We start from the raw sequence: 115,343 nt of genomic DNA, 5'->3' as shown, positions 1-115,343 counted from the left end.
AATCACCATTAAAGGCTATCGTATTAAATGACGAAAGTGCCTATATGATTGATTAAAAATGAGTGGCATAATTTCGTTGATAATATTCAAAAGTCTCTATCAGATAGCCTTGTTTCACATCAGCAGCACAGGAGAGTAAAGTCAGCAACTCTCTATAATAAAAGCTTTTTAACAGATAGATAATCGGTGACGCAAGGGGCAATTATGAACATGAAAGCGTTCTCGACGTTAGTCGGATTATCAGCTTATACACTGCGTTATTATGAAAAAGTCGGTTTACTCAACAATATTCAGCGCAATAGCAGTGGCCATCGAGCCTATACAAGCAAAGACTTGGAATGGGTTAATTTTGTCAAACGCCTCAAAGATACCGGTATGCCTTTAGCCGAAATCCAACAATACGCCCGATTACGAGAGTTAGGTTCAAGTACAGTGTTAGACCGCCAACAACTACTTGAGCGTCACAAAGACCAGTTGCAAGCTCATATTGAACGACAGAAAAATCATTTACTGGCGCTAGAAAGCAAAATTAGTTTATATAAAGCCAATAAAGTCAGTTGACTTAGCGTTAACTCTAACTTGTAAGGTGTGACTTCTACTTATCGATAGGAGTACATCAATGCCAAACTCAAGATTCACTTTAGGCTTGGAGCAGTTGTCAAAAATTGACGGCGACGCGGGTCACAATGTAATCGAAAGCCTGCAAGATATTTGTCCTGACTTAGCCCGCTTTACTATTGAATATCCATTTGGCGATATCTATACCCGACAAGCATTAGATGTAAAATCACGAGAAATAGCCACCGTTGCCGCGCTAACCGCCTTGGGTAATTGTAGACCTCAACTCAAGGTTCATTTGAATGCGGCTTTGAATGTTGGATGCAGCGAAGATGAAGTAAAAGAAGTACTGTTACAAATGTCAGTTTATGCAGGCTTCCCGGCGGCGTTAAATGGTATGTTTGCGTTTAAAGAAGTCCTTCAAGAGCGACAGGCATAACAAATGACAAATAAGGCTTAACAGGCAACGAATATCGCTCTACATTATTTGAGTATATAAGTCTTAAAAATAAGTAAAAAAAAGCATAAACCGAGGTTTATGCTTTTAACATTTTAACGATGTTTATTCGTTGGTCTACACCGCAATACCACTGTGGCGCAATAACGCATCGGTATTGGGTTCACGTCCCATAAAGCGTTTAAACAACTCCATAGGCTCTTCGCTGCCGCCCATTTCAAGAATATTGTTTAAGAAGCTCTTACCCGTTTCTGAGTTGAAAATACCTTCGACTTCAAAACGCGAGAACGCATCGGCCGATAACACTTCGGCCCATTTATAGCTGTAATAACCTGCGGCATAACCACCGGCAAAAATATGCGCGAAACCGTGTTGAAAACGGTTAAAGCTTGGCGGGGTTAACACCGCTATTTGGCTACGCACTTCATCTAAAATACCTTGAATGTCGACGCCTTTAGCTGGGTCAAATTCATGGTGCATTCTAAAATCGAACAATGAAAGCTCAAGCTGACGCACCATCATCATGCCTGAATGGAAGTTTTTGGCGGCTAACATTTTATCAAGTAGCACTTTAGGTAATGGCTCGCCTGTTTCATAGTGGCCAGATATTTCCGCTAACGCTTCTTCTTGCCAGCACCAGTTTTCCATAAATTGACTTGGTAGCTCTACTGCATCCCAAGGCACACCATTAATACCCGATACCCCGCCCACATCGACTTTGGTTAGCATGTGGTGAATGCCATGGCCAAACTCATGGAACAAGGTGGTGACTTCGTCATGGGTAAAGAGTGCTGGTTTGCCATCAACAGGGCCGTTAAAGTTACAGGTTAAATACGCCACTGGCTTTTGCAGACCAGTGCTGGTCACACGGCGACCACGACAATCGTCCATCCATGCACCGCCACGCTTACCGCTGCGAGCATATAAATCTAAATAAAAGCTACCACGATGTGTTTTTTGATCGTCAAAAATATCAAAGAAACGCACATCTTTATGCCAAGTATCTACGCCTTTTTGTTCACTGATGGTTAAGCCAAATAAGCGGTTTACCGTGTAAAATAAGCCTGACAAGACTTTGTCTTCAGGAAAGTACGGACGCAATATTTCTTGCGACACTTCATATTTGTACTGCTGCAGTTTTTCAGCGTAAAAGCTTAAGTCCCATGACGCCATTTCGGTCACCTGGTAATGCTCTTTAGCAAAGGCTCGCAGTTCGGCTAATTCAGTTGCCGCTTGGTCTTTAGAACGCTCACCTAACTCGTTTAAAAAGCCTAATACTTGCGCTGGGTTTTCTGCCATTTTGGTGGCTAACGATTTATCTGCGTAGCTGGCAAAACCGAGTAAATTAGCTAACTCGTGACGCAGTGCCACAATTTCATTCATGTTATTGGTGTTATCAAACTCACCGGCATTTGGGCCTTGATCAGACGCGCGAGTGACAAATGCACGATAACACTCTTCGCGTAACTCACGGTTTTCGCTGTAGGTCATTACAGGCAAGTAAGACGGAAAATCGAGGGTAAATAACCAGCCCTTCTGCTCTTTGGCGTCGGCCATTGCTTTGGCGGCGGCGATGGCTGACTCAGGTAAACCCGCTAAGTCCGCTTCGTCGGTGATAAGCTTAGTCCACGCTTCTGTTGCGTCTAGCAGTTGGTTAGAAAAGTTGCTTGTGAGTTCCGATAAGCGTTTAACAATTTCGCCATAGCGTGCTTTTTGGCTGTCATCTAAGCCAATACCTGATAATTCAAAGTCAAGTAAGCTTTGTTCGATCAGCATTTTTTGCGCTTGAGTTAACTGGGCAAAATCTGCCGATTCATGGATCGATTTATACGCCTCGTACAAGCCCTGATGCTGACCCACATAAGTGCCATAATCAGACAAAAGCGGTAAACAAGCATCGTGAGCATCGCGTAATTCATCACTACTGATCACCGAGTTCATGTGTGACACCGGCGACCAAACTTTACTTAATTCATCATCGACTTCTTCAAGAGGCTCAATCAGATTATCCCAAGTGTATTGGCTATTTTTTGCTAATAGTACTTCAATGGTCTCACGACATTTGGCAATGCCTTGCTCAACCGCAGGCTGAATGTGTTCAGGTTTGATTTTTGAAAATTCTGGTAATTCTGCGCTACTTAGCAATGGATTGCTCATAAAGATTCCTCGAGATATTTCGCGTGAGTATTTAGCTCGTAAGTATCCCAATTATATTGGGCTTATTTATTCATTTTTCAAGTTTGATGCTGATTAAATCAAGCCTAATCATATTTTTCACCACAAACATCTCCCAATCAGCGACCACAAACCATCCAAAACCTGCTTGAATTTGCTTATCCCTAGGCCACCTCGACATGCAGGATCCAACATGTCGAGAAGTGACAGAGTTCAAGGTCGTTATACTATTTTCTGTTTTATAACCCACAAACATGTTGCTTCTCGCCTTGTCCTTCGGGATCGCCCAAACGCGCATGTTGAAGTGGCTTGGTATATAAGCATCGAAACACACAGCGCCACTCTCCTAGCTAATTTGCGTTAGCCGTAAAGTGATTCGGGTCCCAAATTAACGAGACACGGCGCTTACAAAACAAATATTGACAGCTAGATCCCAAACGAGACTGATTATCATTTCATTTTTACTTGAATGGGCTACCATTCGCTTTATCGACAAACCTTGCCATTAATTAACATGAACGCAATAAACATGACCTTTACTTTTTGCCTGTTAAACCGCAACCATATTGGGCGCGTCGTTTTACTGCCAATGGCTGCCATGATGTGCTTACTGACATCCACGTCAGCATTCGCAATAGTTCAATATCAACCGACTGTCGGGCTTGATGTTGCTTGGGACAATCACTACATCACTGAAGGTCGTAACAATTTGGACCAAGGCGGTATTGCATGGGCAGTTGTCAATGTTGAACAAAATGACCTTGCCGTTTATGCTATAGTAGGCCGAGCAGACCAAGTCGATTATGTGGAATGGAACCTAGGGCTAGAATATACCTTGCATCTAGCCAATGATATTGATGCAACAGTCGGCTACCAGCACTTAGCATTTTATGGCGATGAGCCTTGTTCTGATAATGAGTTTTTCGGTGCGTTAACCATTAATGGCCTAACCTGGTTGGTGCCAGCCATCAACTATACCTATGCAACCGAAGCCGGCGGTTATTTTGTTGAACTGAGCATACATAGCCCATGGGAAATTAATCAATACCTCACTTTGACACCGTACATAGTGCAAGGATTTGATTTTCAATACAGCAGCGAGCAACACAAGGGGGCTAACCATTTCCAATTTGGCCTAGAAGCCGAACATCAACTCAATGATTCAATGGCACTGTCGGCACACATTAGCCACAGCATTGCCCAAGAAGACATTAAGCAACAAGCCCAGGTCGACGAGATTCAAGGCAGCTTAAATCAAACCTATGCAGGGGTACATTTCAACCTACGTTTTTAGAATATATGAACTGGCATTTTAGCATTCCAAGACTAGACTAAGGAGGCAACTGGAAATCTCTTTTACTCAAGCAAGGAAGCTTATGTTAACTCGACTTACTTATATCCTATGTAGCTTATTCGCTGTTCTGATGATGCTATTATCTAGGCCATTACTTGCCAGCGAGCTCACCAAACTGATTATCAAAGAGCCCGATAAACGCCCCCCATTAACCAATGACAATGCCAACTCGCTCCCGTCGCAATACGCGACCGATCATCAAGGTAATGTGATTATTATCCCCACAGAACAACGCTCAGCATTAGAATATCGAGCCGACGATATTTACCTTAAACCGAGTCAGAAAAAACCAACTAATACACAAACCAACACGCGCTCATCAATAACGGCCAGTTCTGGGGTAAACAGTACAACAATCGCTAATGATCCAAGTTGTCGCTGGCTCAATAACCGCATAAAACACCTACAGAAAAAACAACGTCAAACCCAAAACAGTCAATTTAGTCATTATCAAGATGAAATTGATATTAGGGAAAGCGAATGGACCTGCCTTAAGTGTGCAACCAGCGGCCCTAATAACGTTGACCGTGGTGAATGCCAATATAAACGCTAACAATGCATTGGTTTAACGACTAGATTGCAAACACAATCCCCCCTACAATGGATGCATTAACCGTAGTGGAGATCATCATGGCTCAACATTTTGACTATATCGCGCTTGGCGCAGGCAGTGGCGGCATCGCCTCAGCAAACCGTGCCGGAATGCGTGGCGCAAAAGTACTCATTATTGAAGCAAAACAAGTTGGCGGCACCTGCGTGAATGTGGGTTGTGTTCCCAAAAAAGTCATGTGGTATGGCGCTCATGTCGCAGAAGCGCTGAACCTATACGCCAAAGACTATGGCTTTGATGTCACTATCAATAAATTCGACTGGAGCACTTTAGTTGATAATCGTGAAGCGTACATTAGCCGTATTCATGACGCTTATGGCCGTGGATTTGCGAGCAATAAAGTGACCTTCTTAAATGGCTATGGCCGCTTTATCAATAACAACACCATTGAAGTCGATGGCGAGCACTACACCGCCGACCATATTGTGGTTGCCACTGGCGGAGCACCCACCATTCCTGATATTCCGGGCGCCGAATACGGTATAGACTCCGACGGTTTCTTCGCCTTACGCGAGCAACCTAAACGCGTTGCCGTTATTGGCGCAGGTTATATTGCCGTTGAAGTTGCTGGTGTATTGCATGCGCTAGGCAGCGAAACGCATTTATTAGTGCGTAAGCATGCCCCATTGCGTAATTTCGATCCGATATTAACTGACGCATTAGTTGAAGCAATGGCAACTGATGGCCCAACGCTGCACACTCACAGCGTACCCAAATCGGTCACCAAAAATACCGATGATAGCCTGACCTTAGCGTTAGAAAATGGTCAAAGCTTAACGGTTGATTGCCTCATTTGGGCTATTGGCCGTTCACCGTCAACAGGCCATATCGGCTTAGAAAATACCGATGTACAGTTAGATGCAAAAGGCTACGTGATTACTGATGAGCAACAAAATACCACCGCCAAAGGTATTTATTGTGTTGGCGACATTATGGCGGGCGGCGTTGAATTAACTCCCGTTGCGATTAAAGCGGGTCGTTTATTGTCAGAGCGTTTATTTGGTAACATGCCAGACGCTAAAATGGATTACAGTTTAATTCCAACCGTGGTATTTAGTCATCCTCCAATCGGTACTATGGGCTTAACGGAACCAGAAGCTGCCGAAAAATATGGCCAAGACAAGATTAAGGTGTACGCCTCAACGTTCACCTCTATGTACTCTGCAGTAACCGCGCATCGCCAAGCCTGTAAAATGAAGCTAGTTTGTGCCGGTGATAATGAAGTGGTTGTGGGTATTCACGGGATCGGCTTTGGTATGGATGAAATACTCCAAGGTTTTGGCGTAGCGATGAAAATGGGCGCCACTAAAGCAGATTTTGATGCCGTGGTTGCGATACATCCAACGGGTGCTGAAGAGTTTGTTACACTGAAATGATGGACTAGAAAAGTCACTACCACATGTTTAAAAATCTAGAAATTCGAGGTTCTGGCGTTTAAAACTTAATGAGGTAAGCACTGAATACTGAATATAAAAACTGTGAGTAGCTTGATAAGCCTTCACGGTTTTTTTATGCCTGCTTATCCGCGAGCCATTGCAAGAACACCTTAATTGACGGCATGCGCTTATGTGAATGGCCCATAAGTTGAGTCATGGCATAGCTATATTGATAATACATTTCAGCATCATTGGGATGTTTTTGTGCATCGTCACTGTTGATCATCGCGCCGCGTAAATAGTCACAAAGCAACTCGCCACGATTGAATCCGCCCACTTCACCAATTTCTGCCAGGGTTTGTGTATTCCATTGTGCATACTGATTAAGCACTCTATCGAAACGCTCGCGGTAATAGTCGCTGGCTTGTATTAATATTGACTCATTAGGGATAACTCTGGCAATTACGAATGATTGCTCTGATAAAATGCGGTACAAACGTTGGCAATGATGAAAAATAAACCGTAAATAGGGGTCACTATATTGCAGCGTGTCTTGTTCGGCTTGGTTTACCCAATGACGATAATCTGCACTGGCTACGGCCACAATCAAATCGGCCTCAGAGGTAAAATGATTATAAATGGTGCCTTTGGAGATCTGGCTAGCTTGGACTAAATGCGAGCGACACAAATCAAAGGTTTTACGGCCTTTTAAACAGCGTTGTGACACTTCGATCAGATAGTTGCCGCGTTCTTCCCAGCTACTCATTTTAGACTCCACCATACTTGGGTTAAATAAACCGTCATCATCTCACACTTACAGTATAGCAAGCTTTATCGATACCCCAGATTGAGTAATACTGATACCACTATGAACTTATCCAATAGCCCATGTTAAAAATAGAATTGCTTGAAAGTTTTATCGCTATTGCTGAATGTGGCAACTTGTCAAAAGCAGCAGATAAAATTTGCCGAACCCAATCAACACTGAGCTTACAAGTTAAGAAACTTGAAGAGAGTGTCGGCCAATCTTTGCTGATAAGGGACAACAGAGGTGTCACCTTGACTGAGTCAGGTGAAACCCTACTTAACTACGCCTATAAAATGATGCTACTTAACTCACAAGCACTTGATGAGTTAAAAGATTGTCAAAATCGCGAAGTGATCCGTCTTGGTGTACCCACAGATTTTATAAAGTGTTATTTAAGCAGTTGCTTATTAGAGTTTATTCGCGAGTTTACCAATATAGAATTAGTTATCGATACCGATGTGAGTGGCAATTTATATAAACGACTTCATCAAGGTGAGTTTGACGTGATCGTTGCCACTCACTGGCAACTGCCCATAAACGGCGAACTGCTATTTACACGTCGCTTTCATTGGGCTGCTGCAGCTAACGGTAACGCCCATAAAAGCAAAACAATTCCAGTTGGCTTATACCCAGAAAACTGCCCAATTCGAGCACAGGTATTTGCTAATCATCAATTGTCTATGCGTCCTATTAAGGTGTTATTGTCGACGCCATCACCGCAAGCATTATGCATGGCAGTTGAGAATGACATAGTGATTGCGCCAGTAGCCGAATTTAGAATTAACGATCAAATGCAAATTTTAGATCCTGTTGTGCATGGCTTACCACCATTACCGGTGTTTAACGAGTCGCTTTACCTCAATCCAGAGACCCAAACAGATGCGACGCTGCAACTCATTAATTTAATAAAAGCCAATGTTGAACACAAAGGCTATCAACTCGACTAGCCCCCATCATCTCGCCAAAAATCGTTGTCGTTAACCCCATCTCTTAAGTCGAGTTGGGGTTATCTAGCGATTAAAAATAGTAACCAAAGTTGATATTGATGCGGTGATCCCAGCTGTCACCCATTTCAGGTAAGCCAATATGACCATTATCTTGGGTTGAGGCGTACATGTTTTTACCCATAATAAAATCGACCATGGTATAAATTGGGCCTGAAGCCAGCGCAACACCAGTGACATTTTGGTAACTGTTATCATAGTCATCATTGTCAACATCTGGAGTCACTACACCAAAGTCATTATAAAGCTTAACACTGCCCCAGCTGGTGGCGATCGTTTTAGCTATGTTTATGCTATACGCTTGCGCTTTAGAAGCAATTTCGTACTGCCAATCATAAGCTGATACGGCAATCTTGTTACTGTCTAACGCATCTGCAGCATCATACTCATACTGCATAGCCTGCAACTGCAGCGCCCAACCATTGTAGCTACTGTCAAGATGCAAGGCGACGGCATATCTGTCACCATTATTGCCAGTATTACTATTATAAATTTGTCCAACCTCGACCGAAGCACCGACCACGGTTTTACCGCCTTCATACTCCATCGCGTAGGTTTGACGTAAGTTTAATTGATTGGTTTCTTCGTTATAATATTCAGTGCCACTTACCTGCCCTGAATATAAATCGGTTGAATAACGTTCGTTGCGACTGGCACCGTATTCAGCATTTTTATAAAATGCAAACTCAGTCCCCCAACCGTCATTCGAATAAACTGTTTTAATACCTGTATCATAATCATCTTCAAAGCCTAAATAATACGGTACGCCGAACCAGAAACTATTTGAAATAAACCCAGGGTTACCAAATGGCACTTGATTTATACCAACTTGAACTTGCACTTCTGGTGAGTAATCATAAAAAACATAACCATACCGTAATGCTTCCCAACCATCATAAAATCGATATTCAGATGATAAACCCCAATCATCTAATTTACCGTTAAATTTAACTGATGCCATTTCAAAGGTCAAATCACCTGCTTTATCTTTAGACGTTTCGCTATATTCTTTATATGAATAATTAGCTCTTAATGTACCTGTTACATTAATTCCATCGTCAACATCTTGTGCAGTAGAATAAAAAGACACCATGCACAGTGACACTAATGAAGATAATAAAGACAACTTAAATAATTTCATTTTATGTTATTTCCCAATTTTTATATTTTTTAAGATGGTGATTACCATTTTAATTTGGTTAAGTCACACTGAATAACTTCATCACTATGAGCTGGTGTGCCTGGATTTTTAGCTGACTCACAAAGCAGTGTTGTGCCATAGTCATTACGTTTGTCATTAGCATTACTTCTTGCCCAAACAGACACAATGGCACGCTCTTCTGGTTTAGCTTCACAGCTGCCATCAACTTCAAAGGCATGGATAGTATTTTGATGAAAGTACATAAGAGGATCGTGTTCTGCACTACTCGATAACCACTGACTTTGGGCATTAAATTGACCCGCATCAAATTGTACGGTTCTAACGTTACTGTCTTCACGCACTGTGGTGACAAGCTTAGAGTCTTCACGCACTGCAAAGGTCGTAAATTCATTCGCACAAGCAGGAACTCGCATGTTGTAATAAATTTCAGATATTGCATGGTTATGGTATGGATATAGGGTATCGACCGACTGAACTGTCATACCAACTTCGGCACCCACTTTTTGTTTATTGATCTCATCTATGCGTAACAATCCCCAATGACCAAAGATTTCGGCATAGGCATAGCCACCACGGATATTATTGAAATTTTTATCATTGCGTTTGCTTTCTTGTGCATACATAGGGAACCAACCGGCGGCAGCCCATAAGTTAGGCAATGCATTGGCACTGATATCGGTAGGAAAAGCTGAAGGCATTTTGACTTCGTCGCCCATCACCATTTTGGCAAAGTTTTTGGTAAACTCTTTACCCATTTTACGGACATCTTTGTTGGTCACTTTGTTATCAAAAAAGCTGTTAAATGATTCGCGTTTAAGCCATTTCGCAACCGGAGAGTTTTGCTCTAATTCGCCACCAGGACTGTATATCCAATTGACATCTTCGCGGGCGCCAAAACACTTTTTCGCTTTATTTGGATTATTGATAACTTGATAAATATTTTTAACCATTAACTTCATGTCTCTTCGATCCATGATGCACATGTTCTTACCGCCTTCGGTAGAATCATACATCGCTTCATCGGAGTTTAAGCATGGACCATTTTCACTATTGGTTAATGCTACCGCATAAGACTCTAAATATTGCAGTGTTTCATTCCATAATATATCGACATACTTTTGATCATCTTCATTATACTGTGACTCTTCACCTAAACAGGTAAACTCAGCATTATTAATATCGTTTTGGTCTAAAAAACTAGGTAACTCACTTGCCATAGCAGAACTAGACAACAGCATCATCACTAACAACGTATTATATTTCATAACATCCCTCTTTCATTATTATTAAGCGCGGAAAGATATTACACTTGGAATTAATTCCAAAAATTTACACTCAAGAGGTTTGTAATAAAAAGTATTATTACAAACAGATAATAGATAATAGATAATAGATAACAATATAGAAGCAGTACATTAATTTATAAAAACTAATAACTAAAAATCTAATAACTAAGAAACTAATATCTAAAAATCTAATATCTAATAAGCTAATAAGCTAATAACTAGAAATCTAATAAGCCAATTAGTTAATAAGTTAATAAGTTAATAAATAAGAAGAGTCCGAATTCAGATAATAACTGCGACACTCATAGACTAGGTTCGAAGAAGCCAACTACTGAAAGTGGTAGGCTTTATCTCGCCAAAGAAAAAAAGTATCACTATGAGTTATCAGCAGTTGACTGAGGGTAGAAGATATCAGTCCTTTTAGACCAAGGCATTTCAATTGCCTTGATTGCAAAAACCATCAATTGTCATCGCGCTACTGCCTATCGAGAACTAAAGCGTTGTAATGGCCAGTCGGGTTATTGTCCTGACCATGCTCAAGCCAATGCCTGTGATATGCGACATCATTCAGCCAAATATACGATACCCGAGACAAGGGTAAGCACTGTCCGTTTCCTATTAAAACATGACTGGGGTCCAGAGCCGATTTCACAAGTGTGGTCTGGAATGGACCAAGCCGTCAGTCATGAATGGATTTATCGGTTTGTGGCAAGGCATTAGCATCAAGGTGGCAAGCTATACCGTCATCTACGTCAAGGGTATAAACGCTATCGCAGAGGCAAAAAAGAGAAGGCTCCAGCGATTAAAAATGGCATGTCTATCGAATCTGTCGATACCCGCGACCGTTTCGGTGATTGGGAAATCGATACCGTATTAGGCAAGCATGGCACAGGTTCAATAGTGACGATACTGGAGCGGAAAACCCGTTTTTACTTGATAAAGAAAGTGGCCTCAAAATCTGCTGTGGATGTGACTAAAGCCACGATTGAATTATTCGTGCCGTACAAGCAGCATGTGCACACAATAACAGCCGATAATGGTCGCGAGTTTGCTCATCACCAAGCCATTGCCAAAGCGTTAGCCGCAGAGTTTTATTTCGCTCACCCATACAGCTCTTGGGAGCGTGGCGCCAATGAGAACGCCAATGGCCGGTTAAGAAATATGTAAAAAAAGGGATCGACTTGAGGACAGTAAGCGATGACATCATCTTGTTTGCGCAGAACAGGATTAACCATCGGCCCAAGAAATGTTTGAAGTTTAAGCCGTCAGCGGTTGTTTTTAAACAATTAGCGGCTTAATTTGCCGAGTGTCGCACTTCGGAGTTGAATTCGGGACTAATAAACTAATAAATAAGAAGGGTAATTCTATTAATCATTAAAAATATAAAAGCCACATATTAATTACTTAATATGTGGCTTATTAAACTAATATGAATTTAAATTAGTTTATCCTTTATGCTTGTCAAACTTGAAAGTATGACAGTTGCTGCATAATGGTTCTTTAGGTGTATGTTCACCATGGCACTCTTGGCAAGGTACTTCTTTACCATAGTGAAGATTGTTATGTGGGTTTTGCCACTTGTCTTCTTCACTTCTAGCCGTCTGCTTTGCTAAGTCATCAACATCATGACACTGCAAACAGGATTCATCAGATGGGAACTGCTTTATGCCATTGTCATGACAAGTTTTACAGTCATTACCGATTACGTCTTTGTGGTAGTCACGGATCTCTGCTGACTGTACTGATAAACTGGTTAGCCCAAGTAGTACCAGCCCAAGTATAATATTAAAGTTTTTCATTAATGATTCCTCTTGTTCACGGGTCTAGTTAAACTTTCATAAGACTTCTAGCGGCCGTCATGCCCATCACCATACATTCTGGGATAGAACAACTACCTAAACGGCTAACGCCATGAATACCACCGCAAACTTCACCCGCGGCATAAAGACCCGGAATAGACTTACCAGTAAAGCTATCTGCCACTTCGGCTTTAGTATTTACTTTTACACCACCTTGACAGTAATGTACTTTTGGCCATAAACGCACGACAGTAAAGGGTGCTTCAATATATTTGCCAGCCGCCTTAGTCATGTTTTTACCAAACTGCTTATCTTCGCCAGTTTTAACATAGCCGTTGTATTCAGCAATTTGTGCTTTTAAGCCAGCTAAAGGCACACCAAAGTGTGTTGCTAACTCTTCAACTGAATCAAACTTCCAACCGACATTGTATTTAATAACTTTTTCGGTATTTGGATGTGCTTTAGAATCTTTAAAACTGGTGATCAAAAGCGGTGGTACAGGATTGCCTTTTTCATCACGATTTTCTAATTCAGCATCGGCACGTGTTTTACGATCCGCAATTTCATTCATGAAACGCTTACCGGTTGTACGGCTAACCGCCATTGAATGAGGCAAGTTGAAGATAGAATAGTTAGACACATAACCAAAGCCACCTTCATCAGGTGAAGCCCAAGGGCCTGATTGGATATAAGCCAAATGCGTAGGGATAGCACCCAAACGGAACATTTCATACATGCCCTCGCCTGTTGCACCTGGTGCATTAGTACAACCAACGTCTGCCGTTAAGGTTGGATCTTGCGCCATACGTAAATCTACGTTTTGCGCAAAGCCACCAGTGGCCATAATCACACCACGTTTGGCGCGAATATTGAGAACTTTACCTGGTTGGTCTTCACCAAAGTGGTAATTGGTACGCATCTTAACACCAACAACTTCGCCTTTAGCACCGACGAGGAACCCTTCAAATTTTGAACGGTTGTGGGTATTAACCCCAATGCGTTTACATTCTTTAAACAATGGCTGGGTGATACCTGCTCCACAACTCACCGTAGTTTGGTAAGTACGTGCAACCGAATGACCGCCTAATTGTTGTAAGTACGGGTGGAATTCAGAACCTGCGTCTAACGTCATTTGCAACGCTTCAACCGCATGAGATGCAACATGACGTAATAAACCCTCATCAGCAACACCACGACCCGAGGCTAGTTGGTCATTGACCATTCTATCCACCGAATCTTTAACACCTTCTGTCTTTTGCATCGGTGTTCCAGGCGCGGCAAAAAGCCCACCATTAATAGCTGAGTTTCCGCCAAAATATGACATCTTCTCAAACATATGAATGTCTTTTGCACCTTTTCTAGTGGCTTCGATTGCGGCAGCTAAGCCCGCAAATCCAGAACCAATAATGACAATCTCAACTTCTTTGTCCCATTTTACACCATCAGCTTTCTCAGACACTGCCATTGCTGGTGCTACCATCGCTGCACCAGCAGCAATACCTAGACCTGCAATAAACTTACGGCGCCCTAATAGATCTATATTGCTCATAGGTTATCACCCCTTTTTGTAATTGACGGTTTATCATATCCTTGGAATTGATTCCAAAACGGGAACTATTGTTAATGTTTGGTGAAAAAAACTGCGGATGTGAACTAATCAATTGTAGGTAGGGCTTTTAGTAACATTTGTAACGGCACATAGATTTTGGACTGCAATCCAAACTGTGAAATCATCTTACTATCAGATTTTTAACACATTAACCTATAACATTATCGACTGAGGATAACCTTAACCTAAGTAACACTTTAGGACTATGTCGAGTGCTTATTCTATTGGCTTCAGAGAGGCGCTATCAACATATTGAGTCAAAACATGACGGTTTATCAAACGGTTTCCGCTTTATTAAAAGCCATCACCACAGCCTATCACGTAAGTCAAAATGGCCTTACACGGTATGCTACTGTTTAAGATTAGCCATCGTCGCCAGCGGATCCAATCAATCACCGCGGACTTTGCGTTACGGTGCTGTTTGCTCATTTAGGCCATTAAGATATAAATAACCTCATTCCAACATAATAAACGTTTATCAAATAGGACAAGTATTCTGCTTTGGGTCAATTTATCCCATCCCCAAAACCGAGTTGAGATTAAATAAATAACGCCTTTTTCGCCGCATCAACTTGTGCTGATGCGGCTTTAAAAAGACTATTTACCCCTGATTTCCCTCGCATAAATTACGCCCAGCGGCATAACAACTTGGCTGACGAGGACATACTGCGCCACGCGAGCAAATTAACTGCGCATCTTTTTTTATCCCGCGCTCAATCCAGTTAATATTGAGGATTTTAGCCACACTGTTGAGATCTTTTTGGATGTGTTTGGGGATAATGATTGAACCACCGCCCGCGGCACAAGCTTGTTTAAGATCGTAAGCAATCGACTGCGCATCTTTTCCTTGCGCCTCAATGGCTGGGTTTAAATCTATTCCAGCACATAGAACATGCGGATTACCCGCAGAGTCGTCGACCTTAATCGATTCACAGCAATAAATCCGCGGTTCATTGCCGACATTTAAAATCGATATTTGCGCAGAGGTGCCTTCTACCGGTTCGTTGATCATTCTAAACACAGCCCAATGCTGGCAAGGGTCTTCAACCAAGCGCATGTTACCCCAAGGCAGAGGGATACCATTACCGCGGTAAACCGCTTTTAACTTACCCGGCGCATAGGCATCAAAATAATGCCAATGTGGATAAGGTGACACCACCGTCATACGACGCATGGCGACAGAAGCGGATACCTGCAATTGTTTATGTACGCTAATCTCATAGCCATGACGGTCGAGTAACTGCCGATATGGCACTTTAGGACACAATAAGGCGCCGGCAAAAAAGCTTGATTCAAAATCGCGCCACGCATGCAAAATATCTTGTGCATTCAGAGTATTAGATTGTGGTATAAGCGCATCATCAAAGTCATCACGGCGACCCGACATCATCACACTCTTTAAGCCATCTTTATTGTGTAACACACAATGACCTATGTGCACCGCCAAATCATACTTCAACCTACTGGGTCTATTTTTCAGAATATTACTGATATAAATGGTACCGGGCGGTTCAAAAAATGACGTCACCAACTGCTTAGAACTTATGCCCATTTCGTTGATGACTTCTTTAGGAACACGGTCAATCCATTTAATTTTTAAGCCCATGCCTTTAGCAATATCAATAATATCTTCGGTGGCCAGCGGCATACGCTTTAAGCCGACTTCTTCGGCGGCGCGCTCTAAATCAGGGAAATGATTTTGATGATGTTCTTGGTGGGCGCGAATAAGCAAATGGGCAAATTGACGGCCACTGGTGCCGGTTTGCGACAACATTTCAGGGATAGCAATTTGTAAGATGTCATTAGAAAACAAAAAGCTTGGCTCAAGTGGCATACCACTGACTCCGCCTTTACTACCCTTTTCGGGGGTAATCGCTTCATCTTCTGGTACGTCATCAAGAAACCAGCCCACATCTTTCTGGAAAACAACCGCTATTACCGCCAGCATATCCGCGCTTGGTACCCGCTTCCCGCGCTCGATCATTGACAAATATGACACTGATGGCGAATTACTTGAGTCAACACGCACACAACGAGCAGACAAGTCTTCCATGGTTAAGTTGTTGCGCTTACGCAAGTTTCTTATCTTGGTGCCCAAAAAATGGGTCTTTCGCATTAAGCTTTTATCATTTCTCATTTTGTATAATTCACACTGTAAAATTTTTATTGTGAAATTGTTTGTAAAAATAGCATAGACTAAAAATCAAGCTGCTAACAGAGCTTAATGATAAACAATAATTAGAAAGGTTTTCTGACCTACAACAATACGAAGAGGAATAAGGCGATGAATATGTCTACTCAAGCAAGCAATACAGCCACCCAAAACCTTAACCGCTTCATTGGTGAGCAATTTGTGGCAACGACCAATCAACAGGATCGCAGCACAAACGCAAAAGACTTTTTGGATACACATTGTCCATTAGCCAATGGCTCACACCAAGACGTCAGCAGCTATGTTGTTTATTACAATCACTTATTGGCGTTTTTAAAAGATGGTTCACAGTGTGGTTTACAAAATCCATGTCAATTTGTTGCCTTGACGGGCCACAAAAGTGACCCCACCTCTGTGGTATTAAAAAATAACGATACCCATGTTGAGATTTGTTTCGACCGCCAAGGAAAAATGGGCACCACAGACCAAGCCAATATCGAAGATATTCAGGTTGCCATTCCAATTAAGAATTTGCCAACGCCATACAAGCAATGGATTAGCTTAATCCACACAGGCTGTCAGCCTACTGAAGGTAGCTGTAAGGTATTTACTGCTAAAGATGGTAGCGACTACGCACTACATCAGCGTTAATGGCTTATTGCGATAACACTGCGACCATTTAGCAAAAAAGGCTTGTCCCATTAATAATGCGACAAGCCTTTTTGTTGGGTAACCATTTTGCTGCGTAGCATCCCATAATGTCGGCACGCCTTTATGCCGTCATACTGAGATTATGGCCAAAAGAATCGTGATGCTTGCGAGATCTGGTTAGCAGGTTCCGTTGGCGTTGGATTTTCCAAGCTTTGAATTTGGGTCACCTTAAATTGCAGCGTTTGTTGGGTGCTATCACTCGCTCGGTTACTTAAGCGGCCACTGACGGTCAACGGATAATTTAGTTGTTCTGCCGGTTTTATCACAATCAAGCTGTCGGTGATTATTTGCAATGCTTGCCCTTGTGGATCCTTGCTGCTGATACTAATTTGATAGAAAGCCATTTGTTGAGTTTTATTGCGAATTTTAAGTTGATAGCTATTTTCAACCTTATCGACACCCACTTGACGATACAAGGTTTGACGGTCACGGATCACATTGAGCTCAATATCCTTTAAATTGCTTAAATCGCCAATAATCAGTGCAACCATGATCAATAATGCACTGGCGTAACCCAGAGATTTTAGCGATAACAGGCTGGCTTTGGGTTGTCCTTTTAAGGCATTTTCGCTGGTAAAGCTTATTAAATTGGGTGCATAGCCAAACTTTTCCATGGTCTGATTACAGGCATCAACACAGGCACCGCAGTTAATACATTCGTATTGTAAGCCGTTACGAATATCAATCCCAGTTGGGCAGACATCAACACACAAATTACAGTCTACACAGTCACCTAGCTCAGTTTTTTGTGAACGTTTACGGGGTCCACGAGACTCGCCTCGCTGCGCATCATAGCTCACCGTTTTAGTATTGGCGTCAAACATCACCGCTTGAAAACGCGAGTAAGGACAACAATGTAAACACATCATTTCACGCATCCAGCCGGCATTTACATAAGTGCATATGGCAAAAAACCACACCCAGGTGCCAGTCCAAAAACCACTACTCATGCTAAAAATATCAACATACAACTCGCGTGCAGGCATAAAGTATCCGATAAACCCGCAGCCAGTTAGCAAGGCGAACACTATCCACACCCCATGCTTCGTCACTCGTTTACGCACTTTACTTAATGACCATGGGGCTTTATCTAACGCCTCACGATGATGGTGATTGCCCTCTATTTTGGCTTCAACCCACATGTAAATAAAGGTCCACGCGGTTTGCGGGCACAAAAAGCCACACCACACTCGGCCCCAGTAAACCGTGACAAAAAATAATGCAAAAGCAGCGGCCATAAAAAACCACGCTAATACGGTAAAATCTTGTGGCCATAGGGTGATATTGAAGAAAAAGAATTGCTGTTCGGTGACATCAAACAGAATGGCTTGTCGGCCTTGGTAGTTGATAAATGGGATCAGGAAAAAAATCGCAATCAGTAAAGTATTGCTGTGCTGACGCAGCCGTTGAAATACGCCCTTCTGTTCTCGAACCTGAATTTTTGTCGACGGCGTAGCAATTTGCACCACTGGGATCCGCTGTGAAACGGCAGCGTTATCAACTGGCACTGTCGCTGCCGGAGTTTGAGATGATGATTTGGGCATAAATGTATTCCTATAACACAATATTGCCCTGTTATAGCAAAGATTAAGCCAACTTAAACATTGATATAATCACTTGATTTTAAACAATTAAAATAAAAAATTATAAAATAATGTCACGACATATCACTTTTTACGTGATATATCGTGACCCAGTAAAACCAATGATAAAAATTAGCGCGTAATGGCTAACTTTTTCATCCGAGATCGTAAGGTACTCGCCGGCATATCTAGCATTGCAGCAGCGCCATACGGACCAGAAATACGCCAATGGCTAGCATTTAAAACCGCAATAATATGCGCAGCTTCGGCTTGTGCCATGGTTAACGTGCTGGTAGCTAATGGAGTGGCAACCACTAAAGGTAAAGTATTAAACAGTAAATGGCCGCTTTGCGACAAAATCATTTCTCGCTCAATCAGGTTTTGCAACTCTCGCACGTTACCAGGCCAAGCATATTGTTGTAAATTCTTCAGCCCTTTGGCGCTCACTTTAGTGATTTTTTTACCGAGTTTTTTACTCATTGATTCGACTAAATCACTGACCAATGGTGGAATATCTTCGCGGCGTTCTCGTAAAGGAGGCACGGTAATTGGAAATACGTTCAAGCGGTAATATAAGTCCATGCGAAACAAGCCTTGCTCTACTCGCGCGGCTAAATCGTGATGAGTAGCAGCAACTAAGCGAATATTGACCTTAATGGTTTCACTACTGCCAACGCGCTCGAAGCTTTGCTCTTGGATCACCCGCAACAATTTAGATTGTGCCGATAAACTCAGCTCGGCAATTTCATCTAAAAACAAGGTGCCATTATGGGCTAATTCAAATCGGCCTTTGCGACGCGCTGTGGCGCCAGTAAATGCGCCTTTTTCATGACCAAACAACTCACTTTCTAGCAATGCCGTCGAAAATGCGGCGCAGTTTACACTTACCATAGGTTGGTCTTTGCGATGGCTTAATCGGTGTAAGTTACGCGCAACTAGCTCTTTGCCAGTGCCGTTTTCACCACAGATTAAGACCGTACTGTCGGTATTAGCGACCAAGTGGATCTGTTGCATGAGCTGATTGATAGGTTGGCTGTTACCCGATATTCCTGACGCGCCTTGCTGGCCTTGTAGCTCAGTGAGTAAGTATTGATTTTCTGATGCTAACCGTTCTGACAAGGCCTGCACTTGTGCCAAGGCTTGTCTTAACGATTGCTCGGTATGTTTTTGCATACTCACATCACGAAATATCGCAATAACACCGACGAGTTGTTGCTGATCATATACTGGGGTTGAGCTGTAATACACCGGAAAGCTGCTGCCATCTTTACGCCAAAATACATCTTCGTTCACTTGCCGAGGGATGGCATCATGTAAGGTACGATAAATGGGGCAGTCATGTTGAGGATAATGACTACCATCGGCATGACTATGATGATGGCAGTCGTGAATATTTCTGCCAATTAATTCGGCACTTTTCCAGCCCGTCATTTGCTCTGCTGCGGGATTAATAAATACTGCATTACCCGCTAAATCAAAACCATATACGCCCTCTGTCATGGCATTAAGCAACAGAGTATTTTCAGGAAGAAAATGCTCGGAGCCACTATACTCAGTGGTTGTAGAGTCAGTCATAGTCAATCTTAAGGTTACTAATGCATGGACTCATTATAACCATCGTAAAATATAAGTCGCGAAATATCGCGGCTTATATTCCCATAACAATAATCACTTGTTATCGTGATATCCATGACTCATCCAGATAATAACAATCTCATTTTTTAACAAAAATCCTTCACCACCAGTAAAGTAATGAGCTGATTTAAGCACTTTTTACGTTAACGTCGTACTTAATAACATTGTAACTTGACGTCGTATCTCAACGTCGTCAGCTCACAAGCCTAGCAGCCTCTGTCGTTAATACTAATTAGTGATGATCTGTGACTTTTGCGTTTGTGTCATATCGATCATCATCTGGCTGGCGATTGAAAAAATACAGTAACCTAAAAAATAATAGAAACCGATTTCAAACTGGGACTGAGTCTTGAGCGTGTCACCCATGCCGGCTGACGCATTACCTGCCATGTAAGCCACAATAATGGCTACGACAAATACATCGGCCATAGACCACTTGCCGATAACACTTATCATTGTTCGAAGCCGTTGTTTTATTGAAGGTGCCACTGGCAGCAGTAAAATTAGCATGGTGATTAACTTAATGGTAGGGATCACAATACTGAATAACCCGACTAATATGGCAACGACAAAGTTATGTGATTGATATAGTGCCGTAATGATATCGATGATACTGCGGCTATTACGAAAGACCTCTACCTCACCTTGAAGCGTATCCAACCCAAACAGACTCGCAGCGACATCTAAGATCCCGCGGGTATTAGCACGAGAATCTTCTGTTAGATCTTGGGTTAACATATCTTTGCCCGTATCGACTAACTGTGATTTTTCAATAGTGCCCGTCATCGTTAGCATGGGCTCTGTCACTCCTGGGATCAGCAGGATTAACGATATGAGTACTAAACTGATGGATAGATACACTTTCATGGATACCTCGAGTGATAATTTTTGATAGCGATGAGCCAGCATAGTGAAACAAATTGTCGTATTTTGCCGTGAAGATGATAACGTGTTTGCGATCTTTGTAGGTTATGATGCCGTATTGGTCATGTTATTAACCATTACGACACTCTTAATAATGAGACAAATACATGCAAATGATCCAATTTACGACATGTTTGCTCTGGTTAAGTTATGTTTTTTCAGCCCCCCTCACTGCGGCGACCTTAACGGTCAATGTTAACGATACTCAAGGCAATAGGCTCAGCGATAGCGTGATAGAGCTGATCCCCACCACGCCTCCTGAAGCAAGAGTATCGACCTTAGCACATTATGAAATGCGTCAACAAAATAGAATATTCTCCCCTTTTGTCTTGGCTGTGCCACAAGGAGCAAAAGTTGATTTTGCTAATTTAGATCGCACTCGGCACCATGTTTACTCATTTTCTGACGCTAAACAATTTGAACTAAAATTGTCTGCTGGCGCTACCGAGGATCCTATCGTCTTTAATAACGCGGGATTAGTTGCCATCGGCTGTAATATCCATGACGATATGCAGGCATTTATTTACGTCTCAAAAAGTGCTTATTTCTCGGTAAGTAATGAAGCGGGTCAAATGCAGTTAACTGATTTACCTACCGGTGAATATCAAGTCAATATCTGGCATCCTTGGCAAGTTAACATTCAGCAACCGACTTCACTCACCCTTAATGATGGTGACCATAAATTAACAATTCGCATCAATATTGACCACCAAGATAAACCATCGTCGCCACCTAGCGGCTTTGTTACTGACCATTATCCAAGCGATACCACGGGACAACATGCCAACTAGTTTTCGCAACCGACTAATTATTGCCTTCCTGTTTATTTTAACCCTAACGCAGTTAACCACTGCAGTGTTTGTGTTAAGTGCAACTCAACGTGATTATCGTCAGCAACAAACTCAAAATCTTAAGATTGGATCAAATGTTTTTGTTGATATGCTGTCTAACCGGAGCGAGCAGCTTAACCAAAGTTTGTCACTGCTCAGTGCTGATTTTGATTTTAAACGCGCGGTAGCCACTGGTGAGCAAGACACAATATCTTCCGTTTTATCTAACCATGGCAGACGCATTAATGCCGACGCAGCTATTTTGCTATCGCCGCAGGGAAAATTACTGTCATCAAGCTTGCAAGGTCTGACTAAATTTAATGTCGATGAGCTATTTGCATTAACCAAAAACCGCTCAACGACTTTCGACATTGTTAATTATGACCACAGCAGCTACCAATTTGTATTGCAGCCAGTCAAAGCGCCGACATTAATCGCTTGGGTTGGCATGGGTTTTTCGATGGATAAAAACCTCGCTGACCAAGCCAAAGCCATTACTGGAATTGATAGCAGTTTTATCAACCAGTCAGCCGGCAGAATTAACATCGTCTCGACCCTACCTGAAGCTCAGCAACAAGATGTTTTAACGCGTATTAGCCAGCTTGCAAAAACGGTTGATGAGGTCAGTGATGACATATTATCAGGCTACCTATCCACCACCATTGCGTTAGATAACAATAGCGGTCATCAATTAGCGCTGTTACATCTGTCAAATGCTAAGTGGCAGCAAAATTACGATGCCCTGCGTAATAACATGCTAATCGTGTTTGCGATAACCTGTTTATTGGCGTTTATGATTGCAGCTTGGTTTGCTGGAGGGTTAACTAAACCTATTTATGCGTTAGTTAATTTTGCCAGAAAAGTCGGTCAAGGCGAGGATCCTCGCCCCATTGAAGTTGCCCCGGCTGAATTACAAGTGTTAGCCAACACCTTATCGATAATGCGTAAAAATATTGAGTCGCGCGAAAACGATTTAGTTTATCAATCACAGCACGATAATCTCACCGGTTTATATAATCGCGTGGCCGCTAAACAACAACTCAGCCTACTGCTCAGTAAAATGCATGGCAGTTTAGTCATGATAGACATTAAAAACTTTCGTCACTTAAACAACATCATTGGGTTCGCTAATGCCGACGATCTGCTGGTGTTGTTTGCCAGTCGCTTAGAAAGCTTATCCCCTAACGCTCAGTTAATATCGCGCTTAGATGGCGACTCTTTTTTGTTGCTATTCCAACCGAGTATTCCTCTTGAAAAGCTTGATAACTATTTACGTCAATTAACCAACCCGTTTGCGATTCAGGGGTCAAAAATAAGTGTCAATGTGCGGGTAGGGATTGTTGATTTATCCAGTGACTATGACAGTAATGATATTGATACTTTAATTCGCCATGCCGAAATTGCATTAAACCAAGCTCGAGTTGAATCACTAGGCATTGCAACATATCAACAAGGTGAGGATGAACGCTATCTGCGTGAGTTAATGATCATCCGTGATTTACCGATTGCATTAACCCAAGGACAACTGCATTTGGTTTTTCAACCTAAAGTGGATATTCAGACCAATCATTGCCATAGTGCGGAAACCCTGATCCGCTGGCATCACCCTGAATTGGGATTTATCCCGCCTGATGAGTTCATTCGCTTAGCCGAAAATTCAGGTAATATCTCGATGATCAGCGACTGGGTGCTAACGACCACCATTAAACAGCTAGCCCTATGGCAGCAACAAGGTATTTCACTCACGGTGGCGATTAATTTATCAGCCCACGATCTCACTAATCCTCAGCTACCACTGGACATTGAACAGTTACTTATAAGCAATAACTTACCCATTACCGCCCTGTCGATAGAGATAACTGAAGGCGCTGTGATGAAAGATGCACAAACGGTGATTGCCGTTCTACAGCAATTTAGAAATATCGGTTTGGCGATTGCCATCGACGACTTTGGCACTGGACACTCTTCATTAGCCTACTTAAAGTTACTCCCCGTTAATGAAGTAAAAATCGATCGCAGTTTTATCAAAGATATTCATACTGATGCAACGGACTTAATGATTGTCGACACCAGCATTAGACTGATTAAGGGACTTAATTTATCCGTCGTAGCTGAAGGCGTTGAATCTGTAGAAGGGATCAATATTCTGCGCGAACTTAATTGCGATATAATTCAAGGTTATGTGTATTCTAAGCCGCTAAAAGCAGATGATTTTATTGTGTGGTTCCAACAGTTTAATCAATCCAATATTCACCATCCCAGTAAGGATACGCTGCGCTAATGTACCAATTAATATGCATTGTGTTATCGGTGCTATTAAGCCTCATAGCCACTTCTGCTTAAGCTGACACGAGCAAAATAATCGCTACTGGCGGCGCGACAACCATTGAAGGTAGTGCTGGGGTGAATAGTTCCTTGGGCAGTCATTAATGGCTATGCAAGCTCGGAAGAATTTTAATTGAAGCACTCAAACAACAGCATATCCCTTTAGCCACACGTCATGGGTTACTTGCTAAGTTAGCACCAATGTATCAACAGATTATCGATCATTAATCGTGTCTAACACCGTTTGATATAACATAGTTGGAGTATGCTGACTTTTACCTATTTACCCCATCCCTTAAACTGAGTGAGGCTTATATTGATTAGTAAAATGGGCTAGGATCAACATCGAGCATACTTGGCGATACACCTCGCTCAATATGTAATTCCGATTTAAATAGGTCAACCATGGTCACGTCGGTATAGCGCTTATACTTAATTGAATAAAAACACTTCACGATAGGATGCAACGCATCACGTCCCTTTGAGTCCCATACAATTCCAATACGGTGATCCGATAACTGAACTAATGAACCAACAGGATAAATACCCACGCAACGAATAAACTCATATACGAGCTTTTGATCAAGATGAAATGGCGTCAGGCTGATCATAATTTTAAATGCCGCCGCTGGGCTCATGGCCTCTTTGTAACAGCGAGTCGCAGTTAACGCATCAAAAATATCAACAATACAACTCATGCGTCCATGTTGAGGAAGTTGCTCGTCCTTAAGACCATTAGGATAGCCACGACCATCGAGTTTTTCATGGTGCATTAAGCACACATCTTTGCTGACCTGTGATAGTCCTTTTGTTTCATTCATGATTTCAATTGCATAGAATTGATGCAATTTAATGTGCTCAAATTCTTCCGGGGTTAACTTACCAGGCTTGTGCAATATTTCGTTATCGACTTTAATTTTGCCAATATCATGTAAAATACCGCCCACCGCCATTTGCTTGAGCAGTTCACGATCAAGGTTAAGGTGTTTGCCGAAGGTCACCAGTAAAAAGGCCACATTAATAGAATGTTCAAATAAATAAGCATCTTTGGTGCGCAAAGCAGAAATACATTTAAAGGCATCTGCATCCCCCATAACCGACTCAATCATTTTATCGGCGACAGCTTCAAATTCACCCACTTCGATGGCTTTACCACCGAAGGTTTCAGACATCACCTTTTTAATTAATCCTTTTGCTTCAGCAAGTAGCTTTTTAGCCTGCGCTTGCTGACCATCTCGAGTTGCCGTCGCTTTACGCATCAATGGACGAATAGCTGAACTCGATCGATTGGATTTTTTTAACCCGCAGGTATCAGATGATCGCTCAATATCCACCCACACAAACGCAATACTATTTTTTTTCAGTTTTAAAATTGCATCACGATGTTTGATTTGTCCGGGGTTACTAATAGCTACTTTGCTATACTGATGATCTATCGCCGAAACAAACATGCCTAAAGCAAGTTTATCGATAGGGATTTTGATGACATTGCTTGATTCAACAGAATCATTCATTGTGCAAATTACTCCGGGAGGGAAAACTAAAAAGACGGCATCTTGATCACCTGACTACTGTTAGTATTTTGAACTATTTTACTGCATTCGCCTATTCATTTTGTGCCACTATTATCATTTCGTCACATAATTTATTATCAAACCTTTACACATCACTCAATGAATAGATGATTGTTTTATAGACATAATAATAAAAAGGGCACTTATGTCAGCGAGGATATATCTAAAGAGATAAGCGCTACATAAAGTAAAGCCAGAGTATCTTATCAACGGAATAAGCCACTAATATGCCATTATCGGCGGTTATTGATATTATATTAGCAATTAAGATCACACGATTTAACCTTGCTAATTGACACTATTTCATCACTTTATTACCGTATAGTCTGTTGCTGTTATACGTGAGGTATTTCTTTTTGGGCCACTTCTTTTCATCACAATTCAGTGAACTGATCACTAAGCTGAAACAGCTTAGTAAAGTGCCTGCTCGCGAATCCATAATTCAACTTTCGGTAGAAGCCCCTGCATTGCCTTTATTGTCTTGGTTAGCAGCACAAAACCAATACCCCAAAATATATTGGCATGGCAGAGATAGAGACGAAGATATCGCCGCTATTGGATCATGTAAAAGTTTCTTTTTTAAAGACCAAGTTGACGATAATGACCTGGCAAAAATTTATCAACAACAGCGTAATAAAACCAGCCAACAAGACATTCGTTATTATGGCGGCCTGGCTTTTGACCGCACAGTAGAATGCTGGCCAGAATTTGGTCGCGCACACTTTATTTTACCGCGTATTGAGTTGCGCCGAAATAGTCGTACTCTCAAGATCCTCGTTAACCTAAACTTTGATGGCGTTGATCCCGACCAAGAAATTCAAGCGGCTATCGATGCCATTGAACGAGTACAAAAACCACAGCCTTTATCTCCACCCAATAAAATGAGCTTAATGGGTCGCAGTGATTTACCCAATTTTGAACGCTGGAAAGAGTTAGTAGAGCAAGTCACTCAGGCTAATTTTAATCGCTCAACGCCTAAAGTGGTACTCTCTCGTCATACCCAAATTGATGTGAACGACGATATCGATCCTTGGACAGTACTGGCTTGCTGGCAAGGTCGCAATCCCAACAGTTTTCAATTTGGATTCCAATTTAGCCCTGAGCGCGCGTTTATTTCCTGTTCACCAGAACGCTTGTATTTACGTCGCCAACAAGAATTGTTTACCGAAGCGCTTGCGGGTACCACGGTACGGGGACTCAATCCTGAAGAAGATAATTCTCTGGCACAAGCATTATTAGATGACTCTAAAAACAGTCATGAAAATCAGCTTGTTAGAAAGCACATCGTTGATGCGCTCACCCCATTAAGTCAGTATATAGGTGCCGACGAGAAGCCTAAAATTTTTAAACTGGATCATATTCAACATTTACATCGCTCGATCAGGGCACAGCTAAGGCCTGGGGTAAACGATTTTGAATTACTGCGCGCGTTACATCCCACTCCTGCTGTCGGCGGCTTACCACGCAATGCCGCATTGAACTTTATTCGTCAAAGAGAAGGTTATGCTAGAGGCTGGTATGCTGGGGCTTGTGGCTATTTAAATCACCATGAATCAGAATTTTCAGTTGCGATTAGAAGTGCACTCATCGAGCCTAGAAGGATCAATTTATTTGCCGGAGCAGGCATAGTCGCCGGCTCAGATCCTGAGGCGGAATGGCAAGAACTGGAAAATAAATTAGCCACTGTACTGTCTATTTTGATCGACTTTTAATATCCCTCAGCTTACTGATGCTTATCTCATTAACCGCAACTTGGGTTTATAGATGAGATAAGTAAGCTAACATTAAAATATGTCACCTCTTTAAGTCACATTTGACATGTGTTTTGCTAATAAGGCGCCTTCACCAGTTAATAGCGGTGTTAATAGCTGCGTCATTAGCCGGTCTGTTGCAAGTCAATTCCACATCGTTAGCAGAACAAAGAGCTTGTTGGTAAGCGCTTATGATCTCGAGTTGAGGTGACTTAACCTCGACGATATCTTTCGCTTGTGCAAAGCCCATGCTATTATCCTGCCCCCGTGGCTGCTAACACTTATGTATTGCCTTGAAAAGGGTGGACTAACAGGTGAATTTAACGCCAGCACTGCCAATAAACTAAAATAATAATATTCTCTATAACAGACATTAGCTTATCTGTTTAACGGTGGCTAAATAGCCTCGTTAGCACAGGCCAAGACTGTTAACCAAATTAATAGCGGGTTCCCTCACCCCGCGCTAACCCAATTAAAAAGGCCACAATATGTTGACGTTAACCCAGGCGAAATATCGCCGAGCACTGATGTTATTAGTCAGTTTTCACATCTTAATTATTTGCGCAAGTAACTACCTCGTTCAACTGCCATTTCAGCTATTTAGCTACCACACCACTTGGGGTGCGTTTAGCTTTCCATTTGTATACTTAGCAACCGACTTAACCGTTAGAATTTTTGGTCAGCGAGCCGCAAGAGGCATTATCGTCAAAGCCATGATACCGGCACTCGTGGTGTCGTATTTAGTGGGAGTATTGTTTCATCAAGGCCAATTACAATCATTTTCGGCTTTAGCAGAATGGAATAATTTCGTGTTTCGTATCGCTTTTGCCAGCTTTGTGGCTTACTTAATTGGCCAGTTAATGGACATCACAGTATTTGCTAAATTACGTCAAGCCAAAGCGTGGTGGGTCGCACCAGCGGCATCGACGCTAATCGGTAATTTAGTGGATACCTTAGTGTTCTTTAGCATAGCGTTTTATGCCTCGAATGATCCCTTTATGGCAACTCATTGGCCAGAAATTGCCACTGTCGACTACGTCTTTAAGCTTATAGTGAGCCTAGGTTTGTTTTTACCGGCATATGGCGTGTTATTAAAAGTACTGCAAGACAAGATTTTACTTAATGCAGCCACCAATAATGACAATGTTGTTATCCAAGTATCCAAATAATCATCATGACTCTTTAATGATGGCGAGATGAGTACAAGCAACTGTCGGCTTCAATAGCTGGGCCGGCGGTGTGCTTTACTCATTCAACGTTTACCACACTTGCGACAGATGCAATGACGCCGATTGTTATCTGGACTCCCCGTCAAAGAATACCTTAGGTTATCTGAAGCCGATTGACACTCATATTCGCCCTACACCTCAGGAATGAGCTAGTGCTAGTTAGGTTAATGATAAGAGTAAACCACAAAAGTCCACATTCTCTTTGAAGCGAGAACAACCTTTAAGGCCATAATAACCGCGTGAAAGACTCTCATTCTATAGCGCACATCTAAATATCTACCAATATGAAAGTGATATATAAAATAATTACCCTAATAATCATAGGCTAAAGAGAACTTTTTCGTTTATTGAATATAAAGAGTAGATTAATCATGATAAGCACTTGCAAATACAAATGAGAATGATTACTATTAATGCGCGTTCCAAAACTCGGTTAATCATTAAAGACTTCATCACCTTTAATTGGTTTTCAGAGTTCGCAAGCACGACATTGCTCACACACTCTTTGTGGCCGGGTTAATCACCCGGCTTTTTTTTGGCTGATTTTAGGTTAGCTATTGAATCCATCACCAAAATGCAAGCCTTCATATGGCCCAAGCTGTTGATAATCTTTAGCATTATGATAAAGCCCAATGGTAAATATAGTCCCTTTTCCTACCGTCGAATTGACTTCGATCGTACCACCAAGCCGTTTAATAATGCCATAACTCAGAGAAAGACCTAAACCGGTACCATCTTTACGCGTGGTATAAAATGGATCAAAGATACGACTCAAATCTTCTTTAGTAATACCTATCCCTTCATCTTCCACTTCAATTTTTACGCCTATAGGTTTGCCCTCTTCCAACCAGTCGTATGTTCGTAGCCAAATCCGGCCTTTATTTTCAATAGCATGAGCAGCATTAACCATTAAGTTAATGAGAACTTGTAATAGTTGAGGTCGATTGACTTCAACCGATCCCGTCGCGGTGAATTCCTTGATAAGCGTCACTTCTTGTTGCTCAATAGAATGGCGTGCTAATAACAGCATTTCTTCAACTATTTGCGTCACCGGTTGTAACGTAATAGGTGCATTGAACTCACCAGGACGACTGTATTGCAACAGGCTTCGGATAATCGTAGTGATCCGACCCACTTGTTGGATCACCAACTCGATTTCTTCTTCTACCACAGTCGCATTGTCACCAAGCTCAGCTTTTAATAACTCCATGTTGCCCAAGATAACCGCAGTAGGATTGTTGATTTCGTGGGCAATACCGGCAATCAGTTCTCCTAATGCGGTGAGTTTTTCGTTAGTGACGAGTTGTTGTCTGGTCGCATGCAATAATGCGACATTACGTTCAAGTTCCTCGGTTTTATCTTGCAAACTGCGGGTACGCTGTTCCACTTTAATCTCAAGTTGCTCTGCAGCAGCTTGAATTTGGGCATTACGCCGCTGCAACTGATCAAGCATGCTGTCAAATTGCTCCGCTAAATGAGCCAGCTCATTCTCGCCATTTATGTCTAATTTACCAATTCTGACATTTCGCCCTGACTGAACGGCAGTAACAACTTGATGAATATGTTCAATCGGTTGCAATAAGCTATTCGCGCCTCGGTACACTAAAAAACCTGAGATCAATAACACCAGAACTAAAATGGTACCTAATTCAATAATATTGAGTAAATAATTATGTAAAAATGGCGATTCAGAAAATCCAGCATAAACCATCCCAATCCTTTGGCCGCGAACATCTCGTAAAGGTAGGTAACCCGAGATATACCAATCATTAAATACAAAGGCTCGATTTATCCACGTTTGCCCTTCAATCAATACTTGTTGATATACCTCATCAGAAACGAGTGTTCCTAGCGCTCTATTGGGTTTTTGATTTTCTTTCGGAAACAGCTCCATTGGCACATTGGTGCTAATGCGAATATTATCTAAAAAAAGGGTTACGGTACCAATTGAGCGTTCGGGTAAGGTCCCTTTGGCGTAGACTAAATCACGGATATGATCGACGATAATAGTATTATGATTAAACAGCATACCGCCGTCCAAATACCAAAATACATTTCCAGACTGGTCAGCTATGGGTAATAAGGTTCGGCTTAATAAGCCGCGTGTTTCAATACTTTTTTTAGGTTGCTTGGCATGCGAGGTCGGGATCAGCGTAATTTGAGCCTGCGTTGCTAAACTTGAATTAATTCTTTGGAGACGTTTGGCAGGCAAGACCATCAAACCCGACAACACCTTCTGTTCGGTTTGGTGTAACATCAAACGTAAGTCTGGGTCGGCGGCGGCATCTGCAACACTAATTAAGCGTAAGAAATCTAATCCTAATGTTTGCTGTTGCTGTGCTAATAGCATATTTAATGCACTAATTGCATTGGGATTAGGTTGTTGCTCACTGTGTTTTAGTAACCTAAATGCATGTTGAAAATCCCATGATTCACTTATCGAATCTAATTGTTCTTGTTGCCTTTCCTGCATTTGCATTAAGGTACTATTGGCCACAACCAAGTCAGCGTTCACTTTCATGAACAATTGCTTGCCTGTATATATTACATTCCAATAAATCGTAATAAACACCAAACTAACCAAGGTTAATAAAATAGGCAGTGATGTCAAAAACAAGATCCGATAACGTACTTTAGCTTGCATTTGCTGCCAACTAAGACCGAAAACTCGTGTAAAAATACCAGTAGAATGCACCACGTTTATTCTTCCTCAAGACCTTCGTTTTCGTGACTAAACCAATCTTTAAATTTTCGATCTAAGGTTTTTCGAGACACACCTAAATCCCGCGCCGCGGCAGACTTATTACCATTATGGCTATCAACCACTTTGGTGACATGTTGTTTTTCAACTTCTTTTAACGGCCAATTTAGCGGGTAACCCATAGCATCATTAACCACAACGGACACAGGTTTTTTCCAATATTCAGCAGGTGGTTTTCCTAATAAAATACAACGCTCAATCATATTACGCAGTTCACGAATGTTACCAGGCCAATCATGTTGCTGGAGTACTTGTAGATCTTCATGGCTCCATATGACATCTTTAATCCCTAATTCTTGTGATAATTGTAGGGTAAAAAAGTGAGTAAGCTCAACGACATCTTCTGGCCTTGATCGCAAAGAAGGAATAACCATATTTAATACATTCAAGCGATAAAATAGATCACGTCTGAAACGGCCAGCTTCAACTTCATCGATCAATAAGCGGTTAGTGGCGGCAATGACGCGTACATTAATATCGATTTCTTTTTCACTTCCCACAGGACGGATGGCTCGCTGTTCAAGCACCCTCAGTAAGGCAGTTTGCATATTCATCGGCATTTCGCCTATTTCATCCAAGAATATCGTGCCACCTGAGGCATAGCTAAATAACCCTTCACGATTGCCTTTGGCCCCGGTAAACGCTCCCGCAGTATGACCGAACAGTTCACTGGCCAATAATTCAGGGGCTATTGCACCACAGTTTACCGGGACAAATGCACCACTTCGGCCACTAAGTTGATGCAATTGTCTGGCCACCAGCTCTTTGCCTGTGCCAGATTCGCCTTCAATTAATACTACGGCGTTAGTCGGAGCAATACGTTCAATAACTTCTTTGACATCGCGAATGGCTTCACTGTTGCCAATAATGGTGGATGATTGTCCGTGCGACAATTCGCGCCTTAACATAAAATTTTCGCGCTTAAGCAAGCGTTTTTCTATACAACGATCGACGGCGGTTATCATTTGCTCTAAGTGAAAAGGCTTCATAATAAAGTCAGATGCACCAGCACGTAATGCTTTGATTGCCACATCCATATCGGCGTAACCGGTCATAAAAATAATATCTGATTGGCGCTCGGGATCATTGAGAGCTTCATGCCATTCAATACCAGAGCGATCGGGCAATCGAATATCAACAATCAGTAAATCGAAATGGCCGTGACTGCGTAGCTCTTCTGCTTGGGCTATTGTGGAGGCGGTTTCAACCAGCGCAAACTTCTTTGACAAGGCTTTCATCAAAAAACTACGCATACCAGGCTCATCATCAACGATAAGTACTGACATTGTGGTCTTGCTTACTGGGGACATATGCTCATCGGGACTCATAAATGGACTCTTATTTGGACATTTTGACGCGCTTTGCCAATACTGTAGCACTGAATGCAAATGACTTGGTCACTATGAACCATAGAAAAGTGATCATGGGACAATTTGTCTATCATAAATAATTAAAGCTTGGGAGCAAGTTCACAGTTTCAGTTTTATGCGTGAACTCTATTTGCATTAACACTGCTTGGCATCTAACTTGCTTATTGCATTGGTAATTAAGCAAAATGGCTTAATATTTTGTACATTGATTCACGATGGACATCACGACTATTAATATATCAAGGAGCGGCAATGTTAAAACTCAAAGCAAGCGCTAGTATTCTGTTAGCGGCATCAGTACTCAGCGGAGCAATGTTCAGTCCTACGGCACTCGCAAATGACGTGATCAAATTAGCGACCACGACCAGTACTGAAAACTCAGGATTACTCGGCGCCTTGTTACCTAAATTTGAAGCTGAATCGGGCTACAGTGTGCAGGTGATTGCAACGGGTACGGGTAAAGCGTTGAAGCTGGCAACTCAGGGAGATGTTGATGTAGTGATGACTCATGCCCCTGCGGCCGAAGCAAAATTTGTCGCTGACGGTTACGGTATTGAGCCTCGCGGGATCATGGAAAATGATTTCGTTGTATTAGGACCGCTAGATGATCCTGCTGCAATAAAGTCGAGCAAAAACGTGACTGAAGCATTCAGCAAAATCGCTCATAAGCCAAGTACATTTGTATCCCGTGGTGATAACTCTGGCACTAACATGAAAGAATTAATCATTTGGAAAAATGCGGGCGTTAAACCTGAATTTAACGGCTATACTTCTGTTGGCCAAGGTATGGGTAAAACCTTATTAATGGCCAATGAATTACAAGCTTATACGTTAGCAGATCGCGGTACGTATATTGCTTATAAAGCTAAACTCGATCTTAATATTAGCTTTGAAGGCGGCGCAGAATTGGCTAACCCTTACCAAATCATGTTGATCAATCCAGCAAAATACCCAGATTTAAATCATAAAGGTGCAAGAGCATTAAGCGATTGGTTTATCAGTCCTGCTACGCAAACATTGATTAATAATTATAAAGTCCAAGGAGAGCAATTGTTTAAGGCAACTTATAAAAAATGAGTGACGGCTGGTTAGTCCTATTGCAGCAAGCATTTAGCTTGCTGCTCTCTTTTGACCCTCATGTGTGGGCAATTATTAACATCTCATTTTCGGTGTCTTTTGCCGCATTGTTGATCACCATTATTCCGTCGATGATGCTAGGCTTTATCCTTGCATTTAGCCATTTTAGAGGCCGTTGGATCGTGACAAACCTGGTGCAAACATTGCAGTCGATTCCTACTGTGGTCATCGGTTTGCTCGTGTATTTATTGTTGACTCGTAATGGTGTTTTGGGTGATTTAAAGTGGCTATTTACTCAAAAAGGGATGATTTTAGGCCAAATGCTCATTTGTGCTCCGGTATTAATCGCATTGTCCCAGGCCGCTTTTGCAAGTGTGGATCGTAGAGCTTGGGAAACCTCTCGCACATTAGGTGCTTCATGGTTACGTGCGATTTGGACCTTGTGTCGAGAACTGCGAGGACCGCTATTGTTAGCCATTATTGCTGCGTTTAGCCGCATTTTGACCGAAGTGGGTTGCTCGATGATGGTGGGTGGCAATATTATGAATGTTACTCGTAATATTCCCACCGCAATTGCGCTTGAAACAAGCAAAGGTGATTTTGCCCAAGCTATCGCGCTAGGATTGGTGTTATTAATATTAGCCTTAGTGCTAAACTTCATTTTAGGTTCATTGCGAGGCAAGGCCCTCCCAAGGAGTCACTAAGATGACATTATCTCATCATTCAGACACACCATTGGTCAGTATTCATGCGACAAATCTACTGATAACATTTAATCAGCAGTTATTGTTTAGCGCAGACAATTTGCATTTTAGTCAGGGGGATGTCATCTATCTGCAAGGTGATAATGGTTCCGGTAAATCAACCTTAATGAAGCTCCTCGCGGGGTTAATTAAACCAAGTCAAGGCCAGATAACTAGCCAAGGATTTGCTCCTCAAGCATGGTGGAGATCGGCATCAATGCTGGGTAAAGCGGTCTATTTGCATCAACATCCTTATCTCTTTGAAGGCTCAGTAAGATACAACTTAACCTACGCCTTAGATCAGCGGGCTTTAGCACCGGAACAACGAAAAAAGCGCATCCAACAAGCCATTCATATGGCTCAATTAACCGATTTACTCGATCATGATGCGAGTGATCTATCGGGTGGAGAGCGTCAACGTCTTGCTATTGCAAGAGCTTGGATAGCACAACCTAAACTATTAATGCTTGATGAACCTATTTCAAATATGGACAAGCACTCACAGCGTTTGGTCCTCGCAATGATTAATCAATTAAAACAAGACGGTACGGGACTGATAATCAGCAGTCATCAAACCTGTGGCCTGACCGCGTTGTGCCAACAACATTGGCATATAAAACAACGCACTATTCATACCAGTATTCATGTACCCCAATCAGACGATTTACATGATACCCACACTACGGAATTACATTATGGCACCTCAAATTGATGCGGTGATTTTAGCCGGCGGCATGGCTAGACGTATGGGAGGCAATGACAAAGGCTTAGTGGATCTCAATGGCCAAGCCATGATTTGTCATACTATTGATAAGCTAACGACTCAAGTTAACCAAATTCTGATTAACGCAAATAGAAACCAAGCTCAATATGAGCAATGGGGCTACACCGTCTTTAGCGACCAAGACAGTGGTTATTTAGGGCCTCTAGCCGGAATGGTCACCGCCTTAAAAAAGACTCAAGCCGATTATCTTCTTGTTGTCCCTTGTGACTGTCCTATGTTGCCGACTGACTTAGCCGCAAGGTTGTTGACGGCTTTAGAGCAACAGCAGGCTGACCTTGCTGTGGCCAGTGATGGAGAGTATGAACAACCCGTAGTATTACTATTAAAACCTCATCTAGTGACATCAATGCAGGCTTTCTTGGATGCGGGAGAGCGCAAAATTGATTTATGGTACAACCAACATAAAGTGGCAGTAGAAAGTTTTGCCGACCAACCCAATGCATTCGTTAACATCAATACACCAGAACAAAAACACCAGTTAGCAAAGCAAATTGCCAAGTAATTCAGTAGAGGTACTTCATGACAGCACTATTTACCAATCCATTGCCGATCCCCGTTTTAGGCTTCTGTGCATACAGTGGCACCGGCAAAACCACCTTACTGAAACAACTTATTCCGTTATTGAATCAACGCGGTATACGTTTAGCGGTTATCAAGCATGCACACCATAATTTTGATGTCGATATTCCCGGTAAAGACAGTTTCGAGATGCGTAAAGCTGGGGCAAGGCAAGTATTAGTGGCTTCTCATGTGCGCTGGGCGTTAATGACTGAAGATCTTGTCGATGACGATCCACAATTGCAACATTTACTCAGCCAAATTGATGCGGATAAAGTCGATATTGTCTTGGTAGAAGGGTTTAAAAAACTGGCGTTGCCTAAAATAGAATTGCACCGCGCGGCACACCATAAACCTTTGATTCATATTCATGATGACAATATCGTTGCTATCGCGTGCTGTGATGATACGACAGTGGATGATTCTTTAACTCGCTTAGACTTAAACAATGTTGCGCAAATTGCTGACTTTGTACAACATTACCAACAGGCATGGCAACCTACCGCGGTAAAATTACCAATCGATTTCACTGAAACACTGCAAACTGCAGCATCTGATGCGCAAAGTGGCCTTACGGTATCCCAAGGTATTGCTGAAGTATTAGCACAAATCACGCCGCTTGAACGCATCGAGTCGCTTAACCTGATTGATATCGACAATAGAGTATTGGCGCATGACATTATCTCTAGCGTGAATGTGCCGCAACAAACAAATTCAGCAATGGATGGTTATGCGTTCGCATTGAACGATCTAGCAACATCAGCAACGCTTAAGGTTGTCGGTGAAGTGCTCGCGGGTCATCATTACCCTGATATATTGCGCCCCGGTGAAGCGGTGCGCATTATGACTGGCGCGACCGTTCCTCAAGGAGCGGATACGATTCAGGCACGTGAATTGGTCTCGGAACACGATAGTATTATCACCATCCTTGAATCTGAACAGGTGGTAAAAGGTCAACATGTTCGTTTAGCCGGAGAAGATATCGCTAAAGGTGACGTTGCGTTAGCGGCAGGCTCACGTTTAAGTGCGGCAGAACTAGGTTTACTGGCCTCGCTTGGCTTTAACCAATTACCACTGTTTCAACGTCCGGTTGTCGCGGTATTCTCAACCGGTGATGAAGTCAGCCAACCAGGACAAGCACTCAAACCAAACTGTATCTATGACTCAAATCGCTACACGATAATATCGATGGCTAAAAAGCTCGGTTGTCAGGTTATCGATTTAGGTATTATTGAAGATAATGAACAAATACTCACCGCCACGTTGCGCAGTGCAGCGGAACAAGCCGATGTGGTGATTAGCTCTGGAGGCGTGTCAGTGGGCAATGCCGATTACATTAAAACGGCACTCGCCAATGTTGGCAACACCCAATTTTGGCGAATTAATATGCGTCCAGGCCGCCCACTCGCAGTAGGGAACATTGATCGAAGCTTGTTTTTCGGCTTACCGGGTAATCCCGTTGCCGTTATGGTGGCCTTTTTACAGTTTGTGCAACCTGCTATCCGTAAATTGGCAGGTGAGTCTCACTGGCAGCCACAATTTATTCCAGCGATAGCGCAGCATCCATTACGAAGTAAAACTGGCCGCACTGAGTTTTTACGCGGTATTTATACTATTGGGTCAGATGGCAAAATCCATGTCAGTACCACTGGCGCACAAGGCTCAGGAATGCTCAGTTCAATGGTCAGTGCCAATTGCCTTATTGTCATTGACGATGACACCGCCACCATACCTGCGGGTGAATCGGTGTTTATTCAGCCATTTGCTGATTTACTGTAAATGATAACGCTCACCGCGATAGTCGTTGTATTCATCACTACGGCTACCGCGAGGCTGGTAAGGGCAAGCTAAACCAAAAAATATCATCATTTTAAGCTAAAACCTTAACCTCTTTCGTACTATGTCCGAGAGGTTAATGCCTACGCGTAAATCGCCGCTTCAATTCACACCAAGTGACTGATGAGCCGATTGTTTTTTACTTAGCGAGTGATACACTCAAATTATAACTAACCTCAACTCAGGTTAAGAGATGGGATAAGTAAGCCAAAATCATAATATTTGGTCTATTTCATATCAAACTGGTGACTTTTTTTGTTAATAAGGCCCATTGATCCGTCAACAGCTAGCCTGTTGCAAGTCAATGCAACAATGTTAGCGGGACAAATAACTGTTTATATCCCGACCTGAGGTTAACCATCAAACATGCACCATGTCGCTTTGAGACAAACAAAATGAATCGAGTAAGGGTAATGTATGGCGCTATCTCGTAAAAGTTGGAACTACATCATCATGGGGGCCAGCATATTTATGATTGCGGTGTTGTCTTTTATCAATGACAAAACCGCCAATGTTCCCAATGATACAGTGCCTTTATTTGATCCCCAGCTCCACCTAAAACAATTACAACTTGATGGTATTTGGTTAAGCCAACAAGACGGCCTGTGGCAGTGTCATTCGCAGGTGCTCAATTGTCAGCAATGGGCACAGTCGTGGCAAAATATTAGTGTCTCTCCATTAACGGATCCGCCGGAACATAGCCTTAAAGAGCAAAAATTATCTATTGCTATCGATAATATGCAAACGGCACAGCTATGGCGCTACTTTCCAAATGAAGGCTTGTTGCAATCATCCAAACAGAATTGGTATCAAGTGCCACCGAGTTTGCGCGTCGAGTTACAACCTATTCTCGCGATTCCTTCTCAATCAAAATAATGAGTCATTATGCCCGAATTACCAGAAGTTGAAGTGACCCGACAAGGGATCAGTCCATACCTTATCGAACAAACGGTGAGTGAATTGATTGTGCGTAATGCCTCGCTACGTTGGCCTGTACCTGCCGTTGCGCAAAACATTGTTGGCCAACGCATTAATAATGTTCGCCGCCGCGCCAAATACTTATTAATTGATACCGATGCAGGCATGACCATAGTGCATTTAGGCATGTCAGGCAGTTTACGTATTTTGCCACGCAATACCCCAGTCGAAAAACATGACCATATTGATTTAGTACTCGAAAACGGCCGCATGTTGCGCTTTAATGACCCCCGCCGCTTTGGTGCATGGTTATGGTACGAATTGCCCGAAGAAGCTCACCCACTGCTATCAAAACTCGGCCCAGAACCACTGAGTCAGCACTTTACGCCAACACAATTGCAAGCGGCATTAAGCGCTAAGAAAAAAGCGATCAAACTGTGCTTAATGGATAACCACATCGTGGTGGGTGTGGGTAATATTTATGCTAACGAAGCGCTCTTTGCGGCAGGAATACACCCACAGGCAGCCGCTGGCAGTATTGATTTAGAACGGTTAACGATCCTAGTAAATGAAGTAAAGCAAATTTTGGCTCACGCTATTGAGCAAGGTGGGACAACCTTAAAAGATTTTACCAATGCCGATGGCAAGCCAGGTTATTTTGCCCAAAAGCTACATGTTTATGGTCGCGGTAGAGAAACCTGTACCGCCTGTGGCAATTTATTAACTGAGATAAAATTGGGCCAACGTACTACGGTATTTTGCGGTCTGTGCCAGCAACGATAGTCCCATAAGTAATACCATTTTGATTAGCAAATAAAAAAGGGAGCCATTGGCTCCCTTATATCATCAACCTCAACTCGGCTAATCAACAATAACGCTTAAAATTTATATTCGTAAGTCGAAAAAGCTGTGCCTTGAGTATCATCGTCTTGGACGTCAAATTCAGAATTAGCCACACTACCACCTAAGGTCAACATGCCATTAAACATCGGCAAACGATATGATAGCTCCAGCATCATGATATCTTCTTTTAAGGGTTGCGGCGCCCACACACCACCGCGATTAGCACCATCTTTATTCAGTTGAGCATAACGGAGTATCGAGGTAAAACCATGGCTATTATCGAACTGACCAATTAACCCTAATGCATAAACATTGGCATCACTGTCATAGGTACTGCCAAAAGCGCGGCCATAATATCGCGAGCCACTTTGATAAGTGGAGTGTTCATAAAAACAGTTAAACTGGTCTTTATCTTCACCGCAATACACCATGGTATCGGTGTACTCGACAAATAATTTATATTGTTGTTTGGCAATATTAAAGCGCGTGTCCGCACCGACCATTTTGCCGCAGTCAACAATTTGCCATGGATCGCCTTTTGAATCTTCACAGGTGCGTTCTAGATACAAGCCCACAGGCACATTAAACCATGTATCAGCATATCTAACATCGAAGCCCGCCATCTGATTGCCATAGTTTGAACAGCCTACTTCATCAACATTATCTGCTCGACAGTCTCGCTGACCAGTAATTGATTTAATGGCGGTATTAAAGCTACATTCTTGACCTTCACCACAAAACTGTGTGGTCCAAGATAAACCAATTTCTAACTGCTTAAATGGCTTAATGGCACCACGAAGATTCCATAATAGGGTATGCGGAGCATAACGATCTTCTTCGGTCACACTCACGCCACCGGTTAAGCTCCAATCGCCTATCCATGACAGCCAAGGTGTTTCAAATGCTTGTGAATTATTACGACTGACCATTAAAGACGGCATTGGCCGGGCATTGTTTGATTTATGAAGTGAGGAGTCAAATCCAGGTCCCCACCACTGGCCAACACTGCCGGCAGTCACAATCCAATTACCTAGCACCACCGCAATATAAGAATCATCTAAACGGATTTCTTCGTCGTCTGCAGGGTTATAATTAGCAGATGCTGAAATTTTATACGAAAATCGCTCACCAGTGTATTCATGTGAGCCTTGTAACTGGCCCTTTTCACGATAATCAGAGCCAAAATGCTGAAAACGCGCCGCATCTGTTGCCGCGGCCACTTTTATACTGGTGTTACCACGATTGCCAACGGCATTTTGGTAGTAAAAATTAACCCGAGCAAATGCATCCACCAAATCAGGCGTTAATAACGCCGGTTCAGCTTGAGCTAGATCAGCCCCTATACCAGACCACATCAATGGAAACGTATTAATTGGCGCACTAATCACTCCAGCATCCGCTAAAGCTTGAATATCTGCACGTAAATAGATGTCAGAGGTATCGACCCATGGTGCCGCTTGAGCACTGCTATAGGTCATCATAGCGCTTAACCCTATTGCAGCGACCACATTAGTTAACCGACTAAATCCTTGTATCATAATATTACATCGCCCTTATTATCAGCTTGATTTTGCGCTACTTTTTGCTTTAATGCAGCGGCGATCTGTGGATGAACAAATTGACTCACATCGCCGCCGTGTAATGCCACTTCTTTCACTAGCGTAGAAGAAATAAATGAATTTTCTTCCGCGGGTGTCAAAAATACACTTTCAAGATCAGGGCTTAAACGACGATTCATGTTTGCTAACTGAAACTCATATTCAAAATCGGATACTGCACGCAGTCCACGAATTAACACACTCGCTCGCTGTTCTTTGGCAAAATCAACCAACAACCCCGTAAAACCGACAACCTCAACATTGTCTAAATGTGCTGTCACCAAATTAACTTGGGCGACACGCTCTTGAAGAGAGAAGCGAGGTTGCTTAGAAGGATTTGATGCTATACCAATAATCACGTGCTTGAATAAGCGTGCTGCACGTTCGATTAAATCGGCATGACCATTGGTTACAGGGTCAAAGGTTCCTGGGTAAACCGCTCTTCTGTGCATAATATCGCCTTTACCTTACCGTTATAATCGCTAGTTTATCTACTTTCATCGCCAGGATAAATCACCATCACGTTCACGTATTGGCAAATGTCACATGACTAAATTACTGTCTTTTTGTTCTGGGAAGTGGTGGCAATTGTTTTTTATGCTTCGATAATTTCAGCTCGTATTTCACTTTTTGCCAAATACGCAGCAAATGGTGACGCTCAGCGTTATTGCGTTTCCCGTGGCGACTGATATCACTTTCGAAATCGGTACCGATCACAGGGAAAGGTCTGACAACAAAGCAACGCAAGTGTTTTTCGTACCAATACTGAATATCGATATCAACTGGGCGAGCAATAGGGTATGTCGTTGCCAATAATTTTTGTGCTCCGGCCAATGACACACACTGACCGCGAGTAGAAGCCGGCAACTTTAAGCACGTAGACAGACTAAAACGATCATCAAGCGCTATCGATTTTACAATGCCTTTCTGTTTACGCCCATGACACAGTTTGATGTAATCCCAGTCAGTAGAAAGATTATCAATATGCTGCATAACCGTCATTAATCCGGGATCTAAGACAGAATCATCCTCAAGAATTAATGCGTAATCTAACTGCTGTTCAACAATCATTTGCCAGCATTGGACATGGCTAAGATAACAGCCAATCTCACCCAAATTAAGCATTTTGTCGTACTTTTGGAGGTTTGTTTGCGGATCGTATACTTTAGCAATATCGACATCGCGTAACTCTTTACCGTATACGGCAGAAATACGCTGGTACTGGATACCTAACTGTTTGAGCTGTTCATCCATGAACGTAAACCGTTCAGTACTGCTATCTAAATTAATTAAAAAAACTTTAAATTTCATAATATTACTAACCCAAAAACAATTTTAATCTTGTTGAACTACTGATATTTAAGCCTAAAATATTCAGTAATAACAACAAACTGCTGAATAAAATGGTAGATGCTACAGTTAGGTTACTTTGCCTAGTGACATTTTATTTAATCCATTGAATAAATTGAAGAAAAACCTTTATCAAGTCAGTAGTTATTTTACGTCCTTTCACTCACGTGCATTTCACCATTATGACAGTGAGAGATTTGAGAGTATATCACTAATAATCGGGCTTTAGCTTGTTGTTAAAAAATTCCTAGCAACAACTTTATTAGCCAAAAATAGCACGCCAAAACGATAATAGTTAACCCTAGGGACAATTACTAATGCAAAACTATCAACAAACCGTCTTGAGTTGATATACTCTGTCAAAACCCTTACTCCAGTCATGATAATGGTTGAGTAAATCGTTAGTATTGACAATATAATGAGCCCCATCATCCGATGGAATTGAGTTAATTTTTACTTTTTAGATATTCTCATGAAAAAAATCTTAGTCATTAAGCACGATAAAATTGGTGATTTTGTACTGACATGGCCAGCACTTTACCTACTCAGGAAAGCGATGCCAGATGCAACAATTGATGTATTTGTCGCGCCGGTTGTTAAGTCTTTTGCACAAGCCTGTCCGTATGTAGATAACACCCTCATCGACTCACAAGATGATGCAAGTATTGCAGAGCACATTGCGCAGCAACATTACGATGCAGTAATAGTCCTTTTATCAGAATTTCGAATTTATAAAATCCTTAACAAAAGCAACATTCCTTATAAATTAGTTCCCAAACATAATTGGTATCAGTATTTATATCAGCATCGGGCAAGCAATGAATACTTAAACAGTGAAGGTTGCTGGCGAGGAGCGTGCATGCTAGTGGAGCACTTCTTAACTCACCACGGTTATGCCATCCCTGCACTGCCCAATAGATTTTGGGATATGAGTGCTCGTAAGCAATATTGGCAAGAATATTACCAAAAATTAGCCAATGAAAAGCTGATTTTTATTCATCCCGGTACTGGCGGGTCTTCTGGTTGCGTCCCGATAGAAAAGCTCGTTAAGTTGATCATAAATATTGATAGAATGACCCCGTCAGCATGCCACTTCGTTTTAACATTCAATGGCAGTGAACGGGAGCTTGCAGAAGAAATTCAAGCTCTACTGGCCAATACTTCAATCAACATATCGTTAGCTAAACCGCTTGATCGGTTGATTGATTTTTCCGAGTCATTGGTCGCAGCAGATATGTTTATTGCTGGCTCAACAGGGCCGCTACATATCGCGGGGTTACATAATGTGCCCACGGTTGGATTTTACGCAGGAAGACGCTCAACACCCCATATTAGATGGGGAACATTATCTGAACCCAGCAAGCGATTTGCTTATACGCCCCCAGTAGGAAAAAGAACCGGTCGTAATATGGCATTAATCAACTTTGATCAGGTATCGAATGACATAGCCGACTTTTTGAACAAACAATCTTAGATTGTCGCAGTGTGTTAAATTAAGCTCATCGCGAGCAACAATAATGGAAATACGAATATGATAGTTGTGACAGGCGCAGCCGGGTTTATTGGTAGTAATTTAGTAAAACAACTTAATGCCATGGGGCGTAATGACATTATTGCGGTAGACGACTTAACTGACGGTACGCAAATGTTTAATTTGGCCGATTGTGAAATCGCCGACTATCTCGATAAAGACGACTTCATCCAGCAAATCAAAGCCGGCGACTTTGATCATAAAATAGAGGTCATTTTCCATCAAGGTGCTTGCTCATCGACCACCGAGTGGGATGGCAAGTTTATGATGGCAAATAACTACGAGTATTCAAAAACGTTGTTGCATTATAGCCAAGCCAATGACTGTCAATTTATCTATGCATCTTCAGCCTCAGTCTATGGCGGCAGCGAGAAATTTATTGAACAGCGTGAATTTGAAAAGCCACTCAATGTTTATGCTTACTCTAAGTTCTTGTTTGATCAGTACGTGAGACAACAAGAACTGACCAGCCAAGTCGCTGGTTTACGTTATTTCAACGTCTATGGTCCCCGTGAACAACATAAAGGCGGTATGGCCAGTGTTGCCTTCCACTTTAACAACCAAATTAACGCCAACGGCATATGTCGCTTGTTTGAGGGTGTTGATGGATATGATAATGGTCAGCAACTGCGCGATTTTGTGTTTGTGGAAGATGTGGTAAAAGTTAATTTGTGGTTATGGCAGAATCCATCTGTGTCAGGGATTTATAATTGCGGTACCGGCCAAGCACAAAGCTTTAATGATGTAGCCAATGCCGTCATTGCGTATCATGGAAAAGGACACATTGAGTACATTCCTTTCCCTGACAAGCTTAAAGGTGCTTACCAAAGTTATACCCAAGCTGACTTAAACCAGTTAAGAGCGGCAGGTTACCAAGGCGAGTTTAAAACGGTTGAACAAGCTGTACCTGAATATTTAAACTGGCTTAAAACCCAGCACTTCATTGGCCAGTAAGTAATGGGTTAACCCTCGTACTGGTCGACAATAAAAAATGCTATGGTATTTTCATATCCATAGCATTTTTTTGTACATAAAAATGATTAACTTATTATCTAACTTCTTTAACCACTTCTATCAGCATGGTTGTTGAAATGGCTGGTGTCCTTGGTAAATAGATCACTTTACACAGATGAGATAGATGGTCAAAACGTCCCGCCCAATCATCACCCATAACTAAGAAATCAGCTTTATGCCGTTGAATATAATCAGCTTTCAACTCTAACGACTCTTCTAAGAAAACATTATCAACACACGCCAACGCAGCAACAATCCTCATTCGGTCTCTTTCATCACAAATTGGATTTCGGTGTTTTTTACTAAAATTGAGCGCATCAGATGACACTCCAACAGTCAATGTGCCACCTAATTCTTTCGCTCTTTCTAAAATATTTAAATGACCAATATGAAACATGTCAAAAGTACCGAATGTAATAACGTTCATCTAGATCCTTAGCTTAATAAATAGTCAGCAATTCGCTGGCTACAAAGGCCATCAACAACCCCCACTAGTTCTGCAGTATATTGCGTCCTTTGGGGGGCAAATAACTCTGGGTCTGCTATCTGCTGGTCAACAACTTGCTTTAATTGTTTATATGTTTTGGCATGGGCAGCAATGTCTGCGTAGCGGTATAAATCTTGATCAACACGATTTTTAAATCTAAATTTAAAAATCCCCCGATAAGACCACCGTAAGTGATAAAAATCACACCAAACAACAGGTTTATTTAATGCTGCAAACTCAAATAAAGCCGAAGAAGCATCACTTATTAATACGTCTGCTGAGACCATAAAAGGCAATAAATTGGCTTCTTCAGCTGGCGCTAAATAGACATTATCAAAACTTGCCCAATGAGTAAGCAGTGCTTTTTGTTTTTTATAATTTAATTTGCTCAACGAAAAATAATGCGGTTTGAGCAAAATATTATATTCAGAAAATTCAGCGGGCCAATTTTTAGCCATTGCCTCAATACTGCTTGGGTAAAATGTCGGCGCGTATAATAAGGTTTTTTTACGGGTATCTAACCCTAAAGAGGCTAAGTCTAAACCCGGTTCATCGCCTTGAATAATGGGATCTAACTTGGCATACCCCGTATCAATGAACACTTTTTCAGGAAACATATTCTGTAACCGCTTCAAACGGTATTGCCCTTCTACAAAGCGAACTTCAATATCGCCTTTTGAAACAGTATAATATACCGACTTTGGCCCGACACCATGCTGCATCAAGGCAGTCTGACTGATCCCTTTTAAGCGTGACGCTGAAGCAAATGCATTACCGAACACAATCCATTTGGGCTTGTTCAATAAATAAAATTCGAGCGCTTCAACTTCATCATTGACCCACACTACGTTTAGTTGGTGCTTGCTCACAAGCGATTCCAATACCGACTGCTGATCAACACTCTTGTAAATTACATAGGTAACTGAAACCGAACGCTTCTTCAGCTCAGCAGCAACAGGGAAATATTGTGGTAAATAATAGGGATGTAACACATCAAAACAAATCATCGCAAGTTAATTCCTATCAATCATTCCGCATCAGAGTTTACAAAGAGCACTAGTATAAATGATAACACACCTCAATCTACCTCTAATCCTCTTAACCAACTAATCAGATATTAAATGAAATCAATACTTCTGGTTCATTTTCTCAAGGTATTGATTCAAAAAGCGCTCTTTTCAAGGTATTATTTCAATTATAACTATCAACTAAGCTGTCTATTCATATGCCAATAGTTTCCACAAAGCAATTACAAACGTGTAAACGCTTACTGTTTATTTCGCCAGTTGCGCTAGGTGACTTTCTTTACTTAAAAACCTTTCTTATTGCTTTAAAAAAGCAATATGGTCATATAGAAATCGACATCTGGTTAGATGATATTCGTTGTAATAGTGATAGTTGGCGCTTATCTCGAAGTAAAATCTTACAACAATGGATGGATACTGAAGGCGTATTTAAGCTAACTTACGGCTGCACTGATTCAAAATCAGCCATGCAAAGCCATATTGAGCAGGCAAAGCTGCGTCAATATGACATCATATTCTGTCATTCAGTCAGTAAAAGTCGACAATATTCACACATCGCTCGCAGCATAAGCGACAGTGCTTTTATTGTGTCTAGTATCCCTAAAAGTGCTTCATTTGGATGGTTAAACAAACTGTTTTTTGGTCACTCAAACCATATTTTTATATTGAACGAAAACAGCCTTCCTAAGTCTCATCATATTACTGATAGATACAATATGATATTTAATCAGGTTTTGGGACTGAGCTTACCACCTGAGCAATTAATGCCTACCTTAAAGGTTCCTGAGGCCATTGAGCCCATTACTCAGTCGTGGTTAAACGGCAAATTTAGTGACCTAAAAAAGCAAGGGAAACTTATCTTTTTAAATCACTTATCGACTAATGATAAAAAAGACTGGAAATTATCGCAGTTATTTTCCCTGATTGAAAAAATATCAGCAATGGATCCGACTCAGCGTTTTATCATCAATGTTACTCAAGAAAACTTTGAATCGGTTAGTGTTGAAACCGAAAAATTTACCACTCTAACAAATACACAAGTGGCTGTTTTCACCGTAAACGAACATTTTTTTGAACTACCATCACTCATTGCACACGCTGATTTTGTGGTAACAGTCGATACGGCAATATTGCACTTTGCTTTTGCTGCTCAACGGCCTTTATTAGCGATGATGCGTGAGAAAAAGCCTTATTGGGCGCCACCGGAAAGTGAGGTGTCGCACGTAATGTATGCAACAGAAGGTAGAGGTTACATCGAAGACATCAGCGTTGATCGAGTATTCCAACAATATAAAGAAATGAACTCTCTCAGTTAAATACTTAACACCAAAATACATAAATCTAAGCAAGGTGAACGGATGAAGAAGGCTATTTTTACACTCGCTATTGGCGATAATCCAATGTATCGCGCTGCCATTTCAAGCTTTAAAGCTTATGGCCAAAGAATTGGGGCTGATGTCATCGTTTCAGATCAACTGCATTATAACATTCATGTAAGTAACCCTAAATTTGACTCTAGTCCGGCATGGTCTGAAAAACTATATATTGCTGAAATACTCAAACAATATGACCGAGTACTGTATCTAGATGCAGATATTATCGTGACGCCATGGGCTCGAGACGTATTTGAACTCTATCCAGATCTTGATACCGTTTATATGTTTAACGAAGGTTGTTATCGGGATCGTGGCGAGCAAGCGGTACAAATCAATACTATCTTAGGCGAAGTCGACTGGCCAAAAGAAGACGATAAGATCGTTTATTACAACTCTGGGATGTTTCTCGTCTCAAAAGAAACAGGCTTATTTGATAAAGCCAATATTGAAGAAATGCAGGCCATTTGCAACAAGGTTAAATTTTACGACCAAACCTATATTAACTATCTCATCAGAAGAGATAATATAAAAAGCATCGGTGTGGAAGCTAACTTTAATCGTATGCAGCTATTAGGTTACGATAATTATCAAAAATCTGATTTTATTCATTATTCTGGCAGAGGTTATCGTCAAGATATCCCGATGAGAGAATTAAAATACATCATAGATTACTGCGATATGTTTAACGATACGTTAACTAAAGCACAAATTATTGAGTATAAAAAACAAGCTTGGCATTGGTATATGCTTAAACAGCATCGAAAAACAAAGCTCCCCATACCACTGCTGAGTGCAATATTTGGTTTATTCCGTGGCAAATATAAATATTAAACCCGAATTCAGATAATGACAGCTCGCTTAAAGGCGAGCTTTTTACTGCTTAATGAATTTATCAAACTGAGTCTTAACCTCATCAACCACTATCAGTGCCATTAAATGCTCACCTTTAGCACGCGTGCCCCATTTCACTGGTGCATCAAATTGAATGGCTATCACTTGCGGGTAAACACTGACGGTGTATTGACGATAAAAATAGGGTCCTGTTCGTCCAGGATTAGAATGAGCATACAAACCAATAACAGGTGTGCCTTGAGTGACCGCCATATGCAATGGCCCGGTATCAGGTGCGAGCACTAGCTTGGCTTGTTTTAACACAGCAAGCAGCTGAGTTAGCGATGTCTTGCCTACTTGGTTATCCAATGGATGCTGGCTATGAGATTGGATAACATCGGCTAAGGTTTTTTCTAGTGCGCTTGGTCCGCCGCACAACATCACTCGATAACCTTGCTCAGCCGCATAATCGGCTACTGCAGCATAACGCTCTGGTAGCCAATTTCGATCGGCTTTACTGGCAGCAGCACAAATCACCAACACCTTATCATCGCCCACCAGCTGTTTAGCAAAATCAGTGTCTGCTTGGGGTACTGGAATGTTCCAACTAGGGGTTAAGTCTTTAACACCAATGGCGTTAGCAAAGCCCATAAACCCTTCTAATACATGGGGTGTGGCCAATGGCTCAACAGCGTGGTTGGTTACCAGCCACTGACCTTCTTTGGCTCTTGCCTTATCAAATCCGACACGCACTCGCGCCTTAATCATTAATGAAGCTATGGTTGCGCGCAGGGCAACTTGCATGTGCAGCAACACATCAAAGCGCTGACCGTGTAAATCACTGCGTAACTGCACATAGCTTCGCCAGCCCTTGGACTTATCAAAAATAACAAACTTAATGCCAGGTAAGTGCTTGAGTAATTGATATTCAACCTTACCAATAATCCAAGTAATGCTAAGGTCTGGATACTGTTTTTGAATCGCCTGCACCATTGCTACAGCGTGGCATACATCACCAATGGCAGATAAACGCAGTAAACATAATGAACGTATCGCACTAAAGTCAGCTTTCATTGATTATCCAATATGCTTAAGTGAAAAATAAGGCTGTTAAGGCAAGTGAGTGATCTTAAGGTATAATGTTATTTCGATCCACAATCTCACCAATGCTATTGATAATTAGATGCACATAAAAACCACTCAACTTGGCCATATTGCCTGGTGTGAAACCACTGCCCAGCACTTAGCACCACAAGACTTTGCCGTCGATGGTTGGCAGAAAAAAAATGCCGTTGTCGGTCAGTCTAAGGGCCGCTACACCACCTGGTTTGTCAAAACCGCTGATCTCGACTCACCGCAAACATGGGTGTTACGTCATTATTGGCGTGGTGGGATGATGGAAAAATTCAGCCGTGATGCCTATCTCTATACTGGCTTACAACGAACCCGCGCGGTGGCTGAATTGGCCATACTCGAAACCTTATATCAACAAGGGTTTGCGGTTCCACGCCCAATAGCAGCGAATGTTGAACGATTTGGATTATGGTATCGAGCCGATATTATTATTGAACATGTTGCTGGGGCAAACGATTTAGTGGCGCAGTTAAGTCATCACCCCATGACAGAGTCACTGTGGTATTTACTTGGTGAAACCATTGCCCAATTTCATCAGCGCGGGGTATATCACGCCGATCTCAATGCTAAAAACATCTTATTGGCTCACGGAAAATTTTATTTAATAGATTTTGATCGCGGTGAGTTACGTACACCGCAAGCTACGTGGCAACAAGCTAATCTGGACCGTTTGTTACGTTCTTTTAAAAAAGAGCTCGCCAAACTGACAACGCTGCATTTTAATCAGCAACATTGGCAGCAATTACTTACCGGTTACCAGAGCATCAACCCGATTTAAACCTAATCAGTGTGTAATCTTGTCATTGAAAATAGACCCTTACCAGGGTCCATTTCCAAATTAATCAACGCTTAAATGCTAAACGATGAGCTTATTGATTAGCGTAAATTGCTTCAATAACGCACCACGATTTTGTTCCACCACAGCGAGAGCCGCCGAGGATGCTGCGTGATACATCTGGCTATCGGTAAATTTATGTTGTAACCCTTGCGCTAATTCATCTGCAGAGGTAATGCAGGTTAATGCTCCGGCGTCAGCAAGCAATTGGGTGATTTGAGCAAAGTCCCAATGATTAGGGCCAACATAAACAGGTAATCCCATGGCCGCTGGTTCAAGCGGATTATGGCCACCGCTATTAATTAATGTGCCGCCAATAAACGCTTGATCTGCCGCACCATATAACATCACCAACTCACCCATGGTATCGCCCAGCAATACTTGAGTCTGGCTATTCACCTCATCATTCATACTGCGTCTGGCTAACGTCAATCCAGACTGGGTTACGGTAATAGCGGCTAAATTAAATTGTTCTGGGTGTCGTGGCGCCATAATCAATAATGCCTCAGGGAAAACAATTAATAGCTGCTTATGGGCAGTCAAAACCGCCTCAAACTCACCAGGATGAACACTCCCAGCAACCCAAATCGGTGAATTCAGCCGATCCCACTGGGCACGAAGCGTATTTGCTTGGTGTTTTTTTGTCGGGTCAATAGTGAGATCAAACTTTAAACTGCCACACACATGTATGCGTTGAATGTCCACGCCCAAATGTATAAACCGATCGGCTTCACGTTGAGTTTGTACGGTAATCAAGTTGAGTTTGTTTAACATAGGCACAGCTAAACGACGCTTATTCGCGTATTTATCGGCTGACTTTTGCGACAGTCGAGCATTGGCCAAAATCAATGTCACTTGTTGCCGGTGCGCAAAATGGACCAAGTTAGGCCACAGCTCGGTCTCCATAATAATGCACACTTTGGGTTGTAATTGGCGTAAAAAACCTTTGATGGCATAGGAAAAATCAAACGGTAAGTAACAATGCTGCACCTTATCACCAAAGGCTTTTTTCACTTCAGCCGATCCGGTAGGACTGGTTGTTGTAACGGTAAACGAATACTGAGAATGCGCAGCCATAAGCTGCTTAATTAACGGAATAGCCGCCAAAGTCTCTCCCATAGAGACACAGTGGATCAGCACATCGGTTTGAGTGACATTGGCAAAACCAAAGCGTTCAGACCAACGACTCCGATAGTCGACACTTTTTATCGCCCGAAATGCTAGATAGACAATCACCAGCGGAAAAAACAAATAGAGAAAGAAAGAATAAACAATACGGTTCATGTAAGATGAGTCATCGATTTTTGCTTGTCAGATAATCACAATGCTAACATACTCAGATCAAGACAGCTTAACGAATTATTTGAGCGACAATAAGCCAATAATGAATGTGGAAACCCCATGAAAACTCGCGATAAAATCATTTTTGCCAGCTTAGAACTGTTCAATGAACACGGTGAGCGCAGTATTACCACCAACCATATTGCCACACACTTAGGCATTAGCCCGGGCAATTTGTACTACCACTTCCGTAATAAGGAAGACATCATTAATTCAATTTTTAGCTTATATGAAAGTCATTTAGAGTCAGGCTTTAAGCTTTATGACGATGAGCCTATTACAATCGAATTATTAATGGGTTACTTTGATGCCATGTTCTATACCTTATGGGAATTTAGGTTTATGCATGCCAACTTGGCCGATATTTTAAGCCGTGATGATGCCCTCAAAAAACGCTATTTACACGCGCAACAACAAGTCCTAACTCGTTCAAGTGATGTGGTCCGCAAACTCAAAAAAGATGGTTTCCTTGATATCGAGGATAGTAAAGTTACCGCGCTTGCCGACACGTTGAAAATGATGGTCAGCTTCTGGATTAGCTACCAATTAACCCAATCCAGCACATCAACCATCACTAAAGCCACCTTATACGATGGCTTATTAAGAGTATTGATGATTTTTAAAGCTTACTCGACCCAAACTTCTGTCGCCACATTCTGCCGCTTAGAACAGCATTATTTAGACATCGCCAGCCAAGAGCGCCACAACGCAGCGCAATAGAATGCCGATATATTGGTTAATCAAGTATCAGTAACCGATCTTCTACTTTGCGAATAACCGACTACAATTGAGATCAGAATAGTTGTTATTGAGGTGTTCGCTACCCCCTATTTCCACCCAAGTCACTCACCATGTTAATGATTAGTTTTTTTAATGTGAATAAGTCGCTAGCCCTAAACTAATTCATCTTGGTCTGACGACTAAAAAAACACTGTAGAGCAGCAAAAATAAAGGTTAGAATGCCAATAACTCCAAAACACCCTGTCATTTATCGCAGTGTTTTACTGCGTGATTTGGATAAGCATAATAACCATATTTAGGAGAACACAGGTGGCATCTACCTCTTTTTACGACCGAATTAATCAGCAAATTGTCGATGTAAAAGCCGATGGCTTATACAAAAGTGAACGCATCATTGCTTCCGCGCAACAAACCGCCATTGAGGTTAACAGTGAAGAAGTGATTAACTTCTGCGCCAATAACTATTTAGGTTTAGCCAACCATCCTGAACTTATCAAAGCAGCAAAAGCTGGTTTAGACAGTCACGGATTTGGTATGGCGTCGGTACGATTCATCTGTGGCACTCAAGACATTCATAAGCAATTAGAAGCCAGCCTAAGTGAATTTTTAGGCATGGAAGACACCATTTTGTATTCGTCTTGCTTCGATGCTAACGCGGGTTTATTTGAAACTCTTTTAGATGCTGAGGATGCGATTATATCCGATGCACTTAACCATGCCTCAATCATTGATGGCGTGCGTTTATGTAAAGCTAAGCGTTTTCGTTATGCCAACAACGACATGAGCGACTTAGAAACCCAGCTTATTGCAGCCCAAGCAGCTGGAGCGCGGAATATTTTAATTGCCACTGACGGTGTATTCTCAATGGATGGCGTGATTGCTAACCTTCAAGGCGTATGTGACTTAGCCGATAAATACGGTGCATTGGTGATGGTCGATGACTCTCATGCCGTAGGCTTTATCGGTCAAGATGGCCGTGGAACCCATGAATATTGCAACGTAATGGATCGTGTCGACATTATTACCGGTACATTAGGCAAAGCATTAGGCGGCGCGTCGGGTGGATTTACGGCGGCGAAAAAAGAAGTGGTTGAATGGTTACGTCAACGCTCGCGCCCTTACTTGTTTTCAAACTCCTTAGCCCCTTCGATTGTTAGCGCCTCAATTCGCGTGCTTGAAATGCTAAAAACAGGTCAAGATCTACGTGAAGCCGTTTGGGAAAACAGTCGTTATTTCCGTGAACAAATGTCTGCAGCAGGTTTTACCTTAGGTGGTGCAGATCATGCCATTATTCCGGTAATGATTGGCGATGCTAAATTGGCTAGTGACTTTTCCAACCGTTTATTGCAAGAACATATTTACGTGGTCGGTTTCTCATTCCCTGTGGTACCCAAGGGCCAAGCGCGTATTCGTACTCAAATGTCAGCGGCGCACACTCGCGTTCAACTTGATCATGCTATTGCTGCCTTTACCCGTATTGGTAAAGAAATGGGCATTATCTAATCTAACCTAGATTCATCGAAGCATAGATTGATAACAGCATCTCGTAACAATAGCCCAGGCTAAAGATAGTTCCGATTAAAAATAGGTCATCAACATGAAAGCATTAAGTAAGTTAAAGCCTGAAGAAGGCATTTGGATGGTCGAAGCACCAAAACCAGAAATGGGTCACAATGACCTGTTAATTAAAATTCGTAAAACGGCTATCTGTGGTACTGACGTCCATATCTACAACTGGGATGAATGGTCACAAAAAACTATCCCTGTACCTATGATTGCCGGCCATGAATATGTCGGCGAAGTCGTCGATGTGGGCCAGGAAGTTCGTGGGTTCAGTATTGGTGACCGCGTATCTGGAGAAGGTCACATCACCTGTGGTCATTGCCGCAACTGTCGTGCTGGCCGTACTCACTTATGCCGTAACACTTCAGGTGTTGGGGTTAACCGTGATGGCGCATTTGCCGAATACTTAGTGCTGCCTGCTTTTAACGCCTTCAAGATCCCTGCTGATATTTCAGATGATTTAGCCGCTATATTCGATCCATTTGGTAACGCCGTCCATACCGCGTTATCGTTTGATTTAGTCGGCGAAGACGTATTGATTACCGGTGCAGGCCCTATTGGTATTATGGCTGCGGCAGTGTGTAAACACGTCGGCGCACGTCATGTGGTGATTACTGATGTGAACGAATACCGACTTGATCTTGCTAGAAAAATGGGTGCAACCCGCGCCGTCAACGTCGCCAACGAAAACCTTAACGATGTCATCAAAGAACTTGGCATGACAGAAGGCTTTGACGTGGGTTTAGAAATGTCAGGTGTGCCATCGGCATTCCACGCAATGTTAGACACCATGAACCACGGCGGTAAAATTGCCATGCTCGGTATTCCTGGCGGCGAGATGGCCATTGATTGGAGTAAAGTCATTTTTAAAGGCTTGCTCATCAAAGGCATTTATGGCCGTGAAATGTTTGAAACTTGGTACAAAATGGCCAGTTTAATCCAATCAGGTTTAGACTTGTCCCCTATCATCACTCATCATTTTAGTGTCGATGATTTCCAGCAAGGCTTTGATGCGATGCGCTCAGGTCAGTCTGGAAAGGTTATCTTGAGCTGGGATTAAACGTTAATATCTGAGTTACCCACACCAACAAGGGGTTGTATTTATACAACCCCTTGTTGCAAACTAAACCAAGTCCAATCGCTATTCGTATACTTTATAGGTTATGTCATGTCAGGTTTTAAACATTTGTCTATTAATGAGCTTATCCATATGTCCACGGAATCTAACGACGTACAAGTTGTTGATATTCGTGATGCGGCCAGTTTTGCCGCCGGTCATATTGAAGGTTCAACCCATTTAACTAATGAAAATTTAGCTCAATTCACTAGCAGTGCTGATATGGATAGACCTTTGGTCGTCGTTTGTTATCACGGCATGAGCAGCCAAAGTGCCGCTAACTACTTAAATGAGCAAGGTTTTGATGATGTTTACAGCCTAGATGGCGGTTTCAGTGCTTGGAGCTTAGCGAACTCATGATAGAAATTGGCCAACTCGCGAATGCACGTGCTGCACAAGCATTTATTGATTACCTCAAGGGGTTAAATATTCAATGTCATGCCGTGGCTCATGCTCAGGGTGTTAGCCTAGAGATTAATAACCCAGCTGATGAAAACCGAGCCCGCGCCGAGTTAATTGAGTTTGCTAAAAACCCATACGACAGTAAGTATTTACAGGCATCTTGGGATAACGGCGCTACCAATACTAAATTTGACTATGGCCCGGGAACAAAAGGCTTAATTCAACAGTTTATGAAAGGTGCTGGCCCGCTGACGTTAATCTGCTTTTTTGTTTGTGTTGCCATTTTCGCTGGCATGAACCTTGGTTTTGCCAATGCTATCTTTACTCAGTTATCTTTTTTCGGCGCCGTTGCGGACAGTGGTTTAAACCAAGTTTGGCGAGTGTTTACGCCAAGCCTAATGCACTTTTCTGCTATGCATATCATCTTTAATATACTGTGGTGGTGGTACTTAGGCGGTAAAATTGAAACCAATTTGGGTACTCGACCACTACTGTTTTTATTAGTTGCAGCGGGCACTTTGCCTAATATTGTGCAGTTTTACATGACAGGACCTAATTTTGGTGGGCTGTCTGGCGTCGTTTATGCTGTGGTGGGTTACACTTGGTTAATGGGTATTCGCAAACCCAGCTGTGGTATTAGCTTACCGCAATCTTATATGATTTTTATGCTCATTTGGTTAGTCTTGGGCTTTACTGATGTGCTTGGAATGCCAATTGCAAATGGTGCCCACATTGCGGGGCTCTGTGTCGGGTTAGCTCAGGCATTATTTGATAGCAGAAAATCACAACAAGCTAAAACCAGCTAATCACCACTAATAGCGCCACCTTAGGTGGCACTTTTTTTGACATTAATGGGCTCATATAAACCGTGCTTTTCAACGCCAATCGTTAAGCCATTTCGAGTACTTTATTGACCAGTTTCTCAATACCAATATGTGCCTCTAATATCGATGTCGCTAACATATACCCTGGCGTACTGACTATTTTATTCACTTCATCAACAACAATATCTTCAACTTGCACGTCTTTATGCTTACCGCCCATTTCATTGAATGCATGAGCCGTCTCTGAATCTGTGCCAATGGTGCCAACAGCTCCTTTGCCGTAAATGTTAGGGATCATCACAGGTGAAATACACACAAAACCAACAGGCTTGTGTGCCAAAGAAAACTCACGAATAAAGTTCTCTACAATAGGCTGAATATGACAATTACTGCCAGTAGTTGCAAAGTTGGATAAATTTTTAGCGGCACCAAAACCACCGGGAATAACCAAACCATCAAATTGACTGATCTCTAAGGTGCTGGCATTGAGTACTTCACCACGAGCAATTCGTGCAGACTCTACTAACACATTACGGGTTTCGTCTGTGTTGACCTCACCCGTTAGATGATTCACCACATGCATTTGAGTCATGTCCGGAGCAAAACATTGATATTGTGCTCCCGCTCGCGTTATCGCCAGCAAGGTTAATACGGCTTCATGAATCTCAGTTCCATCAAACACCCCACAGCCACTCAACAACACAGCAATTTTTTTCATGACATCCTCCTTCAACTTTTAAGTGATAATGTAAATATTACAACAAAAAAACAACAAAATGATTGATCTGATTAAAAATCGTGCTAACTTGGACCGTCGAATTTAGTAGATGAGCTTTTTGTAACCATAAAACATCACTAAATTCTATTGTGACTTAACTGACATCAATAAAAAAGTCCACAAATTAGTAATATTTATGAGAATTAATATTTAGCTCACAAAAATAAAAATAAACGCCTTAATTCAACTAGTTACAGATTTCATTTCAAGTCGTAGGAAAATCTATCCAGTAAGGTTGATTAATTCACTCACAGACTTATCCACAGGCTGTGAATCTTTGTCGCGCCTAATAGTTTGCTTTTCTCTATAAAATTACCCACAAAACCTCACTGGATACGCCACTGGTCAGACGTTACGGTCATTGAGCACTATCTTGGGTAAATAACTGACAATCTCACAAGCATCTTGAGGTGCTGTGGGTATAATGTCATCCTATTAGTCTCGCAAAATACTGAACACGAATATTAATTATGCCAACGATTCCCAATAATCCGCTCATCCTCGTTGATGGATCATCTTATCTTTATCGCGCTTATTATTCGCCGCCTCATTTAACCAATTCCAAAGGTGAAGCGACAGGCGCGGTTTATGGTGTCATTAATATGCTTCGCAGTTTATTAAGCCGCTACAGCCCAAGTCATATCGCGGTGGTGTTTGATGCCAAAGGCAAAACCTTCCGCAACGATATGTACGACGAATATAAAGCCCAGCGTCCACCGATGCCTGATGATCTGCGCACTCAAATAGAACCCTTGCACAAAATCATTCACGCGATGGGTTTACCACTGATCAGCATTTCGGGTGTCGAAGCCGACGATGTGATCGGTACCATTGCGCTTCAAGCGAGTAAAGAAGGCCGAGCGACGTTAATCAGTACCGGCGATAAAGATATGGCGCAACTCGTCAATGAGCATGTGACGTTAATCAATACCATGACAGACACCATTATGGGGCCCGAAGAGGTCAAGACGAAATACGGTGTTAACCCAGATAGAATAATCGACTTCTTAGCACTCATGGGCGACAAATCTGACAATATTCCGGGCTTACCTGGTGTCGGCGAAAAAACCGCTTTAGCCATGCTCATCGGAGCAGGCAGTGTTGCCCAGCTATTAGCCGATCCTCACAGTGTTGTCGACATGGGTTTTCGAGGCTCGAAAACCATGCCGGCTAAAATTATCGACAATGCCGATATGCTAAGGCTGTCTTACGAGCTAGCCACCATCAAAACAGATGTCAAACTCGAACAAGACTGGCATGAGCTCAATGTTAAACCACAAGATCGAGATGAACTGATTAAATGCTTTGGTGAAATGGAGTTCAAGCGTTGGTTAGCTGAAGTATTAGATAACAAGCAACCTCGCGGCACTGTTAGCGACGCTAGCGATGAAGAAATTGCCGTATCGCCAACCATTGAAGCTGAGTATGAAACGATTCTGACTATGGAAGCGCTCGATAAATGGATCGAACAGCTCAACAGCGCCGACCTTATTGCGATTGATACTGAAACCACTAGTCTCAATTACATGGAAGCAGAACTTGTCGGTTTATCATTTGCTACCGAAGCAGGTAAAGCGGCCTATTTACCGTTAGCTCATGATTACCTTGACGCGCCGCAGCAAATCGATAAAGCCAGTGCACTTGAAAAGCTGCGCCCAATTCTTGAAAGTGACACTCTCCAAAAAGTCGGTCAAAACCTAAAATATGATATGAGTATTTTAGCCAATGCAGGCATTACTCTCAAAGGTGTACGCTTTGATACCATGCTCGAATCCTATGTGTTTAATTCAGTCGCATCACGTCACGACATGGACGGTTTAGCATTAAAATATCTTGGTCATAAAAATATTAGTTTTGAAGAAGTCGCAGGTAAAGGCGCAAAAAAACTGACCTTTAACCAAGTTAATTTAGATATAGCAGGCCCTTATGCCGCCGAAGATGCTGATATTACCCTGCGTTTACATCAACATCTATGGCCAAGACTTGAAAAAGAACCTGAACTCGCCAGTGTATTTAATGAGTTAGAACTGCCATTAATTCAAGTATTGTCAGACGTCGAGCGCCAAGGTGTATTAATCGACTCAATGTTACTTAGCCAGCAAAGTGGTGAGTTGGCCAAAAAGCTTGATGAACTGGAAATTAAAGCCTACGAAATAGCAGAAGAGAAGTTTAATTTAGCTTCACCCAAGCAGCTGCAAACGCTCTTTTTTGAAAAACTAGGTTACCCAGTCAAAAAGAAAACGCCTAAGGGTGCACCATCAACAGCTGAAGAAGTGTTAGTTGAACTGGCACTAGACTACCCTTTACCTAAAATCATCCTTGAGCATCGCAGCCTAGCAAAACTAAAGAGCACCTATACCGATAAACTGCCGCTAATGGTTAACGCTATCACGGGTCGTGTTCATACCAGTTACCACCAAGCTAATGCTGCGACTGGCCGTTTGTCATCGAGTGAACCCAACTTACAGAATATTCCCATTCGCACCGAAGAAGGTCGCCGTATTCGTCAAGCCTTTATCGCTCCTGCGGGTCGTAAGATTTTAGCAGCCGATTATTCGCAAATTGAACTGCGGATCATGGCGCATTTATCCCAAGATGCAGGCTTATTAGCGGCTTTTGCTGCAAACAAAGATATCCACAAAGCCACTGCAGCTGAAGTGTTTGGAATACATTTTGAAGAAGTGACCACAGAACAACGTCGCCGCGCCAAAGCGGTTAACTTTGGCTTAATTTATGGTATGTCTGCATTTGGTTTAGGCAAACAACTGGATATTCCACGTAACGAAGCACAAACGTATATCGACACTTATTTTGCTCGCTACCCAGGTGTGCTTAAATACATGGAAGAAACGCGAGCCATCGCTGCTGAATTGGGTTATGTGTCAACATTATTCGGACGTCGTTTATACTTACCAGAAATCCGCGATCGAAACGCATTACGTCGTCAAGCTGCTGAACGCGCAGCGATTAATGCGCCCATGCAAGGTACTGCCGCAGATATCATCAAAAAAGCCATGATATCGATTCACCATTGGATCAATACCAGCACACAAGGTGAAATCACCTTAATCATGCAAGTGCACGATGAATTAGTGTTTGAGGTTGATGAGGCGCAAGCTGAAACGCTCAAAACAAAAGTGTGCGATTTAATGGCTCAAGCGGCGTCATTGGACGTGACCTTATTAGCTGAGGCAGGCATTGGCGACAACTGGGGTGAAGCCCACTAGTTATTGAGGGTCACTAGCTGGCTCGTATCAGCAAAGGCTGCTAGACCATTCAAACAGGTTTAACGATTATGCCACCTCACTGACGGTGGCATTTTTATGCTTCATTTTTTTAGAAAGTAATTTGTTAAAAAGTAATCCCTCCTAAAATAGACGATAAAGCCTCGATCATAAAAGACATATCCATCTGTTAGAAAGTGTTACCCCACCTTATTTGCTATCAGTTCAATCAGTGGATGGCGATGAACAAGCAATTGATGGACCTCAAATCAGAGTTCAAATCTGTCTAAAACCGGTGCTAAAATCCGACAAGTATTTGCGGACTACCGAAAAAACTCAATCTGTATAACATTCCAAGCCGTTATGGTTAACAAAACAGCAATGTTTTGGGTCTAAAATCACACTATTATATGTCTTTATGAAAAACAGTTTTTTATTTTCAGGTTAATAGGCTATTATAATTGTCGTAGGGTACAGAGGTTAAGATGTTCAATCTTTCAAACCTTTATTTCACTAGCAATAGTGACTAGCCAAATTCGGCGCCCCAGCAATTTAGGTTGCTGGGGCTTTTTTTGATTTTTTTTCGAGCTAAAAAATATTTAGAGCAAATACTTTAACTGTCGTTAGAGATCGGTTATTATATTGCTATTGAGCGTCATCAAATTGAGTTGATGGCACTTGAGTCTTGTTGAATTTAGCTTCTCCCCAAAAGAGCTAATTTATTTGTACCGATGGCCGTTTGGTTATCGGTTTTTTTTGCCTAAAAATCAAGAACCCTATACCAAAGACGAAAAAAAGCCGACATGTGTGTCGGCTCTTAGTGCTTGCTGGCAATCGATTAACCGCTCAATGGTTACTCGGGTTCTTGCTCAGCCTTCTCCTCAGCTAACCATTCAGGATGACACCAATCATTTAAAATGCTCAGCACCTTAGGTTTACCGGTGCCTTTCAATGACGACAAGGTCTCCACTTGCACCTTATCACCAAAATCCTTTAGGGCTGAACGCACCTCATTGATGGTTTTCATTTTGGTACTCTGGGTTAACTTATCAGACTTAGTTAACAAAGCTAATACCGGAATATTACTCAATACTGCCCATTCAATCATCTGCATATCAAGATCTTTCAATGGATGACGAATATCCATCAATACCACCAAACCACTTAAACAAGCACGTTTTTGTAAATACTCACCAAGCGCCTGTTGCCATTTATTTTTTAATGCTAAAGGGACTTGCGCAAAACCATAGCCCGGTAAATCGACCAAGCGACGATCATCATCCAACTGAAAAACGTTAATCAATTGGGTTCGACCTGGTGTTTTACTGGTTCGAGCTAAACCTTTTTGCTCCGTTAGTGCATTTAACGCACTGGACTTACCGGCATTAGAACGCCCAGCAAACGCAATCTCAACCCCGATATCCCCAGGAAGATACTGATCTAAATGCGCAATATCTGGCGCACTGATTAAAAACTTAGCCCTACGGAAATCGATACGAGATTCAGTCACTCTTCACTCCAATTAAATTACTTCTAGTAACGCGTTACCATAAATTTTTAACAATTGCTTACTTTTGCACATTTTCGTGTAAAATATTAGCTTGATCACATTATATACCCAAGCAATGCTGATGTGTGTGATGTAGTCATAAATGATTTTGCTCTAACCGAACAAAATAAACTGCATAAAAAGCACTTGGAAAATCATTTTACCACGCTTGCGGGTCTTCCTAGTAAGCTCAGGACAATAAATTAACTAGAAGTTGGAACGCCATGAAAAAGTTAGCTCTTGCGCTGTCTGTAGTCGCCGCTATGTCATCACCAGTTATGGCTGAAGGTAATGCTGAAGTAGGCAAAACTAAAGCAATCGTATGTTCTGCCTGTCACGGTGCTGACGGCAATAGCATGATTGATATGTATCCTAAATTAGCAGGCCAACACCCTGCCTATCTTGAAAAACAATTAACAGAGTTTCGATTAGCGGCCAAAACAGGTGGCGCAGAGGGTCGTATGAACCCCATTATGATCGGTTTTGCAATGGGACTCAGCGATGAAGACATTGCTGACATTTCAGCATTCTTTGCTAGCCAAGTACAAGTTGTTGCCGAGGTTGCCGATGTACCTACTGCAGGCGAGAAACTGTATAAAGGTGGTGATGCCGCCCGCGGTATTACCGCCTGTGTTGCTTGTCATGGACCTGAAGGTCAAGGCGCCGCTGCTGCAGGTTTCCCTGTGGTGGGTGGTCAACATGCTAACTATATCAACATTCAGCTAACACAATTCCGTGATGGGATCCGTCATAACGATTTAAATGGCATGATGCAAGATGTCGCGAAAAAGCTGTCTGATGCTGATATCGAAGCATTATCTAAATATATTTCAAGTATTAAGCATTAATACTACTGAATATTAGCTAATAAAAAATGGGCTTTCGAGCTCATTTTTTACCCCCTAAAGTTGACGTTGACGTAAACTTCATCGATTATTACTTGACAGTGTTCACACTTTTAGCGTTAAATACACCCCGTACCGAGATGAACCCATCTGTTTGTAACATAAAACTAATAACATCAAGCAGGTTTCGGACTGATACATTTAAGATATAAGAATAAAGTTAATTTATAATAATAATAATTTAAGACCGCTCACTAATAATAACAACATGAGTCGATATTTCATTTTGAAATACAGGTCGTAAAATTTGTAAGGAATAGACCGATTGGTCGACATGCTATTTAGCACTGCCTTACACAACAGAGTGACTGATAACCCAGAGCATTATTTGAAGGATTCAAATAATGGCATACAAAGCTTATTGCTGAGGATGCATCCACTGGAGGCTTTATCGCTCGAAGGTACAAAGTAACAAGGATGGTTAACTCTTGTCATTGAAGACAATTAGGATAATGATGCGTCATTGAAGACCATCTACGGAAACTGTAGTCAGGACGGCAACAGAATATAAAAAGTGTTATGGATGACCAATAACAACTAGAAACGGCATGGAAAGCAGAAGAAATAAAGATCTGACCGGGATAGTCACATAGCAAGTAAGGATACTTGGAATCAGAATAAAGTGCGTTAGGCACTCTTTTACGAGGTGGCAGTTATACTGCCACCTTTTTTTATGCCCAAAATAACCTCAATATTGACTTGATTTAAAATACTTACTTTTAATTAGCCGCATTCGCTATATAATCGTTTATTAAGTCAATACTTAGGCACTGCTGTATTTGATGAACGTATGTCCGCTTTGTAATCATGGTGCTCATTTTTTTGTTCAAGACAAAAAAAGAGCTTTCTACAGCTGCGAACGGTGTGGTTTAGTTTTTGCTAACCCAAAATCACATCTAATGCCTGATCTTGAACGTCAGCGTTACGGTCGTGCACAAACGTCATCGAAACAGAAACCATTATCGCAATTTATACTGCCACTGCTTGAGCAAATATCTCAGCAACAGACAGGTGTATTAACGGGCCTGAATTTTGGCCGCTTACTTGATGAACAAAGTAAGCAATCCATCGCAGACGCCGGTCATCTTGTTAATCAATACGACCCGTTTTTTGCTGCTGATCAGTCGGTACTGAAACAGCGCTATGATTTTGTATGCTGTTATCGAGTATTTGAGCACTTTCGTCACCCTCACCGAGAATGGATGTTGCTTAGTCAATTAATTAAACCCGGTGGCTGGTTAGCAATAAGTACCCCTTTATTGACCGATAAAGACCACTTTGCTAAATGGCATTACAAAAACAATCCAACTCATGTAAGCTTTTATCAGCACTCGACATTCGAATATTTAGCATTAAATAGTGATTTTGAGCTATTATTTGCATCGAAAGCTCTAGTTTTGATGCAAAAATCATCAAAATCTGATATAAAGCGCATCCTTATTTAGTGTCTTGCAGAAATTGCTCTGCAAGAACGTGTTTAGAAAACCTAACGAGAACATTATGGCTCGCAGCAAAAAAACTCGCAAAGGCGGCGAAAACGGCGCTAAGTTTGCCCCAAGAGAGAAAAAAGTCGATCGCAATGCGGTGGATGGTAAAAAATCTGAAACAGGCCGTAAATCAGGCAGCCGTCATAATGAAACTTTACTTAAACAAGCATCAGATAGCGCAACAGTTAAGAGTAAAGATGCACGCCATGGCAGTAAAAAGCCGGTAGCATTAACATTACCGACATCAATTACCAAGCCGTTAGTGGTTAAGCCTAAACAGCCTAAACTGAACGATGAGCAACAGTTATTGAAACTTGAAGAAGACCCAAGACTAAATCAATTGCTTGACCAACTTGAAGAAGGTCGCGATTTATCTGACACGGATCAAAAGTGGTTGAACAATCAATTAGACAAGATTGAGCAACTGATGTTAAGTTTAGGCCTTACTGAAGGTGATGATACGCCAACGGCCAGCCCTAAAAAGCAACTGAGCGACGATGAATTATTAAATCGTTTTGAATCAGGTGCTGATCTGCTCAAAGATTATCAACACAAAGATTAATCTGCTCGATGACAGTAATACCAAGCTATTTCTTGGTTTGATATAAAAAAACTGGCGCATCTTGCGCCAGTTTTGTATTCAGAAAAGGATAAATTGTGTCAACAACCGCCATCGTTATTGCTTTGCTCATTATTGTTGCCCTTGCAGCCTACGCAACACACTTACTGTTAACGCTTAAACGTCAAACACAAGCTAATCAGCAGGCATCATCAGAGCGTAAGGCTAAAGCTGACGAGCGTAGACAACAAATACTTACTGATATCCGCTACATAGCAGCGGCGATGTTAGAAGATCGCTGTGAACTGTCTGAAGGCGTTGTGCGCATAGGCAAATTATTTGATGTCTTATCACTGTCAGAACAAGTTGCGCCTGACTTCCCTAACCTATTTATCCATTATGACCTCATTAGAAACCATCCCATCATGGAAGCGCGTCAAGCCTTACCTAAACAACAACGAATGAAGTTTGATTTTGAGCGGATGAAATCAGAAGCAGAATTAGAACAAGTCATCCTAGAAGAAGCCAAATCCATTGCTAAGTTTGATAAACCGACCACTCACTAGCACTTTTCAACCGATTAGATCACCTCAACCCGGGATGATAAACCGTTATTGCAGCGCTATTGATCCTCTAACGGCGTCGCACTCACCATCGCCCAAGCTATTGACGTGTACATTTGCCTTGTTAGCAAACCAAACAGCAAGTTTGAAATAAAATACAGAACATATTCATACGCTTATCGATTAATCCTATCTACTATCCTCGGTTGAGCTTAAGCGTCAAATTAGCACGATGATAGGTTATGCTGAGATCACATAAGCTAACGGGGCACATCATGAAGGTATAACAAACCTATATTAGATGTGTTTATTGTCCGATTAATATCAACCCCTTAGATAATGCACAGTAACAACAAGAAGCTTAATAAAGCTCAATAATTGGGATCACATTATGTTTAGTTCACTTTGCTCTGGGTTACTCAAAATACTTGGTTGGAAATTAGATGGTCAACTTGATAAAACCAAACCCTGCGTCATCATTGTTGGCCCGCATACCAGTAATTGGGATTTCATTATTGGCATTATCGCCCGCAGCGCCTTAGGAACTAAAATACACTTTTTGGGTAAGCATCAGCTCTTTATTCCGCCTTGGGGATGGTTATTTCGCGCCATGGGTGGTAGCCCCGTTGATAGACGTAAATATAATAGCTTAGTCGATGGCGTGGTACTGTTATTCCAACAAGATCCACTTTATAAACTGGCCTTAGCACCAGAAGGTACACGCAGCCCAGTAACCCGTTGGAAAAGTGGCTTTTACCATATTGCAGCCAAAGCGGATGTTGATATTGTGCCAATCGGATTAGATTTCGGCCGCAAAGCGATTGTGATCGCCAAGCCCTTAAGACCGACAGGAGATATTGAACGAGAAATAAATCAGTTAATGGATTTCTATCGTTCAATCAAAGGATGTCATCCCAAAAAGATCCCCAATTATCAACAAAGCAGTGACGTTAAAAAATAACTACAATTCAATATAATCATCTGTGAGTGCTAAGAATAAAGAAAAATAACACGCTGCGGTGCGCTACAAGACACTTTCTAAACTCTCAGAAGCTAACACGTAGCTGCCAGTGCGACCTGAGGTCGTATGAAGCGCTGTTCACCGCGATAAGAGTGAACCATCTGTATCACCAGATGCCCCTAAGACTCTGAATAAAGCAGCGAGTCTGACAATGTAACGAAATTCGGTTTTATACCGAATGGGAACAAAATCGTGAGAGGACGTTCCTCCTGATAACCACAATCGGGTAAGTGCTAGGGTGTCAGTACGATGAACATAAGTGAATCCATATAAGGTGCGTTATACGTGAATCAGCGGAAGTGGTTAATACGCTGTGGCCAAAAAGGCACGAGAGTTGGAAAGAGATTGGGCAGTGCTCTTTCGTGATCAAATAACTCTCCGCACTAGAGTGGGCATCTAACCTGACGTTGCGCGACATACGGAACAGGGTAAGCCTGTATCACTCCCTTTGGGGAAAGTGACCTGTGAAGGCTACCGATAGTAATGCAGGTAAAGGAGGCTAGAAAAAGCGAATGCCGCATTGTAATAATGCGGATACTGATTTTATCTGGCGCGAAAGCGAGCTGACTTCTAGCTGGTCTCCCGTTGCAAGATGATTTGAAGAACTTTATTTAAGGATAAACGCAAATGATGGCTTCAAACGAAGTTAGTGCATCTCCTGACAATGCTCAATGGCAATCCATTAACTGGAGAGTGGTTAAGCAACATGTATTAAAGCTTCAAATGCGCATTGCAAAAGCAACCCGAGAAGGTAAACACGGCAAGGCGAAAGCGTTGCAGTGGATACTCACCCACTCTACATCAGCAAAATTGCTTGCTGTTAAAAGAGTTTCTCAAAATAAAGGCAGCAAAACACCAGGAATTGACGGCATCATTTGGAACAGTGATGCTCGTTGTATGACTGCGGTCAATCAACTGAGTCGAAAAGGCTATCATGCCAAACCGCTCAGGCGTATCTACATCCCCAAGAAAAACGGCAAACTCAGACCTTTAGGCATTCCCTGCATGATAGACAGAGCGCAGCAAGCGCTTCATCTTCTCGCTTTGGAGCCTATTTCGGAAACGGTAGCCGACCTTAATAGCTATGGCTTTCGACCTAATCGAAGCGCAGCAGATGCAATTGCACAGTGCTTCAAATGTTTATGTATGAAGCGCTCTAGCCAATGGGTTCTTGAGGGTGACATCAAAGCCTGTTTCGATAAGATTGGTCATCAATGGCTTATCGACAACATTCAATTAGATAAACGAATGCTGAAACAATGGCTTGGATGTGGTTATATTGATAAAGGATTGTTCTATAAAACAGCTGAAGGAACACCACAAGGTGGGATCATATCGCCTACGCTTATGTTGCTCACGCTGGCTGGGTTAGAACAGTTGGTTAAGTCTATTGCCCGTAAAACAGGGAATAGAGTCAACTTTATCGGATACGCAGACGATTTTGTCATCACAGGTTCTTCGCAAGAAGTCCTAGTTAATGAAATCAAGCCGCAACTCATTGGCTTTCTACAGGAAAGGGGCTTAACACTCTCTGATGAGAAAACACACATTACTCATATCAATGATGGTTTTGACTTTCTGGGATTCAATATCAGGAAGTACAACGGCAAACTGCTCATTAAACCGAGCAAGAGCAACGTTCTGTCATTTCTGAGCAACTTACGTGAATTCATCAGAAAACATCCAACAATACCCGTTAACGATTTAATCAAAATACTGAATCCGAAACTGAGGGGGTGGGCGAACTATTATCGCCATTGTGTTGCTAAGCAAGTTTTCGGTTATGTAGGCCATCAACTTTTCTGGTTGTTATGGCGTTGGGCAGTTAGGCGTCATCCGTCTAAAAGTAAAGACTGGGTGAGGCGTAAATATTATTTGGATGGTAAGGGACAGTGGCAATTTCATGGTTGGCAGAAAATAGCGAACATGGATTGTCGGTTTAACCTTGTCCAAATAGCTCAAACGCTAATACAAAGACATGTGAAAATCAGGAGTGCAGCGACACCTTACGACCCCGAATATGCAGCTTACTTAGGTACGCGCAAGCGGGCAAAGGAAGGTAGAAACTCATGGTTCGAACCCGTCTTGGCTGCGATATAGGGTGCTGGGTAACAGAACACGCCTTAGCGGAGGCTTGAGCCGTATGCAGTGAAAGTTGCACGTACGGTTCTTAGGAGGGCGGCACTTGGTAACAGGTGTCGCCTATCCGACCCTAAACGGGTAATATGGGTTGGTGTATGGATCCGCACTAAAGATAGCACCAACCGCGTCGACGCTTGTGATATAAACACAGGAGAACTACCCCAAAATGTTACCCCGGCTAAATCAAACCGACTTTGAGTACTATTAATTCCACCCAAAAAGTGAGTATCTGTGGCGCTAATAGTACTGCGCGTTATCATCATTTTGTTTAACGGTACACCTTTGCGGCTAGACTTGATTGTCACAATCGAGTCGCTGATAGTGAGCTCGTTTACATCAGCATCATCTACAAACACCAATTTACAGTCATCAATAATTAGCTGGTCATAGTGCCCCGAAAAATATTGTTGGCTATCTTGATAGCATTTGCCAATACGCTTACTTTGATTTTCAGAGCCTTGTTCGCGAGCTAAAGGCGTAGACGCAAGGCTGGTTAGCAGCATCTGATTAAAAATGCGCTGATGAGACTTCATCGGGACATGTCCGGCACCGTCAATAACCCGTAGTTGTGCCCTAGGTAATATATGCAGTAGTGCTTGAGCGGTTCGCAATGGTGCAACCTGATCATCCGCTCCCCAAATGAGCTGCGTAGCGGGCATCTGTTGGTAATTAAGCACAGAGAAGTTTTGTTCCATTAATGCTAATGCCGCATTGGTATTCGTTTGCTCGCCAATGGTCATATTACGAATAGACTCGTTGCGACTCAGCAACTGAGTGGGATCAAACCCTGTCCCTGTTTTCTCTAGTATTTTGTCAGCAAAATTATCAACCCGCGCCAATAGTCGGCGAAAACCTTGTGGTAATTCGCTATTGGCCATGTTCCTCTTAGAAATTTGCTTTAGATAGGCTGTACGGTCCAAAATTCCGGCAGCATCGACCAACACAAGTTGTTCAACGTTGCCAGGATATTGGCTAGCATAGTATAAACTGATCGCCGCCCCCATCGAGTGGCCCACTAAATGCACCTGAGTATCTGGATGGCGGTAACGACTTACAACCCAATCGATAACCTTGGCATATTCTTTTGGCGAGTAAGTAAATACAGCACCTTGTGATAAGCCAAAACCGGGTAAATCAATAGCAACAACATGGTACTGCTTTGCCAATGCAGGAATAACCGTTAACCAGTCTTTAGAGGCTAAATCGCCTAAACCATGAATAAGTACAACCGTGTCACTATGCTCAAACCCGGTTTGCAGCACAAACAGCGGCGCTTGGTGGCTGGGTACCATCACTCGTTCAAATTGATAGCCCGCAGGGTAATCGGCTAATTCTGCCGCGGTTAACGGTTCAACCATCAATGGTTTTTGGTTACCGATTGCACCAACTTGCTTACTGATGTCATTAAACCAACTGGCTGGCACGGGTATCGCCCACAAGAGCGACACCATTAATAGCAAGAGTAATAAAGGTGATTTAACCACCGCAGAAGTCCGCTCTCTGGCAGCTTATCACTCTTGTTCGGTGCATTGCTTTATGCTGCGAATATCGGTTCCTGTGGGAATTTGAAACGCGCGCAAACCAAACTCTGGTAACACGGCAAAAATGTGGTCAAAAATATCCGCTTGAATGGCTTCATAATAGGTCCAACGAATATCATTGGTAAAAATATACAACTCTATCGGCAAGCCTTCAGTCGTTGGGGCTAGCTGCCTAACCATCAATGTCATGTCTTTATGTACTTTTTCATGACGATGTAAATACTCTTGTAAGTACGCTCTGAATGTTCCGATATTGGTTAAATGACGGCCGTTCACCTTCATCTCGATATCACTCACATTGGCATTAGCGACACTAATTTCACTAAAGATTTGTGGCAAGTATTCTTTTAAGTAATTCACCTTGCCCAAGCGTAAACGCTCTTCATCCGTTAAAAATTGAATACTATTGACATCAATATTGATTGAACGCTTAATCCGTCGACCGCCAGACTCAGACATGCCGCGCCAGTTCTTAAATGCATCAGAGACCAATGCATAGGCTGGGATCATGGTGATCGTATTGTCCCAATTGCGTACTTTGACTGTCGTCAATGTCACGTCTTCAACTGCGCCATCTGCAGCGTATTTATCCATTTGGATCCAATCGCCTTTACTCACCATGCGATTAGCGGCAAGTTGAATCCCAGCAACAAAGCCTAAAATGGTGTCACGAAATACCAGCATAACAAGACCGGTTGCAACCCCTAAACCACTAAAGAAATAAACAGGCGACCGGTCGGCTAGTACCGCAAACACAACAATTAACCCAATGAAAAACAAGAATAACTTAGTCAGTTGAACAAAACTTTTTACCGGTAAACGGCGATTAACATGATTAACATCGGCAATTTCATCGATGGCATTTAATCCGCCATACACAGCTCGAATAATAAAAAACACTAACAAAGCGCTAAGTAAACGGTCAATAAACGCACTGACCAACTCGAGTTCAGTTAACACTATGGGGATCAATAAATCGAGGATTAAAATGGGCACTAAAATAGCGAGACGCTCAAACACCTTAAAACGCATGAAAATATCGTCCCAAGTCACCGAGGAACGACGGATCACAGCATTCACACCGTGAACCACAAATCGGTGAGTAATGAAATAACTTAAACCTGCCACAATCAAACAGGCAAAAATCAATATCAAGGTGGCGACGCCATCCGATGGTTGGCTATTAATACCTAACTGGGTTAACCAAGCCGCGATTTCAACTCGAACATCTATATTCACAAACAAATCCTTAGCAATCTTTTATCTTTACTCAATCAACAGACTTACATTAGCCCGCATAAAAACAATGAAGCTCTCGTAGGCTTATCACTATACTCATTATGCCCTGTGTTGATGTAGAACGTTAATGAAACATCAACACTATCAGCCAACATACCGAATATAAATGCAAGCCACTCTTTTCACTATTATTTTAAATTTTTGACTTATCTGAGTATCCCCATGCATGATTAAACAAAAATGATCTTTTTTCCATGGGAAAAAAAAGACAATAAAAAAGGACCTTGCAGTCCTTTTATCCAATTTATCATCAATATAGCATGCTGATAATATGTTACTTAGCCCAACTAAAAGCTCGGTAACATACCTTGTGGTAACAGCCTGTTGAAGCTCGCGCGACACAACAAGTTAACCGAGTTGTCGATATCGGGTGAAAAATAACGGTCTTTATCATAAAACGTCACGATTTCACGCAGTTCAGCTTTGGCCATTGCGACGGCCGCGCTCGGTTGCAACGGCGCTCTGAAGTCTAAGCCTTGTGCGGCAGCTAACAGCTCAATCGCCAACACGCCACGGGTATTTTCGCTCATGTAACGTAAGCGCCGTGCAGCAAACGTGGCCATCGACACATGATCTTCTTGGTTAGCCGATGTGGGCAAACTGTCTACCGATGCTGGGTGAGCGTAGGTTTTGTTTTCAGAAGCTAACGCCGCTGCGGTTACTTGAGCAATCATAAAACCTGAGTTGACGCCACCGTTATCCACTAAAAATGGCGGTAACTTAGAAAGGCTAGAATCAATCAATAACGCCATTCGGCGCTCCGAAATTGACCCCATTTCAGCAATCGCAATCGCAAGATTATCAGCCGCCATCGCCACGGGTTCAGCATGGAAATTACCACCCGAAAGAATATCGCCCGTATCTTGGAATACTAAGGGGTTGTCGGTAACCCCGTTGGCTTCAGCACCCAACACTTCTGCCGCTTGGCGGATTTGGGTTAAACACGCGCCTAACACCTGCGGCTGACAGCGCAGTGAATAAGGGTCTTGCACTTTTTCGCAATTGCTGTGACTTAGGCTAATTTCCGATTCGTTAGTGAGCAAATGACGGAAAATCGCCGCCGAATCAATTTGACCTTTTTGCCCCCGCGCAGCATGAATGCGCACATCAAACGGGCTGCGACTGCCCATCGCCGCTTCAACGCTCATAGCGCCAATCACCGAGCTGGCGGCAAATAAATCTTCGGCATTAAACAAGCCTTCAAGTGCAAGTGCGGTCGATGCTTGGGTACCGTTGAGTAAGGCTAAACCTTCTTTCGCCGCCAACTCCAATGGCTCAAGCCCAGCGATTTTAAGGCCTTGTGCTGCTGAAATAATCTGCCCTTGATAACTCATTTCGCCTTCACCTAGTAACGGCAAACACATGTGAGCGAGTGGCGCTAAGTCACCCGATGCACCGACTGAACCCTTTTCTGGTACACACGGATACACACCGGCATTCACTAGCTGAATGAGAAACTCAATCACCTCTAAACGAATGCCCGAAAAGCCGCGGCTTAATGAGTTAATTTTTAGCACCATCATTAAGCGCACAGTGGCATCTTGCATGTATTTACCAATACCCGCGGCATGGGATAATACAATAGAGCGTTGCAGTAATTGCAGATCTTCTGGGGCAATTTTAGTATTCGCCAATAAACCAAAACCAGTGTTAATACCGTAAACAGTGCGGCCTTCGCGCAATACTTGTTGGACGATTTCGGCACTTTGATTAATGTCTTTAATGGCTTCCTTAGCAAGGGTCAGCTTGACACTCTTACGGCTGATATCGCGGGTTTGTGCCAAGGTTAACGTCCCTGGTGTAAGTTCAAATGAATAAGTCGACATGGGTTACGCTCCTAACATCGGCAGGTCTAAGCCTTGCTCTTTGGCACAATTTTTTGCAATCTCATAGCCAGCGTCTGCATGACGCATTACCCCAGTAGCGGGGTCGTTCCACAATACTCGGCCTAATCTCACGGCAGCCTCATCAGTGCCATCGGCCACGATCACCACCCCAGAATGTTGACTAAAGCCCATGCCAACGCCGCCACCATGATGCAGCGATACCCAAGTAGCACCACTGGCCGTATTGAGTAAAGCGTTCATTAATGGCCAATCTGACACCGCATCTGAACCATCTAACATGGCTTCAGTTTCACGATTTGGACTGGCAACTGAGCCAGAATCTAAATGATCACGACCAATCACAATCGGTGCCGCTAACTCACCGTTTTTAACCATTTCATTAAAGGCTAACGCCAAACGAGCGCGATCTTTTAAGCCGACCCAGCAAATACGTGCAGGCAAACCTTGAAACGCAATACGCTCACGCGCCATATCTAACCAATTATGTAACTGCGGATTATCAGGGATCAGCTGTTTGACTTTGGCATCTGTTTTGTAGATATCTTCAGGATCGCCCGACAAGGCGACCCAACGGAATGGGCCTATGCCTTCACAAAATAACGGCCGCACATAGGCTGGCACAAATCCGGGGAAATCAAACGCATTCGCCACGCCTTCTTCAAAGGCCATTTGACGAATATTATTGCCATAATCCGTGGTTGCCGCGCCCGCTGCCTGCAATGCCAACATGGCTCTAACTTGAACCGCCATTGACTGTTTAGCGGCTTTCACCACTGCAGCCTCATCCGTTTTACGCATTTTAGCTGCGTATTCTAAGGTCCAGCCTTGGGGTAAATAGCCGTTTAAGGGATCGTGCGCCGAGGTTTGGTCGGTGACCACATCGGGGGTAATACCGCGAGTCACTAACTCAGTAAACACATCTGCGGCATTGCCGAGTAAGCCTACCGAAACAGGCTTGCCGCTTTGATTCGCTTCATCAATCATCGCTAAGGCTTGGTTTAATGAAGTGGCTTTTTTGTCGACATAACCGGTGCGTAAGCGAAAATCGATACGCGTTTCATCCACTTCACAGGTTAAGACTGAATAACCCGCCATGGTGCCAGCCAATGGTTGTGCGCCGCCCATGCCACCTAAGCCACCGGTTAAAATCCACTTACCGGCTGATGAACCATTAAAGTGCTGTTTAGCCATAGCCACAAAGGTTTCGTAAGTGCCTTGAACAATGCCTTGCGAACCAATATAAATCCACGAGCCCGCCGTCATTTGGCCGTACATCGCCAAGCCTTTTTTATCCAGTTCGTTAAAATGCTCCCAATTAGCCCAATGTGGTACTAGGTTTGAGTTAGCAATAATCACTCGCGGCGCATTAGTGTGGGTGGTAAACACCCCAACGGGTTTACCCGATTGCACCAACAAGGTTTCATCATCTTCAAGACGCTTTAGCACCTCAATAATTTTGTCATAACTTTGCCAATCGCGCGCGGCGCGACCAATACCACCGTACACCACTAAGTCTTCTGGGCGCTCGGCAACATCTGGGTGGAGGTTATTCATTAACATCCGCATTGCCGCTTCGGTTAACCAGCTTTTACACTGTAATTGAGTACCGTGCGGCGCAATTATGCGACGGCTTGGGTCATGTCGTTTATCCATATTATCCTCTTCAACCGACTATCTTAGGTTTGGTTTTTTTATTGGTCTTGTTGGTTTATGTCTTATTGTTATGACTGTCAGCTAAGGTTTAAAGTGATACTTATTCGTATCATCTCTTAACCAAAGCTGAGGTTAATTTAAACTTACTGCCCGGATGCACTAAGCGTGCAAAACTGACCACACCTTGGCGTGACCAGGTACGACGTAAAATTTGTAAACAAGGTTCAGTCGCCGCAATAGCCAAACGTTGCTGTAACAGCTCGTTAGCCATAATGGCTTCAACGGTATGCCGAGCTTCTGTCAGTGGCGCCACGGCCGATAAATATTCATGGGGAGTATGTATAATAAAGTCTTGTTGCAGGTAATCAGGCACAAGCTGTGGGTTAACAAAGCGCTCTTCAACTTGCAGTGGCAAGCCTTGTTCGCAATGCACTAACACCGAGTAAAATACTGGACTGCCAACCTCTAGCCCTAGGGCATTAGCCACAGCGGTCGTAGCATCGATTTGTTTCAATTCGAGCTGTTTGACACTGTATCCATGACCGCGGTCTTTTATCTCGTCGGCAATATTACGAATAGTCAGTAATGACGATTGCGATTTAAATCCTGCCACAAAAGTGCCTATGCCTTGGGTGCGCTCTAACACACCCGACTCCACCAGCTCAGTCAAGGCACGTCTTGCGGTCATGCGGCTGCAAAAAAATATCTCGGCCAATTGGTTTTCAGACGGCACGCGATCGTTCTCTTGCCATTCGCCCGTCTCAATACGCGACAAAATAAATTGTTTTATTTGGGCAAACTTTGCTTGGGCCATGTCAGCAGCTCTCGGTTTTGTAGACAATTATGTCATTGCTGTTTAAAAACACATCAGTCATCCTACCTTGTATATACAAGTTAAAACAAGTATTGTTTAGCGATTGGTTAATAACTCATTTTCAGAGGTTTTTATGTCGTGGGATCAGGTGTGGATTGATGTCAATATTGCAACCATGGACCCGAGTGTTCAACGGGCTTACGGTGCGATAACTCAAGCGGCTATCGCAGTAAAAGATAGCAAAATAGCCTGGGTTGGTCCGCGCAGTGAGCTACCTGAATTTGATGTACTGGCAACGCCGGTTTACCGAGGTAAAGGAGGCTGGATAACGCCCGGGCTTATCGATGCACACACCCACTTAGTGTTTGCCGGAAATCGCACCGATGAGTTTGAACAACGTTTACTAGGCGCAACTTATCAAGATATCGCCCGTGCTGGCGGCGGTATTATCTCGACCGTTAACGCATGTCGCGATGCAGACGATGTCGAACTGTTTGAACTGGGTCGACAACGCTTAAACGCCTTAGCCAGAGAAGGCGTCACCACGGTTGAAATTAAATCCGGCTACGGCTTAAACACCGAAACCGAGCTTAAGTTACTCCGCGTAGCACGAGAACTCGGCGAACATCACCACATTGATGTTTGCACCACGTTTTTAGGCGCTCATGCCATTCCACCTGAATATAAAGACCGTGCCAACGAGTATGTCGACTTAGTGATTAATGACATGCTCCCCGCGGTGATTGCTGAAAACCTTGCTGATGCTGTGGATGTATTTTGTGAAAATATCGCCTTTGACCTTGAGCAAACGGAGCGGATATTAATCGCAGCCAAACAAGCAGGATTACAGTTTAAACTGCATGCCGAGCAATTATCCAATATAGGCGGCAGTGCGTTAGCCGCTAAACTAGGGGCTAAGTCGGTTGATCATATTGAGTTTTTAGACGAAGCGGGGGTTAAAGCCATTAGCGAAAGCGGTACCTGCGCAACCTTGCTACCTGGGGCATTTTACTTTTTACGCGAAACCCAATTACCGCCAATTGATTTATTGCGTCAATACAAGGTGCCAATGGTGATTGCCAGCGATTTTAATCCTGGGTCATCGCCTATTTGCTCAACCTTATTAATGCTTAATATGGCCTGCACGCTATTCAAACTTACCCCTGAAGAAGCCTTACAAGGCGTAACCATTAATGCCGCTAAAGCCTTAGGCCTCGAAGCAAAAGTCGGTCACCTTGCCATAGGTATGCAAGCTGATTTTTGTTTATGGGACATTACCACCCCAGCACAACTAGCTTATGCTTATGGAGTTACCCCTTGTAAAACCGTAGTGAAAAAGGGTCAAGTGGTTGCCTTACCCAATTAAGTCATAGTACTCAATTTGTATCATTAAACTCACCCGCCACTAAAGCCAAAACACTTTGTTTATTTTATCGTCACGAGTGCTAATACGTTATCACTCGTGACCTTGTTATTGGCGTCATCTCGAAATACGGAACGAATATTATTAGTAAACGTGACAATAAAACCGTGATTTTAAGGTCAGTTTCATTTAGGCTGACTATATTAATGAACAATCGTTCAACTTGTTAATGTCAGTATCACTGACAACAACAGTGAGATGAAGACTCGATAAATTCTTTTCAACCAACATTACATTGTCAGAGGTTTTATGAAAATCCGTATTTTATTATCGCTTGCCACTGCTTTTTTTATGCTTAATACCAGTAGCGCTTTTGCTAAAGATCCAGCAAATACTGCGGTGCAACCCCCATTAACTAAGCCTAAAGTGATTATTTTTGATGTTAATGAAACCTTGTTAGATCTTGAAAATATGCGCGCCTCTGTGGGTAAAGCACTTAATGGCCGTGAAGATTTACTGCCATTATGGTTCTCAACCATGCTGCACCATTCTTTGGTTGTTTCAGCGACAGGTGATTACCAAACGTTTGGCAGTATTGGCGTTGCGTCACTGCAAATGGTCGCCGAAATCAACGGCATTGCCATCACACCAGAACAAGCTAAAACTGCGATACTAACGCCACTGCGTTCATTACCTGCTCATCCAGATGTTGCCGAAGGCTTAGCTAAATTGAAGGCCCAAGGCTACAAACTAGTGACCTTAACTAACTCCTCATTAGAAGGCGTAACCTTACAGCTTAAAAACGCTCATTTAAGCCAGTATTTTGATGCCAACTTAAGCATAGAATCTGTTGGGGTATTTAAGCCGTATTTAAAAACTTACCAATGGGCCATTAAAGATTTAGGCGTTAATGCAGATGAAGCGTTAATGGTTGCTGCACACGGCTGGGATATTGCCGGTGCAGATAAAGCCGGCTTACAAACCGCCTTTATTCGTCGCCAAGGTAAAGTGTTGTTCCCGCTAGCAGCACAACCAGATTACAAGGTACTGGATGTTATTGAACTCGCCAGCATATTGGCTAAATTTAACTAAATATTTCGGTCTAAATATAAGTCTCAGTCTAAATAAAAGTCGAAAAAAACATCGCCCAGCATTTTGCTGGGCGATTGATAAAACCAGCATCTATCTCCAACAGCATTAACGCGGCGCATCAAAATCAGCTTAAATCCTATTCTTGCTTAGTGACAGCTCTTGCCATTAACTATTATTTAACATTTAATAAGTGCTGAATAAATAGTCGCATGAAAAGGGATAATAAGATGAAAAAAGGGTATTTAGCGCTATCGGTTGCATTAGGTTTTGCAGGGTTAAGCGCCAGCAGCATGGCACAGACAACCTTGGTGCATCACGTTAATGGCTACACACTGGTTAATGGAAAATTACAGACCTTTAATGCGATTCAATTTACCGATGATAAAATTGATCGACTATTTACCTTAAACCAAACCTTACCGACAGCGACAGATATCACCTCAATTGATGGCCAAGGTAAAACCTTACTCCCAGGCTTAATCGATGCCCACGGTCATGTGCTGGGTTACGGATTGAGTTTATTAACCGCCGATTTAACCAATACCAGTAGCGAGCAAGATGCCGTTGCACGCGCACAAGCATTCAACAGCAAAAATCCAACCGATGGCTGGTTAATGGGCCGCGGCTGGAACCAAGAATTATGGGATAGTAAGCAGTTTCCGAATAAAGAAAGCCTAGATAAAGCCTTTAGCGCTAATCCAGTGTCATTTGGCAGAGTCGATGGTCATGCTATTTGGGTTAACAGCAAGGCGTTAGCACTCGCGGGCATTTCGTCAACCACAGTGGCACCAGAAGGCGGTGAAATTGTTAAAGACGACCAAGGTAATCCTACTGGTGTGCTTATCGATAATGCGATGAGCTTAGTGTTTAACGTCATCCCTGAACTTAACCCGCAACAACTTGAATCGACTTTAATCCTAGCGATGGACAGTTTGGCGTCATATGGACTCACCAGCGTTCACGACGCTGGGATCAGCATTAACAACATCAACGCCTATCAGCAATTAGCCGCAAAAAAGGCCATGAGCTTGCGCGTCAATGGCATGTTGTCGGTAGAAGCCCCCCGCTTTGATAGCATATTAAAACAAGGTTTTATCACCACGGCTGACGACATGTTTAAAGTCGATAGCGTAAAAATCTCTGCCGACGGCGCGCTTGGCAGCCGCGGCGCCGCATTGATAAAAGAATACTCAGATCAGCCAGGCCATAACGGTCTACTGCTTTATTCAGACGAGCAATTAGGTAAACTTATTTTACAGTCGATGAAAGCCGGATTTCAGGTCAACACCCACGCCATTGGCGACAACGCCAACCAAGTGGTACTCGATAAATACCAAACCGCCATTGCAGCAACAGACTCAAAAGCATTGCGTCACCGCATTGAACACGCACAAGTTCTCGATTTAGCCGATATACCGCGTTTTTCTAAACTTGGGGTGATTGCCTCTATTCAAGCAACCCATGCCACCAGCGATAAGAACATGGCTGAAAACCGCTTAGGCAAAGCCCGCCTAGCCGGAGCTTATGCGTGGCGCAAACTGTTAAACGCCAACGCCGTCATCGCCAATGGTTCCGACTTCCCCATCGAATCTCCCAATCCATTTTTCGGTTTGCATGCCTCCGTAACTCGCCAAGATCATATAAACAAACCACTGGGCGGCTGGCTCGCCACTGAAAAACTCTCACGCATTGAAGCATTCAAAAGCTTCACCATCGACGCCGCCTACGCAGGCCATCAAGAGAAGCTCTTAGGCACATTAGAACCCGGCAAAAAAGCAGACTTTATTTTGGTCGAAGATGATTACTTTGCAATAAACCCACAAAAAATCTGGCAAAACAAAGTCATCGCCACCTGGGTTGATGGACGCAAAGTGTTTGCAAAAGAGTAAACAATGTTGAGCATGGCTTATTGGTAAGCAAGATAAGTGCAATGAGTCTTGAACACCTTATTAGCCCGTGTGCCAAAGTGACACCCAGATTGATTTTTGAACAATTTAAGTTCACAATACTCATGTGACATTTTGGCACAACTGGAGATTACATTATGACGACGACTTTACCTCGCATCACCGCTAGAGTTGATGTCGACACCCAAGATTTACTGGCTAAGGCAGCAGCGATCGCTGGCATGTCGAGCATTAACTCATTTGTTCTGAGTGCGGCAATCGAAAAAGCCAAACAAGTGATAGAACGTGAACAAACGCTAAAACTTAATCAAACAGATGCAATCTTGCTTATGGAAGCGCTAGACAGTCCTGCAACACCAAACTCAAAACTCAACGAGGCTGCTGAACGTTACGAAAGCAAAACCCAATCATGAATACGGTACTGCTTGATAAAGCTAAACACGATAGAAACCGATTTAACTGTGGTATTGAAGCGCTTAATAACTACCTGAAAGTCATGGCGAGTCAGCAAGCCAAGAAAGACAACAGCAGAACTTTCGTTTTAGAAGATGATAACGATAACTCGCATATCATCGGCTTTTATACATTAACAATGACGACGATTGACTTGAAGGCTTTGCCGAATAAGCTACACAACAAGTATCAATCATCCACCTCTGGCGGCCTTATAGCCCGCTTAGCAATTGATGAGCGCTATAAAGGCCAAGGCTTTGGCGAGTGGTTACTTATTGATGCACTCCGAAAACTGTTAGCAGCGAGTGATAGCGTAGCATTCCCAGTGGTCATTGTTGACGCCAAAGTTGACGCAAAAGATGGCGCAAAACACTTCTATGAACGCTATGGATTTCAGGCCTTTCAAGACGCAGAAAACAAACTGTTCATCATAATTGCAGATGTAAGAGCAAGCTTAAACTAGTTAACCACAAGCCTTTGACATACTCACCGTAATTCGTCGAACTTACTTGGTATTGGTTTAGCTTAATTTGAATCGTCACTTCATTGTCACTAATTGCCTGCCGCAGGCTACGTGCAGATGATTAAGCGAGACGCCGCAAGCACATCCATGTGGGCTTAGCCAAAACATCCATGTTTTGGATACTCGCTGACTCATCTGCACCTGTGATTCTACTCTCTTCGATTTAACTTCATGGTTGTCTAACGGCAAGACGAAGCTCACCTTTTGACTAGCAGGAGGCTCATATATGTTAAATGGCTTGCCTGCGCACCCTTGCAATCTCATCCTTATTGCTTAGTTGTCTAATAAGAAATTCTGCCCATCGACGTGAATATAAGTAACCGTCAAAACCTTCAGAATAAGCTGCATATTCTCCTTTGAAGGTGATTACCATTTCACGAGGTCTCGCATTATAATACTTCCAACATTTAGTATGTAACGTAGGATTAAAGTCTTTTATTTTCTCTTTAACGATAGTAACAACTTTGCCTGGTTTTAACTTAAATGGAGACTCTATACCTTTAATAAAAGCTACGCCTCGCTCATAGTTTTCCATTTCATTATCATTGAGTTTATTAACGTTAATAAACTCAATAGCTAAGTCAGCTGATTTTGCATGATTTCCGAGCTTGGGGACTAAAAAAGCCCTTATTCTATATTTCTGGCTTTCCAATACGTCATCAGATAAATCGTTTTTATATGTTTCCATGTACTCACGCACAACACGGTAATTTTCGGTTTGAAATTGTTTTAAAGCATCGAGTTGAGCTTGTTCTGAAGTTCGGGTTAATTGCATAGCAATCGCTAACCTAGCCATTAATGCATGACTATCACCAAACTCTTCAACTAGAAGATTCTCAAAATTATTAAGTGCAGATTGGCATTCACCGCTAGTTGCGAGATCAACTGCTGGTAAACTTCTATGTTCAATCTTATTTCTGAGTCCAATAAGAAAATTTAAATTTTTGGTTTCAGGGTTATCCTCGCCACGCCAATATTCGTTACAGCAACGATACAACTCCCATGCTTTTTCTTCACCATCAATTATTATTGGATTTCCTTCTTCATCAAGATGAAAATAATTTTGTTCTTTTTTCTCAAAAATAGCATGAAACAAAGCTGTGTAAGCAATGACGATATTAACTATAAAGCCATATGTTTTAAATTCCGTATAAGGATTGTTGTACGTCGATACAGCCAGTAAAGCGAACTCTCTAGCTTTGTGAAGCAAAATACTTTTTGGCGAAAGGTTGTTTGGATCTTGCAAATTTTGTGAATGTATAAGACTAAATTCAGCCTTGCTTAAATAGATGAGCCCCGTAGAAGTATATTGGCTACCGTCTCTTTGAACGAATTGGTGCCATCTTTTAGTTGGATATGTTTGACAACTACTTATTGCCCAGCCTGATGCCTCTGCCAATTCAGTCATTGTGAAAGCTTCTCCAGCTTTCTCCTTAGCGAGCATAAACTCAAATGCTAGCTCTACTCTTTGATTCCGATTCAACGCAATACTCCATGAGTTATTTTAAAGCTGATTAATTAATTTCATCCTACATTTGCTATCTCTTTGGTGTAAAGTAATTAAATCTATTCACGTTGCCTTTACATGTAGACTGCTTAAGACAACCGACAAAATAATGCGTGAGCAGACTTAAACCATCAGGATTCAATCACATTGAGGGCGTTGAAGAAAATGACGTGAGCTGGCCATGGACGGCCAGCTAGCTTTCGAGGGGAAGGGACGCCCCATCGGAAGCGTTAGCATTTTCGAATAAGGCCGAAGCAGGATTCAAATGAAGTTAAAAGCTGGATCAATTTCCGTCGCGACCTTTTCGCTGTTTGAAAATGTTGCCGGAACGGCAGGGGTGATCCAAGAGGGGATTGCTGTTGATCCCCTTTTGGCCAGTGCAGGGTGGAACCTTGCGATCTTAATTCAAACGAAGTTTGAAAAAGCTGGTGTGGGCGAAGCGCCACGACCTTAGTGGCCGCAGGCCATAAAAATAAGAATAAGAATATAGCTGAGATAGCAGCAAAAATTGACCATGTCATCACAACCTAAGTGGTGACATAGCCAGAAAAAATGCTGAATAAACGAATTAAGCTTGAGAAATCTGCTGGTAAAGCTTGTCTTTGAGTACTGTTCGGTCAAGCTTGGCTTGATGCATAAAGTCATCGCTTGTTGGAGAGTTTCGTAACTCCAGCTTACGAATTTCAGTATCTAATTTATGATACTGCTTCGCATCTTCTACAAACTCAGTATCACTCGCGGTTAACAATAAAATCTTATTTTGATACTCAGGAAAATCAACTAATAGCGCATGGCTTTCACCTAACATACCTCTCTCCTTTTCATGTCAATGTCTAGTTAAGTTAGACCATATTTAAACGTCATCGTCAAATTTACCCCCACATCTTTCAATAAAATGGACATAAAAACTGCAACAACGTAACCGTTATAACTGTTAGGATGTCGTCATATTCCTACTTGAATGCCGCGATTAACTTAATGAGTAATCAATGAAAAAATTTTTCCATGTCTTAATCATAAGCCTGCTAGCCACCGCTTGCTCCGACTCTACCACCGCGGACAATAACTCAAACGCTGCAAGCTCCCAAACAGATAGCTCAGCCACCAAGCTCAGTCTTAAGCAGCAAGTAAAATCGATCACTAAAGACTATTTCCTACTAAGGCCCGAAATTGCCACCTACTATGGCGTGAGTGATGCCAGTATCGATGCCAATGTCATGTCTAAACTCACCGACTACAGCCCTAGAGGTGAAACCCATCGCCGCCAAGGCCTTAAAGCAATACTAGGCCAGCTCAACGATATTGATGCAGCAAGCTTAAGTTCATCCGATAAAATTAGCTTAAACGCAATAATCTCGGAAGTAAAAGGTGCATTATTACCCGCTCAAATTGTTAATTATGGCAATGTCCTGGGCGAGTATGGGGTGTGGTTTCTACCCTATGCGGTTAACCACTTGTCGGGTTTGCAAATTGAGTTCCCCGGCTATATGGAAGACAAGTTTGCGGTGACCAATACGGCCGAAGCCAATGCCTATTTAACTCGTTTGAACATTTACCCTGCGGCTATGGGCACTCTGGTTGACAAACTCAACCACGACGTTGCCATGGGCGTCATTCCACCGGACTTTGTTATTGATAATACTCTACGCGGCTTAAGATCACAGATCAGTGGCCCAGCAAACATGCATCCTTTAGTCACCAGCTTTAACGCTAAACTTAACGCCGCCAAAATGGCAGATAGCGCTGCTTTGGTAAGCTCTGCCGCCGAATTAGTCGATACCAAATACTATGCCGCCACCCGTCAACTTATTATGGCATTAGAAGCCGTGCGCCCAAAAGCGACCCATGACGCCGGAATAGGTCGTTTACCCCAAGGCGCTAAACTGTATAAGGCACTTATTCAGCATTTAGGTAACTCAAACAGAACCGCCGATGATATTCATCAACTAGGGTTAACTGAAGTGGCGCGGATCAGCACTGAAATGGACGGATTACTTAAAGAAGTCGGTTATGTTGACGGCTCCGTGGGTGAGCGCATGCAAGTGCTACTCAACGACCCGCAGTACCTTTATCCCAACACGCCTGAAGGTAAACAAAAGCTGATGGCAGATATTGATGCTGACCTGGCCTTAGTTAACGCAAAATTACCAGACTGGTTTGGCCTATTACCCAATCAAGATGTGGCTATTGCAGCCGTACCAGCCAGCCGCGCAGCCTCTACTAGCGGCGCGTTCTACGATGCCCCCTCACAAGACGGTTCGCGCAAAGGCACCTTCTGGATCAGCTTGTATGACACCGCATCACTTCCCTCTTATTCATTGCAAACCTTGACCTACCACGAAACCAATCCAGGTCATCATTTACAAACCATAATTGGCTTATCTGATGAACTCCCCCTGATGAGCACAGTCTTTTACTCTAATGCCGCTGGTGAAGGTTGGGCCTTATACGCCGAGCGTTTAGCTGCCGAAATGGGCATTTACGCTAATGACCCTATCGATAACATTGGTCGCCTCCAATCTGAACTGCATCGTGCAGTTCGGTTAGTGGTTGATACTGGTATGCATGCCAAAGGTTGGAGCCGCGAGCAAGCCATTGATTATGCTATTGCTACCGAAGGCATTCATTTGTCTGAAGCCACTGGCGAGATTGAACGTTACGCCGTCTGGCCAGGCCAAGCACTAGGCTATAAGTTGGGAGAATTAAAGATTCTCGAACTCCGCAAAAAAGCCAAACAAGTGTTAGGAGACAAGTTTGATATTAAAGTGTTCCACGATCGTCTACTTGAAAATGGCGCTTTGCCACTTGATTTAATGGAGCAAAAAATCAATCAGTGGTTAGCCAGCGAAACTGCTGCGTAATCAACCTAAGCTCGAAGTAGTAATCTCAGCTCAGAATAATATTATTTAAGCAGGTTAGACAGTAAAGCCACAGGACGAATACTCGTGCTGTGGCTTTATTGTCATTTATCTTTTTTCTAGTTTGGTTTAGTTTGGTTTAGCTTGGTTTTGACACGCTTAGTTTGAAATGCTTAATTTTGAAACGCTGCTAATTGCTTAGTGTATTTATTTTGATAGAACGGATGGTCGGTACTCGCTAACGCTTGTTGTTCAGCTTCGATAGCCTCACTCATTTCACCTGTGGCGGCATAAACACTGGCTAACTCATGGTAGGCCGAATGCGCTTTAGGGTAGGCTTTCAGCGTATCTTGATAAACCCCGATCGCTTGCTCTGGCGCTGCTTCAACTAAGCTATTACCTAAGGCTAACAACGAATCAATTGCTGGCAAATCAAAGCCATAAACCTCATCAGATAAGCGTTTATAATAGGCTAGAATTGCTTGAGCCCCCTGTCGCGATACCTCTGAATCAGCCGCCAAAACAGTGTGAACATCATTAAATATCATCTCTATGCCCAACGCCGTCGCCAAGATAGGTTGAGTCATATAATAGCTGCCGTCAAAACGCTTTATTTGATAGTTCAATTTACTGTTGGCATTGGTTTGAATCATATCTTCCAGCTTAGCAAACGAATCAAGCTGCCTTTGCTCAAAGTCGCTATCACTGGTGCTAACAAATAGAAATCTTGGTTTGCCTTGCATATTTTTGAGCTTTTTAGGCGCATCATTTAGCACATAAGCAAAGTCTGAAGATAACACTGGGCTGGCAGCAATATAGGCATTAAATAAGCTAGGACGATTAATTAAGCTGTATAGCACTAAACCTGCATTACCAGTAAAGCCGTTAAAAATACGAAAGCCATTGGTGCGATAGCGTTTATCAATTGCGGGCAGTAAATCTTGCTCAAAAAAGTCCAGTAGTCCTTGATCGCCTTGTCGCTCAATGGCACGCTGTTTTAACTTCCCCAAGCCTTGGTGGCCGTCGGGCGCGGTAACAATAATGGTTTCTAACCACGGCCAGCCACCATTATGGCTCATCCAGTCGTGCATGCCCGCTAAATACAAATGGCTACGTGGATGTAAGTCAAATAACACCACGTAACGCTTATCGGTTTGCTTGGTATAACTGTTTGGTAAGGTCACCAAAAAATCGGCTTGCTGGCTAAATAATGCGGACTTCACACTTAGTATTTCAGTAGTCTGCAGTGGCAATATTTCTGTGGAAGACACTACACCTATGTGAAAAAAACTTAATAATAACGTGCATATAGACAGGCTTTGAGCCCATAATCTCGACCATTTTAAATAACGTTTTATCCCTATTGTAAGCATGGTTTCTTCCTTGTGAAACGTGACAGTTAAGTTATCCCTGAAGCTACCAGACCACATCACTCAAGGCAATTTAGCATTACCTAAACCCAGCTCACATCTTGTACTAATAGTCAGCTAACAAGAATGTTATATCATCAATAGCACTAGCCTTAATCGCCAATAAAGCATAGGATCATCATTAAGTTAATTAATTGTTTTGGAGTAACAAATCTTATGAGTATTAGAGCTATCATCGTTGATACCGCCGGTACCACTACCGATCTTAACTTTATTCAGGATGTGTTATTTCCTTACTCAAGAAAGGGTATGGCTGATTTTCTTGAGCAAAATCAACATAACGTATTAGTTGATTATTGCATTAGCGATGTTAAAGATATCGCCCTAGAACCAGATGCATCACTCGAACGAGTTATCGAGATTTTACAACAATGGATTGACGAAGACCGTAAAGTTACGCCACTGAAAACCCTGCAAGGACTCATCTGGAAACAGGGTTATAACCGCGTTGAGTTTACCGGTCATATTTATCCAGACTTTATTGACAGCATTGAACGGATTAAAGATAAAGGCATTCGTATATATAGCTTTTCATCTGCCTCAGCTGAAGCGCAAAAACTGCTTTTTAGCCATACTAACTCAGGTGATTTAACCCATTATTTCAATGGCCATTTTGATACCCGTACAGGTAATAAATTAGACAAACAAGCCTACTGCAATATTTGCAATACGATTAGCTTGAAGCCAAAACAGATCTTATTTGTATCTGATGTAGCAGAAGAACTCAAAGCCGCAGAAGCTGCAGGCATGATCACGTGCCAAATGATCCGTTTTGCCGACCAACGTCAAGCAAAGTGCAAAAAAATCAGTAGCTTTAGTGAATTATCCTTCGATTAATGCTTTTTCATTAGCGATAAAAAAACGACCTTTTTAGGTCGTTTTTTTTATTCACCTCGTCTGCTAAAGAGGAAAAGCAGGAGAAATGCATTTTTTTACTTCAAAATGATAGCCATACTCTGCCTTTATATCAGGTGTTATCTCGAGGATTTCGTAATCATTCAGCTCGACCACATGCGACTGAGGTAACTTTTTACAACGCGATTTAACATTAGCTTCCAACTGAAACGCAAACAACGCAATCGCTTTACGTACGCCGGTAAAGTACTGGCTACGTAAATGATTATAAGGCTGCTTGGCTATCTCATCTATTGCAGCTAATTCTTGTTCGTGAACTATCTCATCAGCCGTCATGACCATTGGAGATTCATCGGCTTCTTTCTCAACGGACGGGGCTTTCACTATGGTAAAGACATCGTCATCGAATTCGGTTTCTGCTTCGACTAACGTCACCATTTGCGGATCGTCTAAGGCCTTTTCAAACTGACCATACAAATCCATCAGCATGGCTAAGTGGTACAACAACACCGCTGCTAGAATAACCCGCACCCAAAAGGTACAGCGATGAAAATGCAGATGGTTAATTAACCGAAAGTTTTTTACCCCCAATGGACGCAGCAAAAAAGAAACGGTGAACATTAATGGGAAAATCAACTGTAACATTAGCAACACAATGCAGCTCATTACCACGCTCCATGCGGGTAAATAGAGCAAAATGGCAAAGTTATGGGTGTAATTAAAATTGCTGGCGGCCACGCCCACCACATCATTGACGACTGAACTTGAGCTAGCCAAGGCAAAGTTGGCCACGATGGCGTAAAACAATAACAACACCGCTTTGCCCGCCAAACTGTGCCACATACGTTCAAACAAATGCCAGAATTCAATCGACATGGCTATCACACTGATCATTGCGACCCACACCACCGAATCGGTGGTAAACAATAATACTATCGCCACAAAATATAGCTTTTGCGGCAAACTCAGTTGATTTTGTAAAACGGCAATGCGTGCCGATAACACCGCTTCACATGACGATAGCCATGAACGTGACTGAGTTAAAAAAGCCAGCTTTTGCAAAGTTAAATCCTCATAAGTGTAATGACCTGTATGTCGGTATTATCTGCTTAAATTGACTCTTGTTGATCACCTGTATGGCTGATAGATTAACGCTGCTCATTTAAACAAGCGTTTAATTTATAATCCATAACAGAGAACCGCCATGAATGACTTTTTAGCACAACACTCTATTAGCACTGATATTCAAGTAGCATGGGGTGACATGGATGCACTGCAACACGTTAATAACTCGGTGTATTTTAAGTACTTTGAAACAGCTCGTCTCGATTTTTTTAATCAAATCAACCTACTTGGCGATCTTAAATCCACTGGTGTTGGCCCAGTACTTAGTGAAACCAATGCCCGCTTTAAGCGCCCAGTGACCTTTCCTGACTCAATCGTTGTCGGAGTCAAGATAAGTGATATTCATAAAGAGCGCTTTGTCATGCATTACACCGTGTTCAGCAAGGCACAACAAGCCGTTACTACCATCGGCTGGGCTAAAGTGGTTATGTTTAACTTTAAAACTGGCAAAAAATCTGAGTTAACCCCAGAATTACTTCAAGCCCTAAAACAACATGAATAGCGATATGAAGATCAATATGAACAACAGCACATACAACTCCTGCCCGAGCAACATCGTTTTGTGGTCGTCACCCAAGGTGTTGAAGCCATGCTTGAATATCACCTAGATGATCAAAATATCGATTTTTACCGTGCCTTGGTACCGCTAACATTACGCCGCCAAGGTATTGCCGAAAAATCAGTTCGCACTGGGCTGGCATGGGCTAAAACAGAAGGTCTTAACATCAGTACCCGCTGTAGTTATGTGGTCAATTTTTTGCGCTGACACCTTAAACTACACCGGTTAATGCTGCCAATTGCTGACGCACATGTTCAGCAAGCGGCTGACTTTTTTCTGTTTGGTAATTGTAGTGCACCATGGTCGTAGTTGCTTCGGCAGTTTTTTTACCCTGCTGCCAGCAGCTTTGCAATACATCAAAGCTGCTATTACCTAAACGGCTAATGTGGGTTTTTATCGTCACTTCCTCGCCGTAATAAGTGGGCGCACTAAAAGCAATGGTAAAGCCGGCAATAATCATATTCCACGTAGTTAAATCTTGGCCTGGATGAACGATTTCAAAAATCGGCTCGCGCGCGGCTTCAAACCACACCGGGATCACTGTGTTGTTAATATGCCCTAATGCGTCGGTTTCACAAAAACGCGGTTTCAAAATCATGCTAAATTGGGTATCTGCCACAAAAATTCCTTTATTATTATGTTGAGTCCATTGACGTTTTGCTCGATGAACAAACGCCATTAACTCATTCTAACGACACATCTCACTCGAGGTCATTAAAAAAGTCTTTATTGCGAAGGAATTATGGGGGGTATGTTAGGGGAGAAAACAGTAATCATCTTAAAAAATTAAATAAAATTATTTTATCGGTTGGGTATCGTGCCCATCTATAATGGCCAAAATCAACTAAACAGGCACAAATGTCATCAAATCTCGGCTTAAAATATTGTCACTCTAAAGCCAAACAATTAGAACTTATTTCCATGTTTAGCTCTTTCTGCAGCGATTTCAGCACGAACCTCCTTAATGTCTTCTAAGGCATCAAACTGATACTCTACAAAACTTTGATAGTATTTACTCTGTAACAAGTAGAGTGACATGAGCAAAAAAACAACGGCTAACAGATATGCATAAATAAATGTTACCTTTTCTACGATTAAAAACACTGTTGGCAAAAATATAATAAATAAAATACAGAAATACCATTGTAAGACTTTTACGGCGAAGAAAGATCCTCTCACAACTGCAAAGTTCACACCGCTGAAAATAATGGTAGTAGTGAATAAATACATCAACACATGCTCTATTTTTATCTCGAAATAAAAATCAAAAATGAGCAGATTTAACAGTGCGATGGAAAGTATCATGGATAGTGTCGCAGCTAAAAAAGCCGCTATGGACTTCATAGGTGGAAATAATCCGACAATATCGTCATCACTTTTCTTTTTAGTTTGTCTTTTCATCAATCAGCTAGCTCTTCATATATCCCAATAGCCATTGTTCCAATTGTTCCATTGAATAGGCTACCAGAAATGCTCATTGAAGCTCCAACGGCATCCATTAAATGTAAACGAAATGCATGGGTAATTTGTTTACCTGTATATTTTTTTATGTTGCCTTTTCGAGCCATAGATTTTATTAATTTACCTGAAGCACCAGGTAAATTAAGACGGGTAATTTCACGATTTAATCTCTTTTTTTCAGCACGGGATAACCCTTTTAAGATTTCATAGGTATTCTTACTTGTACCCAACTGCATCATTTTTATTGCTTTTATTGTACCTAAAGCAGCAGCCCCAGCACCTGCAAGTGATACTAAATCCACAGCTGAAGTGGCATTTTGATACCATTCTTGTGAGTCTAAATTATCATTTTTTTCAGGATTTTCATACGCATTATATGATCGCATCGCACCATTAATACATTGAACAAGACCAGCAGTTGCGCCTGCTCCAGCTAAATACGTTATCGCACTACTTGTCCCGCCGGTTAATGGAATAGCAGCCATACTACCAATTACAACCATCCACCCAAGCGCAGCAGTCCCACAACTCCAAGCAGCATTTCCCAATTCACCAACCAAGTTCAATTCACGGATATTACCCTGGCTACCTTTTAAATGGGAGGCAAACTCGGCCTGACTCATTAATTGAGGAGGCTCCCTTAGCACAATTTTAATAGGATTTAGTTGGCAAACAGGTTCGAATTTTCTTAATTCAATAATGTTATATTTGCTATCAATATAAACGATTCCTGCACCCGCAAGCCCCGGTATAGCATCAATTTTTTTGAACAGCGTTTTTGTATCGATATTAGCTAGCACTTTTTGGCTAAATTGATTGTCATAAAACGACTGAGTGTTAGATCTAAAAACAGGCTTTCCATTTACCGTGATAATTTCCATAGTTCCCTCTACGTTGCCTAATTTTAAAATAGGGTATTGTACCGCTACTGGAAATACAGGCAATTATCACTAAGTATTACTAAAAAGGACGCTAATGCGTCCTTTAGTATAAAGATTGATGGTTAATTACTTCCCATACATGGCATTAATTTCATTATGGTATTTACTGTAGATCATTTTACGGCGCAGCTTTAATGTGGGGGTGATTAAGCCGGCTTCCATTGAAAAGGCTTCATGTAATAGGGTGAATTTTTTAATTTTTTCAAAACCGGCCAATTCATGTTGTAACTCTTTTAAGCGCTGCTCAAAATGAGCGACCACTTGTGAATGACGCAACAAATCAATCGGATTTTCAACATAAATACCTTGGGCATGGGCCCAAGATTCTAGGGCGGAAAAGGCTGGCACAATAAGCGCTGACACGTAATTACGCGCATCGGCAATAATGGCCACCTGCTCAATAAACGGGCAACACCCCACTTTACCTTCAACCCGCTGTGGGGCAATGTATTTGCCGTTAGAAGTTTTCATCAGTTCTTTAATGCGATCGGTCATAAACAGATTACCCTGCTCATCAATGCGGCCAGCATCGCCGGTTTTTAACCAGCCGTCTTCAAAGGCTTCAGCAGTATCTTCGGGGCGATTGTAATAACCGCGCATTACCGTGTCGCCACGCACTAGAATTTCATCGTCTTTGCCTAGCTTTATTTCCATGCCATCTAGTGGTTGACCGTTCGATCCCGGCACGCGATTGTCTAAGGTGTTACAGGTTACCGTGGCACTGGTTTCTGTCATGCCATAACCACATAACACTGGCACACTAATGCTGTGAAAAAAGTCGCCGACATTAACGTCTAACGCCGCGCCGCCCACTGGCATAAACTTCAAACGGCCACCCAACACTTGCTGCAGTTTGCGGTAAACCAGCTTGTTGGCCAGTTTCCACTGGGCACTTAACCATAAACTACCTGACGCTCGACCTTGGCTGACTTCAAATTGGCGTTTGCCTACTTTAATCGCCCAAGCAAATAGCGCTTGTCGAGCTTTAGGGGCTTGGCCCACTTTATCGTGCACTGCACTGTATATTTTTTCTAAAAATCGCGGCACCACACATAAGGTATGTGGTTTAACCGCAACAAGGGCTTCTTTAATGCGGTTAGTATCATTTAAATACACATTGTGACCGCCACGACACAGTACGTACATGGTCCAACCACGTTCAAATACATGGCTTAACGGTAAAAAAGCTAATGACACATCACCAGGGGTAAACGCTAATTTACTGTCATGTTGGTTGATCATTGAAGCAAAATTACGGTAGTCCAGCATCACACCTTTAGGATTACCCGTGGTGCCCGAGGTGTAGATCAGCGTGAATAAGTCATTTAAATCTGCCGCGTCGAGTCTGGCTGCTAACTCTTGTGCAATGCTTGGATTAAATTGGGTTGTAAGCAAGTGATCAAAATAAACATGATTATCGCTATTTAGGCTCACGTTCGCGTCAAACACCACAATATGCTTTACGCAGTCTGCTTGTGCGGCAACGGCACATGCCATGTCATATTGTTGTTGGTTACCGGCAAAAATTAATTTTGCTTGGGCATCATTAACAATGAATGCGGCTTGATCTATGGTGCTGGTTGGATACACAGGCACCACCACATTGCGGGCTTTAAGTGCACCAATATCAGCACACGTCCACTGTGGGCAGTTTTGAGCTAAAATCACCACTTTATCTTGCACTTGTAAACCAAACTTAATTAACAACTGTGCCACTGAGTCTGTGACAGTATTGAATGCATTCCAGGTCACAGTATGCCACGGCGCGGGCATATCAAAGCCTTCAAGCGCAATGTTATTAGTTAATAACTGGCTCTGCTGTTGCATGAGTCGTACGACATGGTATTGATCTAGTGACATATTACAGTGCCCTCTTAGCTTACAAGTGTTCCGCTTTTCTATTCTACCTTAAGCCACTAAAAATCATATGAGTTTTTGCTCTATTTTTGAGCTTGAAGTCACGTTCATACTAAAAATTGACAACTTATTAAGCTGTGGTGATGCCATTTTTCCACAATTTTCGCTTACCTCTGGCTAGGGCTCCAACACCTATGGCGAGCAATGGGATGTCGATAAACAATACCCTAACCGCTCTAGCAACGGGTTCGCCTTGGGTATCCACCAGCACACGTTGACCTTTTTTTGATCAAGGCAACATGGCTAGCAACGCGCGCTAAGTCTGAGGTGATACCCAATAAAAATATCACGGCAGCCCCGAATTAAGCACAAGATCAAATAAGTCGTTTATAAGCTGGCGTCTGGCAGCGGGGTCAAGACTCGGGATGGGCTCATCGAGTAATTATAAGTGGGGCGATACGCCATTGTCATAGTTAATGTCATAGTTAATGCCATAGTTAATGCCATTGATTGACACTGAGCAACAGACAATTTTTGCATCGTTTGAGTGACATCTAAATCAAAATAAAAATCAAAATATTTCAGTCAATCTTGTTCGAGTGTTCTATCCCAGTTAAGGTTGGAGTTTAGGTGTAGTTTTTACGTTTATCTATGATGAAACCTTCATAGCCAAAAGGCTGTTGCGGCAAATAATTAATGTGTTCTTTTGCTTATATTGACAGGGCTGTAGGTGTTTAATCGAGAGTTAAAATATCCTCGGTCTCAATACCAACAAGGCCTAAGACACAGCGCATAAAGGGTCGACTGACCGGCACCATTTTAACCGAATAATCTGACCACAGTGCAAGGGTGAAGTGTCATCGACAGATCAACCAACACAGTGTTACCGCGGTAGATTTGTCTTTGGTGGCAAAGAGTTTGCTCACATGATTAACAGTAAAACGGGCTGTTGTTCAAGTTCCATTGTCGACTTCCTTGAGGGTGTTGTTAACAAAATCGACTTAATTACCGCTGTTTTTATTCCAAAATTGTTCCAATAAAATCTGTAACTGGTCATAATCGACCCCTAATTGTCGCGCTTGCTCAACCAATGCGGTTAATTGCGGTGCCAACAAACTACCGCCAGATGTATTATTAGCTGGCGTTCTTGCGGCAATCCGCGATGGCTGACCACGACGGCGTTCAATCCAGCCTTGCTCAGCAAGTTGCTGCATTGCTCGCGATACTGTCATTGGGTTTACCGCTAAATGCTCGGCAAGATGGCGCACCGAAGGCAGAATCTCTTCAGGGTGCAACTGCCCGCCGACAATTAAGCGCACGATTTGATCGTGCAACTGTCGATAGATGGGTTCACCACTGTTAGGGTTAACATTTAATAATTCTAGCATTCGCCTTTAACAACCGTATTAACGCATTGATACACTCATACACTAAATGCTAAGGTAGCATAATCGCCATGAAATGCAAAAAGGAAACATTCCGATGATCAACAGGAAGTTTGTCAACACCGCCTTGGCTCAACCGGTTAGCCGCTCAGGGTTATGCCAATCGGCAACACTTACCAGCCGTTGGCTCGCGGTGGCCATTGTTATTTTATTCGCCAACTATAGCTATGCCGACACACAGGAAGCCAATGAGACTGCGCCCGCTAAAACTACAGCTTGTTACTTAGACGGTTTAGACGAGCAATTACAATGCGGTAAAATGAGTGTGCCAGAAAACCCCAAACAACCTGACGGTAAGCAAATCGACATTCATTTTGCGATTTTGCCGGCGATTAAAAACACTTATCCGGATGAAGCTTTACTCGCCATAGCGGGTGGGCCAGGCCAATCGGCTATCGAAAATGCCGCCAGCTTTAATCGTATGTTGTCAAAAGTCCGCCAGCAGCGTGATATTTTACTCATCGACCAACGCGGTACAGGCCAATCGAACATACTATCTTGTGACGATGACACCACAGCAATACTCAGTATGAATGATGATGATATGGATATCATTGCTATGACTGAAAAGTGCCTAGCTCAAATTGATGCCGACGTGACTCAATACGGCAGTAACTCAGCGTTAAAAGACTTCGAAGCGGTACGCCAATTTTTAGGTTATCAAAAACTGCATCTCTATGGCATTTCATATGGTTCACGCATGGCACAGCTTTATATGCGTCATTATCCAGAAGCCTTATTAACAGTGACATTAGATGGTGTGGTGCCAATGCAACAGAGTGTTGTCGCGATTGGTAGTTCAATAGAGCGTGGCTTAAATGTGTTATGGCGTGACTGTAAAAGTACACCGGCTTGCCAGCAACAGTTTCCTGATTTGGCAGATGAATACAATAAAGTCGACCAGCTGTTGGCTAGCGCACCGATTAATCAGCAGGTGCGCGATCCACAAACTAATCAACTTAGCGACTTTCTACTCACCCGCGGTAAGTTTTCTGGTGCTATTCGGATGGCAATGTACATGGCCAATATTCGCGCACTACTCCCCCATGCTATTCATCAAGCGGCACAAGGTAATTATCAATCGATATTAGGCATTTACGCGTTAACCATCGACAGCACAGGTATTGCCATGGGCATGCATGCATCGGTAGTTTGCGGCGAAGACATTCACCGCATTAGCGAACAAATGCGTAAAGATGCCAAAGAGTCGTACATTAGTAGCAGCATGTTAGATGGGTTAGAAAAAACCTGCCAAGCTTGGCCGATGCCAACGGTTGACGATAGCTTTAGCGAGCCCATCCACAGTGACATACCAACCCTACTCTTGTCTGGTGAACTAGATCCCGCCACGCCACCCAATTGGGGCGCCTTAGCGCAAGAGAAACTCACTCAGTCAAAGCACTTGATTGCCCCCTACGCGACTCACGGGGTGGCTGGTCAAAGCTGTGGTAATGATTTAGTCGCCCAATTAGTTGATCAAGGTTCGGTAAAAGACCTCGATGGCGCATGTTTACAAAAAGACGTACGTCGCAGTTTTTACCTCAACGCCAATACTGTAGAAGCACTGCCGGTTACCGACAACCCAGCCGACATCGAAACCAATCTCGACACAACGGCGCCAGCGAATATCGCTACAGATAAGGAATAGTCATGATTACTGTTGCAAACTTAACCAAAAAGATTGGCGATATTCAGGCATTAGATGATTTAAGTTTTAGCGCCGAAAATGGTCAGATCACCGGCTTACTCGGCCCAAATGGCGCCGGTAAAACCACCTGTTTACGCACCTTGTTTGGATTGCTCAAACCCGATTCAGGCACTGCCACGGTAAATGATATTGATGTAGCCGATGATCCGATTGGAGCCAAGAAGCAGTTGGGTTTATTCCCCGACCCTTTTGGTTTGTACGAGCGCCTTACCCCACGGGAATACATTAGCTTTTTTGCCGAACTGAGCGGTATGTCGCGTAAACAAGCTAAACAAGCCACCGCAAATGTCATTGCACAATTGAAGCTTGAAGACATTAGCGACCGTCGCTGCAAGGGCTTTTCCCAAGGTCAACGGATGAAAACCGCCTTAGCACAAGCGATTGTACATAGACCAAGTAACATTATTTTAGATGAGCCGACTCGTGGACTCGATGTGATGAACACCCGCCTATTGCGCGATATCTTGCTACAACTCAAAGCCGAAGGGCATTGTGTACTGTTTTCAAGCCATGTAATGCAAGAAGTCGCCGCCTTGTGTGACCGCGTCATCGTGATGGCTAATGGTAAAGTGATCGCCATGGGCAGCCCTGACGAACTGTGTCAGCAAACCGGCAAAGACTCACTAGAAGATGCATTTATCGAACTTATCGGTACTGACGAAGGAATTGCAGCTTAATGAAAATGATACTCGCAATGGTGCGCAAAGAACTCGTCGATGCCGCACGTGACAAGCGTTCGGTAATGGCTGGGCTGTATTACGCCATTGGCACCCCGCTGCTCATGTGTGGCATGTTTATGGTGTTAATTGGTCAACTGTCTAGCCCAGAAGATTTAAACATCAATATAAACAACGCAGATAATGCACCCGATTTAGTACGCTACTTAAGCAATAACGGCATTAACCATGGTGAAGGCGAAGACGCCAACAAAATCACCTTAACCATTAGCGACGATTACGCCACCAACATGGCCAAAGCCAAACAAGCTGAAGTGTTATTAATCGCCGATAATTCAGATGAGAAGCTGCAAAAGTCTATCCGCCGACTAGAACGTCAGCTGCAAACTTATAGCGCCGAAATGGGTAGCATACGGCTAATTGCACGAGGTATTAATCCACGTATTACCCAACCACTCAAAATCAATGTCGAAGACCAAGCCACCCCAGATTCTAAAGGCGGGATGATTTTAGGCATTGCCATTTTCACCATGATGTATTCGGTGTTCATCTCGGGCATGAACCTTGCTATCGACACCAGTGCCGGCGAGCGTGAGCGTAATTCACTGGCACTATTACTCAGCCACCCAATGAGCACCCGCCAATTAGTGATAAGTAAAATCATTGCCGTAAGCTGCTTTGCGTTACTTGGCTTAATCCTGATTTTATTAGTCTCTAAAGTGGCGTACGCCTTTGTCCCGTGGCAAGAAATAGGCTTTACCGTCAATATTACCCAAGACTTTATGGGCTTAATGTTCATTGTAGGGATCCCGGTTGCCTTGATGGCCGCAACCTTACAACTGTATGTGTCGTTTATGGCTAAAACCTTTAAAGAGGCGCAGTCATATTTAACCATGGTGCTGTTTGTGCCACTGGCACTATCAATTGCAGCCAGTTACAACATCGCCCCAGATGTATTGCAGTGGTTACCCGTATCGGGCCAGCAACAAGCCTTAATGGACTTTATCAAAGGTCGTGAAATTCCGATGCTGCAGCTAATTATTTCATCAATCACCACGCTGATCATTGCCATTGCATTAGCCGCAGGTTTAGAAAAGTCGCTTAAAAGTGAAAAAGTCGTCTTTGGCTTATAAGAGTTGGTTTATATCGATGTGATCCCAGCCTTGACGGCTTGAGATAAGGCTGGCTGATTTACCCGTAATCATTAACAAGGATGGTTTAACAGGGAATATTAACAACCAATAATGACGGACAACGCTATCGCGATTATCTGTTGGCATTCGTTGTTATTGTCGGCACGACAGCATCTGAAATGTCTAAACACTATTTAGAGCATAAACAACAAACTGACACCGGCAGCGTTGCTGAGCTTAAAATCCAAAACCAAGCGCTGACTGAGCGAGTGCCAGAGTGAGTGAAACGCGTTAGCGACAATGGCGTTAAGCTGAAGCAGCCGTTTAAACAGTTGTAGTGTTTGCACTAAAGTCCAGACACCTAACTACACAGGGAGGGTTGTCGGCTATTTCTGTTGGCTAATAGCATTCATTTGAAGTCAATAAATAGCTGATAAATAAACTATTAACCAAATTTTTAATCAATTAATATATTCCAGTAAATGCTGGACAATCGCGATGACCTTAAGAGTTAATCAACGAAAGTTCTGACAACATACTAGCAATAACAGCACATATGCAATTAGACATGAAAACAATGAAAAAGCTTGAATTGCCATTGTACGTTTAGAGGGATTTCATGCCTTAACTCAAATAATTTATAACGTTTAGTATGCCAATAAATATAAATATAATGTTCAAAATCCAACATAAAAACATTCAATAAATAAAAAAGGCCCTTCCTCTAAATTTTTCTATACGCTTTTAAAGTAATACTTATATAATAAAGGAGAAGTCAAAATAATCATCAAAAAACTTGATAATAAAAATTTTATCTGTTAAAAATCCTGGATAACTATCATACTCAGATAATATTAGATCTAAATATTAAATTCCCATCATAAAATTATTTTATAGTTGGATATATGTAATCTAAAATAACCATAGTAACAAAACAGAGTGAATCAATCATAAAAATGATATAATAAACTTTAAAAATACGTGTTATTTTAGTTGGTACACAATCTTTTAAATGAAATAAATTATACCGCTTTGCATACCAATCAAACATAAAAACACTCGCATAATGAAGCGTTCCATGTCCTGTTAAAAAGATGTTTAATGAGAAATATTCACGTCCATTTTCTAATATCCCTTCAACTGACTTAATACGTTTTTTGTATATATATAACAACATAGGCAACAAAACAAATAAACCTAAAAATACAAAGCTGCCACCTAATAAAAGCCCTATAAGATCTGTTATTGACATTATTTTTCTATCACCTCGTACAAAAGTTCTGCTTTATCTCCTATATAATGACCCCCATGCTTCGCCCCAAAATATCCTCCAACACCACCGGCGACTATCCCACACCATAGTAAACTAGTCCCGCCACTAGGAAGACCAAAAACAATTGAACATAAACCATAACTTGCAATAAAACCACCGCCAGCGCCCCCGACAATAGATCCAGCGCCTTTGCCCGTCTCAACATATTTAGCTTTAGTACACTCAAGACCTGTACCTTCAAGACAAGCTCGTTGGATATTTGCTGTTGCCTCAACACCCGTTAATACAACGCCTACATATCCAACACGCTTTAAGTTTTTTGCCATATTCGCTACAGTTTTATAATGTTCAGCAAAAATAGGAATATTTTGAGCATGTCCGCCCATTTTATCCCAACGTCTAATTAAACTTTTGCTACTTAAACCTAATTGAGTTCGAATATCTCCTGGCATTAAATTTTCACCAAACGCGGGCTGACCAAAGCGTCTTAAAGCATTCTTTAAATTAGAAAAGATAACCTTCCTTCGATGTTGAAACTCAGGAGACCTCAAGTTACCTTTTGCGTTATAAGTCTTAACATACGTCTGCTCTAAATTTTTTAAGTTCTCCTTTACAAAGCTAACATGCGAGTTCCAAGTGTTATTAGCTACGCCTAATAATAAGCCGTTATATTTAGCAACATTACTGAGTAAGTCGTACCGCTTGGCCAAAACTTCTTTTTCAATCTCATCAAGCTCTCTCAACTTTTTATCAATAACCAACGCATACTTTTGAAACTCTTGTTCTTCTATTGTGCACTCAAATGTATTTAAAGGAGAAATTAAAACGATTTGACCAGGCTTAGCAAAGCCATCGATTAGATGAGAGTTAACAAATTTAAAATGCTCAAAGGTTTCTTTTGTTGGCATGTTGTATAGCGCAAGGATCAATACATTGACCGCCATACGCTTCTCAACAATATGTATTGCAAGACCACTTGGTATTGCAGAGGTATTACTCATAAAACATCCTTGCTTTCACGATTTAGTCCTTCAATATTTAGATCTATATTTTACACCTATGCCTCTAATTTTCTATTATCAAATAGGATATAAATACCTTTACCTCCACATCATAATGGTTATAAAGCGTATCGTATGGGTCTTTTTATCCTCACGACACGCTTTAACATAGCAGAAACTGAATTTTTTTAATTACTTAGCTTTAGGTCTAAATGGCTTGATCACTGCTTCGTCACACACCAAAAACGGTCCATCCATTAAGTCGATACAGTATGGAATGGCTGGGAATACCGCATCTAAACATTCGCGAATAGACTTAGGTTTACCGGGCAAATTGACAATCAGCGAATCGCCGCGTAATCCTGCAGTTTGACGTGATAAAATAGCAGTTGGTACAAACTTTAATGACTCGGCGCGCATGAGTTCACCAAAGCCTGGCATCATTCTATCGCACACAGCTTCGGTAGCTTCTGGGGTAACATCGCGTTTGGAAGGACCCGTTCCACCAGTGGTCACGATTAAACAACAATCTTGGTTGTCGGCTAAATCAATTAATGTGGCTTCAATAACGTCACCCTCATCTGGGATCACCTTGTAAACAGGTTCCCATTCAGAGGTTAAGTATTCAGTTAATACATCAATAATAGCTTTGCCCGACAAATCTTCATATATACCCGCGCTGGCACGATCGCTCACGGTAACGATGCCTATTTTAGCTTTGCTCATGGTTATCTTTCCCTAATGTGGGTAAATCAATCTCAGCTAGAGTTGAGGTTAAATCAATAATGCACTTATAGACCGACAATCTACCAAATAAATGTGAGTTCACAAAATAACAGATCGATAAATAGATCACTGTTTCAGTATAAACAATGACTTCGTCTAATAGAGTATTTATACTATATTACCTTTTTAGTTCGGCTTAGTTTACATGCTAGGTTGCTGATGACTATTAAATCGAGATAACAATATGCATACTAACCGACAGCGCGGCTTTACCCTTATCGAACTAGTTGTAGTGATCATTATTTTAGGTATTTTGGCTGTGGTTGCTGCGCCGAAGTTTATTAACCTAAAAAGTGATGCGCTTATCGCCAATTTAAATGGTTTGCAAGGGGCGTTAAAGTCGGCCAATACCTTAGTGTATTCTAAAGCAGTATTAACTGGTCAAGAAAAGCTCGAACCCGGTTCGGTGGCAGTTAATGGCACACCGATTAGCACCACTGTGGGCTACATTACATCTTCACCAGCCAATGTAGCAGCGGCTATTGACGGTTCTTTTGAAGTGATGACTGGTGCACAAGATGAGATTACCGCGGACTGGGGATTATTTAATGATCCAGGAAAAACCATGCATATTTACCCTAAAGGATATGGCAATACGGGTAACTGTAGCTTGCTTTACAATGTTGATTCAACGAATACCACCGAACCGACGTTTTACAGTATTACCAGCAGCGGCTGTTAGGGCTATATGAACAAGGAGTAACAAACAAAAGAGTCAATATTGAGAGAAGATTGAGACGGTAAAAGATACTGTGAAAATTACAGTATCAATTGATTTACTGAATGGCTAGCCTTAGTAACCGAGTTAATAAGCTACTGAATAAGCTACTTAGGATTGACGTATAAAATTAAAATACCTGCAATCGCCATGCTAGCGACTTGCTGCAACTCTTCAATGCTTGCCCCTTCTGATGCCTGAATCGACATTCCCTGAAACAAGGTGCTAATGAATCGCGCTAACACTTCAGGCTGACAATCTGCATTTAATTCACCTTGATGCTTGGCTTGCTCAAATCGGGCAATCAACTGGAGCTTATGTTGCGCTTTGCGCTCTAAAACAGCTTGTTTAATAGACTCGCTCGCCTCACTACATGAAAGGGTGCTGTTAATTAATGCGCAACCTTGAGGGTGGCTACAGTCAGTAAACTTGGCTGCAGCGCCAAGCAATAAGCCGCGAACCACATCAGCAACATATTGATGTTTAAAAGCCGTATTAAATAATGAATCTGGGCGGTTTTCGTATAAATCGATGGCTTTTAAAAATAGCTGCTCTTTATTACCAAATGCGGCATACAGGCTAGGCTTCTTGATCCCCATAGCCTCCGTTAGCTCGTTTAAAGAAGTCCCTTCATATCCATGACGCCAGAAAACATTAAGCGCTTGCTCTAATGCTAAGTCGATATCGAACCCACGAGGGCGACCAACGCAAGCTGCTTTTGTGATTGTCATAAATAGTACCTCATATATTAACGCAGCTTTACTTATCAGAAACTTAACTGGCTTTCTAATGACAAATAACCCGCATACTTTAGCATAATATTAAGCCATCTTAGGGTTAATATTGTGCAGATTTGTCGCAATTATAACAATTGAACAAGTATTGATTAACGCTATTTCATCGCAACAAATCACCTTGTAAGTAGTGATGTTACTTTATCTTCCCGCTAATTGAACCTCTTGTCAAAATAATTTAATACCTGTCGGTACAAAAGTCATTGACAGGGTTATTTTAATCTATATATTACCGTTCGGTACAGAACATTTTTTACCTATCGGTATAAAATTAATCCGCACACCAATATAACGACCCTATAGCCTGCTGAAAAAAACGTAAATGCTATTGATTAAAGGACCGCACCATGAAGACGTTAACATCAATTAAAACCACTTTATTAGTCAGCCTAACGGCATTGCTATTAGTGGCGTGCGGCGAACAACCTGCACAACAAGCCAATACATCTGCAGCGCCTAAGGTAGATGTTGCTAACGTGCTTTATGAGCGCATTACCGAGTGGGATCAATTTACCGGACGCTTACAAGCCCCTGAAAAGGTCACTTTAGTGCCTCGCGTATCGGGCTATATTGAATCGATTAACTTTAAAGAAGGCGCGCTAGTGCAAAAAGGCGATGTGTTATTTACCATCGACTCGAGTGTTTTTATTGCTGAATATGAACGCCTTAAAGCAGAATTAACCAGTGCTCTATCGGCCAATCAACTCGCTAAAAATGACTACGCACGGGCAAATAAACTTTTTTATCAAAAAGCGGTATCAGAAGAGCTAATTGATACTCGTCGCTCTACTATGCATCAAACTGCGGCAGCGGTTGCGTCAGTTAACGCCGCATTAACCCGCGCACAACTTAACGTTGAATACACCCATGTTACCGCTCCCATCACGGGTCGTGTTTCATATGCCAACGAAACCGCAGGTAACTTCGTTACGGCAGGACAAACACATCTCACCAGTTTAGTATCAACATCGCATATGTACGCTTATTTCGATATCGACGAGCAAAGCTATTTAAAATATGCGGCCTTATCGTTCGAGAATAAACGCCAGAATCCTCGTTTAGGTAACAATGCCGTGGTTATGGCGCTTGCCAATGAAACCAGTTTTAATCACCAAGGCGTGATCGACTTTGTTGATAATGCAGTAAACCAACAAACCGGTACTATTCGTGTTAGAGCCAACTTTGCTAATCAAGACAATCAGTTACTTCCAGGCTTATTTGCTCGCATCAGCATTGCTGGTAGCGAGTCGTATCAACGTATTTTAATTGACGACAAAGCCATTATGACTGACCTAAGCAACAAGTTTGTCTTAGTGGTAAGCGACAAAAATATCCTTGAATATCGTGGTGTTAGCCTCGGAGCGAAACTTCATGGTTTGCGTATTATTACCGCAGGGTTATCGCCTAACGACACCATCGTGGTTAATAGCCTGCAAAAAGTACGTCCCAACGTCACTATTGAGCCAAACCTGACCGAAATGGCAGGTGACGGTCAGCTTGAAGCCTTGCATCAAGCGCAACAAATCCTCGATAACCAGCCTCTCACAGCACAAGTTGCTGATGACGCTAGTCAAGGTTAAGGAAACTACACTATGTTGTCTCAATTTTTTATTAAAAGACCGATTTTTGCCGCGGTTCTGTCGCTACTGTTCTTTATTTCAGGCGCGCTGGCGGTATGGCAATTACCGATCACCGAATACCCTGAGGTAGTACCGCCAACAGTCGTTGTTACGGCAAACTACCCAGGCGCCAACCCAAAAGTAATCGCCGAAACGGTTGCGTCACCGCTGGAGCAAGAGATAAACGGCGTAGAAAACATGTTGTACATGTCTTCACAAGCCACATCCGATGGCCGCATGACGCTAACCATCACCTTTGCGATTGGTACTGACGTTGATTTAGCTCAAACCCAAGTGCAAAGCCGGGTAGAGCGTGCAAAACCTCGCTTACCAGAAGAAGTACAACGCTTAGGTATTGTGACCGAAAAGTCATCACCGAGTTTAACCATGGTGGTGCATTTAACCTCGCCCGATAACCGTTATGACATGTTATATCTGTCTAACTATGCGGTATTGAAAGTGAAAGACGAATTAGCTCGTATTACCGGTGTGGGGGCGGTGCGCGTATTTGGCGCAGGTGACTACAGCATGCGTGTATGGCTAGATCCTAATAAAGTGGCAGCAATCAGTTTATCTCCGAGTAATATTGTTGCCGCTATTCGTGAGCAAAACCAACAAGCAGCAGCAGGAAGCCTAGGCGCACAACCTAGTGGCGACAGTGATTTCCAATTATTGATCAACGTTAAAGGTCGTTTATCCAGCGTTGAAGAGTTCGAGAATATTATTATTAAAGTGGGCGATGAAGGTCAGATCACCCGTTTAAAGGATGTTGCTCGGGTTGAATTAGGCGCATCAACTTATGCCCTACGTTCAATGTTAGACAATAAAGACGCTGCTGCACTACCTGTTTTCCAAGCATCGGGTTCAAACGCGATTCAAATATCTGATGATGTCCGTTCTAAAATGGCTGAATTGTCTCAGGCATTTCCAGAAGGATTAACCTACGACATCGTCTACGATCCAACCGTGTTCGTCCGCGGTTCAATAAAAGCGGTAGTGCAAACACTGCTCGAAGCTTTATTGCTGGTAGTACTCGTCGTGGTACTGTTTTTACAAACGTGGCGCGCATCCATTATTCCATTAGTGGCCGTTCCGGTATCGCTTGTGGGTACCTTTGCCTTTATGCACCTATTGGGCTTCTCACTGAATGCCTTATCATTATTTGGTTTGGTATTAGCCATCGGTATTGTCGTTGACGATGCTATCGTGGTGGTTGAAAACGTTGAACGAAATATCTCTGACGGTTTATCTCCTGTTGCTGCCACCCAAAAGGCAATGAAAGAAGTGACCGGCCCGATTGTCGCCACCACACTGGTTCTAGCAGCAGTATTTATTCCAACCGCCTTTATGTCAGGTTTAACCGGCCAGTTTTATAAGCAGTTCGCGCTGACGATCACCATTTCCACCTTTATTTCAGCGATTAACTCGTTAACCCTGAGCCCTGCATTATCGGCATTACTGCTTAAAGGTCATCACGAGAAAAAAGATGTGCTTACTCGTGGCATGGATAAACTGCTGGGAGGCTGGCTATTCAATCCATTTAATCGCCTGTTTGCGCGCATGTCTGAAGGTTACGGTTGGCTGGTTAAAAAGATCATCCGTTTTGGTGCGGTTGTCGGCATTATTTATATCGGTTTAGTCGGCTTAACAGGCTTACAATTTGCCAACACCCCTACTGGTTATGTACCAGGGCAAGATAAACAATATCTTATCGCCTTTGCACAATTGCCTGATGCCGCGTCATTAGATCGCACTGAAGCTGTCGTGAAAGAAATGTCACGAATTGCCTTAGCGCAACCTGGTGTCGCCCATGCGGTAGCCTTTCCAGGCTTAAGCATTAATGGCTTTACTAACAGCACCAATAGCGCCATTTTGTTTACCCCGTTGGATGACTTTGCCGATCGCAAAGATCCATCATTATCAGCAGGCGCAATTGCAGCAGCGTTAAATCAACAGTTTGCCGCCATTGACGGTGCGTATATTGCGATTTTCCCACCACCGCCAGTACAAGGCTTAGGCACCATTGGTGGCTTTAGATTACAAATTCAAGACCGGGCAAACTACGGTTATGAAGAGTTGTATAAAGTGACCATGGAAGTGATGCAAAAAGCATGGGCAACGCCAGAGTTAGCGGGGGTGTTCTCGAGTTATCAAGTGAGTGTGCCACAACTTGACGTGAACATTGATCGTACTAAAGCCAAACAACAATCGGTGTCGTTAGACGAATTGTTTTCCACATTACAGGGTTACATGGGCTCGGTTTACGCCAACGACTTCAACCAATTTGGCCGCACTTATCAAGTTAAGGTGCAAGCCGATGAGCAGTTTAGACAAACGCCAGAACAAATAGCCCAACTTAAAGTACGCAACAACCAAGGCGAAATGGTGCCTATTGGTTCATTTATTAATGTGACCAATACATCCGGGCCTGACCGAGTCATGCATTACAACGGTTTTACCACTGCAGAACTTAACGGTGGTGCTGCGCCAGGATACAGTTCTGGTGAGGCACAAGCTGCGATTGAAAAAATATTGGCAGAAACCTTACCCAATGGCATGACTTACGAGTGGACAGAGATCACTTACCAGCAGATTTTGGCCGGTAATGCGGGTACCTATATTTATCCGTTAATTATCTTATTAGTGTTTATGGTATTAGCGGCGCAATATGAAAGTTTAACCTTGCCATTAGCCATTATTCTTATTATTCCAATGACACTATTGTCAGCATTAACAGGGGTGCTTATCTACGGTGGCGATAACAATATCTTTACCCAGATTGGTTTGATTGTACTGGTGGGGCTGGCAACCAAAAACGCCATTCTGATTGTTGAGTTTGCCAAGGAGTTACAAGACAAAGGCATGCAACCATTAGAGGCGATACTTGAAGCGGGTCGTTTACGTTTACGGCCTATTTTAATGACCTCGATTGCCTTCATTATGGGGGTGGTACCTATGGTATTCTCGAGCGGACCAGGTTCAGAAATGCGCCAAGCAATGGGTGTTGCAGTATTCTCTGGCATGATTGGGGTGACTATTTTTGGCCTTATCCTCACGCCACTGTTTTACTATGCTCTGGCTAAGCGTGGCAAACATAACGCCGAGTTAGCTGAACCAGTCGAGTCGCACGACTAAATACCTAATGGGATCAATCATCACAAAAAAGAGCTAACCCTAGGGTTAGCTCTTTTTTATTGCCCTGCCACTAACTCAAGCATCTGCTGTACATGAACCTTATGCCAAAATATAAATAGTTAAAACAAATTAATAACTTAGATGAAATAGCATTAGGTAATCTAACCCTTTAAAATATAACCGATGTCGACATTCACATTGAAGAGCACCTGCTCATTAGGCTGATGGCGCATTATAAATTGTCTTGCTGTTGAACATGATCAACAAGACTGGCTATCGACATGTTTTGCTCAAGCGTTGGGTTTTTTAAGCGTGTTGCAAACCAAAAACGCGGCTTCCAATAGATATTATTCAAACTCGAAATTTTGACCCCTTTTTTAGTCGAGGCATGTAAAAAACGATTGTTGCCCATGTAAATACCGACATGGCGAACGGTTCGAGTGGTTTTAAAAAACACTAAATCGCCCGTTTGCAACTGAGCTCGCGGCACCTCTTTACCCATAATACGCTGCGCGTTTACAGTACGAGGTAATTTGTCACCGACAATATTAAGGTAAGCCAAATACACAAATCCTGAACAATCAATACCGTTTTTACTCAGCCCACCTAAACGATAAGGGGTACCTTTCCATTCGTTATGAAAACTTAGCAGGTTTGACTCGCTCCATTTTGGCGGCGGTTGCAACATAGGCGGTACCGCCACAGGTATAGGCGCAACCACAGGAGGCTTTGCCGCACACGCAGACAACAACACCACTACACAACCAACTAATAATCCTTTAGTCAATTCGACCCACTCCAAGACCCGAAAAATCACCCAAAATATAAACGTGTCACAATAAGCAATCAAAATCACGCTTGCCGATATAGACGTTTAACGAGTCATCATTTGCATGCACTGCACTAAAGCCCGTTTAGTCGCTATTTTATCCGCTTTAATTTGTGAGCGTAGCATAGTTCCTTGCCAGTTTGACCAAAAAACACTCGCTAATATTGATGCCGATAAGTCGGCACGAATATGCCCTTGTTGTTGACCTTGTTGAATAAGTGCACTCAATAAACCTAACCATTTATCGTAAAGATGAGTCAATGTTTGATGCAATAATGGTGATTGTGGACTCACCTCAACCATCAAGTTACCGATAACACAGCCGCGAGGCTGATGACCACTAAAAAGCTCATCAATGAGTTGATGATAGCCATTCAATAGCGTCGATAAATTGGCTTTAAAATTCGCACTAGGATCAATCGCAATGGGTTGAATGCGTTGTTGGAAATAATGTTCGGCAACGGCAGCTGCAAACGCTTCTTTACTGGCAAAATAATGGTAAAAAGAACCTTTAGGAATGCCGACTTCATCGAGGATCAATTTAATGCCTACGCCACTGTATCCATGCAAAGCAAAAAGCTTTTCGCCTACGGCACAAATCGACTGTTTACTGGTGATATTTTTGTTCATAGGGCCTCCCATTTTAGTGACAGAATAAACAAGAATAGACCAGTCGTCTACATTTTTGCGAAACATCGAGTCTGTTATTGTATTGTCATGGTAAAATAAGCATTATTAGTGAGTATTTGGCTTAATACTCTCGTCCAGCCGTTGATTGTCGGTGCGTTTCAGCGCAACCGTGGTCGATATGCTGATGACCCCTTTTCTGGCACTGTTTGCGCTTGTACAACACGCTTCAGCTGCCACTTAACAACAAGATACAAGTACATATCAACGCAGTAAAATAACCGCTTGCGGTATTAATTATCCCAACCAAAAGCTAGCGACTTAGCAAACATTCGCTAAAGGTGTTTACTGACATTAGGTATAAACACCTTTAGGGACTTGGGCTTGACTTTAATACACAGATCTTCAGATTCAAATAACTCACCGTCAATCACATATTGGCATGACGAATCAGTATTTAAGTAGATTTTCTTGGCTTGTACATGCCGAATACCACTCACTTGATCATCCTCACGCGCTCCGGTTAAGCCAGCAAATAGCAGCTCGGTCATACTCAATAATTGTTGTTGTGATACTTCACTCGACTCAATCCAAGTAATGTCTAACAAGCCATCGGTGATATTGGGTTCACCATTACCTTGTGCTAACAAACTGGTAAAGGGTGCAGCATTGGCAATCACTAGGCTAGTGGTGTTAATCACTTGAATTTCACCACCATCAAGCTGTAACCTCATCGACAATGGTTGGTTTTCTTCTATCGCCTCCCACAAACCATTAAGATATGCCCACTGGCCTAGCTGATCTTTTCGGTCACGATCAGCTTTTTCAATCATTTTTTGCTCAAAGCCTAATCCCACCAGCAACAACATCAACTGATTATTACAAATGGCGGTATCAATTCGCTGACAATGACCTTGAATTAAAATATCAAGCGCTTGCGACACAGGAACCAACTTACTGGTTACGCCAAATAAGGTATGACTTAGTGCGTTGGTGGTTCCCATCGGAATAATACCTAAGAAAATATCAGTATCGACAATAACCGATGCCACCTCGTTAACTGTGCCATCACCACCGCAGGCCACAATAATATCCGCACCCTTGTTTTTGGCATGTTCGGCGAGTTGCCCAGCTGACTTATCTTTGGCGGTATGCAGCACTTCAAGCTGAAAATAGTCCGACAAGGTTTGGATTATATGATCAGCTTCATCATGCCACTTGCCACCACCTGACACTGGGTTAACAATTAACCAAGCGCGTTTGTGGATGTTAATTTGGTTCCGGCTATGCATTTTCTCTACCGCAGCCAACTGCCATTTATTTAACCGTGCCGTTTGACGAATATTATTAATGGATTTAAGCACATCACTAAAATCACTGTGTTGATCACGACACACCAAATAAGCCGCTAACACCAACACAGAACGTCCTCGACCTAAGGCACAATGCACCACCACATTTTTGCCGTTACCGACTTGAGTGTGCAACCAATTGATGGCTTGATTTAACTGCGCGACAGTCGGCACGCTGTGATCCAATACGGGAATATTTAAATAGGCGATATGTTCATCAACCAAGGTCCACTCTAATGCGTCAAATTCGGCAGTAACATCCAAAATCGCATCAATTTTTCTTTCCTTAAGCAGGCTAATATCACTCGGAAACAATCGACAAGCCAAATACAACTGCTTATCAATTTTTTGGATTGCGGGCACTTTATCGTGCTGTCTCGCCCAAGCGTTATACACTTGGCAACCCATTAAAAATGGAATAAAACTCCAACTGATATACCAAGGAATACTGCCATCTTGGCTTTTACGGAATATGCCTGCGCTATTAACCCAATACGCCGAACTCACCAGCCCCAAAGACAATGCAATCCAGCCAAAAATGAGCTTAAGTACCACGTAAGGAAGCGCCACACATAAGCACAAAGCCAATAATACGCCAAGGGTATAATAATATTTAATATGAATTCGGCTGAGCATGGGGGTCCTCCTGCGATAGAAAAGCAGCACATGTGTGCTGCTTGGGCTAATGCTTATTGTAATAACACTCTGGTCTCTTCGCGGCAGTCACTCAAGTATTCCACTTCAGCTTACATTAGCGTAAAGGCAATTACCCCTACATCAATAATCCTAAGCTAAAAAGCTTAATGGCTCTGAACGGATAAAATAGTTAATTAGATAGATTTGGTAGTTAACAGTCTGGATCTTCTGCTTTCATACCTTCTTTTACATCTTCACATGCATCTTCAACAGCATTACCTGCATCTTGCATCATTTCATCCACTTTCTCGCCAGCATTCTCAGCTTTGTTATCTGAACAGGCTGATAAACCTGCGGTTAAAAACACCATTAAGCTTGCCATTGTCAGTAATTTTAATAATTTCATATTCATCTCCAAGATGATGGTTGTAATCGAATAATTTTATATCGCTAACCTTATCTCGAGTTAAGAGATCAGGTTAACTACTATGCTCGGGGACCTTTGCCTCTAATCGCATTGGCTACTAATGAAATCACCAGTAACACAATAAAAATAAAGAAAATAATTTTCGCGATACCTGCTGCGGCACCGGCAATACCCGTAAAACCCAATAGACCCGCTATAACGGCTATAACTAAAACATTAATGTCCAGCCCAACATAAAAACCTCCTTGGTGTACGGTTCACATTGTGATGTGCGTTGAATTTACGCTGACGGTTGACACAAATATCTTATCTCTATCGTCAAAATTAACAATTCACACCACGACTATGTGTTAGTTAAAGCTAACATTGTGCCAACTTCAACAAAAAACTATAAGACCATGATTTGTAGATATTTTAATTTAAGGTAAGAAGATCAATAATGAAGAAGCCATAGTCGAGCAGGCAATTTTTACCGATGATACGGTAAGGATTTCAGGCTATCACGGTTAGGTAGCGAAATATCGATATGTAAACAAAAATGCATCTATTAGCTGTAATGGCTTACCCTTTATGAGGCAACTTAAGTGAAATTAAGGCAGCAAGAGCGACAAAACTACTGGATATCCATAAACAGGCTTCTAAGCCATATTCTTGAAACACCCAACCTGAAAGTACTGTACCCATTAACCGTCCCATGGCATTAGCCATATAGTAAAAACCCACATCCAGTGACACTCCATCACTGCTGGCGTAGCTAACGATTAAGTAGCTGTGCAGTGATGAATTAATCGCAAACACCGCGCCAAATAACAATAAACCCGCTATTAATGTTACCTGGATATAAAAGTCAAAATGCAGAGTGAGAGCAATAGCCGCCGGGATCAGTAATAAGTAGCTTGCCCATGCAAATGCAGCTCGACCGCTCGGCACTTTGCCCTGCCGTTTACCGGTGAAATAAGGTGCAATAGATTGTACGATCCCATAACCAATTACCCAGCTAGCCATAAAGCCGCCAACCCACCAATGATCCCAGCCAAAGGTTGTGGCTAAAAATACCGGTAATGCCACCACAAACCATACATCTCTGGCGCCAAACAAAAACATCCGCGCCGCCGACAGTAAGTTAATCGCCTGACTTTTCGAAAAAATATCTTTGAATTTGGGTTTGTTTTTAGCTTTGCCTAAATCATCTTTTAAGGTCACTAAACTAAATAACCATACAATGCCTAATAACGTGGCCATTAACATAATAGCCCCTCTAAATCCCAAGCCCGTAAGCAACACACCACCTAAAAAGAACCCCACCCCTTTTAAGGCATTTTTAGAACCGGTTAACAGCGCCACCCACTGATAAAGCTTACCCTCGGCATCTGCTGGCACCAGAGTTTTAATGGCACTTTTGGCGCTCATTTTATTCAAATCTTTGGCGATACCCGACAAGGCCTGCGCTGCCATCACGTAAACCACTGTGAGCATGTCAGCAGGCACGGTTAGCATGGCTAACGCCACGATTTGCAGGCCTAAGCCAATATTCATGGTGTTATTAAGGCCAAGCCTTGCCCCTAACCAACCGCCAATAAGATTGGTGATCACCCCAAAGATTTCATAAAACAAAAACAACATCGCAATATTTAACGGGCTGTAACCTAGCTGATGAAAGTACAGCACCACCAGCATACGCAAGGCGCCATCGGTTAAGGTAAATGCCCAATAATTAGCGGTGATCAGCAAATACTGCTTTATCGATGGTGGTAAGCTACGCAATGAAACCAGCCCCATGAACGCTATTCCTTATCAGCTAAGCCGACTTTGCGCGCCAGCTCTGCAGTGCGATTAGCGTATCCCCACTCATTGTCGTACCACACATACAGCTTAACTTGGGTGTCATTGACTACCATGGTCGACAAGGCATCGATAATGCTTGAACGTGGGTCGGTTTTATAATCTACCGACACTAATGGACGTTCTTCATAGCCCATAATGCCTGCAAGTTCTTGTTGTGATGCCTGCTTAAGCAGCTGATTTACTTCTTCAACTGTAGTGCCTCGCGCCACTTCAAACACGCAATCGGTAAGCGAAGCATTAGCTAACGGCACGCGTATCGCATGGCCATTTAACTTGCCTTTTAGCTCAGGAAAAATATGGGTGATGGCAGTCGCTGACCCCGTGGTGGTCGGAATTAAACTGATGCCACAAGCCCTTGCGCGGCGTAAGTCTTGATGCGGTGCATCCAAAATAGTTTGGGTATTAGTAATGTCGTGGATTGTCGTCATCGAGCCATGCTTAATGCCAATTTTCTCATGGATCACTTTCACCACTGGCGCCAAACAGTTGGTGGTACAAGATGCCGCGGTCACTATAGGGTGGATGGCTTTATCGTATAAATGCTCGTTTACACCCATCACAATGTTTAACACGCCGTCTTCTTTTACTGGCGCAGTCACCACAACCCGTTTTACACCTTGATCTAAATAAGCTTGCAGCAAGGCTGTGGTTTTTATCTTACCTGATGCTTCAATCACCACGTCACATTTTGACCAATCGGTATCTTTAGTCGCAATATTACGACTACAAGGAATGGCGTTACCATTAATCACTATCGCCTCCCCATGATGGGTCGCCTCATGATGCCAACGGCCATGCACTGAATCAAAGGTCATTAAATGGGCCAAGGTCGCAGCGTCGCCAGCAGGATCGTTAATGTGCACTATTTCAACATCGTCCCAATCATATGCAGCGCGCATAGATAAACGTCCCATACGGCCAAAACCGTTAATGCCTATTTTTATCGTCATAATGGTGTCCTACTAAATAAAGTTAACTAACCTCATATATGGTCTCCTCCCGTATTGCAAGGTATAACTCATCGATAACAGGGACAGGATTGCTGTCATATATA

At 42.5% G+C, this 115,343-nt stretch carries 99 protein-coding genes and 2 pseudogenes; 53 read left to right on the top strand and 48 right to left on the bottom strand.

All coding sequences use genetic code 11. From position 1 onward, the window contains the following. The first annotated feature begins 204 nt into the window (after positions 1-204). Together AAEY93_RS06270 and AAEY93_RS06265 are read left to right on the top strand one after the other, a co-directional pair. Positions 205-561: a MerR family transcriptional regulator gene (locus AAEY93_RS06270; RefSeq protein WP_335687062.1), complete on the top strand. Its 357-nt coding sequence runs from the start codon at positions 205-207 to the stop codon at positions 559-561. Positions 562-619: 58 nt separating this feature from the next. Next, positions 620-997, top strand: coding sequence for a carboxymuconolactone decarboxylase family protein (locus tag AAEY93_RS06265; RefSeq protein WP_351075459.1), 378 nt, complete (start codon positions 620-622; stop codon positions 995-997). A gap of 135 nt (positions 998-1,132) precedes the next feature. Here AAEY93_RS06265 and prlC read toward each other — a convergent pair whose 3' ends face one another. Next, positions 1,133-3,172 (bottom strand): oligopeptidase A, encoded by a 2,040-nt coding sequence (prlC, locus tag AAEY93_RS06260; protein WP_351075456.1) that lies wholly within the window; start codon positions 3,170-3,172, stop codon positions 1,133-1,135. A 547-nt stretch (positions 3,173-3,719) separates the two neighbouring features. On the opposite strand from prlC, the gene AAEY93_RS06255 reads away from it, so the two are divergent. From AAEY93_RS06255 to gorA, 3 genes are all read left to right on the top strand, one after another. After that, on the top strand, positions 3,720-4,484 hold the full coding sequence (locus AAEY93_RS06255) for a hypothetical protein (RefSeq protein WP_233768593.1): 765 nt from the start codon (positions 3,720-3,722) through the stop codon (positions 4,482-4,484). 82 nt (positions 4,485-4,566) lie between these two features. After that, positions 4,567-5,097: a hypothetical protein gene (locus tag AAEY93_RS06250; protein WP_124012825.1), complete on the top strand. Its 531-nt coding sequence runs from the start codon at positions 4,567-4,569 to the stop codon at positions 5,095-5,097. A 77-nt stretch (positions 5,098-5,174) separates the two neighbouring features. After that, positions 5,175-6,530 (top strand): glutathione-disulfide reductase, encoded by a 1,356-nt coding sequence (gene gorA, locus AAEY93_RS06245; protein WP_101033313.1) that lies wholly within the window; start codon positions 5,175-5,177, stop codon positions 6,528-6,530. Between the two features lie 133 nt (positions 6,531-6,663). Here the strand turns inward: gorA and AAEY93_RS06240 are convergent, their stop codons facing one another. Further along, positions 6,664-7,296 (bottom strand): TetR/AcrR family transcriptional regulator, encoded by a 633-nt coding sequence (locus tag AAEY93_RS06240; protein WP_351075451.1) that lies wholly within the window; start codon positions 7,294-7,296, stop codon positions 6,664-6,666. Between the two features lie 122 nt (positions 7,297-7,418). Here AAEY93_RS06240 and AAEY93_RS06235 point away from each other — a divergent pair, with 122 nt between their 5' ends. After that, positions 7,419-8,285: a LysR family transcriptional regulator gene (locus AAEY93_RS06235; protein ID WP_351075448.1), complete on the top strand. Its 867-nt coding sequence runs from the start codon at positions 7,419-7,421 to the stop codon at positions 8,283-8,285. Between the two features lie 70 nt (positions 8,286-8,355). Here AAEY93_RS06235 and AAEY93_RS06230 read toward each other — a convergent pair whose 3' ends face one another. Together AAEY93_RS06230 and dddY are read right to left on the bottom strand one after the other, a co-directional pair. Further along, positions 8,356-9,483, bottom strand: coding sequence for a hypothetical protein (locus tag AAEY93_RS06230; RefSeq protein ID WP_101033316.1), 1,128 nt, complete (start codon positions 9,481-9,483; stop codon positions 8,356-8,358). Between the two features lie 41 nt (positions 9,484-9,524). Further along, positions 9,525-10,769 carry a dimethylsulfoniopropionate lyase DddY gene (gene dddY / locus AAEY93_RS06225; RefSeq protein WP_124012829.1) on the bottom strand — a complete coding sequence of 415 codons (1,245 nt, stop codon included), beginning with the start codon at positions 10,767-10,769 and terminating at the stop codon, positions 9,525-9,527. Between the two features lie 397 nt (positions 10,770-11,166). On the opposite strand from dddY, the pseudogene AAEY93_RS06220 reads away from it, so the two are divergent. Next, positions 11,167-12,088, top strand: a pseudogene (locus tag AAEY93_RS06220) (IS30 family transposase). Positions 12,089-12,235: 147 nt separating this feature from the next. Here AAEY93_RS06220 and ardB read toward each other — a convergent pair. The 3 genes from ardB to AAEY93_RS06205 form a co-directional block, all read right to left on the bottom strand. Further along, positions 12,236-12,589 (bottom strand): acrylate reductase cytochrome subunit ArdB, encoded by a 354-nt coding sequence (ardB, locus tag AAEY93_RS06215; RefSeq protein ID WP_124012830.1) that lies wholly within the window; start codon positions 12,587-12,589, stop codon positions 12,236-12,238. A 28-nt stretch (positions 12,590-12,617) separates the two neighbouring features. Continuing rightward, entirely contained in the window at positions 12,618-14,138 is a 1,521-nt protein-coding gene (gene ardA, locus AAEY93_RS06210) for an acrylate reductase flavoprotein subunit ArdA (RefSeq protein ID WP_124012831.1), read from the bottom strand. Between the two features lie 661 nt (positions 14,139-14,799). Then, positions 14,800-16,335, bottom strand: a complete 1,536-nt coding sequence (locus AAEY93_RS06205) for a DUF3612 domain-containing protein (protein ID WP_101033320.1) — start codon at positions 16,333-16,335, stop codon at positions 14,800-14,802. Positions 16,336-16,488: 153 nt separating this feature from the next. On the opposite strand from AAEY93_RS06205, the gene AAEY93_RS06200 reads away from it, so the two are divergent. Beyond that, positions 16,489-17,001 (top strand): aldolase/citrate lyase/malate synthase family protein, encoded by a 513-nt coding sequence (locus tag AAEY93_RS06200; protein WP_157822232.1) that lies wholly within the window; start codon positions 16,489-16,491, stop codon positions 16,999-17,001. 140 nt (positions 17,002-17,141) lie between these two features. Here AAEY93_RS06200 and ccoG read toward each other — a convergent pair whose 3' ends face one another. The 3 genes from ccoG to AAEY93_RS06185 all read right to left on the bottom strand — a co-directional run bounded on the left by ccoG (position 17,142) and on the right by AAEY93_RS06185 (position 21,146). After that, complete coding sequence (gene ccoG / locus AAEY93_RS06195; RefSeq protein WP_351075442.1) at positions 17,142-18,605, bottom strand: cytochrome c oxidase accessory protein CcoG; 1,464 nt, start codon at positions 18,603-18,605, stop codon at positions 17,142-17,144. Positions 18,606-18,776: 171 nt separating this feature from the next. Next, positions 18,777-20,219 (bottom strand): sigma-54 interaction domain-containing protein, encoded by a 1,443-nt coding sequence (locus tag AAEY93_RS06190; protein ID WP_124012833.1) that lies wholly within the window; start codon positions 20,217-20,219, stop codon positions 18,777-18,779. 288 nt (positions 20,220-20,507) lie between these two features. After that, positions 20,508-21,146: a paraquat-inducible protein A gene (locus AAEY93_RS06185; RefSeq protein WP_164839417.1), complete on the bottom strand. Its 639-nt coding sequence runs from the start codon at positions 21,144-21,146 to the stop codon at positions 20,508-20,510. 164 nt (positions 21,147-21,310) lie between these two features. Between AAEY93_RS06185 and AAEY93_RS06180 the strand changes: the two genes are divergently transcribed. Together AAEY93_RS06180 and AAEY93_RS06175 are read left to right on the top strand one after the other, a co-directional pair. After that, a complete protein-coding gene (locus tag AAEY93_RS06180) occupies positions 21,311-21,994 on the top strand; it encodes a cupredoxin domain-containing protein (protein WP_124012834.1) in 684 nt (227 codons plus the stop codon). Further along, positions 21,984-24,314: a putative bifunctional diguanylate cyclase/phosphodiesterase gene (locus AAEY93_RS06175; RefSeq protein ID WP_124012835.1), complete on the top strand. Its 2,331-nt coding sequence runs from the start codon at positions 21,984-21,986 to the stop codon at positions 24,312-24,314. Before AAEY93_RS06180 ends, AAEY93_RS06175 begins: the two co-directional genes overlap by 11 nt. Positions 24,315-24,678: 364 nt before the next feature. On the opposite strand, the gene AAEY93_RS06170 is transcribed toward AAEY93_RS06175, so the two are convergent. Further along, positions 24,679-25,872: a cyclic di-GMP phosphodiesterase gene (locus AAEY93_RS06170; RefSeq protein WP_124012836.1), complete on the bottom strand. Its 1,194-nt coding sequence runs from the start codon at positions 25,870-25,872 to the stop codon at positions 24,679-24,681. Positions 25,873-26,288: 416 nt separating this feature from the next. Between AAEY93_RS06170 and AAEY93_RS06165 the strand changes: the two genes are divergently transcribed. Together AAEY93_RS06165 and AAEY93_RS06160 are read left to right on the top strand one after the other, a co-directional pair. Further along, positions 26,289-27,644 (top strand): isochorismate synthase, encoded by a 1,356-nt coding sequence (locus tag AAEY93_RS06165; protein WP_164839418.1) that lies wholly within the window; start codon positions 26,289-26,291, stop codon positions 27,642-27,644. Between the two features lie 527 nt (positions 27,645-28,171). Continuing rightward, entirely contained in the window at positions 28,172-28,852 is a 681-nt protein-coding gene (locus tag AAEY93_RS06160; RefSeq protein ID WP_101033329.1) for a 7-cyano-7-deazaguanine/7-aminomethyl-7-deazaguanine transporter, read from the top strand. A gap of 610 nt (positions 28,853-29,462) precedes the next feature. On the opposite strand, the gene AAEY93_RS06155 is transcribed toward AAEY93_RS06160, so the two are convergent. Further along, entirely contained in the window at positions 29,463-31,556 is a 2,094-nt protein-coding gene (locus tag AAEY93_RS06155) for a sensor histidine kinase (RefSeq protein ID WP_124013010.1), read from the bottom strand. Between the two features lie 56 nt (positions 31,557-31,612). Beyond that, positions 31,613-33,001 (bottom strand): sigma-54-dependent transcriptional regulator, encoded by a 1,389-nt coding sequence (locus AAEY93_RS06150; RefSeq protein WP_124012838.1) that lies wholly within the window; start codon positions 32,999-33,001, stop codon positions 31,613-31,615. A gap of 354 nt (positions 33,002-33,355) precedes the next feature. Here AAEY93_RS06150 and AAEY93_RS06145 point away from each other — a divergent pair, with 354 nt between their 5' ends. From AAEY93_RS06145 to mutM, 7 genes are all read left to right on the top strand, one after another. Next, positions 33,356-34,120 carry an ABC transporter substrate-binding protein gene (locus AAEY93_RS06145; RefSeq protein ID WP_233768645.1) on the top strand — a complete coding sequence of 255 codons (765 nt, stop codon included), beginning with the start codon at positions 33,356-33,358 and terminating at the stop codon, positions 34,118-34,120. Next, positions 34,117-34,824 (top strand): ABC transporter permease, encoded by a 708-nt coding sequence (locus AAEY93_RS06140; RefSeq protein ID WP_101033332.1) that lies wholly within the window; start codon positions 34,117-34,119, stop codon positions 34,822-34,824. Before AAEY93_RS06145 ends, AAEY93_RS06140 begins: the two co-directional genes overlap by 4 nt. 1 nt (position 34,825) lies before the next feature. After that, entirely contained in the window at positions 34,826-35,575 is a 750-nt protein-coding gene (locus AAEY93_RS06135) for an energy-coupling factor ABC transporter ATP-binding protein (protein WP_101033333.1), read from the top strand. Beyond that, the gene (gene mobA, locus AAEY93_RS06130; RefSeq protein ID WP_101033334.1) at positions 35,559-36,149 is read left to right on the top strand and encodes a molybdenum cofactor guanylyltransferase MobA; all 591 of its coding nucleotides are present in this window, start codon (positions 35,559-35,561) and stop codon (positions 36,147-36,149) included. Before AAEY93_RS06135 ends, mobA begins: the two co-directional genes overlap by 17 nt. A gap of 17 nt (positions 36,150-36,166) precedes the next feature. Next, positions 36,167-37,984 carry a bifunctional molybdopterin-guanine dinucleotide biosynthesis adaptor protein MobB/molybdopterin molybdotransferase MoeA gene (locus AAEY93_RS06125; protein WP_124012840.1) on the top strand — a complete coding sequence of 606 codons (1,818 nt, stop codon included), beginning with the start codon at positions 36,167-36,169 and terminating at the stop codon, positions 37,982-37,984. A gap of 474 nt (positions 37,985-38,458) precedes the next feature. Beyond that, a complete protein-coding gene (locus AAEY93_RS06120; protein WP_124012841.1) occupies positions 38,459-38,917 on the top strand; it encodes a hypothetical protein in 459 nt (152 codons plus the stop codon). 9 nt (positions 38,918-38,926) lie between these two features. Further along, positions 38,927-39,742: a bifunctional DNA-formamidopyrimidine glycosylase/DNA-(apurinic or apyrimidinic site) lyase gene (gene mutM / locus AAEY93_RS06115; RefSeq protein ID WP_101033338.1), complete on the top strand. Its 816-nt coding sequence runs from the start codon at positions 38,927-38,929 to the stop codon at positions 39,740-39,742. Between the two features lie 95 nt (positions 39,743-39,837). Here the strand turns inward: mutM and AAEY93_RS06110 are convergent, their stop codons facing one another. The 3 genes from AAEY93_RS06110 to AAEY93_RS06100 all read right to left on the bottom strand — a co-directional run bounded on the left by AAEY93_RS06110 (position 39,838) and on the right by AAEY93_RS06100 (position 42,711). Further along, positions 39,838-41,340, bottom strand: a complete 1,503-nt coding sequence (locus tag AAEY93_RS06110; RefSeq protein ID WP_101033339.1) for a capsule assembly Wzi family protein — start codon at positions 41,338-41,340, stop codon at positions 39,838-39,840. Further along, positions 41,337-41,852, bottom strand: coding sequence for a pantetheine-phosphate adenylyltransferase (gene coaD, locus AAEY93_RS06105; RefSeq protein ID WP_101033340.1), 516 nt, complete (start codon positions 41,850-41,852; stop codon positions 41,337-41,339). The genes AAEY93_RS06110 and coaD overlap by 4 nt, the downstream gene beginning before the upstream one ends. Positions 41,853-41,955: 103 nt before the next feature. Continuing rightward, positions 41,956-42,711, bottom strand: a complete 756-nt coding sequence (locus AAEY93_RS06100) for a glycosyltransferase family 25 protein (protein ID WP_101033341.1) — start codon at positions 42,709-42,711, stop codon at positions 41,956-41,958. A 511-nt stretch (positions 42,712-43,222) separates the two neighbouring features. On the opposite strand from AAEY93_RS06100, the gene AAEY93_RS06095 reads away from it, so the two are divergent. Beyond that, positions 43,223-44,224 (top strand): glycosyltransferase family 9 protein, encoded by a 1,002-nt coding sequence (locus AAEY93_RS06095; RefSeq protein ID WP_124012842.1) that lies wholly within the window; start codon positions 43,223-43,225, stop codon positions 44,222-44,224. Between the two features lie 57 nt (positions 44,225-44,281). Then, positions 44,282-45,235 carry an ADP-glyceromanno-heptose 6-epimerase gene (rfaD, locus tag AAEY93_RS06090; protein WP_124012843.1) on the top strand — a complete coding sequence of 318 codons (954 nt, stop codon included), beginning with the start codon at positions 44,282-44,284 and terminating at the stop codon, positions 45,233-45,235. A gap of 94 nt (positions 45,236-45,329) precedes the next feature. Here rfaD and AAEY93_RS06085 read toward each other — a convergent pair whose 3' ends face one another. Both AAEY93_RS06085 and AAEY93_RS06080 read right to left on the bottom strand, forming a co-directional pair. Then, on the bottom strand, positions 45,330-45,722 hold the full coding sequence (locus AAEY93_RS06085) for an FAD synthase family protein (protein WP_124012844.1): 393 nt from the start codon (positions 45,720-45,722) through the stop codon (positions 45,330-45,332). An 8-nt stretch (positions 45,723-45,730) separates the two neighbouring features. Then, positions 45,731-46,789 carry a CDP-glycerol glycerophosphotransferase family protein gene (locus AAEY93_RS06080; RefSeq protein ID WP_124012845.1) on the bottom strand — a complete coding sequence of 353 codons (1,059 nt, stop codon included), beginning with the start codon at positions 46,787-46,789 and terminating at the stop codon, positions 45,731-45,733. Positions 46,790-47,007: 218 nt separating this feature from the next. On the opposite strand from AAEY93_RS06080, the gene AAEY93_RS06075 reads away from it, so the two are divergent. Then, a complete protein-coding gene (locus tag AAEY93_RS06075) occupies positions 47,008-48,123 on the top strand; it encodes a glycosyltransferase family 9 protein (RefSeq protein ID WP_124012846.1) in 1,116 nt (371 codons plus the stop codon). Between the two features lie 42 nt (positions 48,124-48,165). Next, positions 48,166-49,014, top strand: a complete 849-nt coding sequence (locus AAEY93_RS06070) for a glycosyltransferase (protein WP_101033347.1) — start codon at positions 48,166-48,168, stop codon at positions 49,012-49,014. 42 nt (positions 49,015-49,056) lie between these two features. On the opposite strand, the gene AAEY93_RS06065 is transcribed toward AAEY93_RS06070, so the two are convergent. Continuing rightward, positions 49,057-50,088 (bottom strand): glycosyltransferase family 9 protein, encoded by a 1,032-nt coding sequence (locus tag AAEY93_RS06065; protein WP_164839419.1) that lies wholly within the window; start codon positions 50,086-50,088, stop codon positions 49,057-49,059. 109 nt (positions 50,089-50,197) lie between these two features. Here AAEY93_RS06065 and AAEY93_RS06060 point away from each other — a divergent pair, with 109 nt between their 5' ends. Beyond that, entirely contained in the window at positions 50,198-50,926 is a 729-nt protein-coding gene (locus AAEY93_RS06060) for a 3-deoxy-D-manno-octulosonic acid kinase (protein ID WP_124012847.1), read from the top strand. Positions 50,927-51,004: 78 nt separating this feature from the next. On the opposite strand, the gene waaA is transcribed toward AAEY93_RS06060, so the two are convergent. Further along, a complete protein-coding gene (waaA, locus tag AAEY93_RS06055) occupies positions 51,005-52,267 on the bottom strand; it encodes a lipid IV(A) 3-deoxy-D-manno-octulosonic acid transferase (RefSeq protein ID WP_124012848.1) in 1,263 nt (420 codons plus the stop codon). 117 nt (positions 52,268-52,384) lie between these two features. On the opposite strand from waaA, the gene AAEY93_RS06050 reads away from it, so the two are divergent. From AAEY93_RS06050 to glpG, 5 genes are all read left to right on the top strand, one after another. Continuing rightward, the gene (locus tag AAEY93_RS06050) at positions 52,385-53,044 is read left to right on the top strand and encodes a TetR/AcrR family transcriptional regulator (RefSeq protein ID WP_101033350.1); all 660 of its coding nucleotides are present in this window, start codon (positions 52,385-52,387) and stop codon (positions 53,042-53,044) included. A 330-nt stretch (positions 53,045-53,374) separates the two neighbouring features. Next, positions 53,375-54,568, top strand: a complete 1,194-nt coding sequence (locus AAEY93_RS06045) for a glycine C-acetyltransferase (RefSeq protein ID WP_124012849.1) — start codon at positions 53,375-53,377, stop codon at positions 54,566-54,568. Positions 54,569-54,662: 94 nt separating this feature from the next. Then, positions 54,663-55,688, top strand: coding sequence for an L-threonine 3-dehydrogenase (gene tdh / locus AAEY93_RS06040; RefSeq protein ID WP_124012850.1), 1,026 nt, complete (start codon positions 54,663-54,665; stop codon positions 55,686-55,688). Positions 55,689-55,796: 108 nt separating this feature from the next. Beyond that, the gene (gene glpE / locus AAEY93_RS06035; protein WP_101033353.1) at positions 55,797-56,105 is read left to right on the top strand and encodes a thiosulfate sulfurtransferase GlpE; all 309 of its coding nucleotides are present in this window, start codon (positions 55,797-55,799) and stop codon (positions 56,103-56,105) included. Beyond that, positions 56,102-56,953, top strand: coding sequence for a rhomboid family intramembrane serine protease GlpG (gene glpG, locus AAEY93_RS06030; protein ID WP_124012851.1), 852 nt, complete (start codon positions 56,102-56,104; stop codon positions 56,951-56,953). The genes glpE and glpG overlap by 4 nt, the downstream gene beginning before the upstream one ends. Before the next feature lie 82 nt (positions 56,954-57,035). Here the strand turns inward: glpG and elbB are convergent, their stop codons facing one another. Continuing rightward, on the bottom strand, positions 57,036-57,689 hold the full coding sequence (gene elbB, locus AAEY93_RS06025; RefSeq protein ID WP_124012852.1) for an isoprenoid biosynthesis glyoxalase ElbB: 654 nt from the start codon (positions 57,687-57,689) through the stop codon (positions 57,036-57,038). Between the two features lie 530 nt (positions 57,690-58,219). Between elbB and polA the strand changes: the two genes are divergently transcribed. Beyond that, positions 58,220-60,976 (top strand): DNA polymerase I, encoded by a 2,757-nt coding sequence (polA, locus tag AAEY93_RS06020; RefSeq protein WP_124012853.1) that lies wholly within the window; start codon positions 58,220-58,222, stop codon positions 60,974-60,976. 850 nt (positions 60,977-61,826) lie between these two features. Here polA and yihA read toward each other — a convergent pair. After that, positions 61,827-62,483 carry a ribosome biogenesis GTP-binding protein YihA/YsxC gene (gene yihA / locus AAEY93_RS06015; protein ID WP_101033357.1) on the bottom strand — a complete coding sequence of 219 codons (657 nt, stop codon included), beginning with the start codon at positions 62,481-62,483 and terminating at the stop codon, positions 61,827-61,829. 263 nt (positions 62,484-62,746) lie between these two features. Between yihA and AAEY93_RS06010 the strand changes: the two genes are divergently transcribed. The 6 genes from AAEY93_RS06010 to ltrA all read left to right on the top strand — a co-directional run bounded on the left by AAEY93_RS06010 (position 62,747) and on the right by ltrA (position 69,157). Continuing rightward, the gene (locus AAEY93_RS06010) at positions 62,747-63,370 is read left to right on the top strand and encodes a c-type cytochrome (protein WP_124012854.1); all 624 of its coding nucleotides are present in this window, start codon (positions 62,747-62,749) and stop codon (positions 63,368-63,370) included. A gap of 839 nt (positions 63,371-64,209) precedes the next feature. Next, a complete protein-coding gene (locus AAEY93_RS06005; RefSeq protein ID WP_124012855.1) occupies positions 64,210-64,872 on the top strand; it encodes a methyltransferase domain-containing protein in 663 nt (220 codons plus the stop codon). A 55-nt stretch (positions 64,873-64,927) separates the two neighbouring features. Then, complete coding sequence (gene yihI, locus AAEY93_RS06000; protein ID WP_124012856.1) at positions 64,928-65,476, top strand: Der GTPase-activating protein YihI; 549 nt, start codon at positions 64,928-64,930, stop codon at positions 65,474-65,476. A 95-nt stretch (positions 65,477-65,571) separates the two neighbouring features. Next, a complete protein-coding gene (locus AAEY93_RS05995; protein WP_124012857.1) occupies positions 65,572-66,039 on the top strand; it encodes a DUF2489 domain-containing protein in 468 nt (155 codons plus the stop codon). Positions 66,040-66,427: 388 nt separating this feature from the next. Beyond that, positions 66,428-66,997 carry a lysophospholipid acyltransferase family protein gene (locus AAEY93_RS05990; RefSeq protein WP_101033362.1) on the top strand — a complete coding sequence of 190 codons (570 nt, stop codon included), beginning with the start codon at positions 66,428-66,430 and terminating at the stop codon, positions 66,995-66,997. Positions 66,998-67,684: 687 nt separating this feature from the next. Further along, on the top strand, positions 67,685-69,157 hold the full coding sequence (gene ltrA / locus AAEY93_RS05985; protein ID WP_124012858.1) for a group II intron reverse transcriptase/maturase: 1,473 nt from the start codon (positions 67,685-67,687) through the stop codon (positions 69,155-69,157). Between the two features lie 23 nt (positions 69,158-69,180). Here the strand turns inward: ltrA and AAEY93_RS05980 are convergent, their stop codons facing one another. From AAEY93_RS05980 to hutC, 5 genes are all read right to left on the bottom strand, one after another. After that, positions 69,181-70,683 carry an alpha/beta fold hydrolase gene (locus AAEY93_RS05980; protein WP_351075416.1) on the bottom strand — a complete coding sequence of 501 codons (1,503 nt, stop codon included), beginning with the start codon at positions 70,681-70,683 and terminating at the stop codon, positions 69,181-69,183. Between the two features lie 27 nt (positions 70,684-70,710). After that, positions 70,711-71,979 (bottom strand): mechanosensitive ion channel family protein, encoded by a 1,269-nt coding sequence (locus tag AAEY93_RS05975; RefSeq protein ID WP_124012860.1) that lies wholly within the window; start codon positions 71,977-71,979, stop codon positions 70,711-70,713. Between the two features lie 347 nt (positions 71,980-72,326). After that, positions 72,327-73,865, bottom strand: coding sequence for a histidine ammonia-lyase (gene hutH / locus AAEY93_RS05970; RefSeq protein WP_124012861.1), 1,539 nt, complete (start codon positions 73,863-73,865; stop codon positions 72,327-72,329). 3 nt (positions 73,866-73,868) lie between these two features. Further along, positions 73,869-75,539: a urocanate hydratase gene (gene hutU / locus AAEY93_RS05965; protein WP_124012862.1), complete on the bottom strand. Its 1,671-nt coding sequence runs from the start codon at positions 75,537-75,539 to the stop codon at positions 73,869-73,871. A gap of 109 nt (positions 75,540-75,648) precedes the next feature. Further along, positions 75,649-76,353, bottom strand: a complete 705-nt coding sequence (gene hutC / locus AAEY93_RS05960; RefSeq protein WP_101033367.1) for a histidine utilization transcriptional repressor HutC — start codon at positions 76,351-76,353, stop codon at positions 75,649-75,651. Positions 76,354-76,486: 133 nt separating this feature from the next. Here hutC and hutI point away from each other — a divergent pair, with 133 nt between their 5' ends. The 5 genes from hutI to AAEY93_RS05935 all read left to right on the top strand — a co-directional run bounded on the left by hutI (position 76,487) and on the right by AAEY93_RS05935 (position 81,631). Then, entirely contained in the window at positions 76,487-77,719 is a 1,233-nt protein-coding gene (hutI, locus tag AAEY93_RS05955; RefSeq protein WP_124012863.1) for an imidazolonepropionase, read from the top strand. Positions 77,720-78,031: 312 nt separating this feature from the next. Then, the gene (locus AAEY93_RS05950) at positions 78,032-78,808 is read left to right on the top strand and encodes a haloacid dehalogenase type II (protein ID WP_372491509.1); all 777 of its coding nucleotides are present in this window, start codon (positions 78,032-78,034) and stop codon (positions 78,806-78,808) included. A gap of 227 nt (positions 78,809-79,035) precedes the next feature. Continuing rightward, positions 79,036-80,697, top strand: coding sequence for an amidohydrolase (locus AAEY93_RS05945; RefSeq protein WP_124012865.1), 1,662 nt, complete (start codon positions 79,036-79,038; stop codon positions 80,695-80,697). A 155-nt stretch (positions 80,698-80,852) separates the two neighbouring features. Then, entirely contained in the window at positions 80,853-81,128 is a 276-nt protein-coding gene (locus AAEY93_RS05940) for a type II toxin-antitoxin system TacA family antitoxin (RefSeq protein ID WP_124012866.1), read from the top strand. After that, entirely contained in the window at positions 81,122-81,631 is a 510-nt protein-coding gene (locus tag AAEY93_RS05935) for a GNAT family N-acetyltransferase (protein ID WP_124012867.1), read from the top strand. Before AAEY93_RS05940 ends, AAEY93_RS05935 begins: the two co-directional genes overlap by 7 nt. Positions 81,632-81,920: 289 nt before the next feature. Here AAEY93_RS05935 and AAEY93_RS05930 read toward each other — a convergent pair whose 3' ends face one another. Further along, a complete protein-coding gene (locus tag AAEY93_RS05930; RefSeq protein WP_124012868.1) occupies positions 81,921-83,174 on the bottom strand; it encodes a DUF3644 domain-containing protein in 1,254 nt (417 codons plus the stop codon). Positions 83,175-83,463: 289 nt separating this feature from the next. Between AAEY93_RS05930 and AAEY93_RS05925 the strand changes: the two genes are divergently transcribed. Further along, entirely contained in the window at positions 83,464-83,652 is a 189-nt protein-coding gene (locus tag AAEY93_RS05925) for a hypothetical protein (protein ID WP_124012869.1), read from the top strand. A 114-nt stretch (positions 83,653-83,766) separates the two neighbouring features. Here AAEY93_RS05925 and AAEY93_RS05920 read toward each other — a convergent pair whose 3' ends face one another. Further along, positions 83,767-84,006, bottom strand: a complete 240-nt coding sequence (locus tag AAEY93_RS05920) for an HP1242/YdcH family protein (protein WP_101033374.1) — start codon at positions 84,004-84,006, stop codon at positions 83,767-83,769. Positions 84,007-84,187: 181 nt separating this feature from the next. Between AAEY93_RS05920 and AAEY93_RS05915 the strand changes: the two genes are divergently transcribed. Further along, entirely contained in the window at positions 84,188-86,059 is a 1,872-nt protein-coding gene (locus AAEY93_RS05915; RefSeq protein WP_351075410.1) for a DUF885 domain-containing protein, read from the top strand. A gap of 170 nt (positions 86,060-86,229) precedes the next feature. Here AAEY93_RS05915 and AAEY93_RS05910 read toward each other — a convergent pair whose 3' ends face one another. Beyond that, positions 86,230-87,429, bottom strand: coding sequence for an alpha/beta hydrolase-fold protein (locus AAEY93_RS05910; RefSeq protein WP_351075408.1), 1,200 nt, complete (start codon positions 87,427-87,429; stop codon positions 86,230-86,232). A gap of 213 nt (positions 87,430-87,642) precedes the next feature. Between AAEY93_RS05910 and mtnC the strand changes: the two genes are divergently transcribed. Beyond that, positions 87,643-88,323, top strand: coding sequence for an acireductone synthase (gene mtnC, locus AAEY93_RS05905; protein ID WP_124012872.1), 681 nt, complete (start codon positions 87,643-87,645; stop codon positions 88,321-88,323). A 63-nt stretch (positions 88,324-88,386) separates the two neighbouring features. Here the strand turns inward: mtnC and AAEY93_RS05900 are convergent, their stop codons facing one another. Next, positions 88,387-89,403 carry a hypothetical protein gene (locus AAEY93_RS05900; RefSeq protein WP_124012873.1) on the bottom strand — a complete coding sequence of 339 codons (1,017 nt, stop codon included), beginning with the start codon at positions 89,401-89,403 and terminating at the stop codon, positions 88,387-88,389. A gap of 142 nt (positions 89,404-89,545) precedes the next feature. On the opposite strand from AAEY93_RS05900, the gene AAEY93_RS05895 reads away from it, so the two are divergent. Both AAEY93_RS05895 and AAEY93_RS05890 read left to right on the top strand, forming a co-directional pair. Then, a complete protein-coding gene (locus tag AAEY93_RS05895; RefSeq protein ID WP_101033379.1) occupies positions 89,546-89,968 on the top strand; it encodes an acyl-CoA thioesterase in 423 nt (140 codons plus the stop codon). A gap of 60 nt (positions 89,969-90,028) precedes the next feature. After that, entirely contained in the window at positions 90,029-90,232 is a 204-nt protein-coding gene (locus AAEY93_RS05890; protein WP_267898632.1) for an N-acetyltransferase, read from the top strand. A 4-nt stretch (positions 90,233-90,236) separates the two neighbouring features. Here the strand turns inward: AAEY93_RS05890 and AAEY93_RS05885 are convergent, their stop codons facing one another. The 6 genes from AAEY93_RS05885 to AAEY93_RS05860 form a co-directional block, all read right to left on the bottom strand. Further along, complete coding sequence (locus AAEY93_RS05885; RefSeq protein ID WP_372491486.1) at positions 90,237-90,623, bottom strand: acyl-CoA thioesterase; 387 nt, start codon at positions 90,621-90,623, stop codon at positions 90,237-90,239. Between the two features lie 308 nt (positions 90,624-90,931). Next, complete coding sequence (locus tag AAEY93_RS05880; protein ID WP_124012876.1) at positions 90,932-91,426, bottom strand: hypothetical protein; 495 nt, start codon at positions 91,424-91,426, stop codon at positions 90,932-90,934. Further along, positions 91,426-92,367: an Ssp4 family T6SS effector gene (gene ssp4, locus AAEY93_RS05875; protein ID WP_351075404.1), complete on the bottom strand. Its 942-nt coding sequence runs from the start codon at positions 92,365-92,367 to the stop codon at positions 91,426-91,428. Before ssp4 ends, AAEY93_RS05880 begins: the two co-directional genes overlap by 1 nt. 126 nt (positions 92,368-92,493) lie before the next feature. Continuing rightward, positions 92,494-94,287 carry an AMP-dependent synthetase/ligase gene (locus AAEY93_RS05870; RefSeq protein ID WP_124012878.1) on the bottom strand — a complete coding sequence of 598 codons (1,794 nt, stop codon included), beginning with the start codon at positions 94,285-94,287 and terminating at the stop codon, positions 92,494-92,496. A 127-nt stretch (positions 94,288-94,414) separates the two neighbouring features. Then, positions 94,415-94,555, bottom strand: coding sequence for a hypothetical protein (locus AAEY93_RS05865; RefSeq protein WP_157822234.1), 141 nt, complete (start codon positions 94,553-94,555; stop codon positions 94,415-94,417). A 730-nt stretch (positions 94,556-95,285) separates the two neighbouring features. Next, the gene (locus tag AAEY93_RS05860; RefSeq protein ID WP_124012879.1) at positions 95,286-95,672 is read right to left on the bottom strand and encodes a GntR family transcriptional regulator; all 387 of its coding nucleotides are present in this window, start codon (positions 95,670-95,672) and stop codon (positions 95,286-95,288) included. Positions 95,673-95,766: 94 nt separating this feature from the next. Between AAEY93_RS05860 and AAEY93_RS05855 the strand changes: the two genes are divergently transcribed. The 4 genes from AAEY93_RS05855 (at position 95,767) to AAEY93_RS05840 (ending at position 99,528) form a co-directional block, all read left to right on the top strand. Then, the gene (locus tag AAEY93_RS05855; protein WP_124012880.1) at positions 95,767-97,377 is read left to right on the top strand and encodes an alpha/beta hydrolase; all 1,611 of its coding nucleotides are present in this window, start codon (positions 95,767-95,769) and stop codon (positions 97,375-97,377) included. A 2-nt stretch (positions 97,378-97,379) separates the two neighbouring features. Further along, complete coding sequence (locus AAEY93_RS05850; protein ID WP_101033385.1) at positions 97,380-98,114, top strand: ABC transporter ATP-binding protein; 735 nt, start codon at positions 97,380-97,382, stop codon at positions 98,112-98,114. Further along, positions 98,114-99,247 carry an ABC transporter permease gene (locus AAEY93_RS05845; protein ID WP_124012881.1) on the top strand — a complete coding sequence of 378 codons (1,134 nt, stop codon included), beginning with the start codon at positions 98,114-98,116 and terminating at the stop codon, positions 99,245-99,247. The genes AAEY93_RS05850 and AAEY93_RS05845 overlap by 1 nt, the downstream gene beginning before the upstream one ends. Positions 99,248-99,387: 140 nt before the next feature. Then, positions 99,388-99,528 (top strand): hypothetical protein, encoded by a 141-nt coding sequence (locus tag AAEY93_RS05840; RefSeq protein ID WP_164839420.1) that lies wholly within the window; start codon positions 99,388-99,390, stop codon positions 99,526-99,528. 605 nt (positions 99,529-100,133) lie between these two features. On the opposite strand, the gene AAEY93_RS05835 is transcribed toward AAEY93_RS05840, so the two are convergent. From AAEY93_RS05835 to mog, 3 genes are all read right to left on the bottom strand, one after another. Beyond that, positions 100,134-100,499: a hypothetical protein gene (locus AAEY93_RS05835; RefSeq protein ID WP_124012882.1), complete on the bottom strand. Its 366-nt coding sequence runs from the start codon at positions 100,497-100,499 to the stop codon at positions 100,134-100,136. After that, the gene (locus AAEY93_RS05830) at positions 100,499-101,521 is read right to left on the bottom strand and encodes a hypothetical protein (RefSeq protein ID WP_124693458.1); all 1,023 of its coding nucleotides are present in this window, start codon (positions 101,519-101,521) and stop codon (positions 100,499-100,501) included. Before AAEY93_RS05830 ends, AAEY93_RS05835 begins: the two co-directional genes overlap by 1 nt. Before the next feature lie 192 nt (positions 101,522-101,713). After that, on the bottom strand, positions 101,714-102,247 hold the full coding sequence (gene mog, locus AAEY93_RS05825) for a molybdopterin adenylyltransferase (RefSeq protein ID WP_101033387.1): 534 nt from the start codon (positions 102,245-102,247) through the stop codon (positions 101,714-101,716). Positions 102,248-102,491: 244 nt separating this feature from the next. Between mog and AAEY93_RS05820 the strand changes: the two genes are divergently transcribed. Beyond that, positions 102,492-102,989, top strand: coding sequence for a prepilin-type N-terminal cleavage/methylation domain-containing protein (locus AAEY93_RS05820; protein ID WP_351075398.1), 498 nt, complete (start codon positions 102,492-102,494; stop codon positions 102,987-102,989). Positions 102,990-103,132: 143 nt separating this feature from the next. On the opposite strand, the gene AAEY93_RS05815 is transcribed toward AAEY93_RS05820, so the two are convergent. Beyond that, the gene (locus AAEY93_RS05815; protein WP_124012886.1) at positions 103,133-103,756 is read right to left on the bottom strand and encodes a TetR/AcrR family transcriptional regulator; all 624 of its coding nucleotides are present in this window, start codon (positions 103,754-103,756) and stop codon (positions 103,133-103,135) included. Between the two features lie 410 nt (positions 103,757-104,166). On the opposite strand from AAEY93_RS05815, the gene AAEY93_RS05810 reads away from it, so the two are divergent. Together AAEY93_RS05810 and AAEY93_RS05805 are read left to right on the top strand one after the other, a co-directional pair. Further along, the gene (locus tag AAEY93_RS05810; protein ID WP_124012887.1) at positions 104,167-105,399 is read left to right on the top strand and encodes an efflux RND transporter periplasmic adaptor subunit; all 1,233 of its coding nucleotides are present in this window, start codon (positions 104,167-104,169) and stop codon (positions 105,397-105,399) included. A 12-nt stretch (positions 105,400-105,411) separates the two neighbouring features. Then, on the top strand, positions 105,412-108,573 hold the full coding sequence (locus AAEY93_RS05805) for an efflux RND transporter permease subunit (RefSeq protein ID WP_124012888.1): 3,162 nt from the start codon (positions 105,412-105,414) through the stop codon (positions 108,571-108,573). 232 nt (positions 108,574-108,805) lie between these two features. On the opposite strand, the gene AAEY93_RS05800 is transcribed toward AAEY93_RS05805, so the two are convergent. The 7 genes and pseudogenes from AAEY93_RS05800 to AAEY93_RS05770 all read right to left on the bottom strand — a co-directional run bounded on the left by AAEY93_RS05800 (position 108,806) and on the right by AAEY93_RS05770 (position 115,239). Beyond that, entirely contained in the window at positions 108,806-109,360 is a 555-nt protein-coding gene (locus tag AAEY93_RS05800) for a C40 family peptidase (protein WP_233768594.1), read from the bottom strand. 87 nt (positions 109,361-109,447) lie between these two features. Next, positions 109,448-110,032 carry a TetR/AcrR family transcriptional regulator gene (locus tag AAEY93_RS05795; RefSeq protein WP_164839421.1) on the bottom strand — a complete coding sequence of 195 codons (585 nt, stop codon included), beginning with the start codon at positions 110,030-110,032 and terminating at the stop codon, positions 109,448-109,450. 332 nt (positions 110,033-110,364) lie between these two features. Continuing rightward, positions 110,365-112,017 carry a diacylglycerol kinase family protein gene (locus AAEY93_RS05790; RefSeq protein ID WP_124012890.1) on the bottom strand — a complete coding sequence of 551 codons (1,653 nt, stop codon included), beginning with the start codon at positions 112,015-112,017 and terminating at the stop codon, positions 110,365-110,367. Between the two features lie 211 nt (positions 112,018-112,228). Then, complete coding sequence (locus tag AAEY93_RS05785) at positions 112,229-112,423, bottom strand: hypothetical protein (RefSeq protein WP_011639406.1); 195 nt, start codon at positions 112,421-112,423, stop codon at positions 112,229-112,231. 80 nt (positions 112,424-112,503) lie between these two features. Beyond that, positions 112,504-112,679: pseudogene (locus AAEY93_RS05780) on the bottom strand (DUF1328 family protein). Positions 112,680-113,005: 326 nt separating this feature from the next. Continuing rightward, positions 113,006-114,223 carry an organoarsenical effux MFS transporter ArsJ gene (arsJ, locus tag AAEY93_RS05775; RefSeq protein ID WP_351075396.1) on the bottom strand — a complete coding sequence of 406 codons (1,218 nt, stop codon included), beginning with the start codon at positions 114,221-114,223 and terminating at the stop codon, positions 113,006-113,008. Between the two features lie 5 nt (positions 114,224-114,228). Then, positions 114,229-115,239, bottom strand: coding sequence for an ArsJ-associated glyceraldehyde-3-phosphate dehydrogenase (locus AAEY93_RS05770; RefSeq protein ID WP_124012892.1), 1,011 nt, complete (start codon positions 115,237-115,239; stop codon positions 114,229-114,231). Positions 115,240-115,343 lie beyond the last annotated feature (104 nt).

This window comes from Shewanella sp. CAL98-MNA-CIBAN-0140, from assembly GCF_040309905.1.
Lineage (GTDB): Bacteria > Pseudomonadota > Gammaproteobacteria > Enterobacterales > Shewanellaceae > Shewanella > Shewanella psychromarinicola.
The sequence above is the reverse complement of the archived record's forward strand: the minus strand, read 5'-3'. Positions and strand labels throughout refer to the sequence as shown.

What these genes read in the sequence shown, in the direction of transcription:
- AAEY93_RS06270 (WP_335687062.1), top strand. Translation starts at nt 205, where the DNA reads ATGAACATGAAAGCGTTCTCGACGTTAGTCGGATTATCAGCTTATACA.
- AAEY93_RS06265 (WP_351075459.1), top strand. Translation starts at nt 620, where the DNA reads ATGCCAAACTCAAGATTCACTTTAGGCTTGGAGCAGTTGTCAAAAATT.
- prlC (WP_351075456.1), bottom strand. Translation starts at nt 3,172, where the DNA reads ATGAGCAATCCATTGCTAAGTAGCGCAGAATTACCAGAATTTTCAAAA.
- AAEY93_RS06255 (WP_233768593.1), top strand. Translation starts at nt 3,720, where the DNA reads ATGACCTTTACTTTTTGCCTGTTAAACCGCAACCATATTGGGCGCGTC.
- AAEY93_RS06250 (WP_124012825.1), top strand. Translation starts at nt 4,567, where the DNA reads ATGTTAACTCGACTTACTTATATCCTATGTAGCTTATTCGCTGTTCTG.
- gorA (WP_101033313.1), top strand. Translation starts at nt 5,175, where the DNA reads ATGGCTCAACATTTTGACTATATCGCGCTTGGCGCAGGCAGTGGCGGC.
- AAEY93_RS06240 (WP_351075451.1), bottom strand. Translation starts at nt 7,296, where the DNA reads ATGAGTAGCTGGGAAGAACGCGGCAACTATCTGATCGAAGTGTCACAA.
- AAEY93_RS06235 (WP_351075448.1), top strand. Translation starts at nt 7,419, where the DNA reads ATGTTAAAAATAGAATTGCTTGAAAGTTTTATCGCTATTGCTGAATGT.
- AAEY93_RS06230 (WP_101033316.1), bottom strand. Translation starts at nt 9,483, where the DNA reads ATGAAATTATTTAAGTTGTCTTTATTATCTTCATTAGTGTCACTGTGC.
- dddY (WP_124012829.1), bottom strand. Translation starts at nt 10,769, where the DNA reads ATGAAATATAATACGTTGTTAGTGATGATGCTGTTGTCTAGTTCTGCT.
- ardB (WP_124012830.1), bottom strand. Translation starts at nt 12,589, where the DNA reads ATGAAAAACTTTAATATTATACTTGGGCTGGTACTACTTGGGCTAACC.
- ardA (WP_124012831.1), bottom strand. Translation starts at nt 14,138, where the DNA reads ATGAGCAATATAGATCTATTAGGGCGCCGTAAGTTTATTGCAGGTCTA.
- AAEY93_RS06205 (WP_101033320.1), bottom strand. Translation starts at nt 16,335, where the DNA reads ATGAGAAATGATAAAAGCTTAATGCGAAAGACCCATTTTTTGGGCACC.
- AAEY93_RS06200 (WP_157822232.1), top strand. Translation starts at nt 16,489, where the DNA reads ATGTCTACTCAAGCAAGCAATACAGCCACCCAAAACCTTAACCGCTTC.
- ccoG (WP_351075442.1), bottom strand. Translation starts at nt 18,605, where the DNA reads ATGCCCAAATCATCATCTCAAACTCCGGCAGCGACAGTGCCAGTTGAT.
- AAEY93_RS06190 (WP_124012833.1), bottom strand. Translation starts at nt 20,219, where the DNA reads ATGACTGACTCTACAACCACTGAGTATAGTGGCTCCGAGCATTTTCTT.
- AAEY93_RS06185 (WP_164839417.1), bottom strand. Translation starts at nt 21,146, where the DNA reads ATGAAAGTGTATCTATCCATCAGTTTAGTACTCATATCGTTAATCCTG.
- AAEY93_RS06180 (WP_124012834.1), top strand. Translation starts at nt 21,311, where the DNA reads ATGCAAATGATCCAATTTACGACATGTTTGCTCTGGTTAAGTTATGTT.
- AAEY93_RS06175 (WP_124012835.1), top strand. Translation starts at nt 21,984, where the DNA reads ATGCCAACTAGTTTTCGCAACCGACTAATTATTGCCTTCCTGTTTATT.
- AAEY93_RS06170 (WP_124012836.1), bottom strand. Translation starts at nt 25,872, where the DNA reads ATGAATGATTCTGTTGAATCAAGCAATGTCATCAAAATCCCTATCGAT.
- AAEY93_RS06160 (WP_101033329.1), top strand. Translation starts at nt 28,172, where the DNA reads ATGTTGACGTTAACCCAGGCGAAATATCGCCGAGCACTGATGTTATTA.
- AAEY93_RS06155 (WP_124013010.1), bottom strand. Translation starts at nt 31,556, where the DNA reads ATGCAAGCTAAAGTACGTTATCGGATCTTGTTTTTGACATCACTGCCT.
- AAEY93_RS06150 (WP_124012838.1), bottom strand. Translation starts at nt 33,001, where the DNA reads ATGAGTCCCGATGAGCATATGTCCCCAGTAAGCAAGACCACAATGTCA.
- AAEY93_RS06145 (WP_233768645.1), top strand. Translation starts at nt 33,356, where the DNA reads ATGTTCAGTCCTACGGCACTCGCAAATGACGTGATCAAATTAGCGACC.
- AAEY93_RS06140 (WP_101033332.1), top strand. Translation starts at nt 34,117, where the DNA reads ATGAGTGACGGCTGGTTAGTCCTATTGCAGCAAGCATTTAGCTTGCTG.
- AAEY93_RS06135 (WP_101033333.1), top strand. Translation starts at nt 34,826, where the DNA reads ATGACATTATCTCATCATTCAGACACACCATTGGTCAGTATTCATGCG.
- mobA (WP_101033334.1), top strand. Translation starts at nt 35,559, where the DNA reads ATGGCACCTCAAATTGATGCGGTGATTTTAGCCGGCGGCATGGCTAGA.
- AAEY93_RS06125 (WP_124012840.1), top strand. Translation starts at nt 36,167, where the DNA reads ATGACAGCACTATTTACCAATCCATTGCCGATCCCCGTTTTAGGCTTC.
- AAEY93_RS06120 (WP_124012841.1), top strand. Translation starts at nt 38,459, where the DNA reads ATGGCGCTATCTCGTAAAAGTTGGAACTACATCATCATGGGGGCCAGC.
- mutM (WP_101033338.1), top strand. Translation starts at nt 38,927, where the DNA reads ATGCCCGAATTACCAGAAGTTGAAGTGACCCGACAAGGGATCAGTCCA.
- AAEY93_RS06110 (WP_101033339.1), bottom strand. Translation starts at nt 41,340, where the DNA reads ATGATACAAGGATTTAGTCGGTTAACTAATGTGGTCGCTGCAATAGGG.
- coaD (WP_101033340.1), bottom strand. Translation starts at nt 41,852, where the DNA reads ATGCACAGAAGAGCGGTTTACCCAGGAACCTTTGACCCTGTAACCAAT.
- AAEY93_RS06100 (WP_101033341.1), bottom strand. Translation starts at nt 42,711, where the DNA reads ATGAAATTTAAAGTTTTTTTAATTAATTTAGATAGCAGTACTGAACGG.
- AAEY93_RS06095 (WP_124012842.1), top strand. Translation starts at nt 43,223, where the DNA reads ATGAAAAAAATCTTAGTCATTAAGCACGATAAAATTGGTGATTTTGTA.
- rfaD (WP_124012843.1), top strand. Translation starts at nt 44,282, where the DNA reads ATGATAGTTGTGACAGGCGCAGCCGGGTTTATTGGTAGTAATTTAGTA.
- AAEY93_RS06085 (WP_124012844.1), bottom strand. Translation starts at nt 45,722, where the DNA reads ATGAACGTTATTACATTCGGTACTTTTGACATGTTTCATATTGGTCAT.
- AAEY93_RS06080 (WP_124012845.1), bottom strand. Translation starts at nt 46,789, where the DNA reads ATGATTTGTTTTGATGTGTTACATCCCTATTATTTACCACAATATTTC.
- AAEY93_RS06075 (WP_124012846.1), top strand. Translation starts at nt 47,008, where the DNA reads ATGCCAATAGTTTCCACAAAGCAATTACAAACGTGTAAACGCTTACTG.
- AAEY93_RS06070 (WP_101033347.1), top strand. Translation starts at nt 48,166, where the DNA reads ATGAAGAAGGCTATTTTTACACTCGCTATTGGCGATAATCCAATGTAT.
- AAEY93_RS06065 (WP_164839419.1), bottom strand. Translation starts at nt 50,088, where the DNA reads ATGAAAGCTGACTTTAGTGCGATACGTTCATTATGTTTACTGCGTTTA.
- AAEY93_RS06060 (WP_124012847.1), top strand. Translation starts at nt 50,198, where the DNA reads ATGCACATAAAAACCACTCAACTTGGCCATATTGCCTGGTGTGAAACC.
- waaA (WP_124012848.1), bottom strand. Translation starts at nt 52,267, where the DNA reads ATGAACCGTATTGTTTATTCTTTCTTTCTCTATTTGTTTTTTCCGCTG.
- AAEY93_RS06050 (WP_101033350.1), top strand. Translation starts at nt 52,385, where the DNA reads ATGAAAACTCGCGATAAAATCATTTTTGCCAGCTTAGAACTGTTCAAT.
- tdh (WP_124012850.1), top strand. Translation starts at nt 54,663, where the DNA reads ATGAAAGCATTAAGTAAGTTAAAGCCTGAAGAAGGCATTTGGATGGTC.
- glpE (WP_101033353.1), top strand. Translation starts at nt 55,797, where the DNA reads ATGTCAGGTTTTAAACATTTGTCTATTAATGAGCTTATCCATATGTCC.
- glpG (WP_124012851.1), top strand. Translation starts at nt 56,102, where the DNA reads ATGATAGAAATTGGCCAACTCGCGAATGCACGTGCTGCACAAGCATTT.
- elbB (WP_124012852.1), bottom strand. Translation starts at nt 57,689, where the DNA reads ATGAAAAAAATTGCTGTGTTGTTGAGTGGCTGTGGGGTGTTTGATGGA.
- polA (WP_124012853.1), top strand. Translation starts at nt 58,220, where the DNA reads ATGCCAACGATTCCCAATAATCCGCTCATCCTCGTTGATGGATCATCT.
- AAEY93_RS06010 (WP_124012854.1), top strand. Translation starts at nt 62,747, where the DNA reads ATGAAAAAGTTAGCTCTTGCGCTGTCTGTAGTCGCCGCTATGTCATCA.
- AAEY93_RS06005 (WP_124012855.1), top strand. Translation starts at nt 64,210, where the DNA reads ATGAACGTATGTCCGCTTTGTAATCATGGTGCTCATTTTTTTGTTCAA.
- yihI (WP_124012856.1), top strand. Translation starts at nt 64,928, where the DNA reads ATGGCTCGCAGCAAAAAAACTCGCAAAGGCGGCGAAAACGGCGCTAAG.
- AAEY93_RS05990 (WP_101033362.1), top strand. Translation starts at nt 66,428, where the DNA reads ATGTTTAGTTCACTTTGCTCTGGGTTACTCAAAATACTTGGTTGGAAA.
- ltrA (WP_124012858.1), top strand. Translation starts at nt 67,685, where the DNA reads ATGATGGCTTCAAACGAAGTTAGTGCATCTCCTGACAATGCTCAATGG.
- hutH (WP_124012861.1), bottom strand. Translation starts at nt 73,865, where the DNA reads ATGTCGACTTATTCATTTGAACTTACACCAGGGACGTTAACCTTGGCA.
- hutU (WP_124012862.1), bottom strand. Translation starts at nt 75,539, where the DNA reads ATGGATAAACGACATGACCCAAGCCGTCGCATAATTGCGCCGCACGGT.
- hutC (WP_101033367.1), bottom strand. Translation starts at nt 76,353, where the DNA reads ATGGCCCAAGCAAAGTTTGCCCAAATAAAACAATTTATTTTGTCGCGT.
- hutI (WP_124012863.1), top strand. Translation starts at nt 76,487, where the DNA reads ATGTCGTGGGATCAGGTGTGGATTGATGTCAATATTGCAACCATGGAC.
- AAEY93_RS05945 (WP_124012865.1), top strand. Translation starts at nt 79,036, where the DNA reads ATGAAAAAAGGGTATTTAGCGCTATCGGTTGCATTAGGTTTTGCAGGG.
- AAEY93_RS05940 (WP_124012866.1), top strand. Translation starts at nt 80,853, where the DNA reads ATGACGACGACTTTACCTCGCATCACCGCTAGAGTTGATGTCGACACC.
- AAEY93_RS05925 (WP_124012869.1), top strand. Translation starts at nt 83,464, where the DNA reads ATGAAGTTAAAAGCTGGATCAATTTCCGTCGCGACCTTTTCGCTGTTT.
- AAEY93_RS05920 (WP_101033374.1), bottom strand. Translation starts at nt 84,006, where the DNA reads ATGTTAGGTGAAAGCCATGCGCTATTAGTTGATTTTCCTGAGTATCAA.
- AAEY93_RS05915 (WP_351075410.1), top strand. Translation starts at nt 84,188, where the DNA reads ATGAAAAAATTTTTCCATGTCTTAATCATAAGCCTGCTAGCCACCGCT.
- AAEY93_RS05910 (WP_351075408.1), bottom strand. Translation starts at nt 87,429, where the DNA reads ATGCTTACAATAGGGATAAAACGTTATTTAAAATGGTCGAGATTATGG.
- mtnC (WP_124012872.1), top strand. Translation starts at nt 87,643, where the DNA reads ATGAGTATTAGAGCTATCATCGTTGATACCGCCGGTACCACTACCGAT.
- AAEY93_RS05895 (WP_101033379.1), top strand. Translation starts at nt 89,546, where the DNA reads ATGAATGACTTTTTAGCACAACACTCTATTAGCACTGATATTCAAGTA.
- AAEY93_RS05885 (WP_372491486.1), bottom strand. Translation starts at nt 90,623, where the DNA reads ATGATTTTGAAACCGCGTTTTTGTGAAACCGACGCATTAGGGCATATT.
- AAEY93_RS05880 (WP_124012876.1), bottom strand. Translation starts at nt 91,426, where the DNA reads ATGAAAAGACAAACTAAAAAGAAAAGTGATGACGATATTGTCGGATTA.
- ssp4 (WP_351075404.1), bottom strand. Translation starts at nt 92,367, where the DNA reads ATGGAAATTATCACGGTAAATGGAAAGCCTGTTTTTAGATCTAACACT.
- AAEY93_RS05870 (WP_124012878.1), bottom strand. Translation starts at nt 94,287, where the DNA reads ATGTCACTAGATCAATACCATGTCGTACGACTCATGCAACAGCAGAGC.
- AAEY93_RS05860 (WP_124012879.1), bottom strand. Translation starts at nt 95,672, where the DNA reads ATGCTAGAATTATTAAATGTTAACCCTAACAGTGGTGAACCCATCTAT.
- AAEY93_RS05855 (WP_124012880.1), top strand. Translation starts at nt 95,767, where the DNA reads ATGATCAACAGGAAGTTTGTCAACACCGCCTTGGCTCAACCGGTTAGC.
- AAEY93_RS05850 (WP_101033385.1), top strand. Translation starts at nt 97,380, where the DNA reads ATGATTACTGTTGCAAACTTAACCAAAAAGATTGGCGATATTCAGGCA.
- AAEY93_RS05845 (WP_124012881.1), top strand. Translation starts at nt 98,114, where the DNA reads ATGAAAATGATACTCGCAATGGTGCGCAAAGAACTCGTCGATGCCGCA.
- AAEY93_RS05835 (WP_124012882.1), bottom strand. Translation starts at nt 100,499, where the DNA reads ATGTCAATAACAGATCTTATAGGGCTTTTATTAGGTGGCAGCTTTGTA.
- AAEY93_RS05830 (WP_124693458.1), bottom strand. Translation starts at nt 101,521, where the DNA reads ATGAGTAATACCTCTGCAATACCAAGTGGTCTTGCAATACATATTGTT.
- mog (WP_101033387.1), bottom strand. Translation starts at nt 102,247, where the DNA reads ATGAGCAAAGCTAAAATAGGCATCGTTACCGTGAGCGATCGTGCCAGC.
- AAEY93_RS05820 (WP_351075398.1), top strand. Translation starts at nt 102,492, where the DNA reads ATGCATACTAACCGACAGCGCGGCTTTACCCTTATCGAACTAGTTGTA.
- AAEY93_RS05815 (WP_124012886.1), bottom strand. Translation starts at nt 103,756, where the DNA reads ATGACAATCACAAAAGCAGCTTGCGTTGGTCGCCCTCGTGGGTTCGAT.
- AAEY93_RS05810 (WP_124012887.1), top strand. Translation starts at nt 104,167, where the DNA reads ATGAAGACGTTAACATCAATTAAAACCACTTTATTAGTCAGCCTAACG.
- AAEY93_RS05805 (WP_124012888.1), top strand. Translation starts at nt 105,412, where the DNA reads ATGTTGTCTCAATTTTTTATTAAAAGACCGATTTTTGCCGCGGTTCTG.
- AAEY93_RS05795 (WP_164839421.1), bottom strand. Translation starts at nt 110,032, where the DNA reads ATGAACAAAAATATCACCAGTAAACAGTCGATTTGTGCCGTAGGCGAA.
- AAEY93_RS05790 (WP_124012890.1), bottom strand. Translation starts at nt 112,017, where the DNA reads ATGCTCAGCCGAATTCATATTAAATATTATTATACCCTTGGCGTATTA.
- AAEY93_RS05785 (WP_011639406.1), bottom strand. Translation starts at nt 112,423, where the DNA reads ATGAAATTATTAAAATTACTGACAATGGCAAGCTTAATGGTGTTTTTA.
- arsJ (WP_351075396.1), bottom strand. Translation starts at nt 114,223, where the DNA reads ATGGGGCTGGTTTCATTGCGTAGCTTACCACCATCGATAAAGCAGTAT.
- AAEY93_RS05770 (WP_124012892.1), bottom strand. Translation starts at nt 115,239, where the DNA reads ATGACGATAAAAATAGGCATTAACGGTTTTGGCCGTATGGGACGTTTA.